Origin of the sequence: Mesorhizobium sp. LSJC280B00 (assembly GCF_000502835.1) — a bacterium.
GTDB lineage: Bacteria > Pseudomonadota > Alphaproteobacteria > Rhizobiales > Rhizobiaceae > Mesorhizobium.
Genome location: NZ_AYVL01000012.1, coordinates 57672 through 144093 on the forward strand (window position 1 = coordinate 57672; position 86422 = coordinate 144093).

Below are 86422 nucleotides of genomic sequence, written 5' to 3' on the forward strand. Positions count from 1 at the left end.
CCTTACCCTCCAGCGTGATCGTGCCGCCGCTGGTGCGGGTGATGCCTGATATCGCCTGCATCACCTCGCTGCGCCCGGCGCCGACAAGGCCGTAGAAGCCGAGGATTTCGCCCCTGTGCAGCTCGAAGCCTATGTCGTCGAACTCGGTCGGGTGCGACAGGCCGGAGACGGCCAGCACCGGCGCGCCGATCTCGGCCTTGCGCTGCGGAAAGATGTGATCGACCGAGCGGCCGACCATCATGCGCACGATCTGGCTCTGGCCGGCATCCTTGATCAGGCCTTCGCCGACCATCTCGCCGTCGCGGAACACGGTATAGCGGTCGGCGATGCGGTAGATCTCATCGAATTTGTGGCTGATGAACAGGATCGCCTTGCCGTCGCTCTTGAGGAATTCGATCAGCAGGAAAAGCTCTTCGATCTCCTTCATCGAAAGCGCTGCCGTCGGCTCGTCCATGATGACGATCCGCGCGTCGATGGACATGGCGCGGGCAACCGCGACTAGGTGCTTGTTGGCAATGCCGAGATCCTTCAGCCTGGCGTCGGCGTCGATATGGCCGGCGCCCATCGTGTCGAGCACCTCGCGGGCATTCTTGCGCATGGTGCGCCAGTCGATGGTTTTGAAACGCGTGCGCGGCGCATGGCCGAGGAAGATGTTTTCGGCCACCGTCAGGTCGTCGAACAGCACGGTTTCCTGGTGGATGGCGGTGATGCCATGCCCGAACGCGGCGTGGGCGCTGGGCAGTGTGACCGGCTGGCCGTCGATGCTGATCGTGCCAGCATCCGGCTGGTAGATGCCGGTCATGATCTTGACCAGCGTCGACTTGCCGGCACCGTTTTCGCCGATCAGCGCGGTTACCTGGCCGGGATAGAGCGACAGGCCGACATTGTGCAGCGCCCGCACGCCGGGAAAGCTTTTCGAGATGCCGGACAGCGTCAGGCGCGGTCCGGATGACAAAGGCGCTTCATGTGCCACTTCGTGCTGGGCTGTCGTGTCCATAATCGTATCAAGCCCTGTAGCAAGGTTCGTTTGAAAGCGCGGCGGAACGTGAGCCCCGCCGCACCGTTTCGAAGGCTCCAGGATCAATAGATCTTGGAGAACTTTTCGATGTTCGACTTGTCGAACTGGAAGGGCGGAGCCATCGCAGCCGAGTTGGTGTCGTCGAGCGTGACCTTGCCGACGCGGCCGATCGACAGCGTAGCACCGGGCTTGGCCTCTTCCTTCTTCACCGCCAGGTCGTGGGCGAGGTAGACGGCGGAGTAGCCGAGATCGATCGGGTTCCACAGCGCAACCGCCTGGCTGGCGCCATTGTCGATGAACTTCTTGAACTCCGACGGCAGCGCCAGGCCGGTGACGTTGACCTTGCCGATCAGGCCTTCATCGGTCACCACCTGCGCGGCGGCAACGACGCCGACCGTGGTCGGTGCGATGATCGCCTTGAGGTTCGGATAGGACTTCAGCAGGCCCTTGGCTTCGTCCGTGCTCTTGGCCGAGTCGTCGTCGCCATAGACGGTGGCGACGAGCTTGATCTTGGGGAACTTCTCCGGCAGCACCTTCTTGGCCGCGTCGATCCAGGCATTCTGGTTGGTCGCGGTCGAAGAAGCCGACAGGATGGCGACATCGCCGCCTTCCGGCAGGTAGTCGGCGGCCAGCTTGATGATGGTCTCACCGATCAGGTTGGTATCGGAGGGGTTGAGGTGAAGCTGGCGTCCTTCCGGCGCGACGCCTGAATCCCACGAGATGACGGCAATGCCGCGCTGCATCGCCTTCTTCAGCACTGGCACCAGCGCGTCGGCGTCGTTCGCCGAAATGGCGATGGCATTGACCTTCTGGGCGATCAGCGAATTGACCACTTCGATCTGCGCTTCGGCGGTCGCCTTGGTCGGGCCGGTGTAGATGATGTCGACATCGCCGAGCTCCTTGGCCGCCTCTTCGGCGCCCTTGTTGGCGGCGTCGAAGAAGCCGTTGCCGAGCGACTTCACCACCAGCGCGATCTTGACGTTTTCGGCGTAGGCGGCATTCACGAACATGGCGGCGGAGAACGCCGCCGTAACCATCAATTTCTTCAGAAAGCTCATCGAATATCCTCCCTTGAGCGTTGCATTCCATCGCCGCTGCGGGCGTGAGTGGTTCTCAGGCCTGCAGCGAAGATTCTTCCTTGTTGGTTGCCGTTGTGCGGGCGATGATCAGCGTCACGCCGGCGGTCTCCAGCATCTTGGCTTCGCGATCCTCGATGGCGTCGTCGGTGATCACCGTGGCGATGCGCGACAGGCCGCACAGGATCAGGCTCGAGCGTTTGCGGAACTTCGAGGAATCGACCAGCACCACCAATTCGTCTGCCTGGTCGATCAGTTTCTGCTCGGCCTGGATCAGCAGCGGGTCGCCTTCCATAAGACCGAGCGGCCCCAGCCCTTGCGCGCCCATGAACATGCGGCGCGCGTAGAAATTGCGCGTCACGTCATTGTCGAACGGCGACAGGATGATGTTCTGCTCGCGGTAGATGGTGCCGCCCGACAGCATCACCGTGTTCTTGGAGTGCCTGAGCAAGTGCTCCGCGATCGGGAAGGAATTGGTGAAGATCGGCATGCGGCGGCCGGTCAGGAAATGCACCATCTGGAAGGTGGTGGTGCCGCCATTGATGATGATCGGCTCGCCGTCCTTGCACAGATCCACGGCTTCCCGCGCGATTGCCCGCTTCTGCGAAGCGTTGATGGTCTCGTTGACGGAAAAGGGCCGGCCGGCAAGGCCGATGAACTGCGGCGGCGAAAGCGCCTCGGCGCCGCCGCGCACCCGGCGCAGCCGTTTTTGCACATGCAATGCCGCGATGTCGCGCCGGATCGTCGCCTCCGACGACTCCGTCAGGTCGACCATCTCCTGCACCGTCACCACAGGCTTTTCCTGGACGGCGGACAGAATGATCCTGTGGCGCTCTTTCTCGTGCATGGTTCCTCCCTGCCTGAGCATCTAGGCACCCAAAGCGCGCAGTGTCAATCATTTCCGATCAGATAATTTCATTGTGCAATGCAATATGATTGATGTTGATCGTTTGTGATTGACAAGACCGCCGCTTGCGTAGAAATTCGTACAAAAGGGACCCGCGCCGTTTGCGTGTCCCAAAGGGAGGATACCTATGCTCGACAAGCGCTCCGGCACGCGCCTCGCCAATCTTTGGGATGACGCAAAAGCGCAAGCAATGAGCGAGCCCGAACGTCTGGTCTATCGCTCGAATGTTCTTGGCTCCGACAAGCGCGTCACCAATTATGGCGGCGGCAACACCTCCTCCAAGATCTGGCAAAACGATCCGCTCACCGGCGAGAGCGTGGAAGTGCTGTGGGTCAAGGGCTCGGGCGGCGACAGCGCCTCGATCAAGCTCGACGGCTTCGCCACGCTCTACATGGACAAATTGCGCGCGCTGAAAGGTCTCTATCGCGGCCTCGAACATGAAGACGAGATGGTCGGCTATCTGCCCCATTGCACCTTCAACCTCAACCCGCGCGCGGCTTCCATCGACACGCCGCTGCATGCCTTCGTGCCGAAGCCCTATGTCGACCATATGCATCCCGATGCCATCATCGCCATTGCCGCCGCCAAGGATTCGCAGGCGCTGACCAAGGAAATCTTCGGCGACACGATCGGCTGGCTGCCATGGAAACGTCCGGGCTTCGAGCTCGGCCTATGGCTGGAGAAATTCTGCCGCGAAAACCCCGAAGCCAAGGGTGTCGTACTGGCCAGTCATGGCCTGTTCAGCTGGGGCGACACGCCGAAGGAATGCTACGAGACGACGATCTCGGTGATCAACCAGGCGATCGACTGGTTCGAGCGCAAGAGCCATGGCAAGCCGATTTTCGGCGGCGAAGTCGTCAAATCCCTCGATGCGCCTGCGCGTCGCGCCGTGGCCGCAAAACTGATGCCGAGGATCCGTGGCCTGATCTCGGAGAACAGCCACAAGCTCGGCCATTTCGACGATTCCCCTGCCGTGCTCGAATTCGTCAATTCCAGGGATTTGCGGCCGCTGGCGGCACTCGGCACGTCCTGCCCGGACCACTTCCTGCGCACCAAGATCCGGCCGCTGGTCATCGAGTTCGACCCCCAAAATCCCGACGTCGATGCCGTCATTGCCCGTCTTGCCGATGATGTGGCGGAGTATCGCGTCGGCTATCAGGCCTATTATGACCGCTGCAAGCACGCCGACTCGCCTCCGGTGCGCGACCCTAACGCGGTGGTCTATCTGATGCCGGGCGTCGGCATGTTCACCTTCGCCGGCGACAAGGCGACGGCGCGCATTTCGGGCGAATTCTACGTCAACGCCATCAACGTCATGCGCGGCGCCTCGACGGTCTCGACCTATGTCGGCCTGCCCGACCAGGAAGCCTTCGACATCGAATACTGGCTGCTCGAAGAGGCAAAGCTGCAGCGCCTGCCGAAACCAAAGGCTCTTGCCGGCCAGATTGCGCTGGTCACCGGCGGCGCCGGCGGCATCGGCCGGGCCACCGCCAACCGGCTGCTGCGCGAGGGCGCGTGCGTCGTGCTGGCCGATATCGACGAAGCAGCCCTTGCCAGCGCCAATGACGAGCTTGCCAAGGCCTATGGCAAGGATTTCGTGCGGCCCGTAGTCATCAACGTCACGTCCGAGGATCAGGTGATCTCCGGCTTTGCCGAAACGGCGGTCGAATTCGGCGGCATCGATATTCTGGTCTCCAATGCCGGCCTGGCCTCCTCGGCGCCGATCGAGGACACCACGCTGACGCTGTGGAACAAGAACATGGACATCCTGTCGACCGGCTATTTCCTGGTTTCGCGGGAGGCGTTCCGGCTGTTTCGGGCGCAGAAGATCGGCGGCAACGTCGTCTTCGTCGCCTCCAAGAATGGGCTTGCCGCATCGCCAAACGCCGCCGCCTATTGCACTGCCAAGGCCGCCGAAATCCATCTGGCACGCTGCCTGGCGCTGGAAGGCGCGGAAGCGCAGATCAGGGTCAATGTCGTCAACCCCGACGCTGTGCTGCGCGGCTCGAAGATCTGGACCGGCGAATGGAAGGAACAGCGCGCCGCCGCCTACAAGATGTCGACCGACGATCTCGAGGAGCACTACCGCTCGCGTTCGATGCTGAAGCGGTCGGTGTTCCCCGAAGACATCGCCGAGGCGATCTATTTCTTCGCCTCCGATATGTCGGCCAAATCGACCGGCAACATCATCAACGTCGACGCCGGCAACGCACAGAGCTTTACGCGATAAGCAGTCGTTTGAGGGTTGGCGCCGACGCCGGAGCTTTACCTTCTCCCCGTCACCATACGGGGAGAAGGTGCCGGCAGGCGGATGAGGGGCAGCGCCAACCGAACGCATTTGGGAGGAAACTTTAGTGTCCGAAACCATCATCTCCGCCGATGTTGTCGAGAAAGACAATGCCGCGCGCAACGCCAATCTCAAGCGCGACTACGAGTCTCTCGGCGAGCGCCTCGACCGCCGCGGCATCGCCATCGACGCCATCCGCGACAAGGTCGAGAAATTCGCCGTCGCCATCCCGTCCTGGGGCGTCGGCACCGGCGGCACCCGCTTTGCCCGCTTTCCCGGCGCCGGAGAGCCGCGTGACATTTTCGACAAGATCGAGGACTGCGCCGTCATCCGGCAATTGACGCAGGCGACGCCGACCGTCTCGCTGCATATTCCCTGGGACAAGGCCGATCCGAACCGGCTGAAGCAGGCGGCATCCCGCTTCGGCCTCGGCTTCGACGCCATCAACTCCAACACCTTCTCCGACGCCAGGGACCAAAAACTTTCCTATAAATTCGGCTCGCTGTCGCATGCCGATGCAGCAACACGCCGGCAGGCGGTCGAGCACAATCTCGAATGCATCGAGATCGGCAGGACGCTGGGCTCCAAAGCGCTGACGGTATGGATCGGTGACGGCTCGAACTTTCCCGGCCAGGTCAATTTCGCCAAGGCATTCGAGCGCTATCTCGACGCGATGAAGGAGATCTATGCCGGACTGCCGGACGGCTGGAAACTGTTCACCGAGCACAAGATGTACGAGCCGGCCTTCTATTCGACCGTCGTGCAGGATTGGGGCACCAACTACATCATCGCCAAAGAGCTTGGCGACAAGGCGTTCTGTCTGGTCGACCTTGGCCATCACGCCCCCAACGTCAACATCGAGATGATCGTGTCGCGACTGATCCAGTTCAAGAAACTTGGCGGCTTCCATTTCAACGATTCGAAATACGGCGACGACGATCTCGACGCCGGCTCGATCGATCCCTACCGGCTGTTCCTCGTCTTCAATGAACTGGTCGATGCCGAGCTTTCAGGTGCAGAAGGGTTCGATCCGGCTCACATGCTCGACCAGAGCCACAACGTCACCGACCCGATCGAAAGCCTGATGCTGTCGGCAATTGAGGTGCAGCGCGCCTATGCTCAGGCGCTGCTGGTCGACCGCAAGGCGCTCGAAGGTTTCCAGGACGCCAATGACGCGCTGATGGCGACGCAGACGCTGAAGATAGCCTATCGCACCGACGTCGAGCCGATCCTTGCCATGGCGCGGCTGAAGACCGGCGGCGCCATCGATCCGGTCGCCGCCTACCGCGCCGCCGGCTACCGAGCGAAGGTCGCAGCCGAACGGCCGGCGGTGGCGAGCGTCGGCGGCGGGATTGTTTGAAGGTGGCTGCGAAATGAAAAACCCGCCACGAAGGGGAAGGGCGGGTCGTGGGAGCCAATTAGCACCACCGCCAGATTAGTAGCATAGCTGCCGGCACAAAGCAAGAACAAAATTGCCTGTCGGCGTTCAGCTTGGCTTCCTCTCCCCCATGAATGGGGGCGAGGAACCCCAGGTGTTGATAGAAGGCGCGAAGCCTCGTCGAATCTTCCCATCATCAGCAGTGGACTCAGCCTCCCCAAACCGCTTTCCTAGGCCTACCCCACGCCTCGGAGGACGGCCATGCACAACACCCGCCGAACCCTAATCGCCGTAAGCCTTTCCCTCACCCTGACCTTCGTACCCTTCCTCGCCTATGCCGCCTCGCCGCAGCCGGCGAAGGGCGAGCACGGCATGGTGGTGACCGCCCAGCACCTTGCGTCTGAGGTCGGCGTCGAGGTGCTGAAGCAGGGCGGCAACGCGGTCGATGCCGCCGTCGCCGTCGGCTATGCGCTGGCCGTGGTCTATCCGACCGCCGGCAATATCGGCGGTGGCGGCTTCATGACCATCCGCTTCAAGGACGGCCGCTCGACCTTCCTCGATTTTCGCGAGCGCGCGCCGCTGGCCGCGACCAAAACCATGTATCTCGACAAGGACGGCAAGCCGGTAAAAGGCGCCAGTCTCGACGGCTATCTGGCGGTCGGCGTGCCGGGCTCGGTCGCTGGTTTCGAAATGGCGCGGGAGAAATACGGCACGCTGTCGCGGCAGGACTTGCTGGCGCCGGCCATCCGCTTTGCCAAAGAAGGCTTCGTGCTGGAGCAGGGCGATGCGGCCTCGCTCCAGGGCGGCGCGGAGCGGTTGGCCAGGGACCCAGCGGCGGCGGCCATTTTCCTCAAGCCGGACGGCAAGCCTTATGCTGTCGGCGAGCGCCTTGTTCAGCCCGATCTCGCGGCTTCGCTTGCCGCCATTTCCGAACGCGGGGCGGATGCCTTCTACAAAGGCGCGACCGCCGACGCCATCGTCAAGGCGAGTGGCGAGAAGGGCGGCATTCTGGCCAGGGCTGATTTCGAAAACTATGCGGTGCGCGAGCTCAAGCCGGCGACCTGCAATTACCGCGGCTACGAGATCATTTCCTCGCCGCCGCCGAGCTCCGGCGGCGTCATCATCTGCGAGATCCTCAACGTGCTTGAGTTCTATCCGTTGTCCTATCTCGGCGCCGGTTCGGCCGAGACGGTTCACGTCATGGTCGAGGCGATGCGCCACGCCTATGTCGACCGCAATTCGGCGCTCGGCGATCCCGGCTTCATCGACAATCCGGTCGCAAAACTGCTCGACAAGAATTACGCCAGGGAAATTCGCGAAAAGATCGATCCGTTCCGGGCCGGCGTCTCGCAGGAATTGATGCCGAAGGGCTTTGGCGAGAGCAACGAGACGACGCATTTTTCGATCATCGACAATGACGGCAATGCCGTCGCGGTAACCTACACGCTGAACGGCTCTTTCGGCGCCGGCGTCGTCGCCGCCGGCACCGGCATCCTGCTCAACAACGAGATGGACGATTTCACCCAGAAACCCGGCGTGCCCAATCTCTATGGCCTCGTCCAGGGCGAGGCGAATGCGATTGCGCCGAAAAAGACGCCGCTGTCGTCGATGAGCCCCACCATCCTCGCCAAAGACGGCAAGCCGTTCATGGTCATCGGCAGCCCCGGCGGTTCACGCATCATCACCATCACGCTGGAGGCGATCGTCAACGTCGTCGATCACGGCATGAACATCCAGGAGGCCATCGACGCGCCGCGCATCCATCACCAGTGGCTGCCTGACACGGTCTATATCGAACCCTTCGGCCTGTCGCCCGATACCGAAAAGCTGCTTACCGGCATGGGCTACCGCCTCGATCTTGCCGACACGACCTGGGGCCAGGCGGCCGGCATCCTGGTCGGCGGCAAGAGCCTGGCGGAAATCGAGAAGGGTGGCGGCGCCCGCTACAATGGCGCCATCGACAGCCGCGCCGCAGCCGGCAAGGCTATCGGGTATTAAACCCCAAAAAGTGGGAACCGGTTTTCGGATAAGATCATGGTCAACAAGAAGATTGCGCCTTGCTTCAGGTGACCAGCGCGATCGTCGACGCTATCAGCATCAGCGCCGCGATGCCGACGAACAGGGCGTAGATGCGCGGCCGGTCGAGCAGAAGCGCATTGCCGGATATCCATGCTGCAGTGGCGCCACCAAGCGCGAAAAAGAAGGTGCTGCGGCGCCCGAAGCTCAAGCCGGCAGCCATCAGGCCACCGATGATCAGGGCGCCGAACACGNAAAAAGAAGGTGCTGCGGCGCCCGAAGCTCAAGCCGGCAGCCATCAGGCCACCGATGATCAGGGCGCCGAACACGATGATCACGGCGACTGCGTATTTTTCGAAATCGTTGCTGCCGGCGCTCGGGCCGATTGCGTTCAACCTCGACAGATCGTCCGGATCGAACGGGCTGGTCGACCCATATTCGTCTTGACCGACAGGCTCATGCATTATTCGTTCTCCGCAAACCGACAGCAAATCATCAAGCCTCGTCGAGCGCAACCGCTCGCCGAATGTGATCGGCACGGTGTTCAACACTTTCTGGCGACGGCTTGCCAGAGATTTTTGAATTCGCGCTTGGATCGCCGCCCCGCTGCGCGGCCTGGTCAAGCGCTTTGCCCGAGCTGAATCTTCATGCCGCCCTGGCCAAAGACTGCGTTGCCTGAACGGAAGCCCCAAGCACCGCCTGTGCGGTGTCGGCCTGCCTTTCATCGACATGCGCCAGCACCAGGATCACACCTGGTGCGGCATTCGTCTGGTCTGGCTGCTTGCCGATATCGGACAATGTGTCGAAAAGTCTGCCGGCAACACAGCCCAAGGCTGCACCGACGAGGGCCGATGCCAGCCATCCCGCGCCGAGGGGATCGATGCCGGGGATATCGAACGCGCCGAGGCCGGCCAACAAACCGGCTGCCGCGCCAAGAGCGGCACCGGTGCCTGGACCGCGCAAGACGGCGCCGATTTCGTCGTCGTAGGGTCCGATGATACTGATCTGGTGGCGCGCAATTCCTGCCGCCTGAAGTGCTTCGACGGCACGCGCCGCCTGGTCATGGGAATCAAAAAGTCTGCTGATTGTTCGCATTGAAACTGCCTGTGAGGCCCCCCGGCCCTCGACGGTACGGCGGGTTCCTGCTGAGCGACGACGCCGAGGAACCGCCTAACGCATACGTCGCCCGCCGCTCATTTCCGAGCGGCGGGCGACGACTGCCCGAGCTTTCACGTCACTCGATGATCTCGACGATCTTGCGCGTGCCTGGGTCGACGACGACGGTGCGGTTGTCGACGATGACATAGCGGTATTTGACACTGGGGACTTCATGAAGCTCGACGGTATCGGGGAGCGCCGAGCCGATGTTGAGCTCCACCCCAGGGATTTTCACCGAGGCCAGCGGCTGCTTTTTCACATACTCCTTGATGACCGTTTCCTGCTGCGGTTCGATGACAACGTCTTGCGCTGCAGCGGCGCCGATGCCTGCCAGCAGCAAAAATCCCGCCACCGCGGTGGAAAGATGCATTCTCATGGTCGTCTCCTTTGCGAACTCGGTCCGCTCTTCGCGCCAAGGCTCATTCGAACGGAAGGCAGCTGAAAACGTTCCGTCGACGGGCTTCGGTCCCGCCCGGCAGGGACCAACCGACGTGTTGCCGCAGGACCTAAGTCTGATCCTTGCGCGCAAAGGGCGGGTTTGCCGCGTGACCCGGAACCGCCGCGGCACCTAGCCGTTGCTGGCTGCACGTGCCGGGAGGATTCTTTGGAAAATATCGATGGCGGCTCGCACCGATCCTGGCTGTTTCCATTTCGATCGAATACAGCATCTGCGCAGCCTTGTCCCTTCCTGCGCCGATAGGGTTCGCGCGTCACTTTGGTGGCGGGCGAACCCTCGATTGCAGCGTGCGTCAGTCCAAAGTTGGCCCTGAGGCGAGGAGAACAGAAATGGCCGACGACAAGACCAAGCGAGACTTCAGCGACCGCAATCGCGTTTCGGCGGATGAATATTATGAGGTCGAACATTTCGCGCGGGAAAATGGTGTTTCGCCCAGCCAGGTGAGCAAGTTGATCAAAAGGACCGGCGGCGACCGGATGATCCTCTCGCAGGCGGTGAAGGCATTGCGCGAGCGCAAGTGAGCTGGCGGCGAAGCCAACGGTGGAGAGGCGCTGATCGCGATCGGCCGAGATCTGGCCAGCAATCGACAACGTGCTCGGATGCCGCCGCTTCGGCCAAGCGCAATGCCCCGCTACTTCTTCGATTCCGATGAAGACGGAATCGTCTATTCCGACGATCAGGGAACGTTATATGACGATCTCCCGCTGCTCAGGAAAGAAGCCCTTCGCACATTGGCCGAGATGGCCAGGGATGGCCTTCCTCATCGCAGGATTGCAGTCAAGGTCCGGGACGACCGTGGCGGTCTGGTCCTTGAAGTGGCTTTGACCTTTGCCGTTGAAACGCGGCACTTCGACGAGCGGATTTTCCAGATCGACTTGCGCACGAACTGACGGCTCGATCATCATCGCGCCGACCATCATCAGATTTCTGGTGCAGCGGCATCTTCCCCTGGCGCGGAACATTAGAAGTCTCTAATTGTTATCTTAAGCAGCGGGAACCTCCCAGGATTCTGCTGCAGATCGGGTGCAACCCGGTCGGCCCGCGCCCTCCGCCAGAGGCGCGGGCTTCGTTTGTTTAGCCGATGCGCAACGCCATGCGGCGGCAGCATATTGGAGACCTGCGGGAGCACTAGTAACATCAGTCGCTACCGCGGCGCCCTGGCGCCCAGGCAACGGAGCCCGTCGTCCGACAGGGCGGCGGGCTTTTTTGACGCGGGTCGGTCATCACGCAATCGATGGAATTCTGGCCGGCGCTGATTCGTGTGGCATGGGGTAAGGTGCCCTGACGCAGCGCCGGCCAAGCGGAAATCAGGTCCGCCGCAGCCAGATAGTAGCCGCGCTGGCGCAGCAGGTAATTGCGTGATCGCGGAAGCCGCACCATTGCAGAGCCCTCCCCAGCAGTTCGGCCTGCCCAGCGGCTGACCCGAGGCATTCATTCATTCTGACGATGCACCGGACGCCCCGACGGCGGAAATTGGACGCAGCGCTCGCTCTCGATTCAGCGGCCGGTGTTCCCTGCAGATTTCGGACGAAAGGCCATTCTATCCTTGTTGCGCCTGGATTCTTATCAGATCGTGGCAAGGATTGCCTTTCCGGCCGCGTTTGCCGGCGTTCTGCTGTTCGCCCTTCTGCCGGAGCAACTCCTGCAGGGTCTTGGCCTGGCTTTCACGTTTGATCACGACAAGCTCAATCACGCCGCCGCCTTCGTCGTCCTGGCGGCTCTCGGAAGTCTCGGCTGGCCGGAACGCAAGGCGAAGCTGATCGTACTCCTCGTTCTCACGGGTGCGGCGATCGAGGGGCTTCAGGCCGTGCAACTGATAGGGCGCGACCCGGATTTATTCGACTGGGTGGCCGACTGCGCGGGAATCGCGTGCGGACTGATGGTTGCAGGCTGGACAAAGCGGCTCGCCGGCGGATTGCCATAGCTCGAAAGCGCATAACGGAATCGGCGCGCCCATGCCCCAATAAGGGGAAAATGGCCGGCGCCACTTGGGGGGCGCGTTGGGGTAAGTTGCCTGATGGGGCGCCGGCCAGGCGGAAAAATTACGTCCGCCGCAAAGTAACATAGCAGGAACGGCAATGCGCGGCAGTAGCGTGATCGCGGAAGGTCCGCGCTCGCGCCTCCGGTGCGGTGACCCGTTTTGGGTCAACAATTCTGGCACCTGAATTGCACTGTAGGCAATGCCGGGGAATCCCGGCAATCGTCCCCGAATATGGGGCCTCGCCGCTTCGCAAATGGAGCGGCGGGCCTTTTTGCCGGATGTTGAAAAGTAGGCCGATCAGCGGCTTAGCCGATCACAGTGTGCTTAGCCCGATTTCCCCTACCAAGTGCTTATTCTCACAAGAGAAATTCCAAAGCGCCCAAGCATCGGTGCTTGACACAGGTTTCGAGAACTGGATAAGTGGATACACAGATACGCTCTGATCGGACCCAAGACATGGCAGCTGACGCAATCGAGCCGTTGGGCATCACGACCGCCGAGGAGGAAGCTTATCGCCACATTCAGCGGGCCCTGAGGATGGGGCGTTATCGGGCCGGGGACCGGCTGATCCCGGAAGAGATCGCGACGGAAATCGGCATGAGCCGCATGCCGGTTCGCGAAGCATTCCGCCAACTGGCCGCGGAAGGTCTTGTGCTCATTCGCCCGAACCGTGGCTGCATCGTCGCCGGGCTTACCCTCGATGAGATCTACGAAACATTTGAAATACGCTCGGTGCTCGAAGGGCTGGCGGTGAGGCTTGCCATGCCGCACATCGATGTCGAAGTGCTTGAAGAACTGGAACGCCAGCTCGACCGGATGGAGCGCGCCAGCCAGACCGGCAGCAGCGACTGGGTCGTGCGCCATCAGGCCTTCCATTTGCAGATTTGCCAATTGAGCAACCGGCCCAAGCTGGTCCGGCAGATCGCCAGCCTGCACGTCGTGATCGAGCCCTACCTGCGCATCTGGTTCGACTATGTCGACAAGCCCGCCAGCGCGCGTGCCGAGCACGAGATCCTGATCGACGTGCTGCGGTCAGGTGATGCCGGCAAGGCTGAGATCGTCATGCGGGATCATATCGTCGAGACGGCGCCGCTTCTGGCCAACTTCGCAAGTCCCGGCCGCCGCTAGGGAATACCATCTAACTCGTTGAAGCCGGAAGATAATCCGGCACGACGAAAGGGAACTGCCATACCGGCAAAAAGAGGAGAATGATATGAAAATTAGCCGCATCGCAGCCATTGCGTCGGTCCTGTTCGGCCTGGTCCAGGCCGCCGTTGCACAAGAAACACCAAAGGCAATTACCATTGCCACCGAAGGAGCCTACGCGCCCTGGAATTTCACAACAGCCGACGGCAAGCTGGACGGCTTCGAAGTCGATCTCGCCAATGATCTGTGCGGGCGAATGAAGATCGAGTGCAAGATCGTCGCACAGGACTGGGACGGCATGATCCCCGCGCTGACCGTCGGCAAGTTCGACGTGATCATGGCGAGCATGTTCATCACTGAAAAACGTCTGAAGATCATTGAGTTTACCCAGCCATATGCGGTGGATCCCTCAGGTTTCGCGGTCGCCAAGGATAGCGAACTGGGCAAGCTCGGCATTTCCAACGAGCGGTTCAAGCTGGAGAATGAAGCCTCTGCGCAGGCGGCAATCGACAAGCTCAAGCCATTGCTGAAGGGAAAGATCATTGGAGTTCAGGCTGCAACGGCGAACCTGGAATTTGTGAAAAAATACTTCTCGGACGTCGCCGAGATTCGCGAATATAAGACCACCGAGCAACACGATCTCGATCTCGCCGCGGGTCGCATCGACGCGCTCTTCGCGCAACAGACAGCGCTGGCCGCCACGCTGAGCAAGCCGGAGTTCAGCGACTATACGCTTGCAGGACCAGGATTTGTCGGGGGTCTCTTCGGTCTTGGCTCCGGGGCCGGTATCCGCAAAGAGGACACCAAGCTGAAAGACATGCTCAACGGCGCCATCGACGCCGCGACCGCCGACGGCACGATCAAAACCCTGTCACTTAAATGGCTCAAGAGCGACGTCACTCCAGTCAAGTAAGCGCTTGCCGGCGAACGGCCATTCCTGACCACGTTCCGGAGCTGAGCCGTTCGTCCTGCCGGGGGTATCAATGCCGGGGGTATCAATGGTTGACGCATTCCGGCTGCTTGGTTTCCAGCACGGAGGTTGGGGGGCTGCTCTTCTCATGGCGGCCTCGGTCACAGTGCTCCTGTCTGTGCTGGGCTTTGCGCTTGGCGCTGTCTTTGGCGGGCTGGCAGCGGCCGGGCGTCTCCGCAACTCCAAGGTATTGAGGTTCTTGGCCCTTGGCTATTGCACGGTTTTCAGGGGCGTGCCCGACCTTCTGACCATTTATCTGCTTTACTACGGAGGAAGCGTCGCCCTGACCTCGCTTGGTCATAGCCTGGGCGGGTCCGGATTCGTCGGCGTTCCGGCCTTTGCCACTGGAACCTTGGCTATCGCGATCATCTCGGGCGCCTATCAAGCCGAGGTCTATCGAGGGGCTTACCTCGCCATCGACCAGGGACAGCACGATGCCGCTTGCGCGCTTGGTCTCAACCGGCTGCAGCGACTGCGACAGGTTATTTTTCCCCAGCTCCTGAGATACGCGCTGCCAGGTCTCGGCAATGTGTGGCAGTTGGTTCTGAAGGACTCGTCGCTGATATCGGTAATCGGCCTCGTTGAACTGATGCGCCAGGCGCAGATCGCTGCAGGTTCGACCCGTGAACCGTTCATCTTCTACATTGCTGCAGCCTTGCTCTATCTGGCTATCGCTTCCGTCACGGGCCACGCCTTTTACCGTCTGGAACGGAAGGCGCCGTGGCGCGTCCGGTCGGCATGATAGATTTCAGTTTTTTCCTCGAAATCCTGCCGAAGCTACTCGCCGGCCTGCCGCTCACGATGGAACTGGCCCTGACTTCCATCGTTGCCGGCTTCGTTCTTGCCGTCACATTGGCGCTTGCCCAGCAATCGGAATCGCCCTTCGTCGTCTTGCCGATCCGTGGCTTCGTTGCCGTGTTCAGGGGCACGCCTCTGCTGGTGCAGATTTTTCTGACCTATTATGGCCTTGGTCAGTTCCGGCACCAACTGTCGGCAATTGGATTATGGGCCGTTTTCCGCGAACCCTACTGGTGCGCAATCATCGCGCTGACACTCAACACCACCGCCTATGGCAGCGAAATCCTCCGCGGCGCGATTCAATCGGTGCCACGCGGCCTTGTCGAGGCGGCCCGGTCTGTCGGCCTGTCCACCTATTTGACCTATCGGCACGTTATCCTGCCGCTGGCCTTTCGCCAGGCGCTGCCGAGTTACGGCAATGAAATCATCCTAATGATCAAGGGCACGTCTCTGGCTTCCATCGTGACCTTGATGGAGGTGACTGGAATTGCCCAGGGATTGATCGCCCAGACCTACCGCGCCTTTGAAGTCTTCATCTGCGCGGGCGCCATTTATCTCACTTTGAACTTCGCGATCATCCGTGCCTTGGCGGCACTCGAATACTGGATGTCGCGGCATCTGCGGCACCGCCCCTCGACGATGAGCGACGCCGCCTCTTGAGCACGATCAGAAGGGCATAGCATGCGAAATTTTGAGAAACCAACGCGCTCGGTCGTCGTTTCACGCGAGGCCATGGCCGCCACCTCTCATCCGTCGGCGACCCTGACGGCGGTGGAGATCATGGCGGCCGGCGGCAACGCCATGGATGCCGCCATCGCAGCCTGCGCGGTGCAATGTGTCGTCGAGCCAGCCTCGACCGGCATCGGGGGCGACTGCTTCGCTCTTCTGTCGCGAAACGGATCCGGCGAAGTCATCGCCTACAACGGATCGGGCAGGACACCCGCCGCCCTCACGATTGACTGGTTCCTCGAACGTGGCATGGCGGAGGTGGCCCGCAATTCTCCTGGCTCCGTCACCATCCCGGGAGCGATCGATGCCTGGACCAGATTGCACGCTGATCACGGGCATATGCCTTTCGATCAAATCCTGGCCCCCGCTATACGTTTCGCCGAGGAAGGCTACGCCATTTCACCGCGGGTCCATCGTGACTGGGCGTTGGAAGAAGAACTTCTGGCCTCCGATGTAGCCGCGAAACGGATTTTCCTGCCAAACGGCCGCGCGCCAGGCGTTGGCGAAGTGCATCGCCAGCCTGAGTTGGCTGCAACGCTGCGGCTGATCGCCAAGAAGGGACGAGAGGCCTTCTACACCGGCCCTGTGGCCGGAGACATGGTCGCCTATCTTCGTGGGCTCGGCGGATTGCACACACTCGAAGATTTCGCCTCGGCAACAGGCGAATACGTGACCCCGATCAGCACCGCGTTCCGAGGCTGCGATGTGTTCGAATGTCCGCCGAATGGCCAGGGTGTGATCGCGCTGCTCATTCTAAACATCCTCTCGCGCTTCGAAGCGCACGGCGACCCGCAATCCGCGGACCGGCTTCACCTGGAAATCGAAGCAACACGCCTCGCTTACGCCGCGCGTGACCTGCTCGTCGCCGATCCTGATGCGTCCGAGGTCCCGGTGGCCGACATGTTGTCGAATGCCTGGGCCGATCGTCTGGCCGGCATGATTGACCTAAAGCGCGCCCGCGCGGACCTGCCGGCGTTCGATATGCCGCTGCACAGCGACACGGTCTATATTTCCGTTGTCGACAAGGATCGCAATGCGGTCAGTTTCATCAACTCGGTCTTCGACAGCTTTGGCTCGGGCCTGGTCTCGCCACGCTCCGGTGTCGTCTTGCACAATCGCGGGCAAAGCTTTTCGCTTGACCCCAGGCACCCCAATGCAGTGGCGCCGAACAAGCGACCTTTGCATACCATCATACCCGGGATGCTTGCGAGAGGCGGCCGGGCAGAAATGCCTTTCGGCGTTATGGGCGGCTACTACCAGGCAATGGGCCACGCGCACCTGCTGACGAAGGTGCTCGATTTCGGGATGGATCTGCAGGAGGCGATTGATCTGCCGCGGGTCGCCCCCGTCAGCGGCACCATGAACGTCCAGGCCGAACACGGGCTCGCTGGCGAAACCGTAGCTGAACTTAGCCGACGCGGTTTCGAAATCATTCCCGCCACGGACCCGATCGGCGGTGCGCAGGCCATTCGCATCGATTGGGCAAACGGGACCCTGCTGGGCGGTTCTGAACCGCGCAAGGACGGCTGCGCCCTCGGTCTGTAGAGCGGTTATGGCCAGAGCGGGAGCCAAGATGCCGAAGATGCTCTTCATCGACATTTGGCCGGCGAGCAGGAGCCGCTGGCGCCATGGTCCAGATAATTCTTGCACGCCATCGACAATCCGATCGGCGCGAGGTTGTCACCCATGTCTTAGGTACAAACTGTTACCCATATCTCCGGGCCGTACAGGGAAAAATGGTGCCCAGAGGCGGATTCGAACCACCGACATGCGGATTTTCAGTTCGCTGTCGGTGATTGATATTGTTCAAATTTTAGGCCGAATGTCGCGTTTGTGTCGCGTCAAGCCAAAAGCGCCCGCTCGGCCTGAACTCGTTGCCCTGTTCAGCGCCCAAACACGCGTGCCGTGGTGCCGACAGTCATTCAGATGGATGATGGTATGGTTCGGCACTCCTAGTAAGCTCCGATCACCAGGCAATTTAGAGACTTTCTGAGGTCCATGTTCCTATGGGCGCAAGCGGCGCGACGACGGAGGTGTTGGCGCAGGCGGCGGGGTCGGCGTCGTCGAGGCTCGCACGCCTGGAAGCCACGACGACCGACGTCGACCAACGGGCAACCGTGGGGCGCTCGATCGATCAGGAGATGGCACGGGCGACGAGCCAGTTCGACAGCGACAGGCGTGTCAACCAGCCGCAAGCGCAGGCGATCGAGAAGCAATTGCAAGTTCTCAAGTCAACCGGCAACGCTGTCGCGGCTCGACAGGCGGGACTGCACGCCATGGAAAGGCAGTTCCCGCCGCATCGCATCTCCTCCAAATCTTTTTGCGGCGTCAGCAGGATGCCAGCGAGCGGGGTCAACTCGGCCAGGCGGATGCCAGAGTGTTTACGCTCGCCACACGGCCGGAGCGGGCGAGCTCGCTTCATCCGATCTTTCTGTTTCCTGTTCGGGAGGTCCCTACATGATTATCGAGTTGTTCGGTCCGCCTGGTGCAGGCAAGACGACCCTTCTCCGCGCCCTTTGCCGTGAGCTGGCGAAACGCGACATCCGTGTGAAGACAGTCAATGGCTATCGCCGGATTGATTTTGTGTCTTTCGGCAGCGAAGTCGATTCGGTCGAGGATGAAGGCCCGGAGACACGCCATGGCATCCAGCGTCTGGTGCACAAGCTCGCCACCGCGAGTCCGGTCTTGTTCTCGACCCCGCCGAGCGAGGGGGCCGCTGCGCGGCTTTTGGCATCGATCCCTCCAAAAAGTCGAATATGGGCGTTGCGTCTGAAGATCGACGTCGTTTTGCTCTTCGAAGCCTGGAATACGGCGCAGGCCTCAGAAGGGTACTTCATTTTCGAAGAGGGCATCGTTCAGGCGTTGTGTGCGCTCGTCCTGTTGGCACGAAATCCAAGTATCGACATGGTTCGTAATTGCATGACGTTCCTGCCGCGACCGGATCTCCTCATTCAAGTCGACGCGCCCGGGGAAACGCTGCGCCACCGCCTCATTGAGCGGTATGCGCGGCAGCCGTACCTCGAGCGCCTTCTCGAAGTCGGAGTGGTCAGGGGCCTGAAGCAAGCGGATATCGCGAGGGAGATCGGCCAATGCCTGCAAGACAAATGGCCGCTGATGCGTGTCGACGGCCTCGACCCACGCAATTTCGAACAGGTCGTCGCGCGCATCGTGGGGCACGGATTGCCCGCGACGGCATGCGTCGGGCCAGACTAGAGGCGCGAGTTGCATGGTGCTCACGGTGAGATCGTTCGTTGGCATTCGCAGATTTCTACGGGCGCAGCGGCGACCGTTAGGCAGCGTCCATGAGAACCGTGCACCCGCTCGTCGGGATTACCGAGCAAGCCACCAGACGGATGGGTACGGTGCCCATTACTCCGACACGTTCCGGTCCGGCTACTATGCAGCTCTGTGGTCGGGTATCGAAAAGCCCTTGGTCGAACGTACTCTCCTGCCTGTCGGCGGGCCGAACCGGAAATGCCTGGACTTCGCATGCGGCACAGGCCGCATAGCAAATATCGCAGCTCAATTTTTTGGTGAAGTCGTCGGCGTTGACATCTCCCAATCTATGCTGGCTAGCGCACGGGTTCCGAAGAACGTGAAATTGGTCCGCGCTGATATTACGCTCTCTCCGCTCGCCGAAAGGTTCGACGTGGTCACGGCATTCAGATTCTTCCTCAATGCTGAAGATGAGCTCAGGAAGGATGCACTGTCGGCCATCAGCGCGCATTTGAACGAAGGTGGATTGCTAATCTCGAATATCCACATGAATGCGACCTCGCCAATAGGGCTGGTCTGCCGCATTCTGAACCGTTATGCAGGAGGGACAGTCCGCCACACTTTGAGCATTAAAGGATACGAGCAGACGCTCATTGCAAACGGCTTTATTGTCGAGCGGATAGTTGGGTACGGTTTTTTGCCGCGACCCGGGAAATTGCTGCCAAGACTCTGCGAAATATTGATCGTGCCGTTTGAAAGGATCTGCGCAAGTGCCAGGATTCCGGCGGAGCTTGCGCAGAATTTCCTGGTGGTTGCCAGAAAGCGGTAAAGCCGGCGGGCACATGAAATTTGAAACCGAGCATTTGCCATGAGGCTGGTCTTTGTTGAAGCTATTGGCAGGAAAGTATCGAGTGTCGTTTTTGGCTGCGCTTCGCTTGGCTCAATCAGACAAAGCGCTGCTCGCCTCTGCTCATCAGTGCGTTTGGCGACGGCGCTCGCCGGTGACCAACGATGCACTTGCCCTTTTGAGGCAGGACGATCGCAAGCATCCCGACGTCGCGAGGTACTTTCGTAGGTTGGGGGATTCCGGCAACGTAACGCGGGTTCGCGCCGTAATTTCCAGACGTCTTGAGGTTCAAGTATCTCCCTGCCGATTGCGGGACGCGAATTCCTCGTAATGCCTGCGTATGAACTCCGGTTTGGCCCGATGCCGCACCTGCCGGCCTGTAAGCCTCTCGCAGACAGTGCCCACGCATCTCGAACCATAAAGACGCATGAGAGAACGTCTGAAAGCGGCTACGGCGCGCTTTACGCGTGCCCATGTCGCGTTCATGTCGCGTGGAGTTGCCGACAGTCGCAGGAAACCCTTGAAAATCAACGGTAACAGTTCGCAACACGGCGCGACATGAAATGCCGTAAGTCGCCAAGTTGGCGACACCGCAAGCCATTGAGTGATTTTATATGAGGAAGTAGTGGTGCCCAGAGGCGGATTCGAACCACCGACACGCGGATTTTCAGTCCGCTGCTCTACCAACTGAGCTATCTGGGCCTGCTCCGGCGGGCGGCAATCTGCACACCGGGTTCATGAAAGCGCCGTCGGCACCCCTTGAAAGCGCGTGGGTTATAGCACGGGAATTCGGCCTGTCCAGCGCTTAGAGCATGATCCCGAAAAGTGGAATCCGGTTTTCGGAAAAAGATCATGCTCAGACAAAAAGCATGATCCCGAAAAGTGGAATCCGGTTTTCGGAAAAGATCATGCTCAAACAAAAAGCATGATCCCGAAAAGTGGAATCCGGTTTTCGGAAAAGATCATGCTCAAACAAAACGCCAGAACCTGTTCCGTCCGACAGTGCCCGGATGGAACAAGTTCTGGACATTGATTTCAGGCGGGAAACGACAGGCAGTCCGCAAGGCCGATCATCGGTCACGATCGCGGCTGCGAAACCGTCCCAAGCCTGTGGAAAACCGCAGGTGGACGGCGCTATTTCTGGTCGTCGTTCTCGTCTTCGTCGTCGCGGCCCGGGATGACGTAGACCCCCTTCAGCCAGCGGTTGAGGTCGATGTCCTTGCAGCGCGTCGAGCAGAACGGGTAGGTTTCGCGCGCCGATGGCTTGCCGCATTCGGGGCAGGGCCGCTTGGGCCGCAACGGCGTGACCTTGTCGTCCGGGCTCATATCCGCGCACCCGACAGCCAGTTGGCGTGCACCTTAAACCCTTCGCCGCTCAAAAGCGCTACCGTCTCGTAGAGTGGCAGGCCGACGACGTTGGTGTAGGAGCCGACAAGCTTGACGACGAAGGCGCCGGCAAGCCCCTGGACGCCATAGCCGCCGGCCTTGCCGCGCCATTCTCCGGATGCGATGTAGGCCTCGATCTCCTCGCGCGGCAGCCGCTTGAAACGCACCCTGGTCTCCACCAGCCGCAAGCGCTGCTTGCCGCCCGGCGTGATCAGGCAGATGCCGGAATAGACCCGGTGCGAACGGCCGGACAAAAGCCCGAGGCAGTTGGCGGCGTCGTCGAGCGTCTCGGCCTTGGGCAGGATGCGCCGCCCGACGGCAACCACCGTGTCGGCGGCCAGCACGAAGCTCGGCAGGTAGTCCGTCTCGGTCTTCAGCGAAGCCAGCGCCTTCTCGGCCTTCTGTGTTGCCAGGCGCTTGGCCAGCGAGCGCGGGTGCTCGGCGCGCAGCGGCGTCTCGTCGACATCGGCCGGCAGCACACGGTCCGGCTCGATGCCGGCCTGCTGCAGCAGCTCGATCCGGCGCGGCGAACCCGAGGCAAGCACGAGCTTCTGCAAAATGCCCATCGCGATCCCGGCCGGGTCCTTGAACTTACTTGAAGCGGTAGGTGATGCGGCCCTTGGTCAGGTCGTAGGGCGTCATCTCGACCAGGACCTTGTCGCCGGTCAAAACGCGGATGCGGTTCTTGCGCATGCGGCCGGCCGTATGGGCGATGATTTCATGTTCGTTTTCGAGCTTGACCCTGAACATCGCGTTGGGCAGCAGTTCCGTCACGACACCCGGAAACTCGAGGACTTCTTCCTTCGGCATTCGATACCTTTGCTTGGATGGGTACTTCCAGCGCCCCGGCCGGAAAGTTGCGCGGAACCTATATGATAAACGTCCGCTTGTGAACATGCTTAATCCGCGGCGTTTTTAGCCCCGTTGCCGAGAAAACGGCGGCCGATCCGCGCCTTCAGCCGCTCGCGCACGTCGCGGTAGGCGGCCATGATCTGCTCGCGCGTGCCGCTGACGCCGGTCGGGTCGGGCATCGGCCAATACTCGACCTCGACGGCCAGCGAGCGGGTGAGCTCGAGCGCGGTGTGGTGAGCTTCCGGCGCCAGCGTCACGATCAGGTCGAAATAATCGTCCTCGAGGTCGTCCATCGTTCTCGGGTGCCGTTCGCCGAGCGACAGCCCTTCTTCGGCCAGCACGGCATCAACGAACGGATCGCGTTCGCCGCCGCGCACTCCCGCCGAGGCGACGAAGGTGGTGGGCGGAAGCACCTTGCGCGCCAGCAATTCGGCCATCGGCGAGCGCACGGCGTTCATGCCGCAGACAAACAGGATCGAGCGGGGCAGGATCGGGCGGGGCAGCGGGGCGGCCAGTTCAGCCTCGCCAGTGCAGCACGCAAACCAGCGTGAACAGCCGGCGCGCCGTGTCGAAGTCAATCTCGATCTTGCCGGCAAGCCGGTCCATCAGCGTCTGCGAGCCTTCATTGTGCAGGCCGCGCCGGCCCATGTCGATCGCCTCGATGTGGCTGGGTGTCGCGGTGCGGATGGCATCGTAATAGCTTTCGCAGATCATGTGGTAATCCTTGACGATGCGCCGAAGCGGCGTCAGCGACAGGATGTGGGTGACCACGGCTGCGCCGTCCTCGCGCGCCACCGCAAACACCAGCCGGGATTCGGCCAGCGACAGTTTCAGCCGGTACGGGCCGGCGCCGTCGTCATTGACCGGCTGGAAGCGGTTCTCCTCTATCAGGTCGAAGATCGCCACCGCCCGCTCATGCTCGACATCGGGCGTCGAGCGGCCGATCGTCTCGTCGAGCTCGACATCGATCAGCCTGGCGCGGGTTTGGTCGTAGTCGGACATTTCTACATGTTCAGCCGGATGGCGACGGAGCGCCCATGCGCATCGAGGCCTTCCGCCTTGGCGAGCGTGATCGCCGCCGGCGCCAGCGCCCGTAATTGCTCCGGCCCGAGCTTCAGGACCGAGGTGCGCTTGACGAAATCGAGCACCGAAAGCCCGGACGAAAAGCGCGCCGAGCGCGCCGTCGGCAGCACGTGGTTGGAGCCGGCGACATAGTCGCCGATGGCTTCCGGCGTATGACGGCCGAGAAACACCGCACCGGCATTGCGCATCCGCGCCAGGAAGGCCTCTGGGTCGTCGATGGCAAGCTCGACATGTTCGGCCGCGATGCGGTCGACCAGCGGCAGTGCTGCCTCGATCGTCGGCACCAGGATCACGGCGCCGAAATCGCGCCAGCTCGCCGCCGCCGTTTCTCCGCGCGGCAGGTTCTGCAACTGGCGTTCGACCGCCTGTTCGACCGCCGCGCCAAAGGCAGTGTCGTCGGTGATCAGGATCGACTGCGCCGACACGTCGTGTTCGGCCTGGGCGAGCAGGTCGGCGGCGATCCAGTCCGGATCGTTGCTGCCGTCGGCGACAACCAGCACTTCCGACGGCCCGGCGATCATGTCGATGCCGACCGTGCCGAACACCTGGCGCTTGGCCGCCGCGACATAGGCATTGCCGGGGCCGACGATCTTGGCGACGGGCTTTATCGTTTCGGTACCATAGGCAAGGGCCGCGATCGCCTGGGCGCCACCAACGCGGTAGATTTCGGAGACACCGGCAAGGTCGGCTGCCACCAGCACCAGCGGCGGCACCTCGCCGCCGGAGGCCGGCACCACTATGGCGATGCGCTCGACGCCGGCGACCTTGGCCGGTACCGCGTTCATCAGCACCGAGCTCGGATAGCTCGCCGTGCCGCCCGGCACGTAGAGCCCGACGGCCTCGATTGCCGTCCAGCGCGAGCCGAGCTCGACGCCGGCGGCATCGGTGTAGCGGTCGTCCTGCGGCAGCTGCCGCTGGTGGTGGGAGCGGATGCGCTCGCGCGCGAATTTCAGCGCCTCGACCGTCTGCGGATCGGCGGCCTCATAAGCCTTGGCAATGTCGTCCCTGGAGACGGCGATGCCGAGCCTGGCCAGGTCACCGCCGCCGAATTTCTGCGTGTACCCGACCAGCGCCGCGTCGCCCTCGGCACGCACCTTGGCGATGATCTCGCGCACCACGGCGTCGACATCGGCCGAGACTTCCCGCTTGGTCAGCAGGAACGCGGCAAAGCGCTGCTCGAAATCGGCGTCGGACTGGCGAAGCGTGATGGCCATCGGCTCAAACCCTGTGGACCGGGCGCGACGTCGCTTCCCAGGCGCCGCCGACATCGGCAAGCCGTGCCTCGATGCATTCGACATCGAGCATGATCGCGCCGCCGCCCGAAAAGATCAGCTCGACGATGCCGGCCGGCTTGTCGAGCGCGAGAAAGCTGATCGCCAGCAGCGACAGCACTTCGTCCGGCTTGTCGCGGGCAATGCCGCTGGTCTTGGCGCCGAGCACCCGGTCGAAATGCAGCACGGCCTGCCGCCGCTCATTGTGCTGGCGCAAGAAGCCGGATTTCGCCTCCCACACGAAGCGGTTCATGGTCAGCACGAAGCGCTTTACCGAAGGCAGGTATTCGAGATCGCTGACCTTCATGACGGCATCCTGGAGATGCGCCGAGATGATGCTCAGATCCTGATCGTCGAGCGCGACAAGCTTGAGGCCATTCATGCGGAATTCGCACCTGCGAGTTGATTATTCGACCTTCTGTTAGGCGGTCTTTCCGGCTCGTGCAACCGCGCCGGAGGTCTTGGCCAGGCAATCGCTCCGGTCGGCGCCGCCCCTCATCCCCCTGCCGGGACCTTCTCCCGTATAGGGGACGGGTGTAGGGGCTGGCCGCAACCTCGGCACCCTCTCCGCAACGCCGGAGATTGGCGAAATTCTTCGCGAGGCGGTCCTACTTCCCGTCCCTATACGGCGAGAAGATGCCGGCAGGCAGGCGAGGGGCAGCGGCGACCTGAGCCTGCTATCGTTACCCCGAAATGCGCTCGATTTCCGCGCCGCAACCAGACAGCTTTTCCTCCAGCCGCTCGAAGCCGCGGTCGAGATGGTAGACGCGGTTGACCGTGGTTTCGCCTTCGGCAGCAAGGCCGGCAATGACCAGCGACACCGAGGCCCGAAGATCGGTCGCCATGACTGGCGCGCCCTTCAGTTTCGCTACGCCGTCGACGATCGCCGTCTGGCCGGACAGCGTGATGTGGGCGCCTAGCCGGGCGAGTTCCTGGACGTGCATGAAGCGGTTTTCAAAGATCGTCTCGGTGATGCGCGACTTGCCCTTGGCCATCGTCATCAGGCCCATGAACTGCGCCTGCAGATCGGTCGGGAAAGCCGGGAAGGGCGCCGTCGTCACGTCGACCGGCGAAATGCCGGCGCCGTTGCGCCTGACGCGGATGCCGGAATTAGTCTGCGTGATCTCGGCGCCGGTCTGCGAAATGATGTCGAGCGCCGTCTGCAACAGGTCGGGCCGCGCGCCTTCCAGCACGACGTCGCCGCCGGTCATCGCCACCGCCATCGCATAGGTGCCGGTCTCGATGCGGTCGGGGATCACCCTGACGCGGGCACCCGACAGCGCCTCGACGCCGTCGATGGTGATGGTCGCCGTGCCGGCGCCCGAGATCTTCGCGCCCATGGCGTTGAGGCATTCGGCGAGGTTGACGATCTCCGGCTCGCGGGCGGCGTTTTCGAGCACCGTCTCGCCCTTGGCCAGCGAGGCCGCCATCATCAGCACATGGGTGGCGCCGACCGAAACTTTCGGGAACACATAACGGTTGCCGACAAGCCGGCCGTTCCTGGTTTTGGCAATGACATAGCCGGTGTCGACGTCGATATCGGCGCCCAGCGCCTGCAGGCCCTCGAGGAAGAGGTCAACCGGCCGTGTGCCGATGGCGCAGCCGCCGGGCAGCGACACCTTGGCCTCGCCCATGCGGGCCAGCAGCGGGCCGATCACCCAGAACGAGGCCCGCATCTTCGACACCAGCTCGTAAGGCGCCGTCGTGTCGACGATGTTGCGGGCGGAGAAAGTGATGGTGCGCGAATAGCCTTCCTGCTGCTTTTCGCGGCGGCCATTGACCGAATAGTCGACGCCGTGATTGCCGAGGATGCGGATCAGCTGCTCGACATCGGCCAGATGCGGCACGTTTTCCAGCGTCAGCGTGTCATCGGTCAAAAGCGCGGCGATCATCAGCGGCAGCGCAGCGTTTTTCGCGCCCGAGATCGGAATGCTTCCGGCAAGCTTGTTGCCGCCGACAATTCTGATGCGATCCATGAAGAGCGTCCCCTCGGCGCCAAGGCCGGTTTAAATCGGTTGAGTCTGTTGCGGCCATCTAGACCATTGGCCGGCTTGGTTCAAGAAACAGGCTACTCCCCACTTTGGCCCACGCCGACTTGGCCAAAGTACCGGCGACCAACATAGCCGATTCGCGTTAATCTTTTTTCATCGCCGCCTGCAGCCCCTCCGGCCGCTCGTCGGCCTCGCCAGCGCGCCGCTTGTCGGCGTCGCCGGTCCTTCGTGAGCGCGATTGCGCCTTGCGCTTCTGCAGGTTGGCGCGCAACTGCTCGGCCAGCCGGTCCTTGCGGCCCGTTCCGGGCTTTTTCGGTGGGTCATCCTTTTTTGGTGAAAGCGTCTTGTCGTTCATCGTCCCGTCTCCGGCCGGCGACCCGCCAGCTGCTATCAAGGGATAGCCAACATTGTGGCACGGCCATGTCCGGAACAATCGCCGGTGCGGCCTTTCAACCCGTCTTTGTCTTGGCCTTGCGCTTGCCGGTTCGATATGGCAGAAGCCCCGCCATCGGCGGCTGCGGTAGCTCAGTGGTAGAGCACTCCCTTGGTAAGGGAGAGGTCGAGAGTTCAATCCTCTCTCGCAGCACCAGATTGTTTTCGCTGGCGCATCTTCCAAGGCCTCTTTGACCTGCTCGATGATGATTGTGCGCGGTTGGCGAGGTTGCCGAAAAATATGACGCCCCGCGATCTGCCGAGTGCCACGCGCACAAGCTCGTCGAAACAGTGGTCTTGCACGCGCACCTCCCGGCGCTCGCACGCGCCATGATGCGCGCGGGGAAAGCGTTCTAGTCTGCCCTGCTGCAGGCGGCTTAACAAAGCTTGCAGCCGGGAACAATCGCTCAATGACTCGCGTTTCTTGCGAAGACCCGCTTCTTTTGCACGGGCAGCGGCCTCGAAGGCTCGCAAATGTCGCGCCGGCGTTTCAATCGCACTCGCCTCAGCCCTCACGATTTGGCTATTTGTGAACGCGTGTTTGATCAGGTTTGCGCAGATGAGCACATTGACCCTCTAAGCCTGGATGCCGAAGCCTTGGCGGTGATGATTGTCGCAATCTTCCGAAACGTGACTACCAATGAGCGCGAACTGCTGGAGGAAGTTAGGTCTCTTCGTCGCTCAAAAGGTGCAGAGAAGGCGCACTAGCTTGCCAGCGTTCCGGGGCGAATTGGTCTGGTCCCGCATTGGCACAATCGGATTGGCATCTGAATTGCCCATTGATGATCGCCAGAGTGTAGCCACCGAGCTTGCGAAGGGGATAGAAATGGGTTTGGCCGAAGACTTATCTGATGTCGCGCTCACATTCGAATGTCCGGATTGCTCACACCCGGCGGTAAGAAAGGGCTCCGCACTAAGAACAATCGCGCACTTCAGATGCGACGGGTGCAACGCCAAGGTGCGGATGACCTATCCGCAGAAGCTCGCGATCTTCGAAAAGCACAAGCTATTGGCCGCAAGCAGCCGGCAAAGCCGCGGGAAGCGATTGTACGCCCCCTACCGGGGCTGATTGCCGCCGACAACACGACACAGAAGGAAAATGCCCAAGGTCAGGGGCACAGATGCGGCCGAAGTGGCTTCGCGACCTCTGCCGCGTGCAGCGACGCCTGCTAAGCCTTCCTCATCCGCGCGGCCTTCGCCCCTTTTGACGCATGTTGACCATGACAATGCGCCCAATCGGACTAATTCGGGCGAACGGCTCGTTAGTTCGTTAGACGGTGCTAAAATACGGCAAAGTGTCCGAATGTCATCTCATGAAGCCCGCCAGACAGGCTGCGGCTCGCTCTGGCCTAACCGCGAAGGGAACCAGGAATGAAAACGGCTGTTTCGACCTCTTTGACAAGACGAAGTGTTGTCGCCGCGCTGGCGCTGACCGCGGCATCGACGGCGGTATTGCCTGCCGACAACGCGCTCGCCCAGGCCAAGAAAACCACAGCTGAGAAAAGTCTGTATGAGCGGCTGGGCGGCGTGTTTGCCATCGCAGCGGTGATCGATCACTTCAGCGACGCCGTCGTGAAGAACCCGATCGTCGGCAAGAAATCCAAGAATCCGCAGCTGCGCAAATGGCACACCAAGAACCTGGAAAGGTTGCCCGGCCTCAAGTTCATGCGCACGCTGTGGGTCTGCGACGTTTCTGGCGGGCCCTTCAAGTTCGTCGCCACCAAGCCCGGCACGACGCCGCTCGGTCTCGAGGAGGCGCATCGCGACCTGCAGATTTCCCCCGCCGAATTCGATGAGGTCGCAGCCGAACTCGGGCGGACCTTGGATCATTTCAAAATTCCGAAGCCTGAGAAAACCGAAGTCCTGGAAGCTTTCGCCGCCCACAAAGACGAGGTCACCGCCGGCTACGTCAAGCGGGGCTGAAGCGCTTATATCGCGCGGGCATTCGTTCTGAGCATGGCGCGCATCGCCGTGACTATGCGGCGCGGCCGCAGCTCAGCGCGCAATTATCCGATGGTTCCTACTCCGAACCTGCCCGAGCTGTTTCCACACTGAGCGACCCTTCCGGCAGTGGCAGCATGAGTTCAGCCTCGGACTTCGTCAGATGGATCCATGCCGCCCAGTCCGATGGCCGCAGCACAACCACTTGCCGGTTGTGATATGGCGCCACGTCCGGCCCTGGCTCGCTCGTCAGCATCGTGAACGTCGGCGGCTTGTTTCCGACACCCTCGCGCCACAGCCCGGCAATCGCCATGAACGAATGGCCATTCAGCGTGAACCTGTGCTTGGTTTTTGGATATTTCGTTCCCGTGAATTCGAAGAATGCCGACGCCGGAACGAGACAGCGCTTGCTGTTGCTGAACTGCCGGCCCTCCGAGCGAAAGTTGAATACAGGTCCGCCTTTTGGCCCGGCCGGGGGAAAGCCGAACGTCATCGACGCCAGTTCGATTGCGTCGCCAGCGGCGCGCATTACAGGCGCGGGGTCGTTGATGTGGATGTCATCCGCCTGCGGCAGATCCAATTCGGTTTGATGGCTGGGGATTTTGAGCGCCAGCGATTCCATCATCCGGCAGTATTCGGCCCAGGCGATGTGCTGCTCGTAGTCATTGCACATGGAAAGGCTCCGTACGCTCGACTGAGGCCAGTTCAACATAGCGTTTATCGGTTGGCGCCGATTGCTGGCGGATTTGATATAAGCCTATTTGGGCCGGCGTGCGGCAGCGATGGCCTGCAACAGATTGATGCTGTTCACGTCGGGTTCGCTGGATGCGGCAACGGCAAGTGCGGCGGCTTCGGCTATTTTCGCGACGTCGTCGCTGCTGATCGTTCCACGCTTTTCCAGCAGATTTACGAGTTCGACAACGAGAAGAAAGGCGTTCACACCATATCGTTCGGCTCTGAGCTCGAACTCGCCTCGAGCCAATTTCTCCGCGTCTCCTTCAGCCCGTTTGTCCACGTTGGCGTCCTCTCCTATGGCTACAAGCTATTAACGCTTAGCACGAATGGTTTAATCCTTCGAACTGGCCACAACCTTCGCCAATTGCCGGGCATAGTGTCGCCGGTGGCAAGGGCATGGGTTCAGCCAAGGATGAGACCAACCAACAGAACGGTAAGAATAAAGGACAACACGACGGCAAGTAGCCCGCATGCTTCCAAAGTGTTGGTTTGCCAAGCTTTCGTCGGGCGCCTCCGGTTTGAATTCCCGTTTCGCGAAACAAACTTCATCGGGCACCAGATCGGACGCGGAGCCGGCTTGAATTTGGCAAAGCGCTCCTCTTCATCGGCCCGGAAGGCATCTCCGCGAAACTCCGGAGCACCGTATGCGCGGCGCCGGCCTGCCTTTCATCGACGCGAGCCATCACCAGTACGACACCTTCTGCGATCTTCGGCTTGCGCGGCTTCTGGGCGAAATTGGCGAAAGTTCCGAGAAGCACGCCGGCAAAGCCGCCCCACGCCGCACCGACCAGGGCCATGCCGGTCATCCCCGCAGGATCAACGCCTTGAACTCCAAAAGCGCTGAAACCGGCCAACAGACCAGCCGTGGCGCCAAGTGCGGCACCAGCAACCGCACCCCGCCAGAGAGCGCTCATCTCATCGTCGTAATATCCAGCAACGCTGATCGGTTCATCATTGTCATTGTAAGATCCGACCACGCTGATTTGCCGGCGACGAATCCCGGCAGCCTGAAGCCTGGCAACGGCACGTGCTGCCTGGGCATGGGAATTGAACAGCCTGCTGATCGTTTGCATTTACGCCCAGGCCCGCCGCCCGTTCGGAGCGTCGGGCCTCTCCTCCCTGGCTTGAACTCTTCCGCCCGGACGCATCTTCGTCGCGCCAAAGCTCACCACAACGTGAGCCAGCCGGCTACGTTCCCAGCCGGGGCTTCGGTCCAATCCTGGAGTATCTTGCTTGGGACCTAAGTCTGACCTGCTTGAATGCAACGGGCAGTGAGGCCACGCCGAGAGGGAGCCGTTGCTGAATCGAAGAGGTCGAGGAGAGGGCTAAGGCCTATCGCAGACCCAAAAAGCTCAAAATGGCGATTACGATCACGATCGCGCCGACCAGCCAGATAATGTTGTTCATGATTGCACTCCTTCGCCTCCGGGTGGGGTGCACGCCGAGGCGAAGCCCGCCACGCAAGTAGAACATTAGATGCGGCTAAAGGTTCCTCGCTCGCCTCGCTGTCGAAAGAGCCCACCGCACCAGTCGGCACGGCGGGCGACGCAGAGTTTCACCCCGGTGGTGGGGCAGCAAACGGCGTTGCGCCCAAGGCTCAGCTGATGCTTCGGGACCAGTCATCTACCTGGCGCTCTGCCTCTTCCTTGGCGATGCCATATCGCTCCTGGATACGTCCCAAAAGCTGGTCTCGGTTGCCCTCGATGCGATCAAGATCATCGTCGGTGAGGTCACCCCACTGCTCTTTCGCCTTGCCTTTGAACTGCGTCCATTTTCCCTTGATTTGATCCCAGTTCATATGTTCCTCCTTGCTTCCTGGGCCCGCACTGAAGCGGAGCGCGGACCGATCGGCATTTCAATGTTGGTGACGAATGAAGATTAGCAGCCGCTAAAAGTTCCGGTGCCGACGCAAAAAGCCCGTCGTGCCCGTGCCGGACTGCGAGCTGATGTTGATGATGCCCGGAGCTTGATGCTCTTTCGCGGCACTATCTTATGCCGTTGAAGGCGCTGAGCTTCTTGCTGGTTGGCCTTGGCTGGCAAGCCTCGAAAGGCTGCCCGGCAGCATTGTTCTGTCCTTGCCGATCATGAGCACGCCGCTGTCGGGCGCCAACAGTGCCGAGAACGGCAGCATCGCCGCGCCGATCGGCGAAGCCTCGGGGCCGAATTGTCCCGACACGATTTCCGGCGCCACGATGCCGATGGCGCTGATCCTGTTGAACTGGGTCTGCACCTTTGCCAACAGCTCGAGATGAATCGGCCGCGGCAGGATGCTGTCGAGAACGATCGCCTCGATGTCGATGACGGAGGTGATGGCGATGATCGCCTCGACCAGCGCATTGGCGCAATCGTCGATCCATTCGGACAGCGGCTCGCGCGCCCCCGGCGGCAAGGGATCGAGTTCGCGCACACGGTTGATCTCGATGCCGCGCGATTTGAGATGATTGACCAGCACATAGATCGAAGCGCGATGCAGCAGGCTCTGGTAGCGCGCCGGCTTGGCCGCCACCGAATCGAGGCTTGAAGGCGAGACCGGCAAAGGACCGAGCGCGGCGCTGTTGCCGTGCGGCCCGGTATGGACCTTGCCGCCTTGCACCAGTCCGCCGCCGACAAAGGTGTCGATCGAGATATGCATGAAGTCGCGGAACCGTGCGCCGGTCCCCTGGATGAGTTCGGCGAGTGCGGCCGATGATGCGTCGTTTTCCACGAAGACCGGGGTCTTCGGCTTTGTGGCGAAGAACGTCGTCAGATCGATTGCTTCCCAGCGGCTGCCGAGATCGTCGGGAAAGCCGAGCTCTTCGCTCCAGCCGCCGAGGAAATATGGCGAGGCGATGCCGACGCCGACGATGCTGGCATCGCCAAGCCCCTCGACCAGCTTGTCGAAATTGGCCAGCGACATGTTGCCGGCCTTGAGCACCATGTCGGGATCCGGAAAGCGATATTCGTGCGACTCGCGCGAGCGGACCTCGCCGGCAAAGTCGACGAGCACGGCTTCCAGCGCGCGCCGGCCGATCTTGATGCCGACGCTGTAGATACGCTCAGGTGCAAGTCGGTAGAGAGTGGATGGCGATCCGCGTTGCCCGAACCTTTTCCCCACTTGCTTTACGAATCCGGACGATTCCAGCCCGTCGACAATGGTGGCGACCGCGGCCGGCGTCAGATTTGCGGCGCGCGCCAGATCGGACTTGGATGCCTCCTTCAGGCGGCGAATGGCATCAAGCACGAAGCGCTCGTTATAATGCCGAACCTTGACCGAATTGCTGCCTTTTCCGGACAAAACCGGCGCCTCCCCATTCATTCCCGCAGAGCCACTCCAGCCGCTTGCAGCTTTGAGGCTGCCGCGGGGTCGAGCACTCCAATCGCACCCGTGCGCGACGCGACAGTGCCCTTCGCGGCCATGGAAGTCAATTTTCCAGTTGCGGCATTCGGCCATTTAATATAGCAAATTGAAAAAACAGGACCAGGGAGGAAAGGTGCTGCACTTGGTCGCATTAGGCGAAGCCGACGCCATGGTGAAGAGCGACGCGGCTGTCCCCGTTGCCCTGGTTCAGGCGACAAAAGCCTTCGGCGGCACGATTGCCCTCAAGGACGCGTCCTTCGAATTGCGCTCAGGCGAGGTGCTGGCTCTGCTTGGCGAAAACGGCGCCGGCAAGAGCACCTGCGTAAAGCTGCTGGCCGGCGTGTATCTCCCGACCGGCGGCCATGTCGAAGTCGATGGCAAGCCTGTGGTCTTCCATTCGCCGCACGACGCCCAGGCTGCCGGCATCTCGGTCATGCACCAGCACCCCGGTCTTTTCCCTGATCTTTCGGTGGCGGAGAACATCTATCTCGGCCATATGCCGCGCGACCGCTTCGGCGGCATCGACAACGCCGCCATGCTTGCCGGCGCGCGCAGGGTGTTGGCGACAGTCGGCCTCGACATGCCGGCCGAAACCCGGCTCGGAACGTTGCGCACCTCCGAACAGCAACTGGTCGAGATCGCTCGCGCCCTGTCGCTCGACGCGCGGGTGCTGATCATGGACGAGCCGACGGCCGCCCTGTCGCAGCGCGAGGTCGAGCGGCTGTTCACCGTCGTCGCCGACCTGCGGCTGCACGGCGTGGCGATGATGTTCGTCGGCCACCGCATGGACGAGATCTTCCGCATCGCCGACCGCATCGCGGTGCTGCGCGACGGGCGCCTCATTGGCGTCAAGCCGAAGGCCGAGCTTGGCCGCGCCGCTGCCATCGGCATGATGGTCGGCCGCGAGGTCACCGACCTCTATCCGCAACGAAGCCACGCCACCGGCGCACTGGTGCTGGAGGCGAGGGGGCTTTCGCACGCCGGTGGCTTTTCCAATATCGACCTCAAGCTCCATGCCGGCGAGGTGCTCGGGCTCGGCGGCCTGGTCGGCAGCGGGCGGACCGAGATCGCCCGCGTGCTGTTCGGAATCGACCAGCCCGATGCCGGTGAAATCCTGATCGACGGCGAAGCTGTGCGCTTCGCGTCGGCACGCGACGCCATGGATGCGCGTATCGCCTATGTCTCTGAAGACCGCATGGGCCAGAGCCTGGTGATGGATTTTTCCATCCTCGACAACGCGGTGCTGCCAGTCCTCGACAAGGCAGCCCGCTCCGGCTTCTACGGCACGAACCGCGCGATCAATCTGGTTTCGGACTGGCTGAAGCGCATGAAGCTTCGCTTTTCCGGCTATGCGCAGCCGGTAAAGGAACTGTCCGGCGGCAACCAGCAGAAGGTAGTGTTGGCCAAATGGCTGCGCAGCGAACCGCGCCTCCTCATCCTCGACGAGCCGACGCAAGGCATCGACGTCGGCACCAAGGCGGAAGTGCATGCGATGATCGCCGACCTTGCCGCCCAGGGCATGGCAATCATCCTGATCTCCTCCGAAATGCCCGAGCTCATCGGCATGTGCGACCGCATCATCGTCCTGCGCGAAGGCCATCGGACGGCCGAATTTGCCAGGGGCGAAGCCACTCAGGAAAAGGTGCTGGAAGCAGCGACCAAGGCCGGCGAAAGCGCCGATGCGGCGGCACAGGCCACCGGCGAGGAGAAGAGAAGAGGACCGCTCGACATACTGAAGCGGCGGGAGTTCGGTCTGCTCGCCGCGATGCTGGCGGTCGCCATCCCGGTCACCGTCATCAACCCGCGCATGGTGAGCGCTGCAAACCTGACCGCCGTGTCGATGGATGCCGCCTTGCTCGTCGTTGCAGCACTCGCGCAGATGCTGGTGCTGATCACCCGCAACATCGACCTTTCGATCGCTGCGGTGATCGGCCTGTCGGCTTACATGGCGGCCAGCATGGTCCAGGCCTATCCAGGGCTCGACATCGGCATTGGCCTGATAACCGCATGCGCCGTCGGTGGCGTCGCCGGCCTGATCAACGGCCTCGTCGTCACCAGGGGAAAGATCCCGGCGATCGTCGTCACGCTGGCCTCGATGTCGATCTTCCGCGGCTTCAACTCGATCTGGGCAGCCGGTGACCAGATCAGCGCCGACGAAGTCACGCAAGCCTGGCTCGACATGACCGGCCTGAAGATCGCCGGCGTGCCGCTGATCGTCGTCATCGCGATCGTCATCCTGTGCCTGGGTTATGTGCTGCTCTATCGCACGGCCATCGGGCGCGAACTGTTCGCCGCCGGCTCCAATCCCGACGGCGCGCGTCTTATCGGCATCCCCGTCGACCGCCGCATTCTGTTGGCCTTTGGCATGGCCGGCCTGCTCGGCGGCCTGTGCGGCGCGCTGTGGGCATCGCGCTATGCGACCATCGATGCACGCGTCGCGCTCGGTTTCGAACTCACCGTGATCGCGTCGGCGGTGGTCGGCGGCGTCGCCATCCGCGGTGGTTCGGGCACGCTGCTCGGTATCATCCTCGGCGCGCTCACGCTGCTCGTCATCAAGAACGGGCTGACGCTGGTGCGCGTCGACCCGCTGTGGCTGCAGGGCGTCTACGGCCTCGTGATCCTGGTCGCCATCGGCATCGACACCTTCATCGTGCGGCGGGCCGAGCAGGCAAGACAGGCGAGGGCGCGGTGAAAAAGTTCCTCCGTTCGATCGACTTCTGGGATCTGCTGCTGGCGACCTCTTGCGTGGCCATCTTCCTCTATGCCGCGATCTTCGTGCCGAATTTCGTTTCCGGCTTCAATCTCTCGCAACTGGCCGCCAGCGCCTCGGAAAAGGCATTGCTGATCCTGCCGATGACGCTGCTCATCATCACCCGCGAGATCGACCTGTCGATCGCCTCGGTGCTGGCGCTGACGTCCGTCGTCTTTGGCTTGCTGGTCCAGGCCGGTGTGCCGACGCTTGCCGCAATCCCGCTGACGCTCGTCATCGGCGGCCTGCTCGGCGCCTTCAACGGCTATCTGGTCTCGGGCCTTGGACTGCAGTCGTTGGTTGTGACGCTCGGCACCATGGCGCTCTACCGAGGCATTGGCTACATCCTGCTCGGCACCGGCTCGGTCAACATCCTGCCGCCCGCGCTCGTCGATTTCGGCATCAACAACCTGCCTGGCACCGAGATACCGTGGACCATCGTGCCCTTCCTGGTGCTGGCGCCGGTGTTTGCGGTCGTGCTGCAGAAGACGCCGACCGGCAAGCGCATCTACGCGCTCGGCGGCAGCCCCGAAGTGGCGCGCTATTCCGGCATAAACACGCGCCGGATGGTGCTGAACCTGTTCGTCGTCTCGGGCGTCGTCGCGGCGATAGCCGGCATCGTTTATACCGCGCGCCTTTCCAACGCCCGCGCCAACAATGCGCTCGGCATGGAGCTCGACGTCATCACCATCGTGCTGCTCGGCGGCGTCAGCGTCTTTGGCGGCAAGGGCCGCCTGACCGGCGTCATGCTGGCACTGGTCCTGATCGCCATCATCCGCAACGTGCTGGCGCTGAACCAGATCGGTGGCGACGCGCAGGGCATGATCATCGGCCTGCTTCTGATCGGCTCGCTGCTGGTCGGCAATTACTGGCGCTCCACACAGGAGATGCTCAGCAGATCCCGCGCAATGCGCGAGACAAAGGGGTGATCTCGGGCCCCTTCCTTCAAGCCCGAATTTTGACGGAGGAGTCACAATGAAAGCGTTTAGATTAGCCCTGCTCGCATCCGCGGTTCTGCTTGCGCCAAGCTCGCTGGCCTTCAGCCAGGAGTGCGCCAAGGAACCCGTAACGGTCGGTTTCCTGCCCAAGCTCGACACGGATCCCTACTTCAAAGTGGCCTTCGGAGGCGCACAAGAGGCAGCCAAGGAAATTGGCGGCACCGCTACGCAGGTCGCCCCATCGCAGGCGACCGCCGAGGCGCAGATCGAATTCATCAACAGCCTCGTGTCGCAGAAGGTCGGAGTCATCGCAATTGCCGGCAACGACGCCAATGCCGTCGCGCCTGCGCTGAAGCGCGCCGTTCAGCAGGGGGTCAGGGTGATTTCGTATGACTCCGATGTGGCCGCCGATGCGCGTGCGGTGTTCGTCAATCAGGTGAAGGGCGACAGCCTCGCCGAGATGATGCTGGAAAGTGCATTCGCCCTCAGCGGCGGTGAAGGCGAATTCGCGATCCTGTCGTCGACGCCGACGGCAACCAACCAGAACGCCTGGATCGACTTCATGAAGGCGAAGATGGCGGCCGAGCCGAAGTTCTCCAAAATGAAGCTGGTGCAGGTGGCCTATGGCGAAGAAAGCGAACAAATCAACCAGCAACAGGCGTTGGCGCTGGTCCAGGCGTTTCCCGATCTCAAGGTGATCATCGTCCCGGCTGGCATCGGCCTTCCGGCGGCCGCGCGTGCACTCGAGGAGGCGGGCATGATCGGCAAGGTCAAGCTGACCGGTCTCGCGCCGGCCACTCTGATCTCGAAATACATCAAGGACGAAGCGGCTCAGGATATCTGGTGGAACGTCACCGATCTTGGCTATCTTACTTATCAGACGGCCCAGGCGTTTGCGCAATGCAAGATCACCGGCAAGGAGGGTGAGAAGTTCACGGCAGGCAGGCTCGGCGAATACACGATTGGCGCCGGCGGCGAACTGATCCTTGGCCCGGCTAAGATCGTGACTCCCGAAAATCTGGCCGAGTTCAAATTCTGATCCTATAGAGCTTGAGTTCTAGGGGGCGCCGGTCCATCCGGCGCCCTTCCCAAAAACCTCTCGAAATGAAAACAGTGCGGGGCGGCAATGAAGATATTGCTTGCAGGCGAAACCTTTGCAGCGACGACCTCGGTTGCCATCGGCAGCGACGTGCTTACAAGTGCGGCCTCGACAAATGGTGCGACGGCCTTCAATGCCGCGCTGGCCACTGAAGGCATCGCGGTCACGCAGATCGGCGGCGAGCGTTGCAGCGCGGCGTTTCCCTATGACCTCGATGGGCTCGCCCAATATCAGGCGGTGGTGATCTCCGACGTCGGCGCCCTGACATTGCTGGTGACGCCGGATGCCCGCGCCGGGCGTGTCGGCGTCAACCGCCTCGATGTGCTCAAGGCCTATGTCGAAGGTGGCGGCGGGCTGATGCTGGCCGGCGGTTACATGGGCTTTCAGGGCATGTTCGGGACGGCGCGTTTCCACGACACCCCGGTCGAGGACGTTCTGCCGGTCCGTTGCCTACCCTACTGCGACGGCATGGAGGTGCCGCAAGGCGTGCAGGCCTCCATCCTGCAGTCGTCACATCCGATTTTTTCCGGGGTGGAGGGGCCTTTGCCGCCGATTCTCGGCATGAACAAGCTGGAATTCAGGCGCGACGGTTCGTCCCGGCTTCTGGCGACCTGCCACCATCGCGGCACCGACTGGCCGCTCCTTGCCGTCGGTAGCCATGGCCGCGGCCGCACGATTGCCTGGGCAACCGATATCGGCCCGCATTGGCTCTCGCAGGATTTCCTCGGATGGCCGTTCTACGGAAGACTGATGGCGAACATGGTCGGTTGGCTCGCCGGCGATGGATGAGAAAGCTGGTTTGACCAGTGCGGCTGCCTGCCGCTGCCTCCGATGCCGCGCGAGGCCCCGGTGACCAGCACCACCTTGCCGGCGAGGTCGAATTTCGGCGTGAACTCATTTGTCATGCAATTCCACCTTGTTCTTCAAATCGGACCGGCTGCCGTGTCGAACCGAATAGGCTCGCGTGAATTCGGCGCCCAGCAGAAATATCTCGGCCGAATAATAGACCCATAACAGCACGACGAGCAGGGCGCCGGCCGCGCCGTATGACGATGAGATGGCGCTGGTTCCGATATACCAGCCAATTAGCGACTTGCCGATGGTGAACAGAAACCCGGTGACCACGGCGCCGATGCCGACATCGCGCCATTGCAGGCTGCGGTCCGGCAGCACCTTGTAGATTGCGGCAAACAGCAGCGTGATCAGGGCAAACGAGACGATCCCGTTGATCGCGCTCAGGATGATGGTGCCGAACGGCAGGTAGGCGTTGATGACGTCTCCGAGCGCCGAAATTGCAGCGCTTACGACCAGCGACACCAGGAGCAGAAAGCCGAGCGCCGCGACGAGGCCCAGGCTTGCAATGCGTGCCCGAACCATTCGTGAAATCGTTGCCCCGCTCGGTTTGACTTTCCAGATTTCGTTCAACCCCAGCTGCATCTCGCCGAACACGCCGGATGCGGCGACGAACAGCGTGACCAGCCCCAGAATGCTGGCGAGGGTTCCGGCTTCCTTCTGCGAGGCGTTTTCGATCGTAGCTCGCAGCAGCTCGGCACTTTGCGGCCCCATCAGGCCAGCGATCTGTGCCGAAAGGGCGAGTTGCGCCGCCTCGTGCCCGAAGGCCATGCCGGCAATAGCCACAACGATGAGCAGGATCGGCGCAAGCGAGGTCGTGGCATAAAACGCTATCGCCGCCCCATGGCTCAGCGCATTGTCGTCGATGAAGCCGATGACGCTCTGCTTGAGGAGCCTCCAGCCCTCTGCTGCCAAATTCCACATGTAGGCCTCGCATGCCTGTCAACAAACAAGTAGCGGCGGCGCAGCGCTGGGCGAGGGGTGGGCGGCTCGGCCGGAACAAAGCCGGCAACGGCGCGCTGTACAAGGCGATCGCCTATAAAGGCGGCGTGCAGCGAACATCCTGCGAAAGGTGCCGCTCGACTGGCCGGGGACGTGCTCACGATGCAATCAGGGGAACTGTGACAGTTGTCTGATAATTTATCGGATATCGGTTGAAATACGGGAACTCGATCACGAACGCATATTGGGCGGTCAGATGTGCCATGCGAAAGCCGCCGCTGGGGGCGTCGATTGCTATTGTTACATCGACGTCTTTCAATCCCAAATCCAGTAATTTTTCCGTGGCAATGGCTTGGATCTGGGCCTGCGTCAGCGAGTTCTTCATTTGCAGCGCACGTGACGACGTTTCCAGCGTGTACCGAACACTCGACATAGCATTCAGAGCCCAGCCGAATGCAAAGATGCCGATCAAAAGCATTATCAGAAAAGGCGCGATCAGCGCGAACTCTAATGCAGCTCCGCCTGATGCATCCCCCGTGAAAGCTCTCGACTTAGCGGACACGAATCACCTGTTGATGACTGAGTTCGCGCGAGAGGGAAAACGCACCAAAACTGAAGGGCGGTGACCAGGTGGCTGTCGCCTGTATTACGAGGAAGACCGAGGGGGCTTTCAAAGTGTCGCACAGGACCGATGGATCGGCCACGATGTTCCCGCACATGTATTTCCGGCTCACTGCCACCTGCGCGCCATCAGGATGGTTTTCCCAGCTCGAAAGAGCGACAGCTTGGATGGTCGTATCCTCGACTGCTCCTTGCATCACGAGGTTCGCCGCGGTTTTGACGCCTGCACGCATCGACAATGCGCTCGAGACAAAAGACCAGCCGTCGATGATGCCAAGAAGTACCAGGCAAAGGGCGGGCAGAACCAGCGCAAACTCTACCGCGGCAACACCCGAATCACTCCGGAACATCCGGACTTGTAGCCGATCCACGAAAACTACTCGACAAGCTGAACGGTTTGCGTGGCCGGAATGTCTCGCATTCCAAGGCTCGTGCAATCCTGAATGATGTTTGCGTTGCCGGACCATTGCACGGTACTTGCGACGACCTGCGTGCAACCACCTTTGCCCGAGAAATTGCCGAGATAATTGACGCCCTGTGTTGGAAAATACAGAGCGCCGGTCAATAGCGAATCCGCCGTGCCATTAAACGTGTTGGATCCCGCCAGGTTGGCTCTGTCGCCATAGAACAGCACACCTGAATAGGTGCCCGACGTCGGTGCGCTGAGCTTGACGGTCGCCGTGCCGTTCATGCTAACGCCGGAGGTATCGGCCAGATAAATGACGACACCCTCGCCGGAAATATTTGCATTCGAGCTCGCTTTGAAATCGCCTCCCTCAATGACGTATATCCCGGGCGAGAGGGTTACATTGCCGCTCAAGCTGAGCCCCTTGCAGTATGTTCCAGGTTGCAAGGTTGACTGATTGCCGTTTTGACAAGGGTTCGTGGCCGGCGGCGCCGGCAGGTCGGCAAAAGGATCAGCAGCGGGCAGCGCCTGAGTTATCAGGCTGGCGCAAACGGTCTTCACGACGTTGCTCAACGAAACACCGCCTGCCGATATCAGGCAATCGACATCAAGGCTTGCCGATCCCTGAAGTTTGATGGCGTCCGGAGCTATCGAATTCGACATGACGGAGCAGCCTGTCAGTTTTGTGGTCGAACTGCCGGAAAAGAGCGCCGCTTTCGAAGCGGAAGGATCGACCGTCAAAATGCAGGCTTTTGAAGCATCCGTAATAAGAGCCACCGCCCTTGCTTGTGCGCCAACTGCGTTTTGCGTGAATATCGACGTAAAGAACCGATCGAGGTTCTGATGAACGACTACCTCAACCGCCTTTTTTCCGACATTTGGACCGGCTGACGGAGGCGAGAAGACCTCTATTGTACCTGCTGACGGTCCCCAGCCGTTCGTGGTCGCTGACGCTGTCGCTGCGGAGACAATCTTTGGCGTGTCGGATCCCGAAACCTTTTCCAAAGCGCCAGCATAGGCGGCCGCATCCGCCACCGCTTGTAGCTTCAGGCTGCTGTAATACCAATAGGAAGTCTCGATACCGAGGCCCGCACCGCCGACGACAATCGGCAAAGACAGAGCAAAAATAGTAGCAACGTTGCCGCTCTCGCCGATCGGTCGCATAGCGCGGAAAAAACACCTAAAAATGCGGGCACGCCAGTCCATTTCCCTATTAAAGCAGGATTGCATAAAAGAATGACTAAGAATTTCCGTACATTTCTTGGCTGCGATCCATCCAGGCTTAACGGCCCGTTCCGCCGCTTCAACGCGGGCCTTTGGCGCCACAGGACCCTCGTTAGTCCTTCGGCCGGGTGCATGTCTTCATAGGAACAATTCTGGTTTCCGGGGTCATGCGCAAGAAAAGACCGCCGCGGCCGGTTTCGATTGGCAATGGGTTGCCGTTCCCTGCTATTCCCGCTTCAAATCAAAAAGCAGTGGACGTTCCAGTATGACCAATGTCGCCTTGACCGGGCTTGCCCGCGATCTTGCCAAGCGCGCCGCGGAAGGCCGCCCGGTGCGCATCGGCGTTATCGGTTCGGGCGAGATGGGCACCGACCTGGTGACGCAAGGCATGCTGATGCCGGGCATTTCGGTTTGCGCGATCTCGACGCGCCGCCCGCATACGGCGCGTGAGGCCATCCGCATTGCTTATGGCGACCAGGCGATGGCAGCCGAAGCGGACAGCGCTTCGAAGGTCAGCCAGGCGATCGAAAGCGGCAAGATCGCCGTCACCTCGAACGAAATGCTGGTCACCAATCCGCTTATCGATGTCGTCATCGATGCCACCGGCAAGCCCGGGGTCGCCGCCGATTTCGACCTGATGGCGATGCAGCACGGCAAGCACCTGGTGATGATGAATGTCGAGGCCGACGTTACCATCGGCTGCTATCTAAAGCAGCAGGCCGACCGGCTCGGCGTCGTCTATTCGGTCGGCGCCGGCGACGAGCCGTCGAGCTGCATGGAGCTGATCGAGTTCGCCTCGGCGCTCGGCTACACCATCGTCTCCGCCGGCAAGGGCAAGAACAACCCTCTCAACCACGACGCCGTTCCCGACGACTACCGCGAGGAGGCGCTGCGCCGCAACATGAATCCGCGCATGCTGGTCGAGTTCGTCGACGGCTCGAAAACCATGGTCGAGATGTGCGCCATTGCCAACGCCACCGGGCTGGTGCCCGACGTTCCCGGCATGCACGGCCCCAAGGCCGATCGCGACGAGCTGGTCAAGGTGCTGATCCCGCGCGAGCAGGGCGGCATTCTGTCGAAGAAGGGCGTCGTCGACTACACCGTCGGCAAGGGCGTGGCGCCCGGTGTCTTCGTCATCGTCGAGGCGACGCATCCGCGCATCATCGAGCGCATGGACGATCTGCATATCGGCCACGGTCCCTATTACAGCTTCTTCAGGCCCTACCATCTGACCTCGCTGGAAGTGCCGCTGACGGCCGCTCGCATCGCGCTTTACGGCAAGCCCGACATGGTGCCGCTGCCGCGGCCGGTGGCCGAGGTCTGCGCCGTGGCCAAGCGCGATCTGGCGGCAGGCGAGGTTTTCGATGCGATCGGCGAGACCTGCTACCGCTCCTGGACCATGACCGTCGAAGAAGCCCGCGCCCATCGCGCCGTGCCGGTCGGTCTGCTCGAAGGCGGCAAGGTGCTGAAACCGGTGAGGAAAGGCGAATTGCTCACCGCCGACAATGCCGCGCCCGACCCGACGACCAGGCTATTCGCCTTGCGCCGGCTGCAGGACGAGATGCTGTATGGGCGTGACGCTGTCGACCGGTGAGCTGTCGCGGTGCCTTTGGCCGGGCCCACTGGCATTGTCATTACAACTCTCTATATTGTATTGACGATGAAGGCGGAGGCGATCACATGAATCTTCAGATCAGGGACCCGCGCGCACGCGAACTGGCGCGAGAGCTTGCTGCCAAACGCAAGATTTCGATGACCGAAGCGGTCATCGAAGCGCTTGAATCCGAGTTGAAGCGGGAGAGCGGACGCATTCCCCTGGCTGAGCGGCTTGCTGCCATTGCCAACGACTTCAAGGCCAAGGCAGGCCAAGGTGGTCGGGCTGTGACGAAGGATGAGATCGATGAGATGTGGGGCCATTCCTGATGTTCATCGACACCTCCGTGGTTGTCGCGATTCTTTCAGGCGAAGAGGATGCCCGCGAGTTGAGTAACCGCATTGAGGCAGCGCCCGCGAGGATAACTTCGGCGTTGGTGGTGCTTGAAGCGGCGATGCGGCTTTCGACGATGCTTGCCGTGCCGCCGGTTGTCGCCGGAGATGCGATAGAGGCGTTTCTTCGCGAAGCCGAAATCGAAATTGTGCCGATCGACGCCAGCGATGCCAAGCTCGCGATCCAGGCGTTTTCAGACTACGGAAAGGGGCGCGGACATCCCGCCCAGCTCAACTTAGCCGACTGCCTTTCTTATGCCTGCGCAAAAAGTCATGGCTCCGCACTGCTCTACAAGGGCAACGACTTTTCGCATACCGACCTCGCGTAATCCGCAACCGGCTGTTACTTCCCCAGCTCTATCGACCGCAGCCGCGCCGCTTCCACCGCCTCGGTGAGCAGGCGCGTCAGCCGGTCCTCGCCCATCAGTACTGCAAGGGCCGCAGCCGTGGTGCCGTTGGGGCTGGTCACCTGCTGTCTGAGCACGCCCGGCTCCTCGCCGCTTTCGGCGGCCAGCGAGGCGGCGCCGTAGACCGTCTGCATTGCCAAGAGCTTGGCAGTCCTGGTCGGCAGGCCGGCCTTCTCGGCTGCCACCGTCAGCGCTTCGATGAAATGGAAGATATAAGCCGGCCCCGACCCGGAGACTGCCGTCACCGCGTCCATCAGGCCCTCGTCATCGATATCGGCCACTTGCCCGCCCGCCGAAAGCAGGTCGGCCACAAAACGCTTGGTGTCCTCGGAAACCAGCCTGTTGGAAAACACCACCATCATGCCCTTGCCGATTGCCGCCGGCGTGTTGGGCATGCAGCGCACGATCGGCGCGCGGTCGCCGAGAATGCCTTCGAACGTGGCGACCGGCGTCCCGGCGGCGATGCTGAGGAAAGTGGTTCGGCCATCGTTGAAGCGGATGTAGCCAGCCGTGACGTCGCGGATCACCTGTGGCTTGACCGCAAGGACGACGAGGGCCGGCACGGCGTTGGCCGGTATGGCGCCAGCATCCGCGCCGGCAGCGCAGCCCAGTGCTTCGGCACGCTTGCGCAACTCGGCATTGGGCTCGACCACGAACACCACCGCCGGAGCCAGCTTGCCGGCTTTCAGCCAGCCCGAGAGCATGGCGTAGCCCATATTGCCGCAACCGGCGAGAACAAGCCTGACCGTCATCGAAAGCCTCCCATATTGAGATGGCTTCCCCATAGACGTTCGCGGCAGGGCGGGGAAGCCCTGTTGGGACCGTGATCAGGCGGAAACCCCGACCTTGCGGTTGGGATGCGTATGTAGTCGCGCAGCCGCGCGGCGACCAAATTAACCTTTTATTTCCTATGCCTGTTTAGCATCGCTTAACCAGTGGCGGTCGCTACGTCCCAGCCCGAGGGGAAGGCTCCAGAAACCATGGCTTATAGGAAAAATCGTGAACACTGGAGGAACGAGCAGTCCTTGCTGTCGCTCGTCGAGGCGGTGCGCGGCGAGGACGAAGCATCGCTGGTTTTGCTAGAGGACCGCGCAGGCCCGTCATGGCGCGAGGATGCCGCCACACGCCATCGTCTTGCCCGCTCGCGCCGCGAAGCGTGTGCCAGTCCGATCCTGTTGGCAGCCGCCGGCATAAGCCAGCCCGATCCTGATGAGCCAAAGGCCGGCACCATACTGATGGAAGAGGCTGCAGCTGCCGATGGGTTTTTCGACCCCGCTGGCTCCCTTGGCGGCCCCGATGCCGGTTCCGCCGATCACGCAGCATACCGGGCAGCGCCGCCTCCCGCTCAGCCGGTCGAGGTCGCGCGTACCAAACGTCCTGGTCCGATCGGTGCCGTGTTGTCGGCGCTGAGCCGGCTCATGCCTGGCAGAGCGCCGGAGGAGATGGCGTCCGGTGAGACTTCCGCCGCGACAAATTCCACCGCAGCGATGCCACCTGCGTTCCACCCGCAGCCGCTCTATGCCGGTCGGGCACCTTATCCGCAGCAACCCACGCCGCCGCATTCGGCCCATACTCAGGCCTGGTCGAGGAAGGCAAATCAGGCCTCGGAAGCCGCCGATCAGCAAAGCCAGATCGAGGAAATCCGCGCCAGCCTGCGCGAATTCCGCGAGGTCGTTCGCGAGCTCACCGAAAACCGCGCGCGCCGCCGCTATTTCTGAGCGTCGAATAAAACATGCCGGTTTCGAGTTAACGGCATGGGACGGCGCATTGACGGGATTGCCCGGCTCGATTTTCGTGAAAATGCCGCGCTGCATGTCCGCCCGCAGCGCATGGTTCTGGGCAACGGCCTGCATAAAAGATATCTGGAGCGCGCCGCATGGATGTTTTAACGCGGCAGGCTTACGCGATAGGCGTCGAGGGTGGTTCATGGCTGAGTTGATTGACGGAAAAAGCGTCGCCGAAGACGTGGTGCGGCGGGTCAAGGCCCTGACCGCCGAACTGGCGGAAAAGGGCGGACGGCAGCCCGGTCTCGCCGTGGTCATCGTCGGCGAGGATCCGGCGAGCCAGGTCTATGTCGCCTCCAAATCCCGCACCGCCAAGGAATGCGGCTTCCATTCGGTTCAGCACACGCTGCCGGCCGAAACCTCCGAGCCGGACCTGTTGAAGATCATCGGCCAGCTCAACGCCGATCCGGCCATCAACGGCATCCTCGTGCAGCTTCCGCTTCCCGGCCATATCGATTCCGGCAAGATCATCCAGACCATCGCGCCGGAGAAGGATGTCGACGGCTTCCACTTCATCAATGTCGGCAAGCTCGGCACCGGCGAACTCGAGACCGCCTTCGTGCCTTGCACGCCGGCCGGCTCGATGCTGCTGATCGAACGCGTGCGCGGCAAGGACCTGTCCGGTCTCAATGCGGTCGTCGTCGGGCGTTCGAACATCGTCGGCAAACCGATGGCCAATCTTCTGCTTGCCGCCAACTGCACCGTCACCATCGCACACAGCCGGACCAGGGACCTGCCGGCGCTTGCCCGCACCGCCGATATTCTGGTCGCCGCCGTCGGCCGGTCTGAAATGGTCCGCGGCGACTGGGTCAAGCCTGGCGCCACTGTCATCGATGTCGGCATCAACCGCGTCGCCGCACCTGAAAAGGGCGAAGGCAAGACGCGCCTCGTCGGCGACGTCGCCTTTGCCGAAGCAGCGAAGGCGGCCGGCGCCATCACGCCGGTGCCTGGCGGCGTCGGACCGATGACCATTGCCATGCTGATGGCCAACACGCTAGCTTCCGCCTATCTCGCAGCCGGATTGAAACGGCCTTCCTTCTGACCAGAAAGCAGCGTCCTTGCCGAACCTCACTGTTCCCTTAGAACGGCCGGTCACCAATGATCCCGTTCAGGGCGGGCGGCAGTTCGGGTTTCTGTTGGTCGACAAGTTCTCCATGTTCTCGCTGGCCGCGGCAATCGACACGTTCCGGTCGGCGAACCGGCTGCTCGGCCGCGATTTCTATGGCTGGACTACGGTGTCGGCCGACGGCGACGCCGTCATGGCGTCCAACGGCCTGCCGCTCAAGATCGACTACGCGGTTGCCGATCTGCCGCCGGTCGATATCCTGTTCGTCTCGGTCGGGCTGACGACGGAATTTCCCGGCAAGAGCAAGGTGCTGGCAGCGCTGCGCAGTTGGGGCCGGCGCGGCAATGCGCTCGGCGCGCTTTCGGTCGGTTCCTATTTGCTTGCCGAAGCAGGCCAGCTCGATGGCTATCGCTGCACCATCCATTGGGAAAACCGCGCCGGCTTCCTCGAACGCTTTCCGGACATCAACTGCACCGGCAACGTCTTCGAGATCGACCGCAAGCGCTACACCTGCGCCGGCGGCACCACATCGATCGACCTGATGCTGGAGATCGTGCGCGGTGATTTCGGCTCGAGCCTCGCCAATGGCGTCGCCAACCAGTTCCAGCATGAGCGCATCCGCTCGGCCGGGGACCGCCAGCGCGTCGGCCCGGAACGCGACCTGACCGGCAAGTCGGAGAAGCTGCGCCGCATCGTCGAGCTGATGGCCGACCATCTCGACGAGCCGCTGTCGGCGGTGCAGCTCGCCAAGTCGGCGGGCCTGTCGGTGCGCCAGGTCGAGCGCCTGTTCCTGCGCCATCTCAGTGTGACGCCCGGGCGCTATTATATGCGGCTCAGGCTCGAGCGGGCGCGCGAATTGCTGCGCCAGACCAACATGCCGATCCTCGACGTGGCAATCGCCACCGGCTTCACCTCGCATTCCTATTTTGCCCAGAGCTACCGGCTGCAATTCGGCCGGCCGCCTTCCGAGGAACGCCGCACGGCCTATTGAGGGTTTGGCAGAGAGGCGACGCAGCTTCGTACTCCGTCCGGGCTTGTGTCGCGACCCGGCGTCAAATAGCTTTCCGGCGCCGAGCGGCGGCGACTGACGGGGGAGATTTTTGATGGCGGGATTTGTGCAGAGCGTCGCTGCGGCGGCCCTGTTGCTGCGGACGACGGGGTTCGGCTTCGCCGCCGATCGCGTCATCGTCATTCTCGATGCCTCCGGCTCGATGTGGGCGCAGATCGACGGCAAGCCCAAGCTCGAAATCGCCCGTCAATCACTGCGGAACGTGCTGCAATCGGTCCCGGCCGAGGAGGAAATAGGCTTCATGGCCTATGGCCATCGCGAGAAGGCCAGTTGCGACGACATCGAACTCATCGTGCCACCGCAGGCAGGCTCGGCAAGTGCGATCTCAGCCGCGGCCGACAGCTTGAAATTTCAGGGCAAGACGCCGCTGACCGCTGCGGTCAAGCAAGCGGCGGAAGCATTGAAATACACCGAGGACAAGGCGACGGTCGTTCTCATCACCGATGGCATCGAGACATGTAGCGGCGATCCCTGTGCGCTCGGCAAGGAACTGGAGGCTGCTGGCGTCGACTTCACCGTCAATGTCGTCGGCTTCGGCCTGACGGCGGCCGAGGGCAAGCAGGTCGGTTGCCTCGCCGACAATACCGGCGGCAAATATATCGAAGCGTCGGATGAAAACGCATTGCAGGACGCCCTCGTCGAGACCGTTGCGCCTCCGCCACCCGCCCCTGAACCGATTCCCGCCCCGCAGCCTGCTCCCCAGCCGGCGCCCGCCCAGCCGGCGGAGTCCAATTTCGTGCCCACCGTCGTGCTTGCCGAGGGTGGCGATCCCGTCACCGACGGCAACGCCTGGGAGATCTACAAGGCGAATTCCGACGGCACGCGCGGCGATCCCGTCACCACCGAATATGGCACCTACAAGGGCAATCTGGAGCCGGGCGACTATATCGTCGTCGCGCGTGCCGGCGAGGCCAGGGCCGAACAGAAGATCAAGATAGAGCCTGGCCAGGTCGCCAAACCGCACTTCAACCTGAATGCCGGCACGCTGGTCATCCACCCGCGGCCAAGCGAAGGAGCGGACGTTGATGACGGCGCGGCTGTCGTAATCGGCTATCCCGGCGTCGACACCCCGCCGACCTATTACGGTGACACCAAAGTCGTGCTGCCGGCCGGTGACCAGAAGGTGACGGTCACGATCGGCCAGGGCATGGTTATCGAGACGATCCCGCTTGCCGCCGGCAGGGTCATCGACAAGGACATCATCGTCGGCGTCGGGAGTATCGTCGCCAACGCCTATTATGCTGCCGGCGGCGACAAGGCCGAGGGTTCGGGCGTCGGCTTCAAAGTGCTCCAGGCGAAAAAGAACGTCGACGGAACCAGGCAGGAGGTGACTTATGCCTACGGTCCGGACAGCAAGTTCGATCTGCCGCCCGACGATTATGTAATGGTCGCGACGGTCGACCTTGCGGTGGCCGAGCAGCCGTTCAGCGTCAAGGTTGGCGACCATCAGGATCTGAAGATCGCGATGAACGCCGGCATGCTGACGATAACCGCGCCAGGGGCCTCGAAGATCGAGATATTCGAGGCCAGGAAGGCCATCGACGGAACCCGCAAGTCGGTCGGCTACGCCTACGACCAGAAGTATCAAGCCACCCTGTCGGCCGGCGACTACGCGGTGGTTTCGGAGAAATCGGACAACAGCTCGAGGGAAGGCACGGTAACGGTCAGGGCCGGCGCGCGAGCCGAGCTGACCGTTCAGTAGATCTAAGGGAGAGCGGCCACCAGCCGCTCTTCCATGGTCGAAAAGTCATGCCGTACCGAAGGCGCTGGCGCCATGGTCGGCGCGTCCCACCAACTGCCGGAACCCGGCGAAAAGCTCGCGGCCGAAGCCGAATTCATTGCCTATGAGGTCGCTGTCCGCGGGGCGGCGCAGTGCGAAATCGCCGGCTGGCACCAGTACCTCCAGCGTCCCGGCCTCGGCGTCGAGCCTGATGATATCGCCGTCATGGATCCTGGCGATAGGCCCGTCCTCCGCCGCTTCCGGCGTCACGTGGATCGCCGCTGGCACCTTGCCTGAAGCGCCCGACATGCGGCCGTCGGTGACCAACGCCACATGCTGGCCGCGGTCCTGCAGGATGCCGAGCACGGTGGTCAGCCTGTGCAATTCCGGCATGCCGTTGGCCTTCGGTCCCTGGAACCGAATGACGGCGATGAAGTCGCCGGTCAGCGACCCCGCCTTGAACGCCTCGTTCAGGCCTTGCTGGCTGTCGAACACCTTGGCCGGCGCCTCGATGACGCGCCGCTCCGGCTTGACCGCCGATGTCTTGATGACGGCGTGGCCGAGATTGCCCGAAAGCACTTTCAGACCGCCGCTCGGCTGGAACGCCTTCTTGAACGGCGCCAGCACCTTCTCGTCCCCGCTCTCGCGCGGCGAAGCCTCGCGCACGACGCCGCCGTCCGCACCGAGCTTGGCCTCGACCGCGTAGGGGCGCAGCCCTTCGCCCCACACCGTCTGCACATCCTCGTGCAGGATGCCTGCGTCGAGCAGTTCGCGGATCAGGAAGCCGAGCCCGCCGGCGGCGTGGAAGTGGTTCACATCGGCAAGGCCGTTCGGATAGACTCGCGCCAGCAGCGGCACGGCTTCCGAGATGTCGGAAATATCCTGCCAGGTAGTGGCGATGCCGGCCGCCGCTGCCATGGCGATCAGGTGGATGGTGTGGTTGGTCGAACCGCCGGTGGCGTGCAGGCCGACGATGCCGTTGACGATCGAGCGCTCGTCGATCATCCGTCCGACCGGCGTGTAGGCGTTGCCGAGCGCGGTGATCGCCAGCGCCCGCTTCGTCGCTTCCCTGGTCAGCGCGTCGCGCAGCGGCGTGCCGGGATTGACGAAGGAAGCGCCAGGCGTGTGCAGGCCCATGATCTCCATCAGCATCTGGTTGGAATTGGCGGTACCGTAGAAAGTGCAGGTTCCCGGCCCGTGATAGGATTTTGATTCGGCTTCGAGCAGTTCGGCCCGCCCGGCCTTGCCCTCGGCATAGAGCTGGCGGATCTTGGCCTTTTCGTCGTTCGGAATGCCGGTCGTCATGGGCCCGGCCGGGATGAAGACCGCCGGCAGATGGCCGAAGGTCAGCGCCGCGATCACCAGCCCGGGCACGATTTTGTCGCAGACGCCGAGATAGACGGCGGCATCGAACATGTTGTGCGACAGGCCGATTGCCGCGGCCATGGCGATCACGTCGCGCGAGAACAGCGACAGCTCCATTCCGGGCTGGCCCTGGGTGACGCCGTCACACATCGCCGGCACGCCGCCGGCCACCTGGGCGATGCCGCCGGCCTCGCGCGCCGCATCCTTGATCAGCGCCGGAAACGTCTCGAAAGGCTGATGTGCCGACAGCATATCGTTATAGGAGGTGATAATGCCGAGATTCGGCACCCGGTCCCCGCCAAGCGCTACCTTTTCGGAAGGGCTGCAGACGGCAAAGCCATGGGCCAGGTTGCCGCAGGACAGCACGGCCCGGTTGGCGGTGCGGTTCGAGGCTTCGGCGATGCGGCCGAGATAGGCCTCGCGACCGGGCTTGGAGCGCTCACGGATGCGCTGGGTGATGGCTTCGATATCGCGTCTTGCGGTCATGGCGGTCGGTCCTTTCAGGCGAGGTCCCGCAAACACCTTCCGGCTATTGCCGGGACCTGCAGCCAAGTTGAGATCAGGGTGCCCAGAAAACCTCTACGGGCTTTTGAGTGGCATCGAGCACGGCGCGAATGGGCTTTCGTGCTCCAGTTCCAAGCGCGGCCTCGAATGCGGTGCGTTTTTCCGCGCCCTCGATATGCAGCGCGATGAAGGCGGCATTGATGATCCGCGCCAGTGATAGCGTCAGCCGTGGCTCGCCGGCGCTTGCCGCGTGAACCGGAAGCACGATCTTTTGCGACGACGGATCGAGCAATCTTGCCAGGTTGTCGGCATCCGGAAAGAACGAGGCGGTGTGGCCATCAGTTCCCATGCCGAGCACAACAACGTCGAGTGGCCAGGGCAGCACTTGCAGCGCCTCACTGTCGGAGACCGCTGCACCCTCGATCGTTGCCGCGGCGTGGTAGAGCGGCACGAAATTCGCGGCGGCGGCCGCGTTCTGCAGCAGGTTGGCGGCAACCAGGCCGGCATTGGAGCGCGGCGATGAGGGCGGCACGAAGCGCTCGTCGACCAATGTTATCGTCACCTTTTCCCAGGCGATCGGAACGGTCGAAAGCGCCGCGAAGAATTTCGCCGGCGTCGTGCCGCCCGAGACCGCAAGCAGCGCCATGCCGCGCTCGGCGATCGCCTTTGAGAGACGGCCGGCGACGTGGCCGGCAAGCGCTGTCGCCAACTCCTGGCGTCCGGCAAATTCGTGCCAGTTGTAGGCGCCGCCTAATTGCTCTCGTGCCATGTCCGCCCGTCGCGTTCGATCAGCGCAATCGAGGCCGAGGGGCCCCATGTGCCGGCGGTGTAGCCTTGCGCCTCTTGCCTGCCGCTTTCCCAGGCGTCCTGGATCGGGTCGATCCATTTCCACGCCGCCTCGACCTCGTCGCGGCGCATGAACAGCGTCTGGTTGCCACGGATGACGTCCATGATCAGCCGCTCATAGGCATCGGGGGCGCGGCCGTCGAAGGATTGCGCAAAACTCATGTCGAGCGGAATCTGGCGCAGCCGCATGCCGCCCGGCCCCGGATCCTTGATCATGATGAACTGCTTGACGCCCTCGTCGGGCTGCAGCCTGATGACCAGCTGGTTGGCGGAGATCGGCCCGGCGCTCTCGCCGAAGATCGAATGCGGGATCGGCTTGAATTCGATGACGATCTCCGAAACGCGCGTCGCCAGCCGCTTGCCGGTCCGGAGATAGAACGGCACGCCCGCCCAGCGCCAGTTGCCGATCTCGGCTTTGAGCGCAACGAAAGTCTCGGTGTTGCTGTACTTGCCGAGCTCCTCGACATAGCCTTTCACCGGCCCGCCGGCCGAGGCGCCGGCACGGTATTGTCCGCGCACCGTGTGCTTCGGCGCTTCGTTGCCGTTGATGCGCTTCAGCGCCCGCAGCACCTTCAGCTTTTCGTCACGGACGGCATCGGCGTCCATCGACGACGGCGCCTCCATGGCGACGAGGCAGAGCAGTTGCAGCATGTGGTTCTGCACCATGTCGCGCAATGCGCCGGCCTTGTCGTAATAAGTGACGCGGTCTTCCAGGCCGACTGTCTCGGCCACGGTGATCTGCACATGATCGACATTGGCGGAATTCCAAAGCGGCTCGTAGAGCGCGTTGGCAAAGCGCAGCGCCATCAAATTCTGGACCGTCTCCTTGCCGAGATAGTGATCGATGCGGAAAATCTGGCTTTCATGGAAGTCGTCGCCGACCAGGTCGTTGAGCGCGCGCGCCGAAGCTAGATCGCGGCCGATCGGCTTTTCCAGCACGATGCGCGAATTCGGCGTGATCAGCCCGTGCTCCTTCAGCTTGTGCGAGATGTCGCCGAACAGTGCCGGCGCCACCGCCAGATAGAAAGCGCGGATGTGTTCGCTGTCGCCGATCGCCTTCTTCAGCCTGTCGAAGCCGGCACCTGTGGTTGCATCTGCCGGGACATAGGAAAGCCGTGCGAGGAACGTCTTCAGTTCCGTGGCGTCGATATCTTCCGGCTTCACGTGGTCGGCAATCGCCTGCCTGGCGAAAGACTGGAACTCCTCGTCTGTCATCTTCGAACGCGATGTGCCGATGATGCGCGTCGGCTCGGAAAACTGGTGGTCGCGCTGGCGGTAGTATAGCGACGGCAGAAGCTTGCGTTCCGACAGGTCGCCGGTGCCGCCGAAAATGATGAAGTCGAAAGGGTCGACGGGAATGATCTGGCTGGTCATGGTCTGTCCGCTCTGACGCCGGTCGCGATAACGCGGCTGATATAATCTAATCGATTTAAACTTGCCAGTGCCATTGCGTCACATCCGCGTGTGCTCTTGACACCGGCGCTGGCCGGCGGCTTGTCGGCAAGCGATGCTTCCGGGAGCGTTCGCAGGTGCAGCATAGAGCGGGATCAAGGCGAAAGCCAAAGGAGAAATCGGCAATGGACGCACATCTTTCGATGGCCTGGCCAAACGCGTCATCGATCGCTTTCAACGATGAGTGAGAAAAGCATGCGCCTCAAAAACAAGGTCGCCATCATCACTGGCGCTGCCTCGGGCTTTGGCGAGGGCATGGCCAGGCGCTTTGCCGAGGAGGGCGCGCGCGTAGTCGTCGCCGATCTGAACGCCAAGGGCGCAGAGCGCGTTGCCGGCGAGATCGGCGAAAAGGCGATCTGGACCCAGACCGACGTTTCGCTGCGGTCCGAATTCGACGACATGGTCCATGCCGCAATGAGCGCCTTCGGCCGCATCGACATCATGGTCAACAATGCCGGTTACACCCATCGCAACGGTGACATGCTGGAAGTCGACGAAGCGACCTTCGACCTGATCACATCAGTCAACATGAAGGCGATCTACCACGCAGCGCTTGCCGTGGTGCCGGTCATGGAACGGCAGGGCGGTGGCGTCATCCTGACGACGGCCTCCACGGCCGGTATCAGGCCGCGGCCCGGCCTCACCTGGTACAATGCATCGAAGGGCTGGGCGATCACCGCGACCAAATCGATGGCGGTGGAACTCGCGCCGAAGAACATCCGCGTCAACTGCCTCTGCCCAGTTGCCGGCGAGACCGGCATGCTCGCGAAATTCATGGGCGCCGACACACCCGAGATCCGCGAGAAGTTCCGCGCGTCGATCCCGCTCGGCCGGCTTTCGACGCCGCTCGACATAGCCAATGCCGCGCTTTGGCTCGCTTCGGACGAGGCGGCTTTCATCACCGGCGTGGCGCTGGAAGTCGACGGCGGGCGTTGTATTTGAACGGTCCGGTTATCCGGCGGAGGACCGGCTGATGGCGAGCGACCCGCAATCGCTCTGCCGGCCCTACGCCCCGGTTTTGACGTAGCTCTTGTAGATCCAGCCGCGCTTGCCGTTGTAGACGATCTGGCACCATTGCTTGCAGCTCATCACTTGCACCGATGTCTTGGCCGGCACGGTGAGAATGGCGGCCGCATTCTTTTTTGGGCCGGTGCGCATGGTGACGGATCTCAGGATGTGTCCGGTACCGGCAGTATTGGCTTTTCCGGATTTTGCCTTGGTGCTGTTGTCGTCTTCGCTCGCGGTCTGCGTCGGCAGTTGCGGCTTGGGCGTTGGGATGGCGGCGGTCTGCGCGCCATCGGGCCCGCTGTTTTTCGTCGAGCTGCCGGGAGCCGCGACCTTGGCAAACAATGCCGCAGCGTCGGGTTTTGCTGCCGGGTCGGCGAATGCCACCGAAGCAGACGATTTATCGGTCGCCTGCTCGGTCTGGCTTGCCAGCTGGTCGGATGCTGCCGTGGCGGCGGCCGATGCCGTCTTTGGCCCCGTCCAGCGCGGATCGTTGGGAGCCAGCGCTGGTATCTCGGCTTCCGCTGCGGCCACCGCTGGGGAAACCGCATCTGCCTTGCCCGTCGTCCGCGGCGCCGCAGCAAGCTTGGCAGGCATGATCTTCGTCGTCTTGACCGGGATGGTCGGAACGATCTGCTCAGGACTTGCGGCCGCTTGTCGCTCATTTGCCGGCAATGCCAGCCACAGTGCCACCGCGGCAACGCCGAGCAGTGCGGCCGTGCCAAGCGCGGCTATCACCAGATGCGCGTTCGACCGGACCCCGTGCCAGAACGTCGGCCGCATATCGTAACCGAATTGCATCGCAAGGCGCCGTCGTTCCGGCGCGCCGAAACTGAAGGGCTCTCTCACACTTGCCACCTCCATTTGCGGGCCGATGTTCTTACGACCCATGCCGGAGAGCCGGCATTTCGATCGGCATCGGTCCCAAACCAAAAGCGGGCAGGCCCGCAAAAATTCCCCGTTCAGCTGCCCACGAGCATCATCTTTCGCCCGCGATTGTGGCATCACTGCGCCCTTGGCTGGAATTCTGCGCCCTGGTTAAGGATTCTGCAACGTCTGGTTAAATCCTGTCCCGCAACGCGTACCAGTTGAGCGCAAGAAAGAGCAGTGGCGCGCGCAAACGCCGGCCGCCGGGGAAGGGTGGAATTTTCAGGTCCTCGATCAGCTTCAGCCGGTCGCGGTTGCCGGCGACCGTCTCGGCATAAAGCTTGCCGAAAAAGTTCGACAGCATGACGCCGTGGCCGGAATAACCGCCGATCGAGGTCACATTGGGCATCACTTCGCGCACGAACGGCTTTCTCGGCATGGTGATGCCGACATAGCCGCCCCAGCCATGGGTGATCTCGACGTCCTTCAGTGCCGGATAAATCTCGGCAATCTGCCGGCGGATGTGGATGTGGATGTCCTTGGGATCGTTGACCGCATAGATCTCGCGCCCGCCAAACAGCAGCCGCCCATCCTTCGATTTGCGGAAATAGCGCACGACGAAGCGCGAATCGTCGACCGCCTCGCCACCTGGCAACACTTTGGAATCGGCTCCCAGCGGTACCGTCGCGCCGATGAACGAGCCGATCGGCATGATATGCGCGGCACTCACCGGTTCGAGCGTGCCGCCATAGGCATTGACCCCGATCAGGCATTTAGCGGCGGCGATCGTGCCCTTCGGCGTCACAACCCTGACCTTGCCGCCGCCGGAGGTGATGCCGGTTGATGACGTCTGCTCGAATAGCTTTGCGCCGGCCTCTGCCGCCACCTTTGCGGTGCCGATGACCAGTTTCAGCGGATGGATGTGGCCGGTGCCGGTGTCGCGGGTGCCGCCGAAATAATGCGTCGAGCCCAGCCGCTCGGCTGTCTCTGCGGCATCCATGAATGAGATGTGCGGATAGCCGAAACGGCTCGCCACGATCTCGGCATGCGCCTTGTAGTCGTCGACATAGCGCTTCTTGTGCGCCACCGACATCTGGCCGGGCATATAGTCGATCTCGATCTGGTGCATCGCGGCGAAGTCGAGGAGATGCGCCTTGGCCTCTTCGGCCAGGTCGAACAGCGCCTTGGCGCGGGAAAAGCCGTATTCCGCTTCCAGTTCCTCTGCCCAGGCCCGTTGTCCGGTGCCGAGCTGGCCACCATTGCGGCCCGATGCGCCGTCACCGAAACGATGCGTTTCGATAAGCACGACATCCGCGCCTGTCTTGGCGAGATGAGCCGCCGCCGACAGACCGGTAAAGCCGCCGCCGACAATCACGACATCGCATGTCCGGTCGCCGTCGAGCGTCGGATATTCGGGCCTTGGCCCGGCCGTGTCTTCGTACCAGGAGCGGCCGGGGGAGATTGGGGATTGGTAAGTCATGATGCTCGGCTAGGGCAGTAGGGCAGTAGGGCAGTAGGGCAGTAGGGCAGTAGGGCAGTAGGGCAGTAGGGCAGTAGGGCAGTAGGGCAGTAGGGCAGTAGGTGTCTATTCAGCCGACAGCTTGCGGATCAGAAGCCGCAAGAGCTTTCCTACGCTCTCGCTGTGGGGCATCAATGACTCGACCGCCTCGCGAGAGGTAATTCCAACCCTTTGCGCGATTAAAAGGTGTGTCTCCAGTTCCTTGAGTGATCCCTGGGCGATCCTGAGAAACTGCTGGTAGGAAGCTCGGCTTTCTCGGCCGTAACCCTCGGCGATGTTGGCGGGCACCGACGTTGCTGCCCGACGCACCTGACTCGTCAGCCCGTAGATCTCGTCTTTCGGCCAAGTCCTTGTTACTTGGTAGATTGCAACTGTTAGGTCCATGGCTTGCTGCCAAACGATCAGATCCCTGTACGATGCGATCTTGTCCGTCATCCTTGCCCTACTGCCCTACTGCCATATTGCCCTACTCCCCTACTCCCCTACTCCCCTACTCCCCTACTCCCCTACTACACATTCAGCAGCAAATACTCCCTCTCCCACGGGCTGATCACTTCCATGAAGGTCTCGAATTCCGCTCGCTTGATCGCCGCATAGGTGGCGGCAAATGACTTGCCGAGCAGCGCGCCGAGTTCTTCGTCTGCCTCGAACAGGTCGACGGCTTCGAGCAGGCTGCGCGGCAGGTCGATCTGGTCCTCGTTGGCGGTCGTCAGAACCGGCGGCTCGGCCTTGATCTTGTTGGTCATGCCGATCAGTCCGCAGGCAAGCGATGCCGCCAGCGCCAGATAGGGGTTGGCGTCGGAGGAGGGGATGCGGTTTTCGACGCGCCGCGCCGCCGGGTCGGAGCGGGGCACACGGAAGGCCGTGGTACGGTTGTCGTAGCCCCATTTGTTGTTGACCGGCGCCGAGGCCGACTGCGTCAGCCGCCGGTAGGAATTGACATAGGGTGCAAACATTACCAGCGCGTTGGGCACATGTTTCTGCATGCCGCCGATGAAGTGGAAGAAGGCGTCGGTCTCCGAGCCGTCCTCCGCCGAAAAGACGTTCTTGCCGGTCTTCTTGTCGATGATCGACTGATGGATATGCATGGCCGAACCGGGCTGCCCTTGGATCGGCTTGGCCATAAACGTGGCGTAGATCTCGTGCTTGAGCGCCGCCTCGCGGATGGTTCGCTTGAACATGAACACCTGGTCGGCGAGCTCGATCGGATCGCCGTGACGCAGATTGATTTCGAGCTGGCCGGCGCCCTCCTCGTGGATCAGCGTGTCGATCTCCAGGCCCTGGCTTTCGGAGAAATGGTAGATGTCGTCGATCAATTCGTCGAATTCGTTAACCCCGGCAATCGAATAGCCGGCGCCGCCGCCGATCGGCCGCCCCGATCGACCTACTGGCGGGGTCAGCGGATAGTCCGGATCGGGGTTCTTGCGCACCAGGTAGAACTCGATCTCGGGTGCCACGACCGGCCTCAGCCCACGCTTGTCATAGGCGGCAAGCACGCGCTTCAGCACGTTGCGCGGCGTGAACTCGACCGAGCGGCCGTCCTGGTGGACGAGGTCGCAGATAACCGCCGCGGTAGGGTCCTCCTCCCACGGCACCACCGTCAGCGTCGAGAGGTCAGGCATCAGCTTGAGGTCGCCGTCGTCCTCCGGATAGTGGAAGCCGTTGCCGTCCTCCGGATAGCCGCCGGAAATCGTTGTCATGAACACCGCCGAAGGCAGCGCCAGCGAGGTGTTGGAGGTGAACTTCTTCGATGGCATCATCTTGCCGCGCGCAACCCCGGCCTGGTCGGGTGTGATGCATTCGATATCTTCGATGCCGCGCCATTCCAGCCAGGCGCTGACTTCCTTCCAGTTCTTGACGCCACGTTGGTTTTTCACGAAGGCAGGCGTGCGGGCGCGTCCTCCGCGGCTCGACGGACGGACTTCCTTTTTTGCAGGCGGCATCAATCACCAGATTTGTTGCAGATTGTGGAGTATAGCCGTTGCCGGCGACGAAAGGGAAGGGGAGCCGGCTGGCGTCCGCCTCGATTAACCGGGGGAACACAACGACTTCCGGATAAAAGCCTCCTGGTCTAGGGTCGGCCTCCCGCAACGCTGCAATTAATGGTCCCCATGCAACACAGCCGCAAACTGACGACGATCGGCTTCGACGCCGATGACACGCTGTGGCAGAACGAACAGTTCTTCCGCGTGACCGAGAAGCGCTTTGCCGCACTGCTCGCCGATCACGCCGAGGAGGACCGGATTTCAGCAAGATTGCTGGAGGCCGAGAAGCGCAACCTCGCGGTCTACGGCTTCGGCATCAAGGGGTTCACGCTGTCGATGATCGAGACGGCGATTGAGGTCACCAACGGCCAGGTGCGGGCCTCGACTATCGCCGAAATTCTCGCCGCGGGCCGCGAGATGCTCAGCCATCCGATCGAGCCGCTTCCGCATGCGCGCGAAACCGTGGAAAAGCTGGCCGGCGCCTACCGCCTGGTGCTGATCACCAAGGGCGACCTGTTCGACCAGGAACGCAAGCTCGCGCAATCCGGGCTGGGCGAGCTGTTTGATGCCGTCGAGATCGTCAGCGACAAGAGCGCGGCCACCTATAGCCGCATCTTCAGCCGCCACGGCGACGGCCCGGAAAAGGGTATGATGGTCGGCAACTCGCTCAAATCGGACGTCGTGCCGGCCATCGAAGCCGGCAGTTGGGGCATCCACGTTCCGCATGATCTGACCTGGGTGCTGGAACATGTCGAGCCGCCGGTCTCGGCACCACGCTTTCGCCAGATAGCCAATCTCGGTGAACTGCCGGGCTTGATCGAGCGTATCGGCGAGATTGATTGATCAGGTCTGCAGCCGAGGCATCACGGTAGGCGTCAATTGCGGCTAATTGCGATCAGCCGGTCGATCACCGGCTGCAGCCGTTCGGTGGTGATCGGCTTGACGACCACTGCATCGATGACGCTGGACAGGCCCAGGCTCTCCGGCGTGCCGGTCTTGACTGAAAGCAGGATCACCGACGGAAGCGATCTGCCTGACGCCCTTCGCAGTGCATCGATACCCGACAGCAAGGCGTCGCAGTCCCCATTCTCCGCACCGCCGTCGAGAACGACAGTCCCGGGAATCAGCGCGTGCAAGGCCTTTGCCGCGGTTTCGGGAGTTTCCGAGATCGGTTTGAGGCCGGACCGCTCCACGATTTTTGAAACCACGACGCGGTTGATCGGTGATTTTCCGACCACCAGCACCCGCGAGAAATCCGGGAGCATCCGCGTCTCCATGTCCCGGCTAACGAAAGGCAGCTGTTTTGCAGTCTCGATATCGCGATTCGCTGGGCACATGGCGGGGCAGGCCGTTGTTCAATGTTTCAATGCAGGGTTGAAACTCGAGAGGTAATTGGCGTGAGATCACTGCTCATGTCAAGCTCAAATGGCGTATCAGGAGAATATCGCAAGAAACATTAAAATTAAAATTAAGTGCTTTTCTTTGCCGCCGCCCGAAGAAGAAGTTGCCACCACAACCGGGCAGGCTCAGCTAAGTTTGGCTTTGCAGCGCGAACGCACCAACTCGCAGCCGTAGCCGGGTTGACGTAAGGTTGGACGAAGGCGAGTCAGGCCTGTCGCGAGCTTGTCGTATCGCCTCGCCGAACTACCCTTCCTCGTTGGCTAAGCACGTCTCTTTGACCGACGGGAGATGACGATGGAACTCGTGACTCACAAGAAATTCAAAAATGGCCGGTTGATGCCATGGGGAAAGGGTACGATCGTTACCGGCGCAAAGGGGTTTATCTACCTTTCCGGAAACACCGCGACGGCCGAGGACTACGATCCGATCGGCAAAAGCGGCGGCGCCGCCATTGGCGATGCAGCGGCACAGTGGCGCGCAATTCTCACCAATATCAAATCAGATCTGGAGGAGCTTGGCAGTGCGCTCGAGCATCTCATCCGGCTGACCTTCTTTGTTAAGGGGCCATTTCCAGATGGCGGCGTGCTGAGCTCGCCCAATTTTCGCTTGGACGTCTTGGACGAATTCTTTGCCGTGCACTGCCCGAAGCACTGCAGCTACAACAACCCGCCGCCCTCGGAAGTTATTGGCGTTGCAGCGCTTGCGCAGCCTGATCTTGTCATTGAAATCGTTGCATTAGCGGCTCTGCCGGATTAGGCAAAGCCGCGGCCTGCAAGGTGCGATAGCATGCGCTCAAAAGAGGCGCGGTGCTATCGAGTTTGTCTGTCGTGGCTCCGCTGTGTGACGATGACCGGGATCAGCAGATCGCCCCAGTTGCCGTCGCCGCCATGGTGTCGTGCCGAGCGCACCAGTTCGACCGAGACGCCTGCCTCGACCGCCTTCATCACCGACTGATTGAGCCTGTGCAGATCGTTCGCCAGCATGCGGATGGTCGCCTGCTGGTCGACATTCATGCTGGTGGCCTGCTCTTCGGCCCGTTCCTTGACGCGGCTTATCGAAGCCATTGGTCTTCTCCCTGTGTTGCCATGACTGTTGTGTTGCCATGCCCGTTTGGGCGTTCCCTCTGTTTGTCTGCTATTCCGCCGCCGGCCTGAATTGGGCGCGCTCGGTCGATCCCTGCATGGCCGTGGTCGAAGACTGGCCACCGGTGATCGCCATCGAGACGGCATCGAAATAGCCGGTGCCGACCTCGCGCTGGTGCTTGCTGGCGGTATAGCCATTGGCTTCCGCGGCGAATTCCGCCTGCTGCAGTTCCGAATAGGCGGCCATCTGCCGCTCCTTGTAGCCGCGGGCGAGCTCGAACATGCCGAAGTTGAGCTGGTGGAAACCTGCCAGCGTAATGAACTGGAACTTGTAACCCATGGCGCCGAGTTCCTTCTGGAAGTTCGCAATCGTCGCGTCGTCGAGATTCTTCTTCCAGTTGAAAGACGGCGAGCAATTATAGGCAAGCAGCTTGCCCGGATGGTGCTTGCGCACACCCTCGGCAAACGTCCTGGCCTGCGCCAGATCGGGCTTGGAAGTCTCGCACCAGATCAGGTCCGCATAGGGCGCATAGGCGACGGCGCGGGCGATGCAGGGCTCGATGCCGTTGCTGACATGGTAGAAGCCCTCCGCCGTGCGGCCGGCGCCATAATCGACGAAGGGCCGGTCGCATTCGTCGATGTCGGAGGTCAAGAGCTTTGCCGCTTCAGCGTCGGTGCGCGCCACGACCAGCGTCGGCGTGCCCATGACGTCGGCGGCAAGCCGCGCGGCGTTGAGGTTGCGGATGTGTGCGGCGGTCGGGATCAGTACCTTGCCGCCGAGATGACCGCATTTCTTTTCCGAAGCCAGCTGGTCCTCGTAATGGACGCCGGCCGCACCCGCCTCGATGAACGCCTTCATGATCTCGAAGGCGTTGAGCGGCCCGCCGAAGCCGGCTTCCGCGTCGGCGACGATCGGCGCGAACCAGGTGTCGACCGACAGCCCGTTGCCTTCCGAAGTCTCGATCTGGTCGGCGCGCTGTAAGGTGCGGTTTATGCGCTTGACCAGTTCGGGCGCGGCATTTGCGGGATAAAGCGACTGGTCCGGGTACATGGCGGAAGCGGTGTTGGCATCGGCGGCGACCTGCCATCCTGACAGATAGATCGCTTTCAGCCCGGCCCGCACCTGCTGCATCGCCTGGTTGCCCGACATGGCACCCAGCGCGTTGACGAAATCCTCTTCATGGATGAGCTGCCACAGCCGGTTTGCCCCCATTTCGGCGAGGCTCTGCCGGATCTGCACCGAGCCGCGCAGCCGCTTCACGTCGTCCGGCGAATAGGGCCTTTCGATGCCATCAAAGCGGCCTTGCGGCGCCGACGGGACGAGGTTGTAAAAGTCGGTCATTGATCACTCCAGGCGGTTTTGATGCCGGTTTAGGAAGGCGTCGCAGAGGGAAAATATGTGCGCCATATGTGTGACACCATTTACACGTCGGCACGACGCAAGCGAGGTAAACCTCCTGATCAGTCATAAAATAAGGGAAAACCTGTGTTGTGTTTGACTGATGAGAGCTGTAAATCTGTCATGATTGTAAAGGCAGCCATGCCATCGGCGGATGTAAATTTCTGTCAAGGAAACTCGATTGGCCGACCACAAAATCTTTGCCGGGCCGCGCATTCGTCGCATCCGCAACGCCAAGGGGCTGACCCAGACGGCGATGGCCGAAGGGCTCGGCATCTCGCCGTCCTATCTCAATCTCATCGAGCGCAACCAGCGGCCGCTGACGGTGCAACTGATCCTGAGGCTGGCATCCGTCTACAAGGTTGACCCGCACGAACTGCAGGGCGAGGCGCGGGGATCGGTCGCCGATTTGAAGGAAGTGTTTTCAGATCCGTTGCTGGCCGGCGAACTGCCGGGCGACCAGGAACTCATCGAGCTTGCCGAGGCGGCGCCCAACGCTTCCGCCGCTGTGATAAAACTGTTTCGCGCCTATCGCGAGCAGGCCGAGCGATTGTCGGATCTCAACGAGCTGCTCGCGCGTGAGGGCAAGGCCACCGCACTCTCCGGTGCCCGGCTGCCGATCGACGAGGTGCATGAGATTTTCGAACGCCGGCCGAACCATTTTGCCGCGCTCGAAGAGGAAGCCGAGGCATTCACGTCGGTGCTCGATCCTGGCGACGATCTGTTCAGTGCGTTGAAGGTTTGGCTGCGGCGTGAATTCGGCATCGTCGTTAAGGTACTGCCGGTCGCTACCATGCCCAACTGGCGGCGTCGCTATGACCGTCACTCGCAACGCCTGTTCCTGTCCGAGCGCCTGTCGCCATTCGATCAGCTGCGCGAGGTGGCTATGGAGGCCTGCCTGATCCGCATGAGCGTCGCTGTCGCCGCCGAGATCCAGGCGCTGAAGCTGACCACGGACGAAGCCCGCCGGCTGGCGCGTTTCGAGCTCGGCCGCTATGCCGCGCACGCTCTGATGATGCCCTATCAGCCTTTTCACGCCGCTGCGGTCCGCACCCGCTACGATATAGACATGTTGCGGTCGCGCTTCGGCGTTTCCTTCGAGCAGGCGGCGAACCGGCTGACCACGCTGCAGCGGCCGGGTGCGTCGGGTGTGCCGTTCTTCATGCTCGAGGTCGACAGTGCCGGCAATCGGTTCCGCAAGGCGGGCAGCCACGGCTTTCCGCAAAGCCGCTTCGGCGGCGGCTGTCCGAAGCTGCCGGTCCATGCCGCCTTCGCCCAGCCCGGCCAGATCCTGGTCGAGGCAGTGGAAATGCCCGACGGCGCGGCGTTCCTCTGCATGGCCCGCACGCTCGAAGGGCCGCAGGGCTCGTTTGCCGAGCGCCCGCGGCGCACCGCGCTGCTGCTCGGCTGCGACATCGGTTTTCGCGACGAGGTCGTCTATGGAGCGGCATTGCCGGGGCCGGCCGCCATCGGCAAGACCGGACAGAGCGCCGCTGCGCTGGCGACGCCGGTCGGCCCTGCCTGCCGGCTGTGCGAACGCATCGGCTGCCTCGCCCGCGCCGAGCCACCCGTTACACGCCCGCTCGGCCTCGACGAGATGGTCACGGGACTGTCGGCGTTCGATTTCCAGTGATTCGGCTCCAGCAATATTGCGGCTGAATCTTCGACCAAAGGACCTCATCTGTTCCTGCGGCGGCAACCAGTAAGCTGGTTCGCGGTTGCCGGCCAAAATATTGGTTCAGCCAAAATATTGATTCAGCCGAATATTGATTCAGCATTGACGGTACGGTATCAAAAAAAGAACTGCGCAACGGTCGGGGGATCAATGATGGGCAGGACAGTTTTTTGGCTTGGCTTGGCGCTCGCGTTTTCGGCCGATCCCGCATTGGCTGAAAAGTCCTCGGATTTCTTCAATTCCTATCAACACTACAATGATGCCGGCAAGGCGTTCCTGGACAAGATCGATCCGAAGACCGGCGCGATAAATCTTGCCGAAGGCATCCATCTCGACCTCAAGGACAAGTTCTATTTTCTGGACAAGAAGGACACGCTCTCCGTCCTCACCGAAGCCTGGGGCAATCCGCCCGACTCTGGTTCCGATGCCCTCGGCATGATCTTTCCAGTCTCCCATGATCCCATTGCCGACAACAATTGGGGGATAGAGCTGCGCTGGGAAAAGATCGGTTACGTCGACGACAGCGACGCCGCGTCCATCGATTACAATGAACTGCTGCGCAACATGCAGTCAGACACTCTGTCCGGCAACGATCAGAGGGTAAAGGATGGCTATGCGCCCATTACGCTGATCGGCTGGGCGTCGCCGCCCGTTTATGATGCGGCCCACAAGCGCCTGCACTGGGCCAAGGAGCTGCAATTTGGCAACGATGCCGCCCATACGCTCAACTACGACGTCCGTTTCCTTGGCAGGGAGGGCGTCTTCGTGATGAGCTATATCGCGACGGTGGAACAATTGCCGGAGATAAGGCAAAGCCTGGATGAAGTGCTTGGCCTCGCGGACTTCAATACCGGCAAGACATACGCCGATTTCGTGCCGGGCGTCGATACGGTTGCGGCGATTGGCGTCGGTGGCCTGATTGCCGGCAAGCTGGCGGCGAAAGCAGGTTTTTTGCTCGTGGCGCTGATCGCGCTGAAAAAGTTTGGCCTGCTCCTGCTGATTCCGCTGGCCGGTCTCTGGCGTTTTATCCGCGGCAACAAGAGCACCTCGTAACGCATCATCGACAGGTCGCCTCGGATCATCGCCGGGCGAGGGGCGAGGCGCCCTCATCAGTGCGCCAAACGGAACATCGAACTGGATCACGCCCGGCCTTCTGCTTTGCGTTACGCGAATTAGGCACGTCTCTGTCGTCCATTGCACATCGTGCTGCTCCGAATTCGCCGACAGTCGTACCCATGACCGATACCGCATCATCTCCGGTTGCCGCTTCGCCGATCGTGTCGCCGCAAGGGGAACGCGTCGGCTTCCTGCTGGTATTCCTGTCGGCGTTGATGTGGAGCTTCGGCGGCAGCATTGCGCGCTTCATCGACAACGCCGACAGCTGGACGGTGGTGTTCTGGCGCTCGGTCTGGGCCGCCGCCTTCCTGCTCTGCTTCATGGTCTGGCGCGACGGCTGGCGTGGCACGCTGAAGCTGTTTCGCGGCATGGGCCTGGCCGGCCTTGCGGTGGCGTTCTGCTTCGCCACGGCGTCGACCTCTTTCGTCGTGGCGCTTGCCTATACCACGGTCGCCAACATCCTGTTGATGCAGGCCGGCGTGCCGCTTCTGGCGGCGCTGTTTGCCTGGGCGCTGTTTCGCGAACGGGTGGCGGTGGCGACCTGGGTGGCGATCGCCGCCGTCATTGTCGGCGTCGCCATCATGGTGTCGGAATCGCTCGATGGCGCGGTGTCGCCGATCGGCGACGGGCTGGCGCTGCTCATCGCTGTCATGTTCTCGATCGCCACCGTCATCACGCGCCGCTTTGCCCATGTGCGCATGACGCCAGCGACCTGCCTCGGCACGATGCTGGCGGCCGCCTTTGCGGCATCGCAGGCGTCGGCGCTGGGCGTCTCCAGTCACGATATGGGCTTCCTCTTTGCCTTTGGCGTGATCAATCTGGGACTCGGTCTCGCCTTCTTCGCCACCGGAGCCCGGCTTGTTCCGGCCGCCGTCGCGGCGCTGCTCGGCACGTTCGAACCGATCCTTGGCCCGATCTGGGTCTGGCTCATCCATTCCGAGGTGCCGTCGGCGCGCACCATCGTCGGCGGTGCGGTCGTGGTCACCGCGCTGCTCGTCCATATCGGGCTCGAGTTCAAGCGTCAGACGCGGCCCGCGCGAGCGGGCGTCACCGGTGTGCCGTCACCTAATTGATGCAGTGCGCGCGTCAAAGCGAGATGAACCATTGACAACGTTGCAGCCGCGCGGGCAGGCTGCGATCACGGCAACAACAAGACAGGCGTATCTTGCCAAGTCTCCATGCCGGCCGCATCGAGGCCGGACAATATCGTCGTCTCCCTGCCCGCGCCGTAGCGAAAGCTTCCGACGGCGTCGGAACACCACCAACGCCACGCCAGGTCTTCGCTGTCGGCTCGCCGCCGAACGATAATGGCGCCGGCAATTCGCGCTTGTCGCCTGCCTGCAAGCCCAATACCTTGAAGCAAATGCCCAGCCGCGCGGACGCCGCGACGAGCTGGCGACGGAACACTCATCAAAGGAGAATAGCATGACCCGCAAAGCGCTCTGGCTTTCGGCGACTTCGGCGTTTCTGGCAGTTTTCACCTTGGGCGCGCATGCCGAGGATCGCGTCGTCAACGTCTTCAACTGGTCGGACTATATCGACAGTTCGATCATCGACGACTTCACCAAGGAAACCGGCATCAAGGTCGTCTACGACACTTTCGATTCCAACGAGATCCTGGAAACGAAACTGCTCGCCGGCGGCAGCGGCTACGATGTCGTCGTGCCCAGTGGCAATTTCCTTGCACGCCAGATCCAGGCGGGTGTGTTCCAGAAGCTCGACAAGTCGAAACTGCCGAACATTTCAAATATGTGGGACACGGTCATGGAACGGACCGCCAAATATGATCGCGGCAACGAATATTCGATCAACTACATGTGGGGTACGGTTGGCATCGGCTACAACATCAAGAAGGTGCAGGCAGCGCTCGGCACCGACAAGATCGACAGCTGGGACGTGTTCTTCAATCCCGAAAGCCTGGCCAAATTGAAGGACTGCGGCGTCTATGTGCTGGATTCGCCGGCCGACATCATACCGGCGGCACTGAAATATCTGGGCCTCGATCCAAACAGCACGTCGCCCGATGAGATTGCCAAGGCCGAAGAAACCTTGCTGAAGGTCCGGCCCTATATCCGCAAGTTCCACTCTTCCGAATACATCAACGCCCTTGCCAATGGCGACATCTGCCTGGCGGTCGGCTGGTCGGGTGACGTCTTCCAGGCCCGCAACCGCGCCGACGAAGCCAAGCAGGGCGTCGAGATCGGCTACTCCGTGCCGAAGGAAGGTGCCCAGATGTGGTTCGACCAGATGGCGATCCCGGCCGATGCGCCGCATGTCGCCGAAGCCCATGAGTTCCTGAACTACATGATGAAGCCCGAAGTGATCGCCAAATCGTCGAACTATGTGCTCTATGCCAACGGCAACAAGGCTTCGCAGCAGTTCATCGACAAGGCGATCCTGGAAGATCCGGCGATCTATCCGGATGCAGCCACCTTGCAGAAGCTCTACACCGTATCGCCTTACGATCCCAAGACCCAGCGCATCATCACTCGCACCTGGACCAAGATCGTCACCGGCCAATAGCAATCTGACCAGGCCCGGCAGCCGTTGCCGGGCCGCTTTCTCATGGGGCAAGCAGCAGGACGGAGTGGGACATGAAATCGCTTGGCAGCATCCGCAGGGATTTTGCGCCATGGAACGATCCGAACGCCAAGCCATACATCCAGTTCGACAACGTCACCAAGAAATTCGGTGAGTTCACAGCGGTCAACAACCTGTCGCTGACCATTTTCGAGCGCGAATTCTTTGCCTTGCTCGGGGCCTCAGGCTGCGGGAAATCGACGCTGCTCAGGATGCTCGCCGGCTTCGAGGAGCCGACCGCCGGCCGCATCCTGCTCGATGGCCAGGACCTGCGCGGCATTCCGCCCTACCGGCGGCCGGTCAACATGATGTTCCAGTCCTACGCCTTGTTTCCGCACATGACGGTCGAGAACAACATCGCCTTCGGCCTCAAGCAGGAAGGCATGGCCAAGGCCGACATCGACAAGCGCGTCGCCGAGATGCTGAAGCTGGTCAAGCTCGAGCAGTTCGCCAAGCGCAAACCGCACCAATTGTCGGGTGGCCAGCGCCAGCGCGTCGCGCTCGCGCGCTCGGTGGCCAAGCGGCCGAAAGTCCTGCTGCTCGACGAGCCGCTTGGTGCGCTGGACAAGAAGCTGCGCGAGGAAACCCAGTTCGAGCTGATGGACCTGCAGCAGAACCTCGGCCTCACCTTCGTCGTCGTCACCCATGATCAGGAAGAGGCGATGACGATGGCCGACCGCATCGCCATCATCGACAAGGGCGAGGTGATGCAGGTGGCGACGCCGGCGGAGGTCTACGAGGCGCCGGGTTCCCGCTTCGTCGCCGGCTTCGTCGGCAATGTGAATATGTTCGACGGCAAGATCGCGGCTGGCGAGGCCGGCAGCGCGAGCATCGATGCCGGCAACGGCATCACCATCCGGACCGAAAATGCCGGCAGTGCCGCCGCCGGAACATCCGTCACCTTCGCCATCAGGCCGGAGAAGATCAAGGTGTCCTCCACGAAACCGGCCGGTGCCGTCAACGCCATCGAGGGCGAGGTCTACGACATAGCCTATCTCGGCGACATGACCGTCTATCACGTCAGGCTGGACGACGGTCAGGTGGTGCGGGCGAGCACCATGAACGCGGCACGCCTCACCGAGGACCCATTGACCTGGAACGACCGCGCCTGGGTTTCTTTCCGCCCCGACGCCGGCGTCGTCCTGACACGGTAGGGACTGATCATGTCCGCTGTCACCGCCGCAACAAGCTCTCCGGCAAGCGCTGCCGGCAAATCCGGCTTGGTCAGGCTGGGAGCGGCCTTCGTTAGCCGGCTCGTCATCATCGTCCCCTACCTCTGGCTGCTGTTCTTCTTTCTCGTGCCTTTCATCATCGTCTTCAAGATTTCGCTGTCGCAGACTGCGATCGCCATGCCGCCCTACACGCCGGTGCTCGATTTCCGCAGCGGCATTTCCGGGTTTATCTCGGAATTCGGCGCGCTGAATTTCGACAACTATACCTGGCTGACGCAGGATGCGCTTTACTTCAATGCCTATGTGACGAGCGTCATCGTCGCCGCCATCTCGACGGTCCTGACATTGCTGGTCGGCTATCCCATAGCCTATGGCATGGCGCGCGCCCCGGCGACGATTCGCCCGACCTTGCTGATGCTGGTGATCCTGCCGTTCTGGACCTCGTTCCTGATCCGTGTCTACGCCTGGATCGGCATCCTCAAGCCCGAGGGCCTGCTCAACCAGCTGCTGCTCGCCACCGGCATCATCAGCCAGCCGCTGATCATCCTCAACACCTATACGGCGATCTTCATCGGCATCGTTTACTCCTATCTGCCGTTCATGGTGCTGCCGCTCTATTCGTCCTTGGAGAAAATGGACCATACGCTGATCGAGGCCGCCAAGGATCTCGGCTGTCCGCCGACCAGCGCCTTCTGGAAGATCACCTTTCCGCTGTCGCTGCCCGGCGTCATCGCCGGCTGCCTGCTGGTGTTCATTCCAGCCGTAGGCGAGTTCGTCATTCCCGACCTGCTCGGCGGCTCGCAGACGCTGATGATCGGCAGGACGCTGTGGAACGAGTTCTTCGCCAACCGCGACTGGCCGGTGTCGTCCGCCGTTGCCGTCATCTTGCTGCTGCTGCTGATCGTGCCGATCATGCTCTTCCAGCGAGCCCAGGCGCGCGCCCAGGAGCAGGACCAATGAACGCGACCTGGAGCCGCTTCAACATCATTTCGATCGTGCTCGGCTTTGCCTTTCTTTACCTGCCGATCGTCCTGCTCGTTGTGTTCTCTTTCAACGAATCGAAGCTGGTCACCGTCTGGGGTGGCTTCTCGACGAAATGGTACGTGTCGCTGTTCCACAACCGGGGTCTGATGGACGCCACCTGGGTGACGGCCCGCGTCGGCGTCATCTCGGCAAGCGTGGCGACCGTGCTTGGCACGCTGGCGGCGCTCACCTTGACACGCTACACGCGCTTTCGCGGCCGGCTTCTGTTTTCCGGCATGGTGTTTGCGCCGCTGGTCATGCCGGAAGTCATCACCGGCCTGTCGCTGCTGCTGCTCTTCGTCGCCGTCGGCCTCGACCGCGGCTTTCTGACGGTGACGCTTGCCCACACCACGCTAACCATGTGCTTCGTTGCGGTGGTGGTTCAGTCGCGCCTGATCACGTTCGATCGTTCGCTGGAAGAGGCCGCGATGGACCTCGGTGCGCCACCGGTGAAGACCTTCTTCCAGATCACGCTGCCGGTTATCATGCCGGCTATCGTCTCCGGCTGGATGCTGGCCTTCACGCTGTCGCTCGATGATTTGGTTATTGCCAGCTTCACCTCGGGACCCGGCGCCACGACGCTGCCGATGAAGATCTACAGCCAGGTCCGCCTTGGCGTGACGCCGGAAATCAACGCAGCGTGCACCATCCTGATCGCGGTCGTCGCAGTTGGCGTGATCATCGCTTCGCTCGCAAACAAACGCCGCGAGGTGCAGCGCCAGCGCGACGAGCAGGCCGCGCAGCGAGGTTGAAGGCTCGCTACTCTCCCGAAACGCCGCGGCTTATCGGCGAGATGAACGGCGTGCTCCACGTGCCGCCGACGAAGAACGACGACTGCTTGGGCGGCTGGCCATTCGTCTGCGTGGCAGCCTGGCTCGGCTGGACGATGCCGCCGGACAGCGCCAGCCCGCGTCCGGCATAGGATGCGATGCCGGAAAGCCAGATCTTGTATTGCGCGGAATTCACCTCGGCCTTGTCGATACGCGCCACGCCGTTCGAAATGCTCGCCTTGAGCTCGGCCCCGTCGATCGGCAGCGTTCCGTCCGAGACGTCGTCCAGCGCGAAGAATCCGCCCTGTTCGGTGTGCTTGAGGAACGCCGGCAGGTTAAGCCGGCTCAGCGCACCCGCGCCGAACGTCGCGGACAGCGAGCCATTGGCGTTTTCGAAAATCGAGTCCCAGGTTCTGCCAGGCCCCTTGAGGATGACCGAAACGGTTCCAGTGCCGATCGGCACCAGCCGCGTCATCCCGGCCGCGGTGCCGAAAGCGCCGCCGTCGATATCGGAAGCAAGCAGCCGGATCTCGACTTCCGTGCCGGCGGGCTTGCGGTCGAAACGGACGCTGCTCTGGACGTTGCCGCCAAAGGCGGATGCATCCGAGATGTCGAAGGCGGCAAGGCCGTTCTTGACCTGGGCAGTGGCAGCGACGTCGGCAAGCTGGATGGCGCCGGCGGTGGCATGCGCCGCCGACAGCCTGAGATCGAGATTGATCCGGTCGGCGAAGCTTGTGTCGATTTCGCCCGGGCCGGTGCCGCCGGCGGATGGTACCGGCGTAAAGGCGGAGAGAAATGATCTGAGGTCGAGCGTATCGAAGGCAAGTGTGCCGGAGATCACCGGCAGTGCCTCACCATAGGTGAAGTCCAGCGCACCCATTCCCGGGTTGTTGTCGAGGGTCAGGGCCGTGTTTTCAAATTTGACGCGCCCGGCCGTCGCCGTGATCTTGCTTGAAACCGAGATCGAGCCGATTGCGGCACCGGGCGCGATGCCGGCCTGCGACCATTCGAGCACGCGTCGGAGCGAAGGTGCGGCGAATTTTGCCTGGCCGTCGAAATAGCCGTTCTCCGACATGCTGGCGCGGCCGTCGAACGAAAAACTGGCCGGTGCCGCCTTGAAGGAAAATGTAGCCGGTGCTGTGCCGCCACCAAACAGCACGAGCGGGTTCGGCGATGCGGCGTCGATGGCAACACTTTCGCCGCGCCATATCCCGGTCGCCGACAGCGTCGCATTGCTGTTCATCGCGGCCCAGTTCGCCTGGCCGCTCAGGCTGCTCAATATCTCCTGGTCCTTGCCGCCGATGGCAGCCACTACGCGGCCGTCCCTGAACTCGACTGTGCCGAACGGATCTGTCGGCAGCTTGCCGAGATCCGGCTTGGCGGGATTTGTGTTGATCACCGCGCGGGCAGCATCGATCGAACGCGTAATGCGCCCGCCGCTGGGAATCGCAGGCAGGAAAAACCCGCTCGCGGTACGCTGAACCCGGATCGTCGGTCGTACCAGCCGCGCCGTCGAAAACATCACATCGCCACGCAGCGCCGCCATCGCTGAGAGGTCGACCTCGACCCGTTCGGCCCAGACCACGGGCGGCGCATCCGTCTCTGTCCATTGCGACAGCGTCACGTCGCTCAGGATCGCCCGGAAATTCGGCCAGACCTCGATACGCGGCGCGCCGTCGATGGTGACCCGGAAACCGCTCCACGCGCTCATTTCCCACGCGATACGGTCGCGTACGATGCGGGTCGAGGCGATCAACGGCAAGGCTGCGACAACCAGCGCGATGACGATGACGGCTGCGCCGATCGCCCATATTCCGCGTCGGATCAAAGGTGATGGCATATCGCCCCGTATGCTTCCATTCCGACAAAATCGCCCGACGGGTGTAACCGACGGCTGACGCATTTCAAGTCTTTATGGCCCGGCGATGGCATTTGCGCACACCCTGACCGGCGCGGTCCAACAAAATCTTGCTCTGCTGCATCGCGATATGCATAAGCGATGCCAATGCATGTCGCCCAAAGTGCGCAGCGGTTTTGGGATAAACGACATGCATAAAGACAAAAGTTTAAAGCGCGTCGCGTGAATCTCTTCAAACGTGACGTGCTTTAAGGAGGAACAATGATGGCTGACGACGCACCGCTCTGGATCCCGACGCAAGAGCAGATCGACGCAGCGCCGATGACCGCCTTCATGAACGCCGCGGCGAACATGGCCGGCAAGGTTTTCTCCTCCTATGCCGACCTGCATCGCTGGTCGATCGATGATCGCGAGACCTTCTGGAGCCTGGTCTGGGACTTTTGTGGCATCGTCGGCGACAAGGGCGAACGCGTGCTGGTCGATGGCAACAAGATGCCCGGCGCGACCTTCTTTCCTGAGGCAAAGCTGAATTTCGCCGAGAATCTCCTCAAGAAAACCGGGCTTGGCGACGCAATCGTCTTTCGCGGCGAGGACAAGGTCGAGCGGCGGCTGTCCTGGAACGAGCTGCATGCGCTGACCTCGCGGCTGCAGCGGCTTTTCCTGTCGCTCAAGGTGAAGAAGGGCGACCGCATCGCCGCGATGATGCCCAACATGCCGGAGACCGTTGCTGCGATGCTGGCGGCCGCCTCGATCGGCGCGGTCTGGTCGTCCTGCTCCCCAGATTTCGGCGAGCAGGGGGTTCTCGACCGGTTCGGCCAGATCGAGCCTGTCGTGTTCATCGCGCCGGACGGCTACTGGTACAATGGCAAGGCGATCGAAGTCGCCGACAAGATCGCGGCCGTGGCGGGCAAGCTCGCCACCGTCCGCAAAGTCCTCATTGTCGACTATCTCGGCACCTCGCTCGACGTCGCCGCGACCATCGGCAAGGCGGCTGCGCTGGAAGAGGCGCTGTCACCCTTTGCCGCAAGGCCTGTCGCCTACGAAAGGCTGCCGTTTTCGCATCCGCTGTACATCCTGTTTTCATCGGGCACGACCGGCATTCCCAAATGCATTGTCCATTCGGCCGGCGGAACGCTGATCCAGCACGTCAAGGAAGAACGGCTGCATGCCGGCCTGCTCGACGGCGACCGCTTCTTCTACTTCACCACCTGCGGCTGGATGATGTGGAACTGGCTGGTGTCGGGCTTGGCATCGGGCACCACCTTGCTGCTCTACGACGGCTCGCCGTTCTACCCGGACGGCAATGCGCTGTTCGACTTCGCCGATGCCGAAAAGATGACCTATTTCGGCACCTCGGCCAAATTCATCGATTCCGTGCGCAAGGCCGGCCTGAAGCCGATCCGCACGCATGATCTTTCCAGCGTGCGCACCATCTCATCGACCGGCTCGCCGCTATCGCCGGAAGATTTCCGCTTCGTCTATGAAGGCATCAAGAAGGACGTGCATCTGGCTTCGATTTCCGGCGGCACCGATATCGTCTCCTGCTTCGTGCTCGGCGTGCCGATCGAACCGGTATGGACCGGCGAGATCCAAGGGCCCGGGCTCGGCCTTGCCGTCGATGTCTGGGACGATGACGGCCGCCCGCTCCGCCAGGAGAAGGGCGAGCTCGTCTGCACCAAGACGTTTCCGGCGATGCCGATCGGCTTCTGGAACGACCCTGACGGCAGGAAATACAAGGCCGCCTATTTCGAACGTTTCGACGATGTCTGGTGCCACGGCGATTTCGCCGAATGGACCGTCCATGGTGGCCTGATCATCCATGGCCGTTCCGACGCCACGCTCAATCCGGGCGGTGTCAGGATCGGCACGGCGGAGATCTACAATCAGGTCGAGCAGATGCCGGAAATCCTCGAAGCGCTGTGCATCGGCCAGGATTTCGACAATGACGTGCGTGTCGTGCTGTTCGTGCGGCTGGCGGCCGGCGTTGAGCTCGATGCCGAGCTGGAAAAGCGCATCCGCGCGAAAATCCGCACCGGGGCGAGCCCGCGCCACGTGCCGGCCAAGATCGTCGCCGTCAGCGATATTCCGCGAACCAAATCGGGCAAGATCACCGAGCTCGCGGTACGCGACATGGTGCACGGCCGCGCCATCAAGAACAAGGAAGCGCTCGCCAATCCCGAAGCGCTCGAGCTGTTCCGCAACCTGCCGCAGCTTGCCGACTGACCCTGGGATCCAAGGTGGGAGCCGTTTTGAGGTCAGGTATAGTTAACAAATTATCTCTTCGGAATTTACCTAGATTTCATGAGTGGTACACATTGGTAAATTTTCCGGCGTGCCGGTAAGGATTTGTTAAGGCCCGGCATCAATAGTCGTGCGTAACTTGAGGGAGAAATCCCGTTCCTCTTAGCCCCGAGAGGATCTGATTCGCTCAAGCCCCGTTGTGACAGCAATTCCAATTTCTCAAGGCGTCCTGTTGGACGCCTTTTTTCTTTGCGCAACCATAGCTAACCGGCGAGCACGCGGGTCGAGGGAAAGGCGACTTCGACCAGGGTTCCCTCGCCGGGCGTCGAGTTGATGGTGAACCGGGCCCGGTTCGCTTCGACCATCGCCTTGGTCAGCGGCAGCCCAAGACCCGTGCCGTCGCCACGGCCGCGCTTCAGCGCATTGATCTGCTTGAACGGCTTCAGCGCCTGCTCGATCTCGGACTGGCTCATGCCGATGCCGGTATCGCGCACGCGCATGACGACATCGCCGGAGAGCTCGTAAGCCGTCGACACGATCACCTGGCCGCCAGCCTGCGTGTAGCGGACGGCGTTCGACAGGATGTTGAGCGCGATCTGCCGCACGCTGCGCAGATCGGCCACCACTTCCGGCAGCCGCGAGGCGAAGCTGGAGCGGATGATGACGCGTTCCCGGTTGGCTTGCGGCTGCATCATCGCCACGGTTTCGGCCAGCGTGTCGTTAAGCGACACCGCCTCATAGGCCATCTCCTGCTGGCCGGCCTCGATTTTCGAAATGTCGAGCAGGTCGTTGACCAGATCGAGCACGTGGTTGCCCGAACGGTTGATGTCGCGCAGATAGTCGCGATAGCGGTCATTGGCCACCGGCCCGAATTTCTCGTCGACCATCAGCTCGGAAAAGCCGATTATGGCGTTGAGCGGCGTGCGGATCTCGTGGCTGATGCGGGCCAGAAAATCGGTCTTCTGCGACGAGGCGCGTTCGGCGACCGCGCGCGCCTGGGTCAAGTCCTCTTCGGCCCGCTTCCACTGGGTGATATCGCGCACCACCGCACAGAAGCCGCTGTCGTTGGGCAGCCTGCCGATGGTCATGAACAGCGGAATGAAACGCCCCTGCGCCTCGCGCCCGATCACCTCGCGGCCATCGTTCATCACGCTTGCAACGCCGGGCTCCGACAACCCCTCGAGATAGTCACGCGCCGCGCGCTGGCTTTCGATCGCAAACAGCGAGACGAACGGTTTGCCGGTCACCTCGTCGCTGTCGAAGCCGAACAGCGCTTCCGCCGGACGGCTAATTGAACGGATCGTTCCGTTACGGCCGATCAGCACGACGCCGTCGGTGGCGGTGTCGATGATGGTGCGCATTTCGGCAATGCGTGCCTTGAGCTCGGAAACATCCGGCTGCGTTTGGTCTTCGGCGGCGCCATGCGGAATGGCTGCTGCTTCGTCGTCGCCGGAACGGCGTACGACCAGCATCAGCGCCTTGCCGTTACCCCAGGGCACGGAGCGCAAAATCGCGTCGATCGGAAATTCCTGACCGTCGCGCGTCTTCAGCCGCAGAGCGCGGTCGCCGCCGTCGGAACTGCCGTCGTCGGCATAAGGGTCGGCAAACAGCGCGCCGAGCCCGCCGGCCTCGTCCAGGGCATTGAGCGTCGCATAGCCGGTCAAGCCGAGGAATTCGTCGTTCGCGTAATGCAGCTGGTCGCCGGAATGGATAAGCACCGGCACTGGCAGCTTGCCGAGGATCGAGGTATCCGGCCCCTTGTTGTCCTCTCCGGCAAACGCCGACGGCACGAAGCCGTCGAGTTTGAGCGGTGGTGCCTGCAGCCGCGCGATGGGCGGCACCTGGCCGGCAACGTCGGCTGCGGCTGCGCTGTCCTCGGACCAATCCTCGCTGTCCTCGGCGTCACGGAAATCTTCGGCCGTCATGCTGTCGTCGTCGCCATCCCGCGGCGCTTCGGCGACGATCGTTCGACGGTTCGTGCTGGGCTCAATGCCTTCCTGCGCTTCGTCGCTGGGTTCGCGGTCGGCATAGTCGAGCAGCGATCCGGAAACAGGGCGTGTGACGGGTTCGCCGGCTTGCGCCTCTGCTTCCGCCTCATCGGGCTGCTCGCCGTCGAGCCGGGCGAGATCCTTCTGGTCTTCGGCATCGGCCTCGGGCGGTTCGGCGGCAGCCGCCCCGCTTTCCGGACCTTGCGCCGGCATCTCACCCTTGTCCGCCAGCCCGGCTTCTTTCAGCTTTGGCTCGTCGGCCTTGCCGGCTGCCTCGACTTTCTCAACCGGCTTCTGCTTTCCGGCGCTGGGCTGTTCTTCGGCCGGGGTGCTGTCCCTCTTGAGACGCTCGCCAATCTCGCGAAACGCGCTGCGTTCCAGCGTCGACAGGCCCTTGTCGTTGGCCGGCTGCCGGTGCTCGGCCAGCCGGATCACCTTGTCGGCAAAGCGCCGCTCGGGTTTTGGCACGATGGTCAATGCCGGCACTTCGCCCCTGAACGGATCGGCGGGTTTAGGTGTCTCGGGGAGAGGTTCGACGGCTTTCGGCCCGATGGTCGCGGCAGGTTTCTCCTCGGCGACAAGGGCCATGCCGACGGCATCCGGATCGACCACCGCATCGCCGCTCCTGGCCACGCCGAAACCGCGAAAACCTTCGAAAACCCGGCTGCGGCTGTAAACCGGGAGCGCCGCCAGATCGACGGGTATCTTCAGATCGGTGCCGGCGACCGGCCACAGCACGGAGCGGCCGGACCAGGTGTCGCGCCGTTCGAGCAGGCCGGCAATCTCGCCAGAAGCATCGAGGCCATAGGCGGCCGAAACATCCTCGAAACGGCGGCCGATCACGTCGGCGGCAGGCTTGCCGACGAGCTCGGCAAATTCCGGCGACAGGGCGCTGAAATGGCCCTCCGCGTCGGTACGCCAGACGAAACGCATGGGCGCGGCGGTGCGATCGATCGCCGAAGCGCGGTGTTCGGCCGGCGAGGCGGCTTTGGTGGCTTTTGCGGCGCTTTCCGGCGAAGTATCCGGGCTGGCTGGGGTCTCGACTTCGCCGGACACAGCTGCCCCGGGCGAGATCTGCGTGTCGTCGCCGGCATTGAAGTACCAATGGTCATGCTGCGTCGGCGTTTCGCTAGCCGTGCGGTGATCGCCGGCCGCGTCGGCAGGTTCGTGCTCCGCCGATGCCGAGGTTCCTTCCATCGCTGCAAGGTCGATCTCCGCCGCGCCGGTGCTGGTGATTGGCTGCTCGTTGTCCTGGTTCGTTGGCTGGGGAAGATCGCCACCGCTCGGTGCCGCTGCCCCCTCGGTTTCCCCGCCGGCGCGCTCGCCATCGGGGGCCTCGCCGTCAAGCCGGTCCTCGTCGATCACCACCAGCAGGTGCCGCTCTTCCGTCAGCCGGGCAAGGCCCGCGGGATAGGAGCTGGACCCACCCGGAACCAGGCGCTTGACGATGCGGTCGCTCTCGTTCGCCACGTCGGCGACAAGTGCGGCCAGCGTCTCAGGCCGGATGCCGAGCGCCGAAAAGCCGTCCGATGCGGCGTCGATATTGCCCTTGGCATCGACAAAGGCGATGTAGTGGCCGTCTTCGGTAAAGCCACCGATGGCGCGGTCGGCGATCTCGGCGGCGCTGCGCGAGCCGGTCTGCGCCGCCGGCAGCGCCAGCATGATTGCTTCCTCGCCATCGGGCATGGTCACTGCGCTGGCCAGGAAGCCGACCGCGCGGCTGGTCAGGCCAGTCGCCAGCCGGACCGTGATGGCACGGTCGCGGCCGATCTGCGGAAAACCGCTGGTTGCCATGATCTGGCGCCTGGCGATCAGCGGCAAACCTGCCGAGGCGCCGATGATCGCGCCGATGTCGGGATAGCCGAATACCGCTGCGCCGGGGCCGTTGGCCCAGATCACCTGCTCGAGATCTGCCGACAGAATAGCGATCGCGTCGCCTGCGGCGAAGCGCAGGCGGACGGCGTCGAGCACGGCGACATCGAGGAAGGAGTAGTTTTCAGCCGGCATGCGCTTGGCGACCCTCACAGAGCGGGCAATTTGCGGTTAACGCTTTGTTAATAAAAGCCGACGGCGCGAAGGTCCACAAGTCATAGCGTGCAACCAGCGGAATCTCTAGGCGCGTGGTTAACGCCGCGAACCAAATATTTTATGGTGCGATGCAACAAACATGTTGCAATGCACAAAATTTGCCTTTATATTGCCATGATAGATGAACGAGACGGCATTTTGTCAAAGCCGCTGCCGCTGAAAAGGATGGAAAATGTCCAGGACCAAGACTGCTGAAACGATTGAAAACGTTGAATTCCCGAGCTTCGACGCTTCCAAGGCCACCGACCAGATCCGCGCCTTCGCCGAAAAGGGCGTCGAGCAGTCGAAAGAGGCCTATGCAAAGCTGAAGACCGGCGCCGAGGAGACCCAGAAGGCGCTGGAGTCGACCTATGAGACCGCCAAGACCGTTTCCAGCGACCTGTCGCTCAAGACCATCGCCGCCTTGCGTGCCAATGCCGAAGCCGGCTTCTCGCATTTCGAAGCCCTGATCGGCGCCAAGTCGCTGTCGGAAGTCGTCGAGCTGCAGACAGCATTCGTGCGCAAACAGGTCGAATTGACCGTCGAGCAGGCCAAGGACTTCCAGGCGGTTGCTGTCAAGGCGGCCGAGGACGTATCCAAGCCGATCAAGACCGCCTTCGAAAAGGCCGTGAAAGAAATCAAGATCGCCTAATATTTGCGCACAGTTTGACGATGCATCAAAAGGTCGCATTTCGTCAGACAAATAGATGTGCGATATAATTGTTTCAAACGAATACCCGGCGGGTGGAACCTCCTCCCTCTGCTCACCGGGGTGACCAGCCAGCACCTCCTCCCGCTGGCTCGTAACAGGAAAGGCCGGCACCTCCTCCCGCCGGCCTTTTCTTTGTCCGGCGAAAAATGACGCGATGCCGGAGCGATCTTTTGCTTTGCCAAAAGCCTTGAATTAAACTCCGATAGCCCGTATGGACGCATCGCCGAACGACAGAGCGGGTCCCGGAGAATGAACGTTCCGTCTGGATCTCGCTCGGGCAAGCGTGCCGTTGTAGCTCAGATGGTTAGAGCGCCGGATTGTGGATCCGGAGGTCGCTGGTTCGATCCCAGCCAACGGTACCATTCAGCTTTCAGCCAGGTTTCTGACCAATAGCGCCGAGCGTTCACTACGATCCCGTAGCGCTCACCCACGGTCCCGCGCCTGACGCGCGCCGCGCAGGTGGTCCACGAGGGCCCTCAGCTTCGGCGCGATATTCCGTCTGCTGGGGAAATAAAGATAGAAACCCGCAAACGGCGGAAAATAGCCGTCGAGGATTGGCACGAGCTCGCCGCGGTCGAGCCAGGGGCGGAATGTATCGGCCATGCCGAACGTGATCCCGGCGCCCGCAACGGCCAGCCGGATCATCAGCCACATGTCGTTGGTCGTGATCTCGGGCGCGACTGCCACGTCGAACTCGCGCCCATCCTCGCCGAACTCCCAGCGATAGGGCGAAACTCCCGGCGCCGGCCGCCAGCCGATACAGCGATGAGCCACAAGCTCACGCGGATGGGCGGGTGCTCCGAACTTTTCGAGATAGCGCGGGGCGCAGACGGCCATCTGTCGCTGATCGCCCGATACCGGCACGGCAATCATGTCCTGCTCGATCAGTTCGCCGAGCCTCACTCCCGCATCATAGCCTTCGGCAACGATGTCGAATTCCTCGTCGGTGACCACAATATCCAGATGCACCTCGGGAAATCTTGCTGCAAAGGACGCCAGCAACGGTCCTGACAGAAGGGCCTCGGCGATCGACGAAACCGCGATCCGCAGGCGGCCGCGCGGGCGGTCCAGCAACTCAGTGGTGGCTTCGATTGCCGCGTTCACGTCGGCGATCGCCGGTGCGACGCTCGCCAGCAGGCGCTCGCCCGCTTCGGTCAGGTTGACGCTGCGTGTCGTGCGCTGCAGCAATGCGATGCCAAGGCGCTGTTCAAGCCTGAGGATGCTCTGGCTGACCGCTGAGCGCGTCACGCCCAACCGGTCTGCCGCAGCGCGAAAATTGCGTTCCTCGGCCACGGCGACGAAGACGGCAATTGCATTGAGATCGATGTCCCATTGGTTAGTCAAACTTACCATCGAGGTTAACGGCAGGCGGGTTATCGCGACAATGCCATGGCTCTATCTCTGTCGCAACGGCAAGAAGGCTTGATCCTCCCGATCCAAGCCGAAGCCGACCGACAAGGAGATATCCCATGACATCACTCCCTTCCTCCTGGGACCTGGATGGAAAAGTCGCCCTCGTGACCGGCGCGGCACGCGGCATCGGCCGCTGCACGGCGGAACTGCTGCGGGCGCGGGGCGCCCGGATCGTGGCAAGCGATCTCAGCGACAGCGTACGCGAATTGGAAGCCGAGGATGTGGCGACCCTGGTCGGCGATGTCGCCGACGAGGATCTGGCCAGACGCTCGGTCGAACTCGCCGCGAAGCGCTTCGGTCGACTCGACATCGTCGTGAACAATGCCGGTCGCACGCTCAACAAACCACTGACTGAGACCTCGGTCGAAGACTATGACCGCATCCTGCAGATCAACGCGCGCGGCAGCTTCGTCACTGCCCGTGCCGCAGTGGAATTGATGGCCGCCGGCGGTAGCGGCGCGATCGTCAATGTCTCGTCGATCTCGGCCGTCGCGGCCTTCGAGACGCAGGCGGCCTATGCCTCCTCCAAGGCGGCTGTCGCACAGCTGACCAAGGTGATCGCGATCGAATACGGGCGCATGGGCATTCGCTGCAACGCCGTTGCCCCTGGCGTGATCGAAACCGACATCATGGAAGGCGTGGTGGAGAATGGCCGGGAGATGCTGCGCAGCTTCGGCGGCGCGCATCCAATCGGCCGGATCGGCCAGCCGCAAGAAGTTGCCGAGGCCATCGCCTTTCTTGCCTCGCCGGCATCCAGCTTCATCACCGGGGCCTTGCTTCTGGTCGATGGCGGCTACACCGCCCAGTGAGCCCCCCAATAGGGCCGGCGCGCCGCGGGAGCTCACCCGCACCCAATCCCTTCACATCGTGAAAATAATCATAGAACCAAAAGGATCATCTCGATGACGATGAACAGAGTTGTTCTGATCACCGGTGCCTCCAGCGGCATCGGCGCTGGCATTGCCCGCGAGCTTGGCGCGGCAGGTGCGAAGCTGATGCTCGGCGCACGCCGCACCGACCGCCTTGAAGCGCTTGCGGCCGAAATCGAGGCAGGTGGTGGAACGGTTCGCGTGCGAGCGCTCGACGTCACCAGGAGGGCGGATGTCGCAGCATTCGCCGATGCCGCCCGGACCGAATGGGGCCAGGTCGATGTCATCGTCAACAATGCGGGCGTCATGCCGCTGTCGGTCATGGCAGCCATGAAGGTCGACGAGTGGGAGCTGATGGTGGACGTCAACATCAAGGGTGTTCTGTACGGCATCGCGGCGGTGCTGCCTGAGATGACGGCACGCGGCTCCGGGCATATCATCAATATCGGTTCCATCGGCGCACTGGCCGTCTCGCCCACGGCTGCCGTTTATTGCGCAACGAAATACGCTGTCCGCGCGATTTCCGATGGGCTCCGCCAGGAGAGTGACGATATCCGCGTAACCTGCATTCATCCTGGCGTGGTGGAAAGCGAGCTGGCGAACACGATCTCCGACGAAGCCGCTGCCGCCGCCATGAAAACCTGGCGTGCTATTGCCCTGCAACCCGATGCCATCGCCAGGGCAGTGCGCTACGCAATCGAACAGCCCGACGATGTCGACGTCAACGAGATCGTCGTGCGTCCGACGAAGGCGGCGCATTGATGCGATCCACTTTGGCCGCAGTGCTTACGCGTATTGCCGTTGCTGTAGCTCCAACCGGCCTGACCCTTCCTGCAACTCCAATCCTTGCGGAGGAACAACTGACGCACCAAGATCATCCCTATGTCGGAATGTGGGTCACCGAGGATCGCCATATCAGGCACGAACTCCTGCCGAACGGCCGTTATGACGAAGCGCGCGGTGACCGCGAGAGCGCCTACCGGGGACGCTATGAAGTGCACGGCAGCCACATAGAATACTGGGACGATACGGGCTTCACCGCGGATGGTGAGTTCGTCGAAGGCGTCCTCTATCATGCCGGCATGATCCTTTACCGCCAGCGGTAGAGAGCCACCCTAGACAAGCACTTCAGGGTTCCACAAGACGCTATTGCACGCCTTGCATGAGACGCTCGGCAGCTTGCACTGCAAGGCCCGTCACACCACATATCTCCCAGCAAGCGCGGCGGAAAGAAGCAGGACCGCGACATTGCAAATGGTTGTCACTATATAGCGGCGGCTTTGACGGCTCGCCTCTTACATGGTGCCGGCGAGAGCGCGGTAAATGTGCTAGTCATTGCGACATCTATTGTGATCTAAAACGGCTTGAAAACCGAAAAAAAGCAAATAGAAACAATAGCGCGGGTCGAACGAGTTTCGTCGAGAGAATCAGTCCTCAAGAACTAGAACGTGCTCCTTGAACCCTCCATTCCCTTCAGCTCTGTGGACCTCGGACAAGTTCGGCTTGCCGGGCGAAGCCGACTCGGCTCGAATGGCAGCACGCATCTTTTCGAAGATGCCGACGTTTATGATTACCAACCGGCATAGCCGCTAGGGAAACAGCAGTATGAGTGAACACGCGATCGAGTTCTTGCGCGGGTGGATCGGCGAAAAAGTCCACTGCCAGCCCTCGCCAGCCAGAATCGAGAAGCAGGCCGAGACCCTCGCCAGGGAATGTGCGGCCAAGGCTGCCGAAGCCGGCATACCCCTGGAGGATATCCAGGAAGAGGTCGGCGACATTCAGGAGCTCATTGCTTCGAGGCTCGAAGAGGCGGCCGAGGCCGATCAGGACGAGCGGAATTCCAACAAGCCTGCCGGCTGACGGATCGCATCCGGCAAAACCTGCCGGGCGAACATTGCCTGTCTGATGCAGTTGCGCGGTCTTATCGCCGCGCAGCCTTGCCAAATCTCTCCTCGGGCCATGCTTCCGGCAACGCCGGCACGAAATTGCCGTCGCGCCCGGTCATGTCTTCATTGGCGACCAGAGCATTGAGGATTGCTTCTTCCACGCTCTGAACGACGGCGTCGAAGAACGGGTTGATGTCGGCATCCGGTATATAGCCGGCGCTGACCAGCTTGCCGGCCGCGCCGCGCGCCGCGTCGGCATTGGCCGTGCTGAAGGCCAGAAAGATATCGCCGGATGAATTGTATCCATAGCCGCCGGTCAGCGCGACGCCGAGCGGCACGCGTTTCGCCAGCCGTTTCAACTGGTGCGGCATGAATGGCGCATCGGTGGCGACGATCGCGATGATCGAGCTCTTTTCCGCTCGCGGCGTGTTGTCCCGGGTCGCCGGTTCGGCGAGTTCCGCTCCGGCTCTGATGCCACGGATCACGAGGTTTCGCCGTGCACCGAAATTCGACTGGACGAAGCAGCCGATCGTGAAACGCTCTCCATTCCAGTCGACGCTGCGCGAGGATGTGCCGGACCCTGCCTTGAAGCCGAAGGTGATCATGCCTGCGCCGCCGCCGACGCTGCCCTCTTCGATCGGCCCGCTTTCAGCCGTTTCGAGCGCGGAAAACACGTGCTCGAAGCTCACATGGTGGCCGTTGATATCGTTCAGGAAGCCGTCGTAAGTCTCGCCCGCCACCGGCAGCGCCCAGGCGCTGTCGAGCGATTGCGGCAGCACCGTCTGCATCCAGCGCAGCGTTGCGTCGCGGCTGACGCCGCAGGAATGCGTGTTGGTGATGGTGATGGGAAGATTGAACGCTCCGAGCTCCTCTATCAGATGCGAGCCGGTCAGTTCGCCATTGCCATTGGCGCTGAACATCCCGGCAAACGCCGGGACGGCCAACTCGTCTCTGGGCCGTGGCAGGATCGCGGTCACGCCGGTGCGTACCGGACCCTTGCCGACGACGAGCGGCCCATCCCCTGAGATCAGCGTGGTATAGCCGACCGTCACGCCGGGCACATCGGTGATGGCATTGAAGCGGCCTGGCGTGCCATCGAATGGGATCGCGAAGGCGCGGGCGCGCAGTTTGCCCGAGGGCGTCGCGAGATGCGGGTCGGTCATTTTTTCCTCAGAAAAGCGAACCTTGGCCGCCCGGCGCCTTGAGCTTGGCCGCGGGCTTGGCAACCGTCTTCGGCCGCGCCGTGCCACTGATGGCGACTGCATCGGCGGTGCCGTCGGCGAACTCCAGCGAAAGCGCCATTCCCGACGCCACTTCCGCCGCATGCTTGACCACCGCGCCGTCCGCATCCTTGACCAGCGCGAAGCCTCGCGCCAGCACGGCCTTGTGCGAGANGAGAGCGTCGCCAGCAGCCGGTCTGCCTGCGTCAGTTTTCCACGCAGACGGTCCAGCCGCCGCGAAATTGCCTGGTCCTGCCGCCGCGTCAGTGCCAGCAGTGCATCGCCTTGCAGTTTCTGCCGTCTTGCGATCGGCGCCGGTGACAGTCTGGTCGCCGTGCGTGAAAACCGCGCTCGACGCTCGCGCACGATGGCGAAGAACGCCGCTTGCGCACGGGCGAGGTCGCGACGGGTCAGCGTGCGGGCTTCGTTCATGCGCCGCGACAAAGTCGCCGGCGTCAGCCGCTGCCCCAGAAGCCTGGCTCGCTTGCGCTCGACGCTGACCGACAGCGCCCGGCCGAGCCGGCTCGTCGCC

General features: G+C 62.1%; 83 protein-coding genes, 3 tRNA genes and 1 pseudogene (1 of these 87 running past the window's edge). 45 read left to right on the forward strand and 42 right to left on the reverse strand.

The genetic code is table 11. From position 1 onward, the window contains the following. The 3 genes from X773_RS57155 to X773_RS57165 form a co-directional block, all read right to left on the reverse strand. Nucleotides 1-997, reverse strand: the 5' portion of a protein-coding gene (locus X773_RS57155; protein WP_023677378.1) for a sugar ABC transporter ATP-binding protein. Its footprint begins 545 nt before the window's first position; 997 of the gene's 1542 nt are visible here — the first part of the coding sequence; the start codon lies at nucleotides 995-997; its stop codon lies off the left edge, out of view. An 83-nt stretch (nucleotides 998-1080) separates the two neighbouring features. After that, the gene (gene rhaS / locus X773_RS57160; protein ID WP_023677379.1) at nucleotides 1081-2076 is read right to left on the reverse strand and encodes a rhamnose ABC transporter substrate-binding protein; all 996 of its coding nucleotides are present in this window, start codon (nucleotides 2074-2076) and stop codon (nucleotides 1081-1083) included. 55 nt (nucleotides 2077-2131) lie between these two features. Further along, nucleotides 2132-2941, reverse strand: coding sequence for a DeoR/GlpR family DNA-binding transcription regulator (locus X773_RS57165; protein WP_023677380.1), 810 nt, complete (start codon nucleotides 2939-2941; stop codon nucleotides 2132-2134). Nucleotides 2942-3128: 187 nt separating this feature from the next. Between X773_RS57165 and X773_RS57170 the strand changes: the two genes are divergently transcribed. The 3 genes from X773_RS57170 (at nucleotide 3129) to ggt (X773_RS57180) (ending at nucleotide 8664) form a co-directional block, all read left to right on the forward strand. Then, nucleotides 3129-5231, forward strand: a complete 2103-nt coding sequence (locus X773_RS57170) for a bifunctional rhamnulose-1-phosphate aldolase/short-chain dehydrogenase (protein ID WP_023677381.1) — start codon at nucleotides 3129-3131, stop codon at nucleotides 5229-5231. Nucleotides 5232-5355: 124 nt separating this feature from the next. Continuing rightward, nucleotides 5356-6648 carry an L-rhamnose catabolism isomerase gene (gene rhaI, locus X773_RS57175; protein ID WP_023677382.1) on the forward strand — a complete coding sequence of 431 codons (1293 nt, stop codon included), beginning with the start codon at nucleotides 5356-5358 and terminating at the stop codon, nucleotides 6646-6648. A gap of 279 nt (nucleotides 6649-6927) precedes the next feature. Next, the gene (ggt, locus tag X773_RS57180; protein ID WP_023677383.1) at nucleotides 6928-8664 is read left to right on the forward strand and encodes a gamma-glutamyltransferase; all 1737 of its coding nucleotides are present in this window, start codon (nucleotides 6928-6930) and stop codon (nucleotides 8662-8664) included. Between the two features lie 64 nt (nucleotides 8665-8728). On the opposite strand, the gene X773_RS79305 is transcribed toward ggt (X773_RS57180), so the two are convergent. Continuing rightward, the gene (locus X773_RS79305) at nucleotides 8729-8935 is read right to left on the reverse strand and encodes a hypothetical protein (RefSeq protein ID WP_023677384.1); all 207 of its coding nucleotides are present in this window, start codon (nucleotides 8933-8935) and stop codon (nucleotides 8729-8731) included. Nucleotides 8936-8946: 11 nt separating this feature from the next. Here X773_RS79305 and X773_RS79310 point away from each other — a divergent pair, with 11 nt between their 5' ends. Beyond that, nucleotides 8947-9129 (forward strand): hypothetical protein, encoded by a 183-nt coding sequence (locus tag X773_RS79310; protein WP_023677385.1) that lies wholly within the window; start codon nucleotides 8947-8949, stop codon nucleotides 9127-9129. A gap of 198 nt (nucleotides 9130-9327) precedes the next feature. Here X773_RS79310 and X773_RS57190 read toward each other — a convergent pair whose 3' ends face one another. Both X773_RS57190 and X773_RS57195 read right to left on the reverse strand, forming a co-directional pair. Then, nucleotides 9328-9777, reverse strand: a complete 450-nt coding sequence (locus X773_RS57190; protein ID WP_023677386.1) for a hypothetical protein — start codon at nucleotides 9775-9777, stop codon at nucleotides 9328-9330. A 139-nt stretch (nucleotides 9778-9916) separates the two neighbouring features. Continuing rightward, a complete protein-coding gene (locus tag X773_RS57195; RefSeq protein ID WP_023677387.1) occupies nucleotides 9917-10216 on the reverse strand; it encodes a DUF1236 domain-containing protein in 300 nt (99 codons plus the stop codon). Nucleotides 10217-10626: 410 nt separating this feature from the next. Between X773_RS57195 and X773_RS57205 the strand changes: the two genes are divergently transcribed. Further along, nucleotides 10627-10818 carry a DUF3606 domain-containing protein gene (locus X773_RS57205; RefSeq protein ID WP_023677389.1) on the forward strand — a complete coding sequence of 64 codons (192 nt, stop codon included), beginning with the start codon at nucleotides 10627-10629 and terminating at the stop codon, nucleotides 10816-10818. Nucleotides 10819-10983: 165 nt separating this feature from the next. Here the strand turns inward: X773_RS57205 and X773_RS77360 are convergent, their stop codons facing one another. Further along, nucleotides 10984-11217: a hypothetical protein gene (locus X773_RS77360; RefSeq protein WP_023677390.1), complete on the reverse strand. Its 234-nt coding sequence runs from the start codon at nucleotides 11215-11217 to the stop codon at nucleotides 10984-10986. A 217-nt stretch (nucleotides 11218-11434) separates the two neighbouring features. After that, entirely contained in the window at nucleotides 11435-11677 is a 243-nt protein-coding gene (locus X773_RS57215; protein ID WP_023677391.1) for a hypothetical protein, read from the reverse strand. Between the two features lie 166 nt (nucleotides 11678-11843). Here X773_RS57215 and X773_RS57220 point away from each other — a divergent pair, with 166 nt between their 5' ends. The 8 genes from X773_RS57220 to X773_RS57255 all read left to right on the forward strand — a co-directional run bounded on the left by X773_RS57220 (nucleotide 11844) and on the right by X773_RS57255 (nucleotide 19966). Next, nucleotides 11844-12221 carry a hypothetical protein gene (locus X773_RS57220; protein WP_023677392.1) on the forward strand — a complete coding sequence of 126 codons (378 nt, stop codon included), beginning with the start codon at nucleotides 11844-11846 and terminating at the stop codon, nucleotides 12219-12221. Nucleotides 12222-12734: 513 nt separating this feature from the next. Next, a complete protein-coding gene (locus X773_RS57225; protein WP_031211973.1) occupies nucleotides 12735-13406 on the forward strand; it encodes a GntR family transcriptional regulator in 672 nt (223 codons plus the stop codon). Nucleotides 13407-13491: 85 nt separating this feature from the next. Then, nucleotides 13492-14337, forward strand: a complete 846-nt coding sequence (locus tag X773_RS57230) for a transporter substrate-binding domain-containing protein (protein ID WP_023677394.1) — start codon at nucleotides 13492-13494, stop codon at nucleotides 14335-14337. Between the two features lie 85 nt (nucleotides 14338-14422). Continuing rightward, nucleotides 14423-15136, forward strand: coding sequence for an ABC transporter permease subunit (locus X773_RS57235; RefSeq protein WP_023677395.1), 714 nt, complete (start codon nucleotides 14423-14425; stop codon nucleotides 15134-15136). After that, the gene (locus X773_RS57240) at nucleotides 15133-15852 is read left to right on the forward strand and encodes an ABC transporter permease (RefSeq protein WP_023677396.1); all 720 of its coding nucleotides are present in this window, start codon (nucleotides 15133-15135) and stop codon (nucleotides 15850-15852) included. Before X773_RS57235 ends, X773_RS57240 begins: the two co-directional genes overlap by 4 nt. A 21-nt stretch (nucleotides 15853-15873) precedes the next feature. Beyond that, nucleotides 15874-17466 (forward strand): gamma-glutamyltransferase, encoded by a 1593-nt coding sequence (gene ggt / locus X773_RS57245; protein WP_023677397.1) that lies wholly within the window; start codon nucleotides 15874-15876, stop codon nucleotides 17464-17466. A 912-nt stretch (nucleotides 17467-18378) separates the two neighbouring features. Beyond that, nucleotides 18379-19134, forward strand: coding sequence for an AAA family ATPase (locus X773_RS57250; RefSeq protein WP_051406149.1), 756 nt, complete (start codon nucleotides 18379-18381; stop codon nucleotides 19132-19134). Nucleotides 19135-19351: 217 nt separating this feature from the next. Beyond that, nucleotides 19352-19966, forward strand: a complete 615-nt coding sequence (locus X773_RS57255; protein ID WP_245274725.1) for a class I SAM-dependent methyltransferase — start codon at nucleotides 19352-19354, stop codon at nucleotides 19964-19966. A gap of 644 nt (nucleotides 19967-20610) precedes the next feature. Here the strand turns inward: X773_RS57255 and X773_RS57260 are convergent. The 10 genes from X773_RS57260 to X773_RS57305 all read right to left on the reverse strand — a co-directional run bounded on the left by X773_RS57260 (nucleotide 20611) and on the right by X773_RS57305 (nucleotide 26922). Continuing rightward, nucleotides 20611-20686: transfer RNA gene (locus X773_RS57260), tRNA-Phe, on the reverse strand. A 432-nt stretch (nucleotides 20687-21118) separates the two neighbouring features. After that, the gene (yacG, locus tag X773_RS57265; RefSeq protein ID WP_023677402.1) at nucleotides 21119-21310 is read right to left on the reverse strand and encodes a DNA gyrase inhibitor YacG; all 192 of its coding nucleotides are present in this window, start codon (nucleotides 21308-21310) and stop codon (nucleotides 21119-21121) included. Further along, nucleotides 21307-21936, reverse strand: coding sequence for a Maf-like protein (locus tag X773_RS57270; protein ID WP_023677403.1), 630 nt, complete (start codon nucleotides 21934-21936; stop codon nucleotides 21307-21309). Before X773_RS57270 ends, yacG begins: the two co-directional genes overlap by 4 nt. 25 nt (nucleotides 21937-21961) lie before the next feature. Further along, nucleotides 21962-22180: a translation initiation factor IF-1 gene (gene infA / locus X773_RS57275; protein ID WP_006200926.1), complete on the reverse strand. Its 219-nt coding sequence runs from the start codon at nucleotides 22178-22180 to the stop codon at nucleotides 21962-21964. A gap of 89 nt (nucleotides 22181-22269) precedes the next feature. Next, the gene (locus X773_RS57280; RefSeq protein ID WP_280952102.1) at nucleotides 22270-22737 is read right to left on the reverse strand and encodes a low molecular weight phosphatase family protein; all 468 of its coding nucleotides are present in this window, start codon (nucleotides 22735-22737) and stop codon (nucleotides 22270-22272) included. A 1-nt stretch (nucleotide 22738) separates the two neighbouring features. Beyond that, nucleotides 22739-23224, reverse strand: a complete 486-nt coding sequence (locus X773_RS57285; protein WP_023677405.1) for a UPF0262 family protein — start codon at nucleotides 23222-23224, stop codon at nucleotides 22739-22741. Nucleotides 23225-23226: 2 nt separating this feature from the next. After that, nucleotides 23227-24519: a histidinol dehydrogenase gene (hisD, locus tag X773_RS57290; RefSeq protein WP_023677406.1), complete on the reverse strand. Its 1293-nt coding sequence runs from the start codon at nucleotides 24517-24519 to the stop codon at nucleotides 23227-23229. Between the two features lie 4 nt (nucleotides 24520-24523). Next, the gene (locus X773_RS57295; RefSeq protein WP_023677407.1) at nucleotides 24524-24958 is read right to left on the reverse strand and encodes a DUF2948 family protein; all 435 of its coding nucleotides are present in this window, start codon (nucleotides 24956-24958) and stop codon (nucleotides 24524-24526) included. A 301-nt stretch (nucleotides 24959-25259) separates the two neighbouring features. Continuing rightward, a complete protein-coding gene (gene murA, locus X773_RS57300) occupies nucleotides 25260-26552 on the reverse strand; it encodes a UDP-N-acetylglucosamine 1-carboxyvinyltransferase (RefSeq protein WP_023677408.1) in 1293 nt (430 codons plus the stop codon). Nucleotides 26553-26709: 157 nt separating this feature from the next. Continuing rightward, nucleotides 26710-26922 carry a hypothetical protein gene (locus tag X773_RS57305; RefSeq protein ID WP_023677409.1) on the reverse strand — a complete coding sequence of 71 codons (213 nt, stop codon included), beginning with the start codon at nucleotides 26920-26922 and terminating at the stop codon, nucleotides 26710-26712. Nucleotides 26923-27081: 159 nt separating this feature from the next. Here X773_RS57305 and X773_RS57310 point away from each other — a divergent pair. Both X773_RS57310 and X773_RS57320 read left to right on the forward strand, forming a co-directional pair. Beyond that, a tRNA-Thr gene (locus X773_RS57310) sits at nucleotides 27082-27156 on the forward strand. A 1214-nt stretch (nucleotides 27157-28370) separates the two neighbouring features. Next, nucleotides 28371-28922, forward strand: a complete 552-nt coding sequence (locus tag X773_RS57320; RefSeq protein WP_031211976.1) for a group 1 truncated hemoglobin — start codon at nucleotides 28371-28373, stop codon at nucleotides 28920-28922. Between the two features lie 97 nt (nucleotides 28923-29019). On the opposite strand, the gene X773_RS57325 is transcribed toward X773_RS57320, so the two are convergent. Both X773_RS57325 and X773_RS0138075 read right to left on the reverse strand, forming a co-directional pair. Continuing rightward, entirely contained in the window at nucleotides 29020-29613 is a 594-nt protein-coding gene (locus tag X773_RS57325) for an SOS response-associated peptidase family protein (protein ID WP_023677412.1), read from the reverse strand. Nucleotides 29614-29697: 84 nt separating this feature from the next. Beyond that, nucleotides 29698-29955: a hypothetical protein gene (locus X773_RS0138075; RefSeq protein WP_031211977.1), complete on the reverse strand. Its 258-nt coding sequence runs from the start codon at nucleotides 29953-29955 to the stop codon at nucleotides 29698-29700. A gap of 364 nt (nucleotides 29956-30319) precedes the next feature. On the opposite strand from X773_RS0138075, the gene X773_RS76415 reads away from it, so the two are divergent. Then, nucleotides 30320-30919: a hypothetical protein gene (locus X773_RS76415; RefSeq protein WP_156937358.1), complete on the forward strand. Its 600-nt coding sequence runs from the start codon at nucleotides 30320-30322 to the stop codon at nucleotides 30917-30919. A 353-nt stretch (nucleotides 30920-31272) separates the two neighbouring features. Here X773_RS76415 and X773_RS57335 read toward each other — a convergent pair whose 3' ends face one another. Next, a complete protein-coding gene (locus X773_RS57335) occupies nucleotides 31273-31473 on the reverse strand; it encodes a CsbD family protein (RefSeq protein WP_023677416.1) in 201 nt (66 codons plus the stop codon). A gap of 192 nt (nucleotides 31474-31665) precedes the next feature. After that, the gene (locus tag X773_RS57340) at nucleotides 31666-32949 is read right to left on the reverse strand and encodes an ROK family transcriptional regulator (protein WP_023677417.1); all 1284 of its coding nucleotides are present in this window, start codon (nucleotides 32947-32949) and stop codon (nucleotides 31666-31668) included. Between the two features lie 196 nt (nucleotides 32950-33145). Between X773_RS57340 and X773_RS57345 the strand changes: the two genes are divergently transcribed. The 4 genes from X773_RS57345 (at nucleotide 33146) to X773_RS57360 (ending at nucleotide 38587) form a co-directional block, all read left to right on the forward strand. Beyond that, complete coding sequence (locus tag X773_RS57345) at nucleotides 33146-35704, forward strand: ATP-binding cassette domain-containing protein (RefSeq protein WP_245274726.1); 2559 nt, start codon at nucleotides 33146-33148, stop codon at nucleotides 35702-35704. Further along, nucleotides 35701-36690 (forward strand): ABC transporter permease, encoded by a 990-nt coding sequence (locus X773_RS57350; protein ID WP_023677419.1) that lies wholly within the window; start codon nucleotides 35701-35703, stop codon nucleotides 36688-36690. The genes X773_RS57345 and X773_RS57350 overlap by 4 nt, the downstream gene beginning before the upstream one ends. Nucleotides 36691-36736: 46 nt before the next feature. Continuing rightward, nucleotides 36737-37738, forward strand: coding sequence for a rhamnose ABC transporter substrate-binding protein (locus X773_RS57355; RefSeq protein WP_023677420.1), 1002 nt, complete (start codon nucleotides 36737-36739; stop codon nucleotides 37736-37738). A gap of 87 nt (nucleotides 37739-37825) precedes the next feature. After that, nucleotides 37826-38587: a glutamine amidotransferase gene (locus X773_RS57360; protein WP_023677421.1), complete on the forward strand. Its 762-nt coding sequence runs from the start codon at nucleotides 37826-37828 to the stop codon at nucleotides 38585-38587. A 105-nt stretch (nucleotides 38588-38692) separates the two neighbouring features. Here X773_RS57360 and X773_RS57365 read toward each other — a convergent pair whose 3' ends face one another. The 4 genes from X773_RS57365 to X773_RS57380 all read right to left on the reverse strand — a co-directional run bounded on the left by X773_RS57365 (nucleotide 38693) and on the right by X773_RS57380 (nucleotide 41945). Continuing rightward, a complete protein-coding gene (locus X773_RS57365) occupies nucleotides 38693-39574 on the reverse strand; it encodes a YihY/virulence factor BrkB family protein (RefSeq protein ID WP_023677422.1) in 882 nt (293 codons plus the stop codon). A gap of 175 nt (nucleotides 39575-39749) precedes the next feature. After that, nucleotides 39750-40154 carry a TadE/TadG family type IV pilus assembly protein gene (locus X773_RS57370; protein ID WP_023677423.1) on the reverse strand — a complete coding sequence of 135 codons (405 nt, stop codon included), beginning with the start codon at nucleotides 40152-40154 and terminating at the stop codon, nucleotides 39750-39752. Further along, entirely contained in the window at nucleotides 40144-40563 is a 420-nt protein-coding gene (locus tag X773_RS57375) for a TadE/TadG family type IV pilus assembly protein (RefSeq protein ID WP_023677424.1), read from the reverse strand. The genes X773_RS57370 and X773_RS57375 overlap by 11 nt, the downstream gene beginning before the upstream one ends. Nucleotides 40564-40589: 26 nt before the next feature. Then, nucleotides 40590-41945, reverse strand: coding sequence for a pilus assembly protein TadG-related protein (locus X773_RS57380; protein ID WP_348625932.1), 1356 nt, complete (start codon nucleotides 41943-41945; stop codon nucleotides 40590-40592). Nucleotides 41946-42108: 163 nt separating this feature from the next. On the opposite strand from X773_RS57380, the gene X773_RS57385 reads away from it, so the two are divergent. The 3 genes from X773_RS57385 to X773_RS57395 all read left to right on the forward strand — a co-directional run bounded on the left by X773_RS57385 (nucleotide 42109) and on the right by X773_RS57395 (nucleotide 44158). Further along, nucleotides 42109-43437 (forward strand): NAD(P)H-dependent oxidoreductase, encoded by a 1329-nt coding sequence (locus X773_RS57385; RefSeq protein WP_023677426.1) that lies wholly within the window; start codon nucleotides 42109-42111, stop codon nucleotides 43435-43437. Between the two features lie 86 nt (nucleotides 43438-43523). Beyond that, nucleotides 43524-43766 carry a type II toxin-antitoxin system VapB family antitoxin gene (locus X773_RS57390; RefSeq protein WP_023677427.1) on the forward strand — a complete coding sequence of 81 codons (243 nt, stop codon included), beginning with the start codon at nucleotides 43524-43526 and terminating at the stop codon, nucleotides 43764-43766. Continuing rightward, on the forward strand, nucleotides 43766-44158 hold the full coding sequence (locus X773_RS57395) for a type II toxin-antitoxin system VapC family toxin (RefSeq protein WP_023677428.1): 393 nt from the start codon (nucleotides 43766-43768) through the stop codon (nucleotides 44156-44158). Before X773_RS57390 ends, X773_RS57395 begins: the two co-directional genes overlap by 1 nt. 14 nt (nucleotides 44159-44172) lie before the next feature. Here the strand turns inward: X773_RS57395 and proC are convergent, their stop codons facing one another. Further along, nucleotides 44173-44988, reverse strand: coding sequence for a pyrroline-5-carboxylate reductase (gene proC, locus X773_RS57400; RefSeq protein WP_023677429.1), 816 nt, complete (start codon nucleotides 44986-44988; stop codon nucleotides 44173-44175). A 228-nt stretch (nucleotides 44989-45216) separates the two neighbouring features. Between proC and X773_RS57405 the strand changes: the two genes are divergently transcribed. The 5 genes from X773_RS57405 to X773_RS57420 all read left to right on the forward strand — a co-directional run bounded on the left by X773_RS57405 (nucleotide 45217) and on the right by X773_RS57420 (nucleotide 49857). Beyond that, nucleotides 45217-45954: a hypothetical protein gene (locus tag X773_RS57405; protein WP_156937359.1), complete on the forward strand. Its 738-nt coding sequence runs from the start codon at nucleotides 45217-45219 to the stop codon at nucleotides 45952-45954. A gap of 36 nt (nucleotides 45955-45990) precedes the next feature. Further along, nucleotides 45991-46125: a hypothetical protein gene (locus tag X773_RS79040; RefSeq protein WP_023677431.1), complete on the forward strand. Its 135-nt coding sequence runs from the start codon at nucleotides 45991-45993 to the stop codon at nucleotides 46123-46125. A 37-nt stretch (nucleotides 46126-46162) separates the two neighbouring features. Next, nucleotides 46163-47062 carry a bifunctional methylenetetrahydrofolate dehydrogenase/methenyltetrahydrofolate cyclohydrolase FolD gene (gene folD / locus X773_RS57410; RefSeq protein WP_023677432.1) on the forward strand — a complete coding sequence of 300 codons (900 nt, stop codon included), beginning with the start codon at nucleotides 46163-46165 and terminating at the stop codon, nucleotides 47060-47062. A 16-nt stretch (nucleotides 47063-47078) separates the two neighbouring features. Beyond that, on the forward strand, nucleotides 47079-48077 hold the full coding sequence (locus X773_RS57415; protein WP_023677433.1) for a GlxA family transcriptional regulator: 999 nt from the start codon (nucleotides 47079-47081) through the stop codon (nucleotides 48075-48077). 112 nt (nucleotides 48078-48189) lie between these two features. Then, nucleotides 48190-49857: a VWA domain-containing protein gene (locus X773_RS57420; protein ID WP_023677434.1), complete on the forward strand. Its 1668-nt coding sequence runs from the start codon at nucleotides 48190-48192 to the stop codon at nucleotides 49855-49857. Nucleotides 49858-49902: 45 nt separating this feature from the next. Here the strand turns inward: X773_RS57420 and edd are convergent, their stop codons facing one another. From edd to zwf, 3 genes are all read right to left on the reverse strand, one after another. After that, a complete protein-coding gene (gene edd / locus X773_RS57425; protein WP_023677435.1) occupies nucleotides 49903-51726 on the reverse strand; it encodes a phosphogluconate dehydratase in 1824 nt (607 codons plus the stop codon). Nucleotides 51727-51799: 73 nt separating this feature from the next. Continuing rightward, nucleotides 51800-52513: a 6-phosphogluconolactonase gene (gene pgl / locus X773_RS57430; RefSeq protein WP_023677436.1), complete on the reverse strand. Its 714-nt coding sequence runs from the start codon at nucleotides 52511-52513 to the stop codon at nucleotides 51800-51802. Continuing rightward, complete coding sequence (zwf, locus tag X773_RS57435) at nucleotides 52495-53964, reverse strand: glucose-6-phosphate dehydrogenase (protein ID WP_023677437.1); 1470 nt, start codon at nucleotides 53962-53964, stop codon at nucleotides 52495-52497. The genes pgl and zwf overlap by 19 nt, the downstream gene beginning before the upstream one ends. A gap of 273 nt (nucleotides 53965-54237) precedes the next feature. On the opposite strand from zwf, the gene X773_RS57440 reads away from it, so the two are divergent. After that, the gene (locus X773_RS57440) at nucleotides 54238-54984 is read left to right on the forward strand and encodes an SDR family oxidoreductase (protein ID WP_023677438.1); all 747 of its coding nucleotides are present in this window, start codon (nucleotides 54238-54240) and stop codon (nucleotides 54982-54984) included. A 63-nt stretch (nucleotides 54985-55047) separates the two neighbouring features. Here the strand turns inward: X773_RS57440 and X773_RS57445 are convergent, their stop codons facing one another. The 4 genes from X773_RS57445 to X773_RS57460 form a co-directional block, all read right to left on the reverse strand. Next, nucleotides 55048-55848, reverse strand: a complete 801-nt coding sequence (locus tag X773_RS57445; protein ID WP_245274727.1) for an SH3 domain-containing protein — start codon at nucleotides 55846-55848, stop codon at nucleotides 55048-55050. 259 nt (nucleotides 55849-56107) lie between these two features. Then, nucleotides 56108-57394 carry an FAD-binding oxidoreductase gene (locus X773_RS57450; RefSeq protein ID WP_023677440.1) on the reverse strand — a complete coding sequence of 429 codons (1287 nt, stop codon included), beginning with the start codon at nucleotides 57392-57394 and terminating at the stop codon, nucleotides 56108-56110. Nucleotides 57395-57499: 105 nt separating this feature from the next. After that, nucleotides 57500-57868, reverse strand: a complete 369-nt coding sequence (locus tag X773_RS57455; protein ID WP_023677441.1) for a four helix bundle protein — start codon at nucleotides 57866-57868, stop codon at nucleotides 57500-57502. A gap of 74 nt (nucleotides 57869-57942) precedes the next feature. Next, the gene (locus X773_RS57460; protein WP_023677442.1) at nucleotides 57943-59376 is read right to left on the reverse strand and encodes a glutamine synthetase family protein; all 1434 of its coding nucleotides are present in this window, start codon (nucleotides 59374-59376) and stop codon (nucleotides 57943-57945) included. A 168-nt stretch (nucleotides 59377-59544) separates the two neighbouring features. Between X773_RS57460 and X773_RS57465 the strand changes: the two genes are divergently transcribed. After that, on the forward strand, nucleotides 59545-60261 hold the full coding sequence (locus X773_RS57465; protein WP_023677443.1) for an HAD family hydrolase: 717 nt from the start codon (nucleotides 59545-59547) through the stop codon (nucleotides 60259-60261). Between the two features lie 32 nt (nucleotides 60262-60293). Here X773_RS57465 and X773_RS57470 read toward each other — a convergent pair whose 3' ends face one another. Further along, the gene (locus X773_RS57470; RefSeq protein WP_245274728.1) at nucleotides 60294-60683 is read right to left on the reverse strand and encodes a response regulator; all 390 of its coding nucleotides are present in this window, start codon (nucleotides 60681-60683) and stop codon (nucleotides 60294-60296) included. A gap of 430 nt (nucleotides 60684-61113) precedes the next feature. Between X773_RS57470 and X773_RS57475 the strand changes: the two genes are divergently transcribed. After that, nucleotides 61114-61575 (forward strand): RidA family protein, encoded by a 462-nt coding sequence (locus tag X773_RS57475; RefSeq protein ID WP_023677445.1) that lies wholly within the window; start codon nucleotides 61114-61116, stop codon nucleotides 61573-61575. 53 nt (nucleotides 61576-61628) lie between these two features. Here X773_RS57475 and X773_RS57480 read toward each other — a convergent pair whose 3' ends face one another. After that, nucleotides 61629-61883, reverse strand: a complete 255-nt coding sequence (locus X773_RS57480; RefSeq protein WP_023677446.1) for a hypothetical protein — start codon at nucleotides 61881-61883, stop codon at nucleotides 61629-61631. 70 nt (nucleotides 61884-61953) lie between these two features. Then, on the reverse strand, nucleotides 61954-63243 hold the full coding sequence (gene aceA / locus X773_RS57485; RefSeq protein WP_023677447.1) for an isocitrate lyase: 1290 nt from the start codon (nucleotides 63241-63243) through the stop codon (nucleotides 61954-61956). Nucleotides 63244-63481: 238 nt separating this feature from the next. Here aceA and X773_RS57490 point away from each other — a divergent pair, with 238 nt between their 5' ends. From X773_RS57490 to X773_RS57520, 7 genes are all read left to right on the forward strand, one after another. After that, nucleotides 63482-64933, forward strand: coding sequence for a helix-turn-helix domain-containing protein (locus X773_RS57490; protein WP_023677448.1), 1452 nt, complete (start codon nucleotides 63482-63484; stop codon nucleotides 64931-64933). 117 nt (nucleotides 64934-65050) lie between these two features. Continuing rightward, nucleotides 65051-66028 carry a DUF2167 domain-containing protein gene (locus X773_RS57495; protein ID WP_156937360.1) on the forward strand — a complete coding sequence of 326 codons (978 nt, stop codon included), beginning with the start codon at nucleotides 65051-65053 and terminating at the stop codon, nucleotides 66026-66028. A 182-nt stretch (nucleotides 66029-66210) separates the two neighbouring features. Then, nucleotides 66211-67164: a DMT family transporter gene (locus X773_RS57500; protein WP_023677450.1), complete on the forward strand. Its 954-nt coding sequence runs from the start codon at nucleotides 66211-66213 to the stop codon at nucleotides 67162-67164. Between the two features lie 352 nt (nucleotides 67165-67516). Continuing rightward, nucleotides 67517-68614, forward strand: a complete 1098-nt coding sequence (locus X773_RS57505; protein WP_023677451.1) for a polyamine ABC transporter substrate-binding protein — start codon at nucleotides 67517-67519, stop codon at nucleotides 68612-68614. Nucleotides 68615-68685: 71 nt separating this feature from the next. Next, nucleotides 68686-69825, forward strand: coding sequence for an ABC transporter ATP-binding protein (locus X773_RS57510; RefSeq protein ID WP_023677452.1), 1140 nt, complete (start codon nucleotides 68686-68688; stop codon nucleotides 69823-69825). A 9-nt stretch (nucleotides 69826-69834) separates the two neighbouring features. After that, nucleotides 69835-70803: an ABC transporter permease subunit gene (locus X773_RS57515; RefSeq protein ID WP_031211982.1), complete on the forward strand. Its 969-nt coding sequence runs from the start codon at nucleotides 69835-69837 to the stop codon at nucleotides 70801-70803. Continuing rightward, nucleotides 70800-71618 (forward strand): ABC transporter permease subunit, encoded by an 819-nt coding sequence (locus X773_RS57520; protein ID WP_023677454.1) that lies wholly within the window; start codon nucleotides 70800-70802, stop codon nucleotides 71616-71618. The genes X773_RS57515 and X773_RS57520 overlap by 4 nt, the downstream gene beginning before the upstream one ends. A 7-nt stretch (nucleotides 71619-71625) precedes the next feature. On the opposite strand, the gene X773_RS57525 is transcribed toward X773_RS57520, so the two are convergent. After that, complete coding sequence (locus X773_RS57525; RefSeq protein WP_023677455.1) at nucleotides 71626-73476, reverse strand: AsmA family protein; 1851 nt, start codon at nucleotides 73474-73476, stop codon at nucleotides 71626-71628. A 282-nt stretch (nucleotides 73477-73758) separates the two neighbouring features. On the opposite strand from X773_RS57525, the gene X773_RS57530 reads away from it, so the two are divergent. After that, nucleotides 73759-75717, forward strand: a complete 1959-nt coding sequence (locus X773_RS57530) for an acetoacetate--CoA ligase (protein ID WP_023677456.1) — start codon at nucleotides 73759-73761, stop codon at nucleotides 75715-75717. Between the two features lie 281 nt (nucleotides 75718-75998). On the opposite strand, the gene X773_RS57535 is transcribed toward X773_RS57530, so the two are convergent. Then, nucleotides 75999-79730 (reverse strand): PAS domain S-box protein, encoded by a 3732-nt coding sequence (locus X773_RS57535; protein WP_023677457.1) that lies wholly within the window; start codon nucleotides 79728-79730, stop codon nucleotides 75999-76001. Between the two features lie 253 nt (nucleotides 79731-79983). Here X773_RS57535 and X773_RS57540 point away from each other — a divergent pair, with 253 nt between their 5' ends. Together X773_RS57540 and X773_RS57545 are read left to right on the forward strand one after the other, a co-directional pair. Further along, nucleotides 79984-80442 (forward strand): phasin, encoded by a 459-nt coding sequence (locus X773_RS57540; RefSeq protein WP_023677458.1) that lies wholly within the window; start codon nucleotides 79984-79986, stop codon nucleotides 80440-80442. Between the two features lie 345 nt (nucleotides 80443-80787). Continuing rightward, nucleotides 80788-80864, forward strand: a tRNA-His gene (locus X773_RS57545). Nucleotides 80865-80925: 61 nt separating this feature from the next. Here X773_RS57545 and X773_RS57550 read toward each other — a convergent pair. Continuing rightward, the gene (locus X773_RS57550; protein WP_023677459.1) at nucleotides 80926-81855 is read right to left on the reverse strand and encodes a LysR family transcriptional regulator; all 930 of its coding nucleotides are present in this window, start codon (nucleotides 81853-81855) and stop codon (nucleotides 80926-80928) included. 116 nt (nucleotides 81856-81971) lie between these two features. Between X773_RS57550 and X773_RS57555 the strand changes: the two genes are divergently transcribed. From X773_RS57555 to X773_RS57570, 4 genes are all read left to right on the forward strand, one after another. Further along, nucleotides 81972-82724, forward strand: a complete 753-nt coding sequence (locus tag X773_RS57555) for an SDR family oxidoreductase (RefSeq protein ID WP_023677460.1) — start codon at nucleotides 81972-81974, stop codon at nucleotides 82722-82724. Between the two features lie 93 nt (nucleotides 82725-82817). Next, nucleotides 82818-83546 (forward strand): SDR family oxidoreductase, encoded by a 729-nt coding sequence (locus X773_RS57560; RefSeq protein ID WP_023677461.1) that lies wholly within the window; start codon nucleotides 82818-82820, stop codon nucleotides 83544-83546. After that, nucleotides 83546-83890: an Atu4866 domain-containing protein gene (locus tag X773_RS57565; protein ID WP_084641182.1), complete on the forward strand. Its 345-nt coding sequence runs from the start codon at nucleotides 83546-83548 to the stop codon at nucleotides 83888-83890. The genes X773_RS57560 and X773_RS57565 overlap by 1 nt, the downstream gene beginning before the upstream one ends. Nucleotides 83891-84389: 499 nt before the next feature. After that, nucleotides 84390-84644 (forward strand): DUF768 domain-containing protein, encoded by a 255-nt coding sequence (locus X773_RS57570; protein ID WP_023677464.1) that lies wholly within the window; start codon nucleotides 84390-84392, stop codon nucleotides 84642-84644. 61 nt (nucleotides 84645-84705) lie between these two features. Here the strand turns inward: X773_RS57570 and X773_RS57575 are convergent, their stop codons facing one another. Continuing rightward, nucleotides 84706-85833: a P1 family peptidase gene (locus tag X773_RS57575; RefSeq protein ID WP_023677465.1), complete on the reverse strand. Its 1128-nt coding sequence runs from the start codon at nucleotides 85831-85833 to the stop codon at nucleotides 84706-84708. 7 nt (nucleotides 85834-85840) lie between these two features. After that, nucleotides 85841-86422, reverse strand: a pseudogene (locus X773_RS76420) (exodeoxyribonuclease VII large subunit); the annotation flags it as partial.

What these genes read in the sequence shown, in the direction of transcription:
- X773_RS57375 (WP_023677424.1), bottom strand. Translation starts at nt 40,563, where the DNA reads ATGTTCCGGAGTGATTCGGGTGTTGCCGCGGTAGAGTTTGCGCTGGTT.
- X773_RS57470 (WP_245274728.1), bottom strand. Translation starts at nt 60,683, where the DNA reads ATGCTCCCGGATTTCTCGCGGGTGCTGGTGGTCGGAAAATCACCGATC.
- X773_RS57360 (WP_023677421.1), top strand. Translation starts at nt 37,826, where the DNA reads ATGAAGATATTGCTTGCAGGCGAAACCTTTGCAGCGACGACCTCGGTT.
- X773_RS57295 (WP_023677407.1), bottom strand. Translation starts at nt 24,958, where the DNA reads ATGAATGGCCTCAAGCTTGTCGCGCTCGACGATCAGGATCTGAGCATC.
- yacG (WP_023677402.1), bottom strand. Translation starts at nt 21,310, where the DNA reads ATGAGCCCGGACGACAAGGTCACGCCGTTGCGGCCCAAGCGGCCCTGC.
- X773_RS57305 (WP_023677409.1), bottom strand. Translation starts at nt 26,922, where the DNA reads ATGAACGACAAGACGCTTTCACCAAAAAAGGATGACCCACCGAAAAAG.
- X773_RS57520 (WP_023677454.1), top strand. Translation starts at nt 70,800, where the DNA reads ATGAACGCGACCTGGAGCCGCTTCAACATCATTTCGATCGTGCTCGGC.
- X773_RS76415 (WP_156937358.1), top strand. Translation starts at nt 30,320, where the DNA reads ATGCGCGGCGCCGGCCTGCCTTTCATCGACGCGAGCCATCACCAGTAC.
- X773_RS57575 (WP_023677465.1), bottom strand. Translation starts at nt 85,833, where the DNA reads ATGACCGACCCGCATCTCGCGACGCCCTCGGGCAAACTGCGCGCCCGC.
- X773_RS57285 (WP_023677405.1), bottom strand. Translation starts at nt 23,224, where the DNA reads ATGTCCGACTACGACCAAACCCGCGCCAGGCTGATCGATGTCGAGCTC.
- X773_RS57515 (WP_031211982.1), top strand. Translation starts at nt 69,835, where the DNA reads ATGTCCGCTGTCACCGCCGCAACAAGCTCTCCGGCAAGCGCTGCCGGC.
- X773_RS57165 (WP_023677380.1), bottom strand. Translation starts at nt 2,941, where the DNA reads ATGCACGAGAAAGAGCGCCACAGGATCATTCTGTCCGCCGTCCAGGAA.
- ggt (WP_023677383.1), top strand. Translation starts at nt 6,928, where the DNA reads ATGCACAACACCCGCCGAACCCTAATCGCCGTAAGCCTTTCCCTCACC.
- hisD (WP_023677406.1), bottom strand. Translation starts at nt 24,519, where the DNA reads ATGGCCATCACGCTTCGCCAGTCCGACGCCGATTTCGAGCAGCGCTTT.
- X773_RS57190 (WP_023677386.1), bottom strand. Translation starts at nt 9,777, where the DNA reads ATGCGAACAATCAGCAGACTTTTTGATTCCCATGACCAGGCGGCGCGT.
- X773_RS57335 (WP_023677416.1), bottom strand. Translation starts at nt 31,473, where the DNA reads ATGAACTGGGATCAAATCAAGGGAAAATGGACGCAGTTCAAAGGCAAG.
- rhaS (WP_023677379.1), bottom strand. Translation starts at nt 2,076, where the DNA reads ATGAGCTTTCTGAAGAAATTGATGGTTACGGCGGCGTTCTCCGCCGCC.
- ggt (WP_023677397.1), top strand. Translation starts at nt 15,874, where the DNA reads ATGCGAAATTTTGAGAAACCAACGCGCTCGGTCGTCGTTTCACGCGAG.
- X773_RS57455 (WP_023677441.1), bottom strand. Translation starts at nt 57,868, where the DNA reads ATGACGGACAAGATCGCATCGTACAGGGATCTGATCGTTTGGCAGCAA.
- X773_RS57540 (WP_023677458.1), top strand. Translation starts at nt 79,984, where the DNA reads ATGTCCAGGACCAAGACTGCTGAAACGATTGAAAACGTTGAATTCCCG.
- X773_RS57475 (WP_023677445.1), top strand. Translation starts at nt 61,114, where the DNA reads ATGGAACTCGTGACTCACAAGAAATTCAAAAATGGCCGGTTGATGCCA.
- edd (WP_023677435.1), bottom strand. Translation starts at nt 51,726, where the DNA reads ATGACCGCAAGACGCGATATCGAAGCCATCACCCAGCGCATCCGTGAG.
- X773_RS57365 (WP_023677422.1), bottom strand. Translation starts at nt 39,574, where the DNA reads ATGTGGAATTTGGCAGCAGAGGGCTGGAGGCTCCTCAAGCAGAGCGTC.
- X773_RS57325 (WP_023677412.1), bottom strand. Translation starts at nt 29,613, where the DNA reads ATGTGCAATGACTACGAGCAGCACATCGCCTGGGCCGAATACTGCCGG.
- X773_RS57390 (WP_023677427.1), top strand. Translation starts at nt 43,524, where the DNA reads ATGAATCTTCAGATCAGGGACCCGCGCGCACGCGAACTGGCGCGAGAG.
- X773_RS57500 (WP_023677450.1), top strand. Translation starts at nt 66,211, where the DNA reads ATGACCGATACCGCATCATCTCCGGTTGCCGCTTCGCCGATCGTGTCG.
- X773_RS57225 (WP_031211973.1), top strand. Translation starts at nt 12,735, where the DNA reads ATGGCAGCTGACGCAATCGAGCCGTTGGGCATCACGACCGCCGAGGAG.
- X773_RS57535 (WP_023677457.1), bottom strand. Translation starts at nt 79,730, where the DNA reads ATGCCGGCTGAAAACTACTCCTTCCTCGATGTCGCCGTGCTCGACGCC.
- X773_RS57230 (WP_023677394.1), top strand. Translation starts at nt 13,492, where the DNA reads ATGAAAATTAGCCGCATCGCAGCCATTGCGTCGGTCCTGTTCGGCCTG.
- X773_RS57320 (WP_031211976.1), top strand. Translation starts at nt 28,371, where the DNA reads ATGAAAACGGCTGTTTCGACCTCTTTGACAAGACGAAGTGTTGTCGCC.
- X773_RS57555 (WP_023677460.1), top strand. Translation starts at nt 81,972, where the DNA reads ATGACATCACTCCCTTCCTCCTGGGACCTGGATGGAAAAGTCGCCCTC.
- X773_RS57270 (WP_023677403.1), bottom strand. Translation starts at nt 21,936, where the DNA reads ATGGGCATTTTGCAGAAGCTCGTGCTTGCCTCGGGTTCGCCGCGCCGG.
- infA (WP_006200926.1), bottom strand. Translation starts at nt 22,180, where the DNA reads ATGCCGAAGGAAGAAGTCCTCGAGTTTCCGGGTGTCGTGACGGAACTG.
- X773_RS57505 (WP_023677451.1), top strand. Translation starts at nt 67,517, where the DNA reads ATGACCCGCAAAGCGCTCTGGCTTTCGGCGACTTCGGCGTTTCTGGCA.
- X773_RS79040 (WP_023677431.1), top strand. Translation starts at nt 45,991, where the DNA reads ATGGGACGGCGCATTGACGGGATTGCCCGGCTCGATTTTCGTGAAAAT.
- X773_RS57550 (WP_023677459.1), bottom strand. Translation starts at nt 81,855, where the DNA reads ATGGTAAGTTTGACTAACCAATGGGACATCGATCTCAATGCAATTGCC.
- X773_RS57440 (WP_023677438.1), top strand. Translation starts at nt 54,238, where the DNA reads ATGCGCCTCAAAAACAAGGTCGCCATCATCACTGGCGCTGCCTCGGGC.
- X773_RS57195 (WP_023677387.1), bottom strand. Translation starts at nt 10,216, where the DNA reads ATGAGAATGCATCTTTCCACCGCGGTGGCGGGATTTTTGCTGCTGGCA.
- X773_RS57560 (WP_023677461.1), top strand. Translation starts at nt 82,818, where the DNA reads ATGACGATGAACAGAGTTGTTCTGATCACCGGTGCCTCCAGCGGCATC.
- murA (WP_023677408.1), bottom strand. Translation starts at nt 26,552, where the DNA reads ATGGATCGCATCAGAATTGTCGGCGGCAACAAGCTTGCCGGAAGCATT.
- aceA (WP_023677447.1), bottom strand. Translation starts at nt 63,243, where the DNA reads ATGACCGACTTTTACAACCTCGTCCCGTCGGCGCCGCAAGGCCGCTTT.
- X773_RS57465 (WP_023677443.1), top strand. Translation starts at nt 59,545, where the DNA reads ATGCAACACAGCCGCAAACTGACGACGATCGGCTTCGACGCCGATGAC.
- pgl (WP_023677436.1), bottom strand. Translation starts at nt 52,513, where the DNA reads ATGGCACGAGAGCAATTAGGCGGCGCCTACAACTGGCACGAATTTGCC.
- X773_RS57480 (WP_023677446.1), bottom strand. Translation starts at nt 61,883, where the DNA reads ATGGCTTCGATAAGCCGCGTCAAGGAACGGGCCGAAGAGCAGGCCACC.
- X773_RS57525 (WP_023677455.1), bottom strand. Translation starts at nt 73,476, where the DNA reads ATGCCATCACCTTTGATCCGACGCGGAATATGGGCGATCGGCGCAGCC.
- zwf (WP_023677437.1), bottom strand. Translation starts at nt 53,964, where the DNA reads ATGACCAGCCAGATCATTCCCGTCGACCCTTTCGACTTCATCATTTTC.
- X773_RS57450 (WP_023677440.1), bottom strand. Translation starts at nt 57,394, where the DNA reads ATGACTTACCAATCCCCAATCTCCCCCGGCCGCTCCTGGTACGAAGAC.
- X773_RS57240 (WP_023677396.1), top strand. Translation starts at nt 15,133, where the DNA reads ATGATAGATTTCAGTTTTTTCCTCGAAATCCTGCCGAAGCTACTCGCC.
- X773_RS57355 (WP_023677420.1), top strand. Translation starts at nt 36,737, where the DNA reads ATGAAAGCGTTTAGATTAGCCCTGCTCGCATCCGCGGTTCTGCTTGCG.
- X773_RS57385 (WP_023677426.1), top strand. Translation starts at nt 42,109, where the DNA reads ATGACCAATGTCGCCTTGACCGGGCTTGCCCGCGATCTTGCCAAGCGC.
- X773_RS57460 (WP_023677442.1), bottom strand. Translation starts at nt 59,376, where the DNA reads ATGCCGCCTGCAAAAAAGGAAGTCCGTCCGTCGAGCCGCGGAGGACGC.
- X773_RS57445 (WP_245274727.1), bottom strand. Translation starts at nt 55,848, where the DNA reads ATGCAATTCGGTTACGATATGCGGCCGACGTTCTGGCACGGGGTCCGG.
- X773_RS57250 (WP_051406149.1), top strand. Translation starts at nt 18,379, where the DNA reads ATGATTATCGAGTTGTTCGGTCCGCCTGGTGCAGGCAAGACGACCCTT.
- folD (WP_023677432.1), top strand. Translation starts at nt 46,163, where the DNA reads ATGGCTGAGTTGATTGACGGAAAAAGCGTCGCCGAAGACGTGGTGCGG.
- X773_RS57395 (WP_023677428.1), top strand. Translation starts at nt 43,766, where the DNA reads ATGTTCATCGACACCTCCGTGGTTGTCGCGATTCTTTCAGGCGAAGAG.
- X773_RS57570 (WP_023677464.1), top strand. Translation starts at nt 84,390, where the DNA reads ATGAGTGAACACGCGATCGAGTTCTTGCGCGGGTGGATCGGCGAAAAA.
- X773_RS57530 (WP_023677456.1), top strand. Translation starts at nt 73,759, where the DNA reads ATGGCTGACGACGCACCGCTCTGGATCCCGACGCAAGAGCAGATCGAC.
- X773_RS77360 (WP_023677390.1), bottom strand. Translation starts at nt 11,217, where the DNA reads ATGATGGTCGGCGCGATGATGATCGAGCCGTCAGTTCGTGCGCAAGTC.
- X773_RS57215 (WP_023677391.1), bottom strand. Translation starts at nt 11,677, where the DNA reads ATGGTGCGGCTTCCGCGATCACGCAATTACCTGCTGCGCCAGCGCGGC.
- proC (WP_023677429.1), bottom strand. Translation starts at nt 44,988, where the DNA reads ATGACGGTCAGGCTTGTTCTCGCCGGTTGCGGCAATATGGGCTACGCC.
- X773_RS57205 (WP_023677389.1), top strand. Translation starts at nt 10,627, where the DNA reads ATGGCCGACGACAAGACCAAGCGAGACTTCAGCGACCGCAATCGCGTT.
- X773_RS57510 (WP_023677452.1), top strand. Translation starts at nt 68,686, where the DNA reads ATGAAATCGCTTGGCAGCATCCGCAGGGATTTTGCGCCATGGAACGAT.
- X773_RS57405 (WP_156937359.1), top strand. Translation starts at nt 45,217, where the DNA reads ATGGCTTATAGGAAAAATCGTGAACACTGGAGGAACGAGCAGTCCTTG.
- X773_RS57420 (WP_023677434.1), top strand. Translation starts at nt 48,190, where the DNA reads ATGGCGGGATTTGTGCAGAGCGTCGCTGCGGCGGCCCTGTTGCTGCGG.
- X773_RS57235 (WP_023677395.1), top strand. Translation starts at nt 14,423, where the DNA reads ATGGTTGACGCATTCCGGCTGCTTGGTTTCCAGCACGGAGGTTGGGGG.
- X773_RS57565 (WP_084641182.1), top strand. Translation starts at nt 83,546, where the DNA reads ATGCGATCCACTTTGGCCGCAGTGCTTACGCGTATTGCCGTTGCTGTA.
- X773_RS57170 (WP_023677381.1), top strand. Translation starts at nt 3,129, where the DNA reads ATGCTCGACAAGCGCTCCGGCACGCGCCTCGCCAATCTTTGGGATGAC.